We start from the raw sequence: 114067 nt of genomic DNA, 5'->3' as shown, positions 1-114067 counted from the left end.
GCCTGTGGGGGCTGTCATGATCACCTTCCATCTTGGGGTGATTGATGTTCCGTACGAGGACGAGAACACCACAACCGGAGACGTCGCCGAGTATCTGGAGGAAAAGTACCAGATCATGCAGACGTTTTTCGACAGGTACAGCAACGACATTGCTGACCTGATGGCGAATGACATGGCTGCGTCGCTTGAGAATATGATGGCTGGCGCGCCGCCTTCCAGAGACCCTCTGGCAGAGTCGATGTCACGGATCCATGACCTGTTTGTCGCCTTCCTCGACAACACCGAAATGAACGGATTGCCAGGCGTTCCTACGCGCCGAGCGCTGGATGGTATATCCCGGCGATTCAAAAACAAAAAAGGGCCGCCGCGTCCGTCATTCATTGATACCGGAACCTATCAGGCCGCGATGCGCGCCTGGGTGAGCGGGGTGCTAAATGCCTTCCCTGAGTGAATTACAACAGACTGCAAAAACCGAACTTAACGCCACGCTGACGCAGGGTCTTGACGACCTTAGCCGCTTCCAGGTGGTAACGTTCACGAAGTATATCCGTAAGGTTCTGCCCCTCGATGGGTTCGTTTTCTGGGTAAAAGCATCAGTCTTGTCGGACGACCCCAGCAGCGAGCCAGACACGGTAGACGTTAAAGGCTATCTGCACCTCACAACCGAAACAATCCAGGACGATGAGCAGCTCTACGACCGCAACGTCGTTACGTTTACTGCGCAGGCCGATATAGACCCATTCAACGATATTGGATCGGACGTCCTGTACATCGGCGAGTTCTTTGGCATTCAGTTTTCCTTCTCCAGGTGCACCGGGCTGAACGAACCGGCCAACCTCTACCACTACACAGGGGAGGCCATATTCCCTTACATGAGATCGCAGATCATCAACTCCGCTGATGACATCGACCTGTCTGATGTGGTGGTTTCGAGCTCATTGCCGTTATGGCTGGCTCTGAGCAAGTACATGCCGATGTTCCCGGCCATGCTGTCGACGCAGAACCTTTCACCGCCGTACGCAACTGTGAAGTGCAGCAACACCGCGCCGATTGCCGGGAGCTTTTATCTCGATGAGCAGCAAAACCAGTATCAGCTGGTTTCCGAGGATGTGACGATCTCCATCACTGGCCTGCGTAATGCCGGGGTTGAGGATTTCCTCAGGTACGTGCAGCAGTACACGCTCGGCGATGACGCGGAAATGGGCGTGATGAATATCCCGGTCGTTCAGGACGAGCGCGTCACGCAGAACGAGCTGAACATCATCGCCATGAGAAAAACAATCAAGTTCAAAGTCAACTATTACCAGCAGCGCATGCGGAACGTCGCGCGCAAGCTGATCACGTCAGCGATTCCGTCCATTTACCCGGAGAAATAAATAAATGGCAATTGTTAACATTAACGTCTCGGTGACAAATCCACCGAAGCCCTCTCAGCTGCTCAAATCCGGCGCGATGATCTCCATGGGCGGAACAACACTGGCGGAAGGCGAGTATCAACTCCTGACGACAAAAGACGATCTGAAGGCTATTACTTCGCCGGCTAAAACCATTTCCACGATTGCCTGGGCAACTGGTGTTGTTACCGTGACCCTATCAGTAGCGCATGGATGGAACGTTGGCGACACTATCCCGCTGGTTGTCTCTGGAGTTAACCCTTCAGCATATAACCGCGCCGTAACCGCCACTGTGACCACTTCCACCGCCTTCACTTATCCGCTGGCGACAGATCCGGGAACGGCAACAGTCATGGGTACGGTGAAAACCGTAGCGGAAAACGAAATCATCGAGATGAACACGACGTTCTGGGCTCAGGGAACTACCCGCGCAGTCTATGTGCTGGAGCTGGGCGATGTGTCTGTTGCTGCTGCCGTAGCAGCACTGGCTGACTTCATCGATGAGGATATTTCGCTGGGTAACACTTACCAGAAATTCTTCTCATACCTGACGCCGCGAGAATGGGGCGACGAGCCGACGTTTAAAACCCTGACAGGACTGTATACCAGCCCAGCGTCACTGGTTTATTTCTTCATCACCACTACTACCGCCACTTATCCGGACTGGGTCGCCACCAAGAACAAATCTGTGTGTGCAGGCGTGGAGTCGCCAAATATCCCTGCTGGCGAGTTTTCCATGGCATTCCCGTTCCAGTCATCTCTGGCAAACGATCCTGGCTCTTCAAATATGGTACCGCCGATGGCGTACCGCTTTGGCTACGGCGTAACCGAGTACCCGGTAGAAGGCAATGGCACGTTGCTGAAGCAGCTCCAGGACAACAGCATCAACTACGTCGGCACCGCCGCGGAAGGCGGGCTGAGCAACAAAATGCTGGTGGCAGGCCACATGCTGGACGGCAATCCGTTCAACTACTGGTATTCCGTGGCATGGACTGCAATCAACCTTGAGCTCGACCTGGCAAACGAAATCATCAACGGGTCAAACACCACTGTTAACCCGCTGTACTACGAGCAGAACGGCATCGACCGCCTGCAGCGTCGCGCGCTGAAGACGCTGCGCAACGGCATCAGTTACGGCCTGATCCTCGGCCGCGTGATTGGTACCGCACTGACGCAGCAGGACTTCAATACCGAGTACGAGAAAGGCACGTATGCCGGGAACGCGGTGATCAACGCCGTGCCGTTCGCGAATTACACCAGCCTGAATCCGTCCGATTACGCCGCGGGCAAATACGCTGGACTGAGCGCCGTAATGACACCGCGCCGCGGCTTCGAATCCATCACGTTTAACGTGAACGTAACCAACTTTGTAGGGGCGTAAAAAATGGCAAACCCATTAGTACCGCAGGGATTCCTCAATCGTGTACGCGGCGCGGTGTCGGTAACCGACTCGCCAGAATTAAACATCACGGCCCCTTATCTTGGTAAGGACGCTATAAGCTTACGCCCTGATGGCCCGGCCACGGACATTCTCCCGACGCTGACCGGCACTGTTGGCAGCCAGGCGCCATATCAGCAGGTAACAGCGACTGTCCATATGCTGCGCACCCAGGGCCTGAGCGATAGCTACAAAAACCGCTTCGCCACCGATACGGCACTGGGTGAGGTGGTGATCACCCCTGACGCGAAAACGCTGAGCAATTTCACCGTGCTTAACGCTTACCTGGTGAACTTCAACGAACTGCCTTTTACCGGTATGGATGCCGGGTATGTGGTGACCATCAGCGGTTATATCCTGGCTAACGACAATATGTGGGTCTGATTGTGAAAATAGACAAAAAACTCAACCTGGTAACAAACATCACCCGGGATGACGGTTCAATCGTGTACTTGCATGTGACACCGTTCCCGTATGAGGTGGTTGAAGAGCACTGCCTTCTGCTGGGTAACCTGTTCACAAACTTCATCTCACAGGTCGGCGGCCTGGGCGCGGCGCGCGTTGCCGCGATGATGCTCCGTAAAAAGCTACAGCGCGAGCAGGAGCTGAGAGACGAAGCTAACCAGCAGGCCCCAACCCAGCAGGCCCCAACCATCGTTGACGAGATCCAGCGTCTTACGTCTGTTGTCTGGAATGACTGCGGAACCTGGAAAACTGCATCTTTCGAAGTCGCGATGAAGCAGGGGATCATCTCTCCTGACGAATACCGAGAGGTTGAAGGTGAGGTGGTTTTTTTTATGGTTTCCTCTGCCATTCAGAAAGCTCATCTGATCGCCCCGACGGTGGGATCAGTGATCGGCATGTTCGGTGGGCAACTCGTATCATTGAGCGTTACGGCGTTCCGAGATTCCTTGCAGATGTCGAATCCTCATACCGATACCGAGACCCCGAATGCCCAGCCGGAAACGTCGCATATACCCTCCTAGACTGGGCGTCAAATGAGGGATTCTGGCGGGTAATCAGGGAAATTACCGGCGAAGAGTTCGCCAGCCCGGCGCAGTACCGCCAGCGTTACATCATTTCCGCGCTAAAAGACAGGGGTTCCTTCAATGGTGGCTAAGTCTATTGTCGATATTGACGTAAATGACGACAAGTTTGTCGCGTTTATGGATAAGTTTAAAGAATATCAGGCTGCACTTGAGGACCTTCCTGAAGCATGGCGCGGGCTGGCGCATGGTGCCACGGATGCCACTAAAGAGACGGCAAAAGCAAAAACAGAGGGTGACCTTCTGGCTAAAGCTTTTTCTGAGGGGGCAAGCGCGATTCTGTCGATAAACAGCGGGCTTGATCGTCTTACCGATAGCCTGGACCGGGCTAATAAAAGTCAGGAAGACTTCAACAAGAAAACCCGATCATCAAAGGGGTTTTTGAGTGACGCCACGAAAGACGCGAAGTCGCTGGCCGGACACATCAGGGATGCAACCACAAGCCTGCTTTCATGGGGTGGTATCGTCGGCCTGTTCACCGGTGTACTGGGTGTAGGCGGTCTTTTTGGGCTTAACCGACTGGCTGCCACAACTGGTTCTCAGAGATTCACATCGCTCGGGATCGGGACAAGCATCGGTGCGCTGGACTCGACAGCCATTAACTACCAGAAGGCACTCGGTAACCCGACAGCAACGCTGGGCGCTATTCGTGACAGCCAGATGGATTTGTCAAAGCGCTGGCAGTTCCAGGCTATGGGCATTAACAACCCTGACCAGGACCCGGCGAAACTTCTGCCGCAGATGATTCGCAATGCGCGAGACATCTTTGTCAAAAACGGCAGCACCCTGCAGGGAGCTAACGCCTACGGCCTGACGAACTTTTTCAGCCTGGATGACCTGAATCGCTTTAAAAACATGAGCGATGAAGAAATCGATGCGATGGAGCGCCGGGCGCAAAAGGATGCGAAGTTACTACAGATCACTGATCAGCAGGCGAGGCAGTGGCAGGACTTCAACGTCCAGCTTGATTACAGCGGGCAGAGCATCCGTAACACGTTTGTGCGCGGGCTTGGGCCGCTAACCCCGCAACTGAGCAAGCTTTCTGACGCCCTGGCTGGCGCAATCGACACAGTGCTGCAGTCCCCGGAGTTGGGTAAGTGGATTGACGGACTGGCTGGCGGTATTGAGCGATTCGGAAATTACCTGGCGTCGCCCGATTTCACCAAGGATGTTGACAGTTTCATGGCTGGCATTGAAAAGCTTGGAGCCCTCATCGGGAAGGTTTACGACTGGGTTGTGGGTAAAACCGATATCTCAGTATCGGATGTGACGTCAGGATCCTCAATACTTAGCGACAAGAAAGTCACAGACCCGAAGACCGGGCAGACTTACATGCCGGGTTCTGAAGATGACCCGCGGGTTTGGGGGTGGCTGAAGGGTGTTAAGCGCTTCTTCTCCAGTGGCGATGTTCAGCCTGTAGACCCAACCCCTGCTGATGTCTCCGCGAAAGGCAGGACGATCGCCGACCGTTTCAATAACCCGACCAACCTTCGCTGGGCTGAGGGGTACGGAACGCACAACACGCAGAGCGGGAAATTTGCTGTCTTCCCTACGCTCGATGAGGGCGTGCTGGCGTCGGCGAAACAACTTCAAATTTATGGCACCCGCGGCATCAACACAGTCAGCGAAATAGCGAAAAAATGGGCTCCTTCGAACGAGAACGATACGGCGGAGTACATTCGCCACGTCGTTAAAACGACCGGGCTTGGCGCTAACGATAGGCTTAACCTCAACGATCCTGCAATTCTGGCAAAACTCATTTCCGCCATGTCCACGAAAGAGGGGGCTGGGAACCGGGTTAGCGAGGGCGCGGTTATCCAGATATTCAACAACACAGGCGGCAATGCCATCGTTTCATCATCACAGCTTGGAGTGACTGGATAATGGCATTTACTCGCGAACTCTACCGGCTCGGATTTGAAATATCCCCAGTCATCCTCTGCAATGGAGTTGCGGAGGCTATACCAGGAGGCATGCTGCCGATAGTCGCGCTCACCCAGAGCGCCAGCTTTGTGACCGGGCTGATCGGTGGGGCAATAAACCTTACCGTTCTTGATAAATATTTCTGCCACTGGCGGCCTGTTCAGGGCGCAACGATGGTGGATTACGATATTGCTAAATACCCCTTCGCTAACCAGACTGTCGCGGCAAACGCGCTTCTTGCTCAGCCGTTGAGGGTCAGCCTGATGATGGACGCGCCAGTGAACGAGAATACTGGCACCATGACCAAACTTGTAACGCTGAGCGCGCTTCAGGCGGTGCTTCAGGCACATGCCAACCTGGGCGGCACTTACATCGTGGCCACGCCGTCAATTATCTACAACAACTGCATCCTGAAAACGGTCAAGGACAACTCATCCGGTAATGATCCGCTTCCTCAGCGGTCGTGGCTCTGGGATTTTGAGCAGCCACTTATTACCACCACTGATGCTGACAGGGCGGTTACAAACTTCCTAAAGAGAATAGACGCTGGGGATCCGAATAAAACACCTTCATGGACAAACACTGCATCATCTCTTGGTAATACCGCCTTGGGTGGCGCGGTAGCAAGTAGTGCGGAGGGCGTAATTGGACTGATAGGTAAGCTTCAGGGGGCGTTCGGGATATGAGTACCGTCAATTATCCATTTACCGGAAGAGAGCAACGTAGCGTGACGTTCTCACCAATTCTTGACGGGAACGTCTATACCTGCCAGATGAGGTGGAACATCGCCGCACAGCGTTGGTATCTGCTGATCACTGATAGCTCTGACAACACGGTCATGAATACCGCCGTCGTAGGCTCAACATCTACTGGAGGGATAAACCTTTTAAGTGGAGTTTTCTCATCGACGACCATGATCTGGCGCGAAAAGAACGGGCAGATTGAGGTAACGAACTGATGCGCTATTACGAAATTAACATTTTTGATGGCGAAACCTTAATCCAGCAATATTCCAGCCTCAAAAACGGAGTCTTTAATCCAGGCGCGCTGATGGTCGAGTTTGACATCATGCGCTTTGGCGAATCAACTCCAGCAGGGGAAACACATCTGACTGTGTGGGGTATTGGCCCCAAAGACATGCAGCAGGCAAGACAGAACCTCTACGGTAAGAGAATTCAGATCTTTGCCGGGATGTCGAAAGGACTTCCGCTGGCAGGCGTATGGGATAAAAAGCTTGCCATTGAGGGCACCATTTTTCAGGTTTTCGGCAACTGGCAGGGCACAGAGTTACGGCTGGACTTCATTATTGTGTCCGGACCGGTTAACACCACGGCCAGAGGTGAGATGGTTCCGCTACAGTTGACCATGCCATGGTCTACCGGGCAGAAACTTTCCATTGCGCTGACACAATGCGTCATGACGATGGGCGGATTTAGGCCGAACATCAGCATCAGCGACAGGCTAATCCTGAATTATGATCGCCCCATGTTTTGCGGATCCCTCACAGAGCTGGCAAAAAATCTGCGGGCATTTTCGCTGTCCCGTATCAAAGACCCAGGTTACACGGGCGTTGAAATTGCCGTGGTCAACGGCAACGAAATACGGGTGTGGGATAACGACTACGCCAATCACCCTGATCAGGGCTCAAAGACCAGCGCGACGGAAAGAAGCAAAAATCCTGTCCAGATAAAATTCAATGACCTGATCGGCCAGCCAACGTGGATCAGTTTTGGCGTTGTCAGTGTCATCTGCGTTATGCGGGCAGACCTGCAGACTGGCGACCACATCCTTATGCCGGAAAAGGCCAGGCCAATGATTCAGGCGTCTTCTTACTCGCAGTTTCGCGATGACTCGGCCTTTAACGGTGAATTCGTCGTTCAATCGGTGAGGTTGCTGGGTAACAGCAGGCAGCCAACAGCGGAAGCGTGGATCACCGTGATAGAGGCATACCCGGCGGAGGCGGTTAAGACAAAATGAGTGTTGACCAGAAGCTTAATTTCGGCCGGAACATGAACCGGTTTACTGAACAGAAGCTTAATGAGGCTTTTCAGGCGTCTGGGAAAATCCTGCCGGCCAGCATTGTTGAGCAGCAGGGAAACATGGTTACAGTGTCTTTCGAACTGCATGACACGCCATACGTTTTCCCAAATGTCACCATCCCAATTTTCGGTCCTCAGTACATCCGCTATCCGATGCAGCCAGGAGATAAAGGCATCGTCATTCCTGCTGATACCTATCTTGGCGGCGTTAGTGGGCAGGGCGGCGGTGTTGCTGACCTAACCCCTCCAGCCAACCTGAGCGCCCTGGTATACCTGCCGATCAGCAACACCGAATGGGAAGCCGTCGACGGGAACGTTGTCACTATCTACGGTCCTGAAGGTGTGACTATCCGTGACCAGGGAAGCAATACGACGTTTCTGTTAACACCGGACAGCGTGACAATCGCCGCCGTGGATCAGTTTAAGGTTACGGTAGGCAGCACGGTGCTAACTCTTACGCAGGGCATGTGGAGCATGATAGGAGAGAGCGGTAAGTTACAGGACTCAACCGCCAGTACCAGCCCTGAGATTATGCATATCGGTTGGGCCGCCCTGGTTTCATGGTTGAATTCTCATCAGCACTCAAACGGTAACGGCGGTTCAAACACCGGCGCCCCAACCACTACTTTCAACGGGAATATCACGCAATGAGAACCTACGGAAGAAACGCGGAGGGCAAGTGGGTACTGGTTGTGCCTGATGAAAACGGGTTCAACGACGCCATTTATCTTACGACGCTCATCCAGAATCTGAAGCTGGCGCCGCAGGAGTCACCATTTTTTGCAAATAATGGCATTCCGGCGCAGAGCTCCGTCATTCAGCAGGTGCTGCCCACCTATTATGTTGACAGGCTTCAACGGCAATTTAGCCAGTATTTCTCATCGCTGCAGATCGCCATGGTGAGTGATGACCCACCCGTCTACAACATTTCGGCGATAACGAACGCCGGTTCAAAAATTATCACAACGGTGAACGTATGAGTGATTTGTCCGTTAGCTATGACGCAGCCGGGCCCGTTCCGAAAACCTCCGAAGAGCTTCGTGCCGTTCTTGTTTCAAGAGCAACAGAGTTATCACCTGGCATCACGACAGACCTTCCTGGATCACTGATTGAGGATATCGTTGGCACTGACGTTGGCGCGCTACTCATTGCCGATCAGATTCGTGTCGACCTCATCAACTCAGTAGGTCCGCTGAAGGCGAATATGTACATGCTGAACCTGCTGGCTCAGCAGGCAGGCATCCCACCGCAAAAAACAGAGGGGTCGACAACTGTACCTGTCGTTTTTTACGGGCCGGTCGGGTTCGTAGTGCCACAGGGATTTTTGGTAAGCGATGGCACGTATACCTACCAGATCGCCGATGCGACATTGGTCCTTTCCTCGGGTGTCAGTTCAATGGTAACAGCCATTGCAACGAATACGGGCTCGTGGGCGGTTCCGGTAGGCTCTGTAAACCAGATCCTTACCAGTCTGCCGTCGGACATTACGCTGACCTGTACCAACCCAGTTGCCGGGACGCCAGGTGGCGAACCTGAAACCAATTATGAGTTTCGCGAGCGTGTCTGGGAAGCTCAGATGTCAACCGTTCAGGGTTATCCTGGCTTTATCCGTCAGAAGCTAACCGACCTGAGCAATGTTCAGGCCAGGCTGGTTTCTGTGGTTCAGAGCGGCAGTGCGTGGATTGTGATGTGCGGCGGCGGCGATATTTATGAGATGGCAGGAGCCATTTATAAATCAGCTGGCGACATCAGCAGGCTTAAAGGCACAGACCTGAATGTCACGGGCATTACCAATGCAAACCCTGGCGTTATCACGACTGACATCACCCACGGATTTAGCACCGGTCAGCTTATTAATATCACCGGCGTCACCGGAATGAGCGGCATCAATAACGTGCCTCTGACCATCACTGTGTTGAGCTCACGCACTTTCTCTATAGGCATTAACACATCTTCCTCAGGCAACTGGACAGGCGGCGGGGTCGTCACGCCAAATCTGAGAAATAACGTCGTGACAATAAATGACTGGCCTGATAACTATCTGATCCCTTTTGTTATACCGCTACAGCAACTGGTAACCATCAAGTTTGAATGGGCGACAGAAAGCGCTAATTATCTGACGGACGCTACAATCGCCTCCCTGGTATCACAGCCAGTGATCAACTATGTGAACGGGATATTTGCTGGTAAGCCGATGAACATCAATAACATTAAGGATGTATTCCTTCAGTCCATCAATGGAACGCTGGATATGAGCCTGATCTCGACCCTGAATGTTATTGTGACTGTGAACGGCGTTATCACAGGCGTTGACGCCGGTACGAATATAATCAGCGGTGACCCATATAGTTACTGGTTCATGGCCTCAAATGGGGTAATTGTCGACGGGATATAACATGCTGGAAGATATCATTAAATCATACCTGTATACGCAGTATAACGACGATGATGATCTCCAGGCATTCGTCACTGCGTATAACACCATGGCTCAGGAAATTTATTCATGGATGATTAATGCCAACCTTCCGATTTTTGTCGGCGGGTACAATGCTGGTGACCAGTTAAAATGGATAGCCAGGGGCATTTATGGCGTTAAGCCGCCGGTGCTTATCAGTGGAAAGCGGAGCGTGTTCGGCCCGTATAATGCCGTCCTGTTTAACCAGCTTCCATTCAACGGCAGAAAGGTTGTCAATCAGTCTGAGCAGGTTGTCGTTTCAGATGACCTGTTCAAACGCATAATGACCTGGAATTTCTACAAAGGTGATGGCTACTACTTCACAATCCCCTGGCTGAAGCGCCGCATCATGAGGTTTTTGACTGGCATTGATGGTGCCGATGTTGTTAACGACCAGAGGTGGAGTATATCGGTCTTGTTCTCAGGCTCTGGCGCGAGTATATCCATCATAAAGGGGTACAGAAAACTCACTGACACCTCAATGTTTAATAGCTTCGCTTTCAACTCACGCGCTTACAATCAGAAGAATAGCCTGCTTATAAAAAGCGATAATTATGAATATGCCGCTCTCTTCAAACAGGCCTTTGAAAGTGGTTTGCTTCACATGCCATTCTATCAGCCGGTTACTGTGACGATAGTTGGTTGAAGTTGCGTCGGTTCGGTGTAAAATTAATCCATCAACAATGGCATGTTTAGGTATTAAAATGGAAAAAACACTTTCTGTGCTAGCGCTTATATCCATAGGCGTATCGTTGCAGGCGAGCGGTGCTTCTTTTGATTGCAGTAAAGCCAAAAGCTTTTCGGAAAAAACTATTTGCTCCAGCCCCAAATTATCAAAATATGATGATGATTTAAAATATTTATATGCTAATGCGAAAGAATCCGTAAAAGATAGGAAGGCATTTTCAGAAATAACAAAAGCACTTTGGAACTCAAGGGAAAGGTGTAGCGATTATTCATGCGTTGATGAGTGGTATGATAGCGCGTTTGCTATTTACGGGGCAATAAAAGCTAAGGGTATTCCAGAAACAAATGGCATAACTGATATCGCAAGCACAACTGAAGCCTCTCCAGGTGAACCAGTCGCTGAAAATCAAAAAAGCAATTCTAGCAATAGTGGTGATGTTACCACTGTTAATCCTAAGGTTACTTATCAACTTAAAAATGAAGCTGCTTTTGTTGATGTTATAAAGAAATCAATGATCGATGCGAGCAATGCAAAAAATGATATGCAGATTGGAGGTGTTAAATCTGTCAGGGATAAGAGCATTTGCAGCATACTCAAGGTTAAGTCTGTATCGAATTGGATTGGTGAAGTTAAGAATATATCTGCAAACAGTGATGGGAAAGGAGTTATCGCATTAAGCCTGCCAAGCAATATAACAATAAAGACGTGGAATAATTCACTTTCTGACATCAGATCAAACACCCTTGTAGAACCTGGTACGGATGTGTTTAACAGTGCATCAGGACTAAATCCTGGGGATGTTGTTTATTTCTCTGGAACATTTTTTGATGACAAAGATAATTGCATTTTAGAAGCAAGTTTATCATTGTCTGGAAAGGTTAAAGAACCTGAGTTTATATTTAAGTTTAGTGATATCAGGAAGTATCGGGATTGAATTAATAACCCACTCAAACAAGCAGGTGGAGGCGTTCCGTTACAACGCTGAAGGCGTTAAAGCACTTCGCCATCTGATTCACTGCGCTGATGTTGCTTAACTAATTGATATATATGCAAAGCGTAAAAATGCGATCTTCAAAACCAAACCTCGCCTCGGCGGGGTTTTTTATTGCCCGAATCCCGGAGGATAAATGGCACTTCAACTTTTAGCTGCTAACAATGCCCAAAGCGTTCTTGCGGCGGGCATAAGCGCCTCAGCAACAACATTGACACTGAATACCGGGACGGGTTCTCTGTTCCCATCACCGGCGGCAGGAACAAGCTTCTTTAAACTTACGATTATCGATGCTGCCACAGGCACGCTTACTGAGATTGTTCACGTTACCGCCAGAAATGGTGATGTCTTTACTATTCAGCGTGGACAGGAGGGAACCGTCCCACGGGCATGGTCGGCTAATGACATTGTGGCGAACATGATGACGGCCGGAACGCTGTCCTACATCCTTGGTAACTTCCAGCCGCTCGATCCTACATTGACGGCGTTAGCCGCGTTAGTGGGCGTTGCGAATAAATTACCGTATTTCAACGGGGATGATACTGCTGCTTTGACCGACCTCACTCAGGTGGGGCGTGACATTATCGGCAAGAATACCACCGCTGACGTTATCTCATACCTTGGTCTGGGGGAATTGGTTCTGGCAGGAACAATGACAGGCGCTTTGGTAAGCACTGGATATCTGAAATTCCCTGCAATTATTGACGGCGTTAAGCGAACCGCGATAGCCCAGTGGGGGTTAGCCACAGGTACGACAGGGAAGATCGCAGCAACTTACGCAACTGCATTTCCTAATGCAGTGTTGCAAATTATTTGTTCTGTCGCTGATAAATCAGCAGGTAGTGGGGCTGTAACGCTGGCTGTCAATCAGGCTGATATAACTTCTGTAGCGAGCAGAACTACTGTAACTATAACACCAAGCAGTAGTGATTTTACTGGAACAACGACCGCACGATTCATTTCAATTGGATATTAATATGAAAGTTTTTTATTCGGCACAGACAAATGGTTTTTATCCTGATGATATAGAATTTAATAACCCTCCTGATGACCTGATTGAAATCCCAGAGGAGTATTACAAATCACTTCTTCATGAGCAAAGTCAGGGTAAAATTATCACAAGTGATGAGTCTGGATATCCCATTTCCATCGACAGGCCAACACCAGGTAATGATGAGTTAAGAAAGATTGAGCTTACAAAACTTAGTGCTGATTATCAAAGCGATGTTCAGGTTCTAAATATAGCGTGGCTTTCTGCTGCGGTAAGTGATGGTGCTGGAGAGGGGAGTAAAAAGGATGCTGTAATAGCTGAGATTGAAACAAGAAAGGCTAAATACATATCAGATCGTGCTGAAATCATATCTAAATATCAATAATGAAAGGATTACTCATGACCGAAAATAAAAATTCATCTACGAAAGAAACCCCTGAAGTTACCGCTGTTGTAAAATTCTGCCCTATCTGTGGTTCAAAAATGTATCAGGGAATGCGATATGGGTTTTTGTGCTGGATTTGTCCTGAGTGTGATTACGTTGAACCTATCTGACAGGTGAGACAAAAGCGGGACACACAAAGCTTTGCATCGGTTTGCAAGGCTTTGCTGTGATCACCTATGACGGATTCTCATGAAGCGTTCAGCAGTAGTTATTGATAGGCAACGCCGCATTGATCTGCAGTCATTCTAAAACTACTGTATATAAAAACAGTATGCATAGGTGCAAATTATGCCACGCCGTTCAGATATTAACGCTGCATTTGCGTCCACAGTACAGAAAAACCAGAAAGGGTATCAGTGCTTACGCACAGACGACTTCATCCGGGAGTTAGCGAAAGTGCACTGGCATTTTACTCGAACCGATGCTAACTCCTGGATAGAGCGATACCAGCCAGACTTTGCCGACAAGACCACAGACAGCAGTGATAATCGTTACTGGATCCTGCGCAATATGGGGAGGGTATTCTAATGGGGTTCCCTTCACCTGCGACGGACTATGTAGAGCGCAGACTATGCCCGGAAATTATTTGCGGAATTGGCATCGACAGCAGGGTGCTGGAAACATCGTCAGGATTTGCTGTTATCGAACCGGTTACGCGTCTGGTACAGAATCAGGTTTTATTGATTTTGTCAGGAGGCAGAACACAGTTTGCCAGAGTCATGGGTAGGGCATTAATCACGGATGATGGTGAAGCGATAGAAGGGGAAGCTGCCGAGGAAGTAGAGGTGATGGGTAGGGTGACGTTCTTCATCAACCATGAATTTAACGATGATGAGTGCCCGGCGATGTAATGGGGCATGGTTGGGGCACAAATTGGCGCTCGCTCTAAGGTGAACTTAGACGACTGATGTTTTCGACGACTCTAACATTCTGTTATTTGGTGCGCTCTTGGACGATCTTTGTCGTTTATGAAAAATACATGGTCATATGATGTCCATGCAGGTGTAGGTGCAATAAGCAGAGAATGTAGGCCGGATAAGCGCAGCGCTATCCGGCCTACACTTATTTTTGAATCAGATAGCGAATCGTTGGCCCATCCTGCTGAATATCCAGCACCGTATACCCATGGTTACGCGCATCCAGCGGAATATTGTTGATTGACTGCGGGCAATCGCTGACCACTTCCAGAATTTCACCTTTCTTCAACTGCGGCATGGCTTCCAGCGTGGCGACCGCCGGATAAGGGCACGGTTCACCGACCATGTCGAGGCGATAATCAGGGACGATATTTTTCATGCGGATTCCTTAGCAGGCGTCAGCCCTGCGCGGCGGAAGAAACGTTTTTCCCAACCGATGATGAGCATCAATGCAATAAACAACAGCAGATAAGTCACCAGTAGCCCGCCGAGCGGCCCAAAGGTGTCGAGCAGATTCACTTTATCCCAGCGAGTGGCAAGGGCAGGGGCAAAGTCATCCCAGTAGTAAGCCAGAATGGTCGAGCCGATAACGTTTCCCAGCCCCACCCACCAGTAATGCACCTGGCCCTCAACCGCGCGGTACATCCAGCCGGTCTCACATCCGCCCGCCAGCACGATACCGAAACCAAACAGTAAGCCACCGATCACCGCATTTGGACCAGCCCACATAATCTTCGGCTCAACGCCCAGTTGCACATAGCTAAAGATACCAATGGCGCTTACCGCCATGCCGAAGATAATGGCTTTTGCCATATGGGTGCGCCCGGAAATCCACAGATCGCGGAAGGCCGAGGTAAAGCAGATTTGCGCCCGTTCAATCAGCAGGCCGAACCCAACGCCAAACAACATGGCCAGACCCAGCTTCGGCTTGTCCATTGCGGTCAATAGCGCCCAGCCGATCATGCCGATAAATACCAGCATACCGAGGCGGAAACGACGACGCGCCTGGTCCGGTTTTTGCGTCAGCGGCGAGGCGGCGGAAACTTTCTGCATTTTGACCGGAATACGAAACATCGGTAGCAGGGTAAAGCGGGCGCCAAACCATGAGCCCATTGCCGTCGCCAGCGCGAAGAACCAGGCATGCAGCGAGAACTGTGGAATGCCGGTAAAAAACGCGGCCAGGTTACAGCCCATTGCCAGACGGGCGCCGAAACCGGCGATCATCCCGCCGACCACCGCCTGCAGAATGCGGATCCGACTGCGCGGCATGCGTAATTTGACGTTGTTGGCCCACAGTGCGGCAGCGAAACAGCCGCCGAACATACCGAGGATCATCATCCCGTCGATACGCGTCAGGGGCGAACCTTCGAGGTGGATCAGTTTATAGTATCCCCACTCTTCGGCGTGCACGCCAAACAGTTGCAGGATTTGCCCACCCCAGCGGGTAAATTCGCCGGTAACGGCCCAGAAGGTTCCCGTAATGCCGAAATAGTAAGTGGAGAGAATACCCGCTGCGATAACCGCAGGGGCAGGGGCCCAAAATTTAATTAACCAGGCCTGTTTGAAGTGTTGCCATGACATGCGTTTTGCCTCTGAACTCAGAAGGTATGTAACAAGAAGCGTGGATATTACACCGATCAGAATTTTTGACTATGAGTAATAAGAGGTAACACCGTCTGGATCAATCTTTCTCCGGGCTGCCGAAAGGCTGGCGACATCAGGGCTTTAATGCCACAATCCCCTTTTCTTCGCATGCAGGATGAATGATGAAAAAATTAGCAATCGTTGGTGCATTGTTGGTGCTTGCTGGCTGCGCCGAGGTACAAAATTATAATGACGTGGTGAAAACACCAGCTCCTGCCGGTCTGGCAGGATACTGGCAGTCGAAAGGTCCGCAGCGCGCGCTGGTGAGCCCGGAAGCGATCGCCAGTCTGATTGTCACAAAAGAGGGAGATACGTTGGATTGCCGTCAGTGGCAGCGAGTGATCGCGCTGCCGGGCAAGCTAACGATGCTCTCTGGCGATCTCACCAACGTGACGGTGAAACGCGAGCTGTATGAGATTGAGCGTGACGGCAATACGCTGGAATATGACGGTATGACGCTGCAGCGGGTTGATCGCCCGACGCAGGAGTGCGCCGATGCGTTAAAGAAAACGCCGTTGCCTACGCCACTGCCATAAGCCGTACGCCCCGGTAGTCAATGGCCACCGGGGTTGAGTTTTAAATCACTTCTTCAATGACCCACACGCTGACGCTCCCGCCGTTACAATAAAACGTTGCTTCGCCGTTTTCATCGGTGACCACGCTTTCCTCGCGATTTCCCAGATAATCACGCCAGGTTTTATTGCCGTAATTCGCGCCGAGATTGATGGTCTTCTCCCCGTCATCGCCGTTAGACAGAACAACCACGCAGCCGGGATCGTCGTCCGTTCCGCTGCGGCTAAAGGCGATACAGTTAGGATGATCGAAAAAGAGCGTCTGTACGCCGTGAGCGAAGCGCTGACGTGCGAGGATCAGTTCATCAAGCTGTTCGATGATGGGCATGTCGATAGGATAAGTTTCGCCATCGTCGCCAGTGTCTTCGTAATGTGCCCCGTAAAGATCGGGGTAGAACACCGACGGCACGCCGTTTTCGCGCAGCAGGATCAGCGCGTAGGCCAGCGGCTTAAACCACGCCTCGACGGGGGCTTCCAGCGCCTGCAACGGCTGGGTGTCATGGTTCGCAACCAGCGTCACCGCATGAAAGGGATCGGCCTCCACCAGCGTATCGGTGAAAATCTGGCTCATGTCATAATCGCGACCCTGGCGGGACGCTTCGTGAAACTTCATTTGCAAAGGGGCATCAAACAGCATGGTTTTCCCCTCGACCTGGTTAATATAGGTTTGCAGTTTATCGACATCATGGGACCAGTATTCCGCGACGATAAACAGCGGCCTGGGTGCCACCTCCTGGACGTGCTCGATCCACTCTTTATAGAACCATGCCGGGATATGTTTGACGGCATCCAGGCGAAAACCATCGCAATGGGTTTGATCCATCACCCAGCGTGCCCAGTATTTGAGCTCTTCGGTTACGGCATGATTGCGAAAATCGATATTTTCGCCCATCAGATAGTCAAAGTTGCCCAGTTCGTCATCGACCTGATCGTTCCAGCCTTCGCCGGTATAATCATTAACAATTTTAAAAATGCCGTCCTCGGTGGGATTTTCAATATGATCGATGCCGCTAAAGCATTTGTAGTCCCAAATGAATTGAGAGTACTGACCCGCACGGGCAGGGAAGGTGTACCGCGTCCAGGCCTCGCATTCGACAATCTCATCGTCAATCTGCGTGCGGTCATCGGCGTTTACGCGCTGAACCTGAATGTGTTCTTTCTCATCGGCTCCCATTTTGTGGTTGACCACCACATCCAGCAGTACCGCGATATCGTTGTGCTTTAACGCGTCGATTGCCGCCAGTAACTGATTTTTATCGCCGTATTTGGTGGCAATAGTGCCTTTCTGGTCGAATTCGCCTAAATCAAACAGATCGTAGGTGTCATAGCCAACGGAGTATCCGCCGGACGCACCTTTATAGGCAGGAGGCAGCCATACCATATTGATGCCGATATCATTAAGGCCGTCCGCGCGTGCGGCGAGTTCCGACCAGAGCTGGCCGCCATCAGGGTAATACCAGTGGAAGTACTGCAATAAGGTGGGGTTTTTCATCTTCCGTGCTCCAGAAGCCGTTTGGCCGACCTCTGGAGTATGGAAGATTATTCAGACGAAGCGGGAAATTATTGTGGGGCAGTTGGCGCATCCGGAACCAGTAACATACCGGAAAGCCGACCGTAGGCGTTATTTAGCGTCTTCTGGCGGGTTGACTGACCGATCAGCGTGCTGAGTTCATCCAGACGCTGCTGCAGTAATGCTTTGAGCAACTGTTCGTTATCCAGCGTCTGTTTAATATACCCGGCAATCAAATCCTGAACGCTTCGCGTGATGCCAGATGGAGTTTGTTCTTCCATGACCACTTCAATACTTTGCAGATAGCTAACTTCCTGTTCCAGTAAAAGGTCCCATTCACCTCGCTGCGCCAGTTCCAGCAGCGAGTGACTGAGCAGCGCAATGCGCTGCCAACGGTTGATAAACTCCACGGCTGAGGTCATTAACGGGACTCCTGGGACGACGCGTTTGGTGAGATCTGTTTCCAGGCATCCGCGATGTTTCCGAGCAACCCTTCGACTTCTTCAATCGCCTGACAATCATTATTCAGATTTGCGTGCAATAAACGGCGAACCATATAGTCGTACAACGAAGAAAGATGGGTGGCGATCTCTCCTCCTTTTTCGTGGTCCAGGCCCGCCTTCAGACCATTATCGATAATATTGATTGCCTTGCTTAATGCCTCACCTTTGGCAACGATATCGCCTTGCTGCATAAACAGACGAGCGCGCACCAGGGCGCTATGTGCGCCATCAAACAACATTTCGATCAACTGATGCGGGTTAGCGCTCATCACGGCGCTTTCCACGCTGACCTGTGCATAGGCTTTGGTACCGCTCGCGGTATACATGCTTACCTCGTGTTATCAGGAATTATTCATCGCTGAAAATTGTTGGCCCAGATAGGTACTGGTGCTGTTCAGCTTACTCATCATGGAATCGAGTTGGGTAAACTGTGCTTTATAGCGAGCCACGACTTCATCAATGCTGTTACTCACGGTCAGATACTGCTTAGTCAGCAGTTTCAGGTTGGCGTTAATATTGTCTTGCGCATTGTCGATAATACCGTCATCGGCCAGATAGCTTTTTACTTCGGTGGCAATCTTGGTGGTAATACCGGTTTCTTTGCCGTCACCCACCAACAGTTCACGGGTCGCTGCTGTGTTATCTTTCAGTGCCTTAGCCAGTTTTTCTTCATCAATTTTTAACTTGCCAGTGCCGCCATCCTGAGTAATGCCAATCTCAGACATGGTTTTAAACGGGGACTCGCTGCCGCTGTTAGCAAATGGCGCACGAATACCGTTTTGAATGGTACGGAGAACACTGTCGCCCAGTAACGCGCCGTTATCTGCACTGGCCGCTTCACCCGGTTCAACTTCTTTATATTTAGTCAGCGTACCAAAGGTATCGACCAGTGAGTTATAGGCTTCCACCCAGGCTTTAATTGCCGTTGTGGCCTTTTCATCACTTTTTGTTACCGTGATAGAGGCATCTTTGACTTCTTTGGTCAGTTGCAGCGTGATGCCCTGCGGTGCGTCAGTTACGGTATTGCTTTGACGTTCAATATCAATGCCGTTGACGGTCAGTTGCGCATTTTGCGCACCGACCAGTTGCTTCATTTTGCCGCTGCCCGCTTTGCTGTCATAGGACAGTAAATCGCTCAGTTTCGAATCATTCGAGACTGAGATGGTCATTTCGCTTTCAGTGCCGCTTTCCGCGGTTAACACTAACTGATAATCGTCTTCCTTAACCTTTACCAGACTTGCCGAAATACCGCTGTCCGCATCGTTAATGGCGTCACGAATATCCTCCAGAGAGGTTTCGCCTTTGCCTAACTTGATTTCCAGGGGTTCTTTACGACCCGGTTGTGAAATCGTTATGGTGCGTTCATCAACACTGGTATCGCCCAACTGTTCTTTGGTAGAGGTAATTTTGGACGTGGTTGATAGCGACTGTGCTTGTGCCAGTTTGGACACGCTGACGGTATATTTACCGGGAGCAGCACCGGCGGTTGTACTGACCTTTAAGTCTTCTGTGCTGCTGGTTGCCGTGGTGCTTTTAAACAGGTCGGCATTGTTCAGTGCGGTATTCGCCGTTTGAAATTTTTCTAATGCACTTTTCAGCGTACCGTACGCGGTCAGACGCGAGGTGTTAGCGCTCTGCTGCTGGGTAATGGGCGTTAAACGCTTTTTCTCAGCAGTGGTTAAGTTTGTCAGCAATGTGTCCAGTGGTAAGTTCGAGCCAACGCCCAGTGATGTAAATGAAGGCATGCCTAATTCCTTGTGATTGCAAACAGTAGTTAACCGCTATATCGGCAATCTGCGCGCAAAGTTTAATAATAGTTTTGCAAAAATAATGCGCGGAATAGTGGTAATTAAAGCGGGTATTTCCGGGGCTAAGAAAAAAATGGGCGGAAAGTAAAAATTTTCTAAAGTTCGAATTTAAGGTGCCGATACATGGGTTACGGTCAGAAACCGTGGGCAACAGCCCAATAACATCAAGTTGTAATTGATAAGGAAAAGATCATGGCACAAGTCATCAATACAAACAGCCTGTCGCTGTTGACCCAGAACAACCTGAACAAATCTCAGTCTTCTCTGAGCTCCGCTATCGAGCGTCTGTCTTCCGGTCTGCGTATCAACAGCGCGAAAGACGATGCTGCAGGTCAGGCGATTGCAAACCGTTTCACCTCTAACATCAAAGGTCTGACTCAGGCGTCCCGTAACGCCAACGATGGTATCTCCATCGCGCAGACTACTGAAGGTTCTCTGTCTGAAATCAACAACAACCTGCAGCGTGTTCGTGAGCTGGCGGTTCAGTCTTCTACTGGTACCAACTCCCAGTCTGACCTCGACTCCATCCAGGCTGAAATCACTCAGCGTCTGAACGAAATCGACCGCGTATCCGGTCAGACCCAGTTCAACGGCGTGAAAGTGCTGGCGAAAGACAACACCCTGACCATCCAGGTTGGTGCTAACGATGGCGAAACCATCGATATCAACCTGAAAGAAATCAACTCCAAAACGCTGGGTCTGGATAATCTGAGCGTGCAGGATGCTTATACCACTAAACCAACCGCAGTTGGTACTGCTGCTACATATAAAGATGGCACACAGGCTATTACGGTACCTGATTCCGCAGCGATCAACACAGCATTAACTTCAACCGGTACTGGTACTGCAGATGTTCGTTTTAAAGACGGTAGCTATTATGTGAATGTTACTGGTACCGATAAAGATGGATTGTATCAGGCAACTGTAAGTGCGGGTGGTGCGGTTACAATTTCCACCACAAAAGAACCTACAGTAACTCTGGGTGAGACTAAAGCCGTCGCCAACGTCCAGGAAGAAGTCACTCCTGCAAGTATACCTGACACCACAGATGCTGCAAAAGACCTTGTTAAGGCTGGGGTTACTGGTGCGGATGATACTAACACCAAACTGGTGAAAATGTCTTTTGAAGACAAAAACGGCAAAGCTATTGATGGCGGCTATGCTCTGGAAAAAGATGGTAAATTCTACGCTGCTGACTACGATGCAAAAACCAATAAAATCACTGTTAAAACAGTTGATTATACCGATAATACAGGCGCTCCTCAGAAGGCAGCAATTCAGTTTGGTGGTGTGAACGGTAAAACTGAAGTGGCAACTGTTGCCGGCAAACAATACCTGGCGTCCAGTGTTAAAGGTCACGACTTCAAATCAGGTGCAGCGCTGAACGAAGTGGCTACCACCAAAACTGAAAGCCCGCTGGCTAAAATCGACGCGGCGCTGGCGAAAGTTGCTGACCTGCGTTCCGACCTGGGTGCGGTACAGAACCGTTTCAACTCTACCATCACTAACCTGGGTAACACCGTAAACAATCTGTCTGAAGCCCGTAGCCGTATCGAAGATGCTGACTACGCGACCGAAGTGTCCAACATGTCTCGTGCAAACATTCTGCAACAGGCGGGTACTTCTGTTCTGGCGCAGGCCAACCAGACCACGCAGAACGTCCTGTCTCTGCTGCGTTAATTTACACTTATCGCGCAAACCCCGCTCCGGCGGGGTTTTTTACATTCCGCTTTACCCGTAACCCCCAAATAACCCCCCATTTCACCCACTATTCACCCGATTAAAACCCCTGCAGAAACGGATAATCATGCCGATAACTCATTTAACGCAGGGCTGTTTATCGTGAATTCACTGTATACCGCTGAAGGTGTAATGGATAAACACTCGCTGTGGCAGCGTTATGTACCGTTGGTGCGTCACGAAGCATTGCGCCTTCAGGTGCGCTTGCCGGCGAGCGTGGAACTGGATGACCTGCTACAAGCGGGCGGCATCGGGTTATTGAATGCAGTTGACCGATATGACGCTTTGCAAGGAACGGCATTTACCACTTACGCAGTGCAGCGTATTCGTGGGGCTATGCTGGATGAACTACGCAGCCGGGACTGGGTGCCGCGTAGCGTTCGGCGCAATGCCCGCGAAGTGGCACAGGCGATGGGGCAACTGGAGCAGGAATTAGGGCGTAACGCGACGGAAACTGAAGTGGCGGAGCGTCTGGGGATCCCTGTACAAGAGTATCGTCAGATGTTGCTTGATACCAATAATAGCCAACTCTTCTCCTACGACGAGTGGCGGGAAGAGCATGGCGATAGTATTGAGCTGGTGACAGAAGAACATCAGCAAGAAAACCCGTTACAACAGCTTCTTGAGGGGAACCTCCGTCAGCGCGTGATGGATGCGATTGATGCATTGCCGGAGCGCGAGAAGCTGGTATTAACGCTGTACTATCAGGAAGAGCTGAATCTGAAAGAGATTGGTGCTGTTCTGGAAGTGGGCGAATCACGGGTCAGTCAGTTGCACAGCCAGGCTATCAAACGTCTACGCACCAAGCTGGGTAAGCTATAAGGGGTAATCTTTGCCCCTGAACAATGCCGCATAACGTATTGACTACCAGGAGTTCTCATGACGGTGCAGCAATCAAAAAGACGGCCACTAAGCCGCTACCTCAAAGATTTCAAACACAGCCAGACGCATTGCGCCCATTGCTTTAAGTTGCTTGACAGGATCACGCTGGTTCGTCGCGGGCAGATTGTGAATAAGATAGCCATCTCCCGCCTGGACACGCTGCTTGATGATGCTGAATGGGCGCAGGAGAAAAAAGAGTGGGTGGCGTTATGCCGTTTCTGCGGTGATTTGCATTGCAAAGAGCAAAGCGACTTCTTTGACATCATCGGCTTTAAACAATTTTTGTTTGAGCAAACCGAAATGAGCCACGGCACGGTGCGCGAATATGTTGTTCGCCTGCGTCGTCTCGGCAATCATCTGACCGAACAAAAAATTTCTCATGACCTGCTGCAGGAAGGGTTCCTCGACGAAAACCTCGCCCCGTGGCTGCCAGAAACCAGCACCAATAACTACCGTATTGCGCTACGTAAGTATGAGCAGTTTAAAGCCCATACACATATGGGGCATATGCAGAAATCCGCCTGGACAGCCAGTTCTGATATATATTAAAAACGAATAAGGTGTAACAGAGTCGTGTTTGTGAATTACGGCGAACGTTCTACACTTCGGTCATAAATGATGGTCACTAATGACAATATTCGGGGTAACTATGAAATTAGCACTTCTGGGACGTCAGGCGCTGATGGGTGTAATGGCTGTTGCACTTGTCGCGGGTATGAGCGCAAAAACATTTGCGGACGAAGGTCTGTTAAATAAAGTGAAAGAGCGCGGCACACTGCTGGTGGGGCTTGAAGGGACTTATCCCCCGTTTAGTTTCCAGGGCGACGATGGCAAACTGACCGGTTTTGAAGTGGAATTTGCCGAGGAGCTGGCTAAACATCTGGGTGTGAAAGCCTCGCTCAAGCCGACCAAATGGGACGGCATGCTGGCGTCGTTAGATTCCAAACGTATCGATGTGGTGATAAACCAGGTAACCATCTCTGACGAACGGAAGAAAAAATACGATTTCTCTACCCCGTATACGGTTTCTGGTATCCAGGCGCTGGTGAAGAAAGGTAACGAAGGCGTTATTAAGACTGCTGCCGATCTGAAAGGTAAAAAAGTCGGCGTTGGTCTGGGAACCAACTATGAAGAGTGGCTGCGTCAGAACGTGCAGGGCGTAGATATTCGTACCTATGATGATGATCCGACCAAATATCAGGATCTGCGCGTAGGCCGTATCGATGCCATTCTGGTTGACCGTCTGGCAGCGTTGGATCTGGTGAAGAAAACCAAAGACACACTGGCCGTGACTGGTGAAGCTTTCTCCCGCCAGGAATCTGGTGTGGCGCTGCGTAAAGGCAATGAAGATCTGCTGAAAGCCGTGGATGCAGCCATTGCCGATATGCAAAAAGACGGCACGCTGAAAGCCCTGTCCGAAAAATGGTTTGGAGCGGATGTGACGAAATAATCATCATCCGGATAAAAAAGGCGCCTTTAACAGCGCCTTTTTTTATTCCATTGCGCCTGAACGTGCATAATAAAAAGAACATCACAACAACTTCTACTCTCAGGCTTTTGGGCTGCTTGTTGCCCACAAGATGATGAGTAAACACCGGAGGTTCTATGCCACTGCATAACTTAACGCGCTTTCCCCGTCTGGAATTTATTGGCGCACCCACGCCGCTCGAATATCTCCCGCGTTTCTCTGATTATCTCGGCCGCGATATTTTTATTAAACGCGATGACGTCACGCCGATGGCGATGGGCGGCAATAAACTGCGCAAACTGGAGTTTCTGGCGGCGGACGCGCTGCGTGAAGGCGCAGACACATTGATCACCGCAGGGGCTATCCAGTCGAACCACGTGCGTCAGACGGCGGCGGTCGCGGCGAAGCTGGGGCTTCACTGTGTGGCGCTGTTAGAAAACCCAATAGGCACGACTGCGGAAAATTATCTCAGTAACGGTAACCGCCTGCTGCTGGATCTGTTCAATACCCAGATTGAAATGTGTGATGCGCTGACCGACCCGAATGCGCAGCTTCAGGAACTGGCGACGCGGATTGAAGCGCAGGGGTTCCGCCCGTATGTGATCCCGGTTGGCGGTTCTAACGCGTTGGGTGCATTGGGTTATGTCGAAAGCGCGCTGGAAATTGCTCAGCAGTGTGAAGGGGCCGTAGAACTTTCATCCGTCGTGGTGGCGTCGGGCAGTGCAGGAACGCACGCCGGGTTGGCGGTAGGACTGGAACAATTGATGCCGAACGTTGAGCTTATCGGTGTCACCGTTTCGCGCAGTGTTGCTGACCAAAAACCAAAAGTCGTTGCGCTGCAGCAGGCCATTGCCAGTGAGCTGGAGCTGACTGCGGCGGCAGATATTTTACTGTGGGATGATTACTTTGCGCCGGGTTACGGTACGCCAAATGAAGAAGGCATGGAGGCGGTAAAACTGTTGGCACGTCTGGAGGGCATTTTGTTGGATCCGGTGTATACCGGTAAAGCGATGGCAGGCCTGATTGACGGTATCAGCCAGAAACGCTTTAAAGATGAAGGGCCAATCCTCTTTATTCATACCGGTGGGGCACCTGCGTTGTTTGCCTACCATCCACATGTATGACAACCAGGTAGAAAAACACTAATGCAAGAAAGTATCCAACTGGTCATTGATTCGCTGCCATATCTGCTGAAAGGGGCGGTATTTACGCTCCAGCTGAGTATCGGCGGGATGTTTTTTGGCCTGGTGCTGGGCTTCATCCTGGCGCTAATGCGTTTATCGTCACTGTTGCCTGTGCGCTGGCTGGCGCGCTTTTATATCTCTATCTTTCGCGGTACGCCGTTAATTGCCCAACTGTTTATGATCTACTACGGTCTGCCGCAGTTTGGTATTGAGCTGGACCCGATACCGGCTGCAATGATCGGTCTGTCGCTGAATACTGCGGCTTACGCGGCAGAAACGCTGCGTGCGGCCATCTCCTCCATTGATAAAGGTCAGTGGGAAGCCGGGGCGAGTATCGGTATGACACCGTGGCAGACGATGCGCAGGGCGATCCTGCCGCAGGCTGCGCGGGTTGCGCTTCCACCGCTGAGCAACAGCTTTATCAGTCTGGTGAAAGACACATCACTGGCCGCGACCATCCAGGTACCGGAACTGTTCCGCCAGGCGCAGCTGATTACTTCACGCACGCTGGAAGTGTTTACCATGTATCTGGCGGCCTCGCTGATTTACTGGGTCATGGCGACGGTGCTTTCTGCGCTGCAGAACTATTTTGAAGAACAGCTCAACCGCCAGGAGAGAGAGCCGAAATGAGTACTATTGAAGTCAGAAACCTGGTGAAAAAATTTCACGGGCAAACGGTACTGCACGGCATTGATCTGGACGTTAAGCCTGGTGAAGTCGTGGCGATTATCGGGCCGAGCGGTTCAGGTAAAACCACGCTGCTGCGCAGTATAAATTTACTGGAACAACCGGAGGCGGGCACCATCAAGGTTGGAGATATTACCATTGATACCGCGCGTTCCTTAAGCCAGCAGAAAGGACAGATTCGCCAGTTGCGCCAGCATGTGGGATTTGTGTTCCAGAACTTTAATTTATTTCCACATCGCACAGTACTGGAAAACATTATTGAAGGTCCGGTAATTGTGAAGGGCGAACCGAAGGCGGAAGCGACAGCGCGCGCGCGTGAACTTCTGGCAAAGGTTGGGCTTGCGGGTAAAGAGAGCAGCTATCCACGGCGGTTATCCGGCGGTCAGCAGCAGCGTGTCGCTATTGCCCGGGCGCTGGCTATGCGTCCGGAAGTTATTCTTTTTGATGAACCGACCTCCGCGCTTGACCCGGAACTGGTTGGCGAAGTGCTTAATACTATTCGTCAACTGGCGCAGGAAAAACGCACCATGGTCATTGTGACGCACGAAATGAGTTTTGCGCGTGACGTTGCTGACCGGGCGATATTTATGGATCAGGGCAAGATAGTGGAGCAGGGGCCTGCAAAATCATTATTCACGCATCCGCAGCAACCGCGAACCCGTCAGTTTCTTGAAAAATTCCTGATGCAATAAAAGGTCAGAGAGCACTCATCGAAATAGTTTTTTTGGTGAGTGCTTGTTGCATAACTATTTATAATTACTGCTTTATTATTATTGCTTCATCCTGCCAGCATTGTGGGCTGTTACATTACACTCAAGTAATTTCTTATTTGTCCGATAATTTGCATATATAAAATACATTTATGTGTTAGCTTGTTTCGTACATTTGGATGATTATCAATCTCAGGGGCATTACCACTTAGTATGCAGGATCATGATTTCTTCACCTGGCGACGGAGCATGCTGTTACGCTTTCAGGAAATGGCGGCGGCAGAGGATGTCTATAACGAATTACAACTTCAGACGCAGCACTTAGAGTTCGATTTTTATGCGCTCTGTGTCCGGCATCCCGTACCCTTCACCCGACCTAAAACGGTACTTCATACGACGTATCCCAAAGCATGGGTCGCACATTACCAATCAGAAAATTATTTCGCTATCGATCCGGTACTGAAACCCGAAAACTTCAGTCAGGGCCACTTACCGTGGGATGACGCCTTGTTCCGTGACGCACAACCGCTGTGGGACGCCGCGCGTAATCACGGTCTGCGCAAGGGGATGACGCAATGCTTAATGTTGCCAAATCGGGCGCTAGGCTTTTTGTCCGTTTCACGCGCAAGTGTGCGTAATGGCCGCTATGCCCAGGATGAAGTCGAACTCAGGATGCAACTGCTGGTACGAGAAAGTCTGTCAGTACTTATGCGGCTGGAAGATGACATGGTCATGGCGCCGGAGATGCGTTTTAGCAAGCGCGAAAAAGAGATTCTGAAATGGACCGCTGAGGGGAAAACCTCTTCCGAGATAGCAATGATTCTGTCGATCTCTGAAAATACCGTTAACTTTCATCAGAAGAATATGCAGAAGAAGTTTAACGCGCCAAACAAAACACAGATTGCTTGTTATGCCGCTGCAACAGGGCTTATCTGAATAAAATGTCGTTCTGAGTGTCAGACGCAAAACCGGCTGAGAGCATCGCTGTCAGCCGGTTTCTTATCACTGACGATAGGCCTGTTTAATTTGTTTAACAGTGCTGGTAAATACCGCGGCCTGTGTTTCGTCCTCAATCAGCGCGATCTGTTTTTCCATTTTAAGAATCACGCGTCCTGCATCGGCTTGTCCCATAGCCTGCAGCATCAGCGTTAACATGGCCTTCAGGCAGGTGACTTCATTAGCCAGTTCTTGATTATTCTCAGCAGTGGAAAAATCAGGCGTACTCATTTATTTTCCTCGTTATGTTTCAATGAAAAAGTGCGATGGCAAACGTCAAGGCGGCGGAGTATACCATAAGCTCGGCTAAAAATATCTGAGGTTGTTTTTTGCACAAACAAAACCCAATGAGATTAAAATAAACAAGATGTTGCAGTGCATATATTTTCTCCATTCATTGTTTATTCCGAGTATTTTACTCGTTAATTATTGTTACAAGCTTACCTTCCTATTTAGCATTCAGCGTAAGAATATGAATTTTTTGTCACTATTCTGAAACAGCTATGCAGATATAAGCGCGGGCAAACAGCCTTCAACCGTGAAAGTTTCCACGGTTCGTACAATCTAATTTCCAAAAACGAGAGCAAAATCGAAAGTCGGGTGTTTTTTAGATTTCAAAGTTGAGATAAAACCCGTTAACATAGGACCGATTAACTATCGGTAGCGTTATCCCTATTCTGGAGATATTCCTTTGATCAACGTTTTTCTTGTTGATGACCACGAACTGGTGCGCGCAGGGATACGACGCATTCTGGAAGATATAAAAGGCATTAAAGTTGTCGGCGAGGCGTGCTGCGGCGAAGATGCGGTCAAATGGTGCCGCACTAACGCCGTCGACGTTGTGCTGATGGACATGAATATGCCCGGTATTGGCGGTCTGGAGGCAACCCGCAAAATTGCGCGTTCCTCGGCTGACATTAAAGTGATCATGTTGACTGTTCATACCGAAAACCCATTGCCGGCAAAAGTTATGCAGGCGGGAGCCGCGGGCTATCTCAGCAAGGGGGCCGCCCCTCAGGAAGTCGTGAGCGCGATTCGTTCGGTTTTTTCCGGGCAGCGCTACATTGCTTCCGATATTGCGCAACAAATGGCGCTTAGCCAGATTGAGCCAGAGAAAACGGAAACCCCGTTTGCCAGTTTGTCTGAACGCGAGTTGCAGATTATGCTGATGATCACCAAAGGCCAGAAGGTCAATGAGATCTCAGAACAACTGAATCTTAGTCCCAAAACAGTGAACAGCTACCGCTATCGAATGTTCAGTAAATTAAACATTCATGGCGATGTGGAGCTGACTCACCTGGCAATTCGCCATGGCCTGTGTAATGCGGAGACATTAACAAGCCTGTGACCGAACAGTTCGATGCTAAAGCGTTTCTGAAAACCGTGACCAGCCAGCCTGGCGTCTATCGTATGTACGATACCGCCGGGACGGTTATCTATGTCGGTAAAGCGAAAGACCTGAAAAAACGGCTCTCCAGCTATTTCCGCAGCAATCTCGCGTCGCGTAAAACCGAAGCACTGGTGGCACAAATTCAGCAGATTGATGTCACGGTGACGCACACCGAAACTGAAGCATTATTGCTTGAGCACAATTACATCAAGCTGTACCAGCCGCGCTATAACGTATTGCTGCGCGATGATAAATCCTATCCCTTTATTTTCCTCAGTGGCGATACCCATCCGCGTCTGGCGACGCATCGCGGCGCGAAGCATGCTAAAGGTGAATACTTTGGACCGTTTCCTAACGGTTATGCCGTCCGCGAGACGCTGGCGCTATTGCAGAAAATTTTCCCAATACGTCAGTGCGAAAATAGCGTTTATCGCAACCGTTCACGCCCGTGTTTGCAATATCAGATTGGCCGCTGCCTTGGGCCATGCGTCGCCGGTCTGGTGAGTGAAGAAGAGTACGCACAGCAGGTCGACTATGTACGGCTGTTTTTATCCGGCAAAGACGATCAGGTGTTAACGCAACTGATAACCCGGATGGAGAAGGCCAGCCAGAACCTTGAGTTTGAAGAGGCCGCACGCATCCGCGACCAAATTCAGGCGGTTCGCCGTGTCACTGAAAAACAGTTTGTTTCCAATACTGGCGACGATCTGGATGTTATCGGCGTGGCATTTGATGCCGGAATGGCCTGTGTACACGTCTTGTTCATTCGTCAGGGTAAAGTGTTAGGCAGTCGCAGCTATTTTCCTAAAGTACCAGGGGGAACGGAGCTGGGCGAGGTAGTTGAAACCTTCGTTGGGCAGTTCTATTTACAGGGTAGCCAGGTGCGTACCTTGCCCGGGGAGATCCTGCTTGATTTTAATCTTAGCGATAAGACGCTGTTGGCTGACTCTTTGTCTGAACTGGCCGGGCGGAAGATTAACGTCCAGACGAAACCGCGAGGCGATCGCGCCCGATATTTGAAGCTGGCGCGTACCAATGCGGCTACGGCGTTAACCACCAAACTTTCCCAGCAGTCCACTATTACCCAACGTCTGACAGCGCTGGCATCCGTGCTGAAACTGCCTGCGGTGAAACGCATGGAATGTTTTGACATTAGCCACACGATGGGCGAGCAGACCGTTGCCTCCTGCGTGGTTTTTGACGCTAACGGGCCGCTGCGCGCAGAGTATCGTCGCTATAACATTACGGGTATTACGCCGGGTGATGATTACGCGGCGATGAACCAGGTACTGCGTCGGCGTTACGGTAAGGCAATAGAAGAAAGTAAGATCCCGGATGTTATTTTGATCGACGGTGGTAAAGGCCAGCTAGGGCAGGCGAAAGCTGTTTTTGCTGAACTGGACGTGCCCTGGGATAAACAGCATCCTCTGTTACTGGGTGTGGCAAAAGGGGCAGATCGCAAAGCTGGCCTGGAAACCCTGTTCTTCGAACCGGAAGGTGAGGGGTTTAGCCTGCCGCCGGACTCCCCTGCATTGCACGTTATTCAGCATATCCGCGATGAGTCTCACGATCACGCCATCAGCGGACACCGTAAAAAACGGGCGAAGGTAAAAAGCACCAGCACGCTGGAAACCATCGAAGGCGTTGGCCCTAAGCGCCGACAAATGTTGTTGAAATATATGGGGGGTTTGCAAGGGCTTCGTAACGCCAGTGTCGAAGAAATTGCAAAAGTGCCGGGTATTTCGCAAGCTCTGGCAGAAAAGATCTTCTACTCGTTGAAACATTAAGCCCTCTGTAGCAACATAGGGGTAATTTCACTGACAACAGATAGTTATCCGTCATATGCAATTTAATATCCCTACATTGCTCACGCTGTTTCGCGTCATTCTGATCCCATTCTTTGTATTGGCGTTTTATCTGCCATTCACCTGGGCTCCCTTCGTTTGTGCGCTGATTTTCTGTATCGCAGCCGTTACCGACTGGTTTGACGGTTTTCTGGCGCGCCGCTGGAACCAAAGCACACGTTTCGGGGCGTTCCTCGATCCGGTGGCAGATAAAGTCCTGGTGGCTATTGCGATGGTGCTGGTGACGGAGCACTACCACAGCTGGTGGGTGACATTGCCTGCCGCCACGATGATCGCGCGAGAAATTATCATTTCAGCGCTGCGTGAATGGATGGCAGAACTTGGCAAGCGTAGCAGCGTGGCGGTGTCGTGGATCGGTAAAGTCAAAACGACATCGCAAATGGCGGCGCTGGCATGGCTGCTGTGGCGCCCAAATATCTGGGTAGAGTATGCCGGGATTGCACTTTTCTTTGTCGCCGCGATTCTGACTTTATGGTCAATGTTCCAGTATTTGAGCGCTGCACGGGGAGATTTGCTTGATCAGTGATCGTTTCGCCGCAAATTTCAGCAAACGATCGTCAGTGGTGAAAAATATCGTTGACTCATTGCGTCAGGTAAGTAGAATGCAACGCATCGAACGGCGGCACTGATTGCCAGACGATAACAAAATCAAGTGATTAACAAAGTTACTTGGTGATGCGGGAATAGCTCAGTTGGTAGAGCACGACCTTGCCAAGGTCGGGGTCGCGAGTTCGAGTCTCGTTTCCCGCTCCAAATTTAAAACATCGGCATTTGCGGATGTTTGGCTGTAAAGCCAGAAGATTTCGGCGCGTTAGCAAAGCGGTTATGTAGCGGATTGCAAATCCGTCTAGTCCGGTTCGACTCCGGAACGCGCCTCCAATTTCTTCCCGAGCCCGGATGGTGGAATCGGTAGACACAAGGGATTTAAAATCCCTCGGCGTTCGCGCTGTGTGGGTTCAAGTCCCACTCCGGGTACCATGGGAAAGAACAGAATAATCAAAGCAATAAGCAGTGTCGTGAAACCACCTACGGGTGGTTTTTTTGTGCCTGAAACTTACTGACAGCTAGTAGCGTGCGTCACAATACCCACCAATAAAGCAAAACCGCCAAAACGGCCCAGTCACCAACATGATTTAGCCCATTCGCTTATCGGCGAATAGGCGTGCTCAGCATAAACCCTCTCCGGGCCGGGTTGTTCATGAACCCATCACGGGCGGGGTTATCGTTGTGGTCCTGGAAACCGCTCATTATGAGGGGATCGTTAATGCCATCCTCAATCGCAAAGGGTCTGTGGATCCGGCTACGGGCTCTGAGCGTAAACGCAAAATCATCCGCGCCGCCAATCACGATAACACCATTGCCGGCAGCTAACGCAGCACTCAATTCTTGCTCTCGTTGAGCCTGACGTTGCGATGTGCCGGCTGCAACAGATGAAGACGTCAACAGCAGTAGTGCAAGGACGGCGCATGAAAATACCCGTGGCAGTTTCATGATAAATACTCATAAATAATGTGGCTATTAAAGTATAGCGTTTAATGGCGCTCTAATCCGGGCGGTAAAACCATTTTCTGGCGGCTGAGGCGGTGATTCTGGAGGGCCTGGCTGTATTAAGCACTATAATAAAAACAGCTCACAGGTGATTATGCCTGTTCGTAGCACAGGCAGGTGCCGCAGATTTTTCACCCCATAGGGGAGAGAAGGCGATGACTGACTATCAGTTTTCCACAGTCTGGCGGGTTGAGGCTTCACTGCAGGATGTCTGGGATGTTTTCTCCCACCCGGATCAGTGGCCAGAATGGTGGAGAAGCCTTGAGCGTGTTGTTGAGATCAAGAAAGGCGATATACAGGGGGTCGGAGCGTTGCATCGTTACACCTGGAAGGGTGTACTTCCGTATCGTTTAACCTTTGATATCAATGTATTAAATATTATGCAGTACTCTCTTCTTGAAGGTGCTGCCAGCGGCGAGGTTGAAGGGCGCGGGGTATGGTCTTTTATTGATACCGGTAAGGAGACGATTGTCAGGTACGACTGGAATGTACGAACCACGATTCGCTGGATGAATATACTTGCCCCACTGGCGGCGCCGGTATTTCGCTGGAACCACGATACGGTAATGCGCGAGGGAGCGAAGGGATTAGCCCGTAAACTTGGCACCCATGTGTATATATTTTGATTCAGAACCTATCCCATCAGGGCTATTTTGCTTGCCATTTCGCCGCTGGGCAGTGCTCAAACTGTTTGCGCCAATGACGTCTGCCAGGATAGGTTTTAGTTCTCTGTTCTCAGGGGCAGTTTTATCCCTGGAAGTTAAAAATCCCGCCGTTGCTAACTAACAATGCGGCAATTTCATTTAACGTCTTGTCGAATTCCGCTGCATTTTGCAGTCCTGCGTTATGCAGCCGTTCTAAATTCTCTCGCGATGCGTTATCCAGCGTTGGATCGGCACCATATAATTCGGGTTGAAGCCTGTAATATTTTGCGTTTTTTACCGTTGAGGCGATTTGTTGTAAATAGTAGGCAGTCATCTGCGGACCGCCTTCGAGCGCGATATCGATAGCGGGTTTCGCCCAGCCAAAGGGTCCCCAGTCTTTAACCTCTGAATATGAATAACCCTGCAGCTTTTTACCGGTACCCAGAGAGACAATGATCATGTCTTTGATGCCAGCGACGTTTGAAAACTTAATCGCCTCGGAATAGGCACACAGTGCTGGATCGTTCGCCACGACACCACCATCGACCAGGACATACTTTTGCGGCAATGGGGGAAGTGAGTAAATACGCGCTGCTTCGAAGTACGTTGGTGCCGCGGAGGTACCACGTAAAACATCTCTGACCAGAAAATCCCGTTTTTTGGCTACGGCAGAGTGTTGTTTGAAGATCACAGGAAGACGACTGCTGACATCATAAGCAACAAAGCAGGTTGGTTTTAATAATTCACTCAGTTTCGTATCACCGAAGGCTGTTTTTAATACTCGCTCCAGTTCCGTTGCCGAGTATTTTTCATCACTGACACCGCCTAATGAAGTGATGTTTTTCCAAATGCCGACGTCAAAAATCTCATCGCCGTCCTGAAGATAGAAGTTGACGGCTTCCTGTGCGGAAAATTTGGGGTTTCCTGTCGCGTCGGGACACACATAGGCAGAACAGAGGATGGCACCAGTACTGCTGCCTGCAACTAAATCGAAATAATCAGCGATTCTTGCTGTTGGCTTTTTTGCTCTTTCTTGTAACTTTTTCTCCAGTGCGACTAATAGCATACCTGGCAGGATGCCTCTGATGCCACCGCCATCAATAGACAGTATTCTCATCGCCATTTTGACTTCCCCTCAGTGTATGAAACATGAAAGCGGAGGACTACATGTGGAAGTGCCTGCGTTTAAATATAGACAGGTTTTCGGCGGTCTTTCCTTAATGAGAATGAGGGATCTTCATGCCGCCATTACTGTACTTTCTCGCCGGTAAGTGGCTTAATGGCGACCACGTAGTTTCTTATTTCATTCACAGTTAACAGGTCTGTTATTGATGAATAACCTCCATCGACTCGCCTTTTTATGGAAGCGTCTGTCTGCTGTGATGATCGCCTACGGTTTGTTATTCAGCCGCCGCTCAACTCTCATAACATGGACAGATAGCAATGCAACGTCGACAATTTCTCAAAAATAGCGTTCTCCTTTCCGCCGCCGGTATAGTCGGCCCTTCGATTGTTAGCCGCACGGTCCAGGCTGCTGAGCCTGCAATCGTGCCTGTGGCACGTCGGCGCTTTGTGCTATCGCAAACGTATAAGCTCAACCCACCAAAGGGGTCGAATGGTGTCGTGAAGTTGTGGATCCCTTTGCCGGTCGATACCGCATTCCAGCAAATGACGAATCTTGCTTTTAGCGGCAATTATAAACAGGCGTACGTCACAACCAACAATGCTTATGGCGCGAAAACGTTGTTTGCCAGTTGGCCTGACTCGCAGGGAGAACTGCTGATCAAGGTTGATCTCGACATTGAGACAGCCGATTGGGAACCACTGCAACATGACGCGCTAAAAAACTGGCAAGCACCGGAACAGATTACGTATCCGCTGGATGTAAAACCGTATCTGCTGCCAACAACGCACACACCGATTGATGGGCAGGTCCTGGAAACGGCGCGTAAAATTACCGGTAATGAACAAGATCCGCTGAAAAAAGCTCGCCTGATATACGAGTGGGTGAGCAGTCATATGGAGCGTGATAATGACGTTATCGGCTGCGGAACCGGGGATGTCGCGGAGATTTTGAAAAGCGGAAAGCTCAAGGGCAAATGCACCGACATGAGCTCAGTTTTTGTCGCCCTGGCCCGAGCCAGCGGCATTCCTGCACGTGAATTGTTCGGGATTCGTCTGGGGAAAGCAAACAAGCTGGAGCGCTACTCAAAAAGCGCATTTGGCAAAGCCGACAGTGCAGGTGTTGCTGATGTTAGCGGGGGACAGCACTGCCGTGCGGAGTTCTACCTGGCGGGTTACGGTTGGTTACCTTGCGATCCGGCCGATGTAACCAAAATGCGTCTGGCGGAGAAAAAAACGCATCAGGATGCGGACGTCCAGGCAGTGAATACCTATCTGTTTGGCAACTGGGAAATGAACTGGGTTGGCTTCAACTATGGTCGTGACTTTGAACTGTACCCGGCTACTGAGCAGGGAGCGATGAACAACTTTGGTTATCCTTATGCTGAAGTAGACGGTGACCCCATCAATTTCTATGACCCGAAAGCGTTCTCTTACCACTATGTCGCAACAGAACAACGCTAAAGGGGCGGGATTGACCCTGCTGACGGCCGCCGCGGCTGCCGTCACGGCTGGCTTATGTTGCGTCGGACCGCTGCTGTATCTGCTGTTTGGTATTTCGGCGGCGAGCTTTGCCGTGTTCACTCAGTTTGAGTTTCTGCGCGTTCCTCTGATGTTGCTGTCCTTAGGGCTATTATTACGCGTTTTCTGGCGACTCTACTTTTCTAAAAAGCTATGGTGTTCCGGATGGCTGTCCCTGAAGCAAGCGCGCGTTCTTTACTGGTGTGCGTTGGCGCTGATTCTGCCCGTGTTGTTTTACCCCACGATCGTGGCCTGGTTTTATGAGGTGTTTGAGTGAAGATTATTACGTTAATCGCATGTTTGCTGTTGCCATTGTGGACTCAGGCTGCCAATCAGAAAGTGGTGCTGGATATCCAAAATATGACCTGCTCGTTATGTGTCATTTCGGTCAATCAGGCGTTACGTGAAACTGATGGGGTGATTAAAGCCAAATCTTCGCTCAAGACCCGGCAGGCAGAGGCTATCGTCCCGGAGGGATTTTCTACCGATACGCTACTTAACGCGGTGGCGAAAACGGGATATACCGCAACGTTGAACCGTATTGAGCCACAATAAACCACCTTCGGGTGGTTTTGTTCTGTTTTCCGCGTATGATGCCCCGCGGCTGATGCTCCCTTTTGTGCGTTAACTACCGGAATTCCCCTCGTTTCCTGTTAACCTGAATTGGCGGTACCTGTAAGCCGCTCATGCCCATTTGGATCTGCTATCCCACCAGCCATGTAAGATAATCACAGGCAAGAATTTTTACTAAGGAAAAGCGTTATGAAAACGGGACCACTAAACGAGAGCGAGCTGGAATGGCTGGATGATGTGCTGACTAAGTACAATACGGACAAGTCTATTCTGGATGTGTCAGAGCTGGATGGCTTACTGACGGCGGTGCTCAGTTCACCGTATGAGATCGAGCCGGAGCAGTGGCTGGTCGCTATCTGGGGCGGTGCACAGTATGTTCCGCGCTGGTCCTCCGAAAAAGAAATGGCGCGTTTTATGAATCTGGCGTTCCAGCATATGGCGGATACGGCCGATCGTCTGGATGAGTTCCCGGAGCAGTTTGAACCGCTGTTCGGCCTGCGTGAAATTGAAGAGCATGAGCTGACTATCGTTGAAGAGTGGTGCTTTGGTTATATGCGCGGCGTTGCACTGTCAGACTGGTCCGCGTTACCGGACACGTTAAAACCAGCACTTGAGGCTATTGCGCTGCACGGTACGGAAGAGAACTTTGCGGTGGTTGAGAAATTGACACCTGAAGCGTTTGAAGAGAGCGTCGATGCCATCCGCCTGGCTGCGCTGGACCTGCATGCTTACTGGATGGCGCATCCTCAGGAAACGCCAGTCAAAGTACCGGTGAAAGTGGATGCCAAAGTAGGGCGCAATGACCCTTGTCCCTGCGGCAGCGGCAAGAAATATAAGCAGTGCTGTTTGCATTAACAGAAAGGGGCGAAAGCCCCTTTGTTTTAACCCACTTCTGGTAGTAATCCTGCGGCAATAGAAAACTGCACTGCTATCACCACGATACCGCAAATAAAGACCAGCGCCAGCGCTGGCGTGCCACCCACTACGCGGTAGTTTGCCTGTGGATTGTGCTTTCTGCTCCGCCAGGCCAGCATGGAGGGGATCAACAGAGCCAAAACGGCCAGAGCAACGCCTGCATATCCCAGCGCCATGACAAAACCCCGTGGATAGAAAAGAGCAAATGCCAGCGGTGGCAGGAACGTCACGACGCCAGTTTGCATTCTGCCGGCCACACTATTACGGCGTTGAAAGAGATCTGCCAGGTAATCAAATAACCCCAGTGCGACACCGAGGAAAGAGGTTGCCAGTGCGAGGTCGGCAAACAGATGCACAGCCAGTTCGACGTGCGGCGAAGCCACGACTTCACGTAATGCCTGTAACAAACCGTTTAAGCCAGCGTGATTGGCTAAAAGTCCCATAAATGTTGACGAGTTAATGCTACCGAGCGTGGCCAGTTGCCAGAAAATATAGGCTACTAACGGGATGGCGCTACCGCTGATAAACACCCAGCGCAGTTTACGGATGTTGCCGTTCATATAGCTGACGATGCTGGGCACGCTACCGTGAAAACCAAATGAGGTAAAAATAACCGGGATCGCGGAAAGCGCCAGGCCTTGTTGAAGCGGCAGGGTAAGCAAGTTCACCTTATGAATATGCGGCATCAACAGCGCGAGCATTACCACCAGGAAGATGATTTTGGCGCTGAACAACAGACGATTGAATAAATCAACCAGTGAAGTCCCGACGCATACCACGCCACCGGCAACAAAGGTGAACAGCAATACGCCTGTGGTGGGCGAGATGCTGGTTCCGGTCCAGTCGCTGATGCTGGAGGCCAGCAGCTCGCCTGCACCACTGATGTAGGCGGCGGTCAGGGCATACATCAAGAACATCATGCTAAAGCCCGTTACCCACTGCCCGTATCGACCCAGATAGCGTTTTGCCAGTGTGCCAAGCCCGGTGTCTGCCGGTACATGCTGGTACACTTCAAGTAGCAACAGCGCGGTGTAGCACATCAGGGCCCATAACCCAACCAACAACACCAGCGTGACGCTAAACCCCACGCCTGCCGCCGCCAGCGGCATTGCCAACATACCGGCACCAATCGTGGTTCCCGCCACGATAAAAATACTACCCAGGGTTCTGTTTTTCACGCTTTCCTCTGTCCCAGAGATAATCAACGGTTATATCTGCGGCGAAGGTTAAGGCATAACGCTATTTTCGTCAAATCACCGTTACAAATGCTGTATATTAATGTTTACAGATGTTTGGGGCTTAAGATGTATTAAAAATGATATTTATCTGCTCTCTGCCCGCATAAACCTGCGTTAGCGCAAAGCAGCGTTGTACGGTTCACATTAGGCTACGGGCTTTATTGAGGAGGTAGTATGGAATCTATTCACGGTCACGAGGTGCTCAACATGATGATTGAATCTGGTGAGCAGTATTCACATGCCAGCCTTGAGGCGGCAATTACCGCGCGTTTTGGTGAGCAGGCACGTTTTCACACCTGTTCAGCAGAAGGCATGACGGCGGGTGAGCTGGTCGCGTTTTTAGCGGCGAAGGGGAAGTTTATTGCCAAAGAAGACGGCTTCTCTACGCATGAAAGCAAGATCTGCCGTCACTAAGATTCTCGAATAACGGTGGCAAACAGCCACCGTTACCCAACAACATTAATTCTGTGTATCAAGGGTTGCCAGTTCTTTATCGATGAAATAAAGACCTTCGCCACTTTTACCGGCCAGCGATAACTTATCGATGACAGATTTAAATAACTTCTCTTCTTCGTGCTGCTCAGCAACATACCATTGCAGGAAATTAAAGGTCGGATAATCCTGGTGGGTCATTGCCGCATGCGCCAGTTCATTAATTTTCTGCGTGATCAATTGTTCGTGCTCATAGGTTACACGGAACAGCTCATCCAGGGACGCATATTCTGCAAACGGTGAAGAAACAGTATTAATACGCGGCAGGCTGCCGGTATCCGTCAGGTAATCGAACAGACGCTGCATGTGCGTCATTTCTTCCTGGGCGTGGCGACGCAGAAACGCGGCGGCACCTTCGAAGCTGTGATAGCTGCACCACGCACTCATCTGTTGGTAGAGCAGGGATGAATATAATTCAAGATTCATTTGCTCATTCAGTTTGTCGATCATTTCTGTTTTCAGCATGGTTCTGCTCCACGAACGTTATTATATATTGACGTGGCGCCACTATAATTTGTTATTTAATTATTTGCAAAAGGTAAAATAATAAATTTATTTATTAAAAATGCGAATGGGAATAAAACGCATTAACGCTATTAAATTGATGATATAAATAAAAATAGAATAGATGACCAGCAGATGTGCTGGTCGGAATGATTAATAATGGAAAGTGGAAGTTTGTGGTACGGCAACACCGTGACACTGCCAGGACAGCGTGATTTTGGTATTCAAACACAGAGAACCCGCATAAACGCTGCAGGTCGCAACCGGCTGGCCAAATCCGACTGCACTGGCATAACCCATGCGCTGACATGCTTTTGTCGCCGTTCCCTGAGCAACATAGTCGTCGGTACGTGCTGTTTGTAGCATGGCCTGGTTGTAAGTCAGGCGAACCACGCCGGTAATGCTGCTGGCTTCGCTGACCTGAGCCTGTCTGGTGATGGTGCATCCCGTCAGCATGAGCGGTAAGAGGGCAAGAATAAAGGTCTTCATGAAATCGCTCTGAAAAATCGGTGATACGCTATCCTGACATACATCACGGCTAATCAATGGCCTGAATAGCCAGAAGATCACCTGTGATTAATCGCAACGACCCCCTGTTTATGAGTCAATTCTGAAGGCTGGCGTAAAAACCGTGAGCATCTCGATATTTTATGAAACTTAATTTCATAAAATTTGAAAGCTGATTTGCTAAATAGTAATGTGGCTGAAATGTCATGACTTACGGCGGGCCCCCCGCGACGCATTCAGGAGAATACACAATGAAAATTGCATTGATGATGGAAAACAGCCAGGCAAGCAAAAACGCGATCATTCACCATGAGCTTAAGTCTGTCGCGGATGAAAAGGGTTTTCCGGTGTTCAACGTCGGGATGAGCGACGAAAATGATCACCATCTGACTTACATCCATTTAGGGATTATGGCCAGCATTCTGCTCAATTCAAAAGCGGTTGATTTCGTTGTCACGGGCTGCGGTACGGGTCAGGGGGCCATGATGTCACTGAATATTCACCCGGGCGTGGTGTGTGGCTACTGCCTTGATCCCGCGGATGCGTTCCTGTTTGCGCAGATCAACAACGGTAATGCGCTCTCGCTGGCCTTTGCGAAAGGGTTTGGCTGGGGGGCTGAACTGAACGTCCGGTATATGTTTGAAAAAGCGTTTACCGGTCGTAATGGTGAAGGTTATCCGCCGGAGCGGAAAGACCCGCAGGTGCGTAATGCGGGGATTTTAAACCAGGTGAAAGCGGCAGTAGTAAAAGAAAATTATCTTGATACCCTGCGCGCTATTGATCCTGAACTGGTGAAAACCGCCGTTTCAGGCCCACGTTTCCAGCAGTGTTTCTTTGAAAACTGTCAGGATAAAGCGATCGAAGCCTTTGTCCGTGAAGTTATTGGCTAAACCCGGTTGGCCCGATGGCGCGAACTATCGGGCTTATCGACGCTTATTTGACACTGCGCTTCCCGCATCGCGGGTAAGGCGCAGGGTATCAACCATTCCTATCAGGCAAATCATGGCGATAGCGACGAATGCCAGCCGGAAACTGATGCCGGGTATCGCACCCAGTGACAACCATTCACTCACTTGATCCCCGATACGGATCCCGATAGCCGCCAACGAAATCCCTAATCCAACAGCCAGTTGCGTCGCTGTACTAAACAGCGTATTGGCATAGCTCATCTGCGATGCAGGAACATCCGCAAATGCCAACGTGCTGACACCGGTAAACTGAATTGAGCGAAAAACGCCGCCCAGATACAGCACCAGTAATATTACCCAGACGGGAGTTTGCGGCGTGATCAGCGCACACGCCAATAGCGCCAGCACATTAAGCGCACCGTTTATCAACAGCAGCTTTTTAAAGCCTAACCAGCGTATTAACGGCGTAGTAGCGGGTTTAATCGTTAGGTTGCCAACAAACACGGCCAACACCAGCGAACCGGCATGGAAAGCATTCATACCAAACCCAACCTGAAACATCAGTGGCAACAGAAAGGGTACCGCGCTGATAGAGGCACGAAACAGCGAGCCTCCGTACATCGTGACACGAAATGTAGGCACGCGCATGGCATCCAGACGAATCATCGGCCATGCGGATTGGCGAAAATGATGCAGGGCAAACAGGAACGTGGCTATTCCAAGTGCCAGAAGTCCCGCGGTTAACCAGCCCTGCGGCTGTTGGGTTCCCAGCAGTTCCATCGCATATACCAGACTGACCATCGCGACCGATGTGGCAATAAAACCGGGAAAATCGAACGGGCGTCGCTCGTCATCATGAATATCCGGGATAAAACGCAGCGCCAGCGCAATCGCCAGCAACCCCAGCGGCACATTAATGAAGAAGATCCAGCGCCAGTTGGCGTAACTGGTAATAAATCCGCCCAGGGGGGGGCCAATTATTGGGGCCACTAGGGCAGGCCAGGTCAGGGTGGCGATTGCGGTGATTAACTGGTGTTTAGGCGTGGTACGCAGAACGGCGAGGCGGCCGACCGGCACCATCAGTGCCCCCCCGACACCCTGTAAAATGCGCATTGCCACAAAGCCTTCAATGCTGGTGGCGAGTCCGCATAAGACTGAGGCGAAGGTAAAGATCGCCAGTGCCAGGGTAAACACTTTTCGGGCACCAAAACGATCGGCAATCCAGCCACTGGCAGGGATGAGAACCGCCAGCGTGATCAGATAAGCACTGATGCCGATGTTCAGATCAACGGCCTGCACGCCGAAACTTTTTGCCATATCGGGTAGGGCCGTCGCAATCACCGTGCCATCGATGAACTCCATAAAGAAGGCCCCGGCGACCAGTAGTGCAGCCGGAGAAAGACCCCGCTTATTCTCAACCGCTAAATGTTCACTCATGTTGTGCTTGCCATCTCAAACGAAATTAACTGGGTCTGTTTTTTTATTTTCAGCGCGGTTGTACTGCTTGCACCGCTACCGTTTCGAGCGCTGAATAGGTACTATGACGACCTTTCTATAAGGAGCTCACTATGTCCCAAACACTGAATGCCGATCAGGAACTGCTCTCGGACGTTGTTGCCTGCCAGTTGGTTATCAAGCAAATTCTGGATGTTATTGATGTTATTGCCCCGGTAGAAGTTCGGGAAAAAATGTCCAGTCAACTGAAAAGCATCGACTTTTCCAGTCATCCCGCGGGCGCTGATCCCGTTACGATGCGCGCAATTCAAAAAGCGGTTGCGTTGATCGAGCTGAAATTCACTCCGCAGAATGAGTCTCACTAAAATAAACCGTTGTTTCAGGTTTTAGAAAGGTTTTTTTACGCCTCTCAGAACGGGAGGCGCAGATTTGTCGCGATCGGACTTCAGTGATGTTGGTAGTTTACGACGTTTAGCAAATGCTTATCCGTTTGCGCCATACACAGCCCAGCACGTTTAGCGCTACGAACTTCATCAAGAATCGTTTGTAGCAGCACGCCATCCTGCTGCTGTTCTTTTTCCAGATCATGAAGAAAATCAACGGTTGGTGCGTCGTTCAACGCTTCTGCTTCATCCGTCAGACGTGACAGCGTACGAGAACGCTGCTGATAATCTTCCAGCGTTTTCTGAAACAGCTCTTCAAGGGACGTTAGGTCATCACCGGGAACATCGATGGCTTTGACGATGGGGTTAGCCCCTGCGTTTTTCATAAAATTAAACATACGCATCATTTGCGTCACGTTACCCTGCGCCTGAGTGCGCAGAAACGTCGCGGTGCCTGTCAGGCTGTGTTCGTAGCACCATTCACTGAGGTGAAGGTAGAGATTCGATGCGTAAAACTCAAGGTTCATTTGCGTGTTGAGTTTGTGCACAATTCCAACTGCAGCCATATCAATATCCTTATTTCCAGAAAAGAGAAGTACGTCACCAACGCCAGTACAACGGGCTGCCGTTGCACTTCACATCTACGTACGAGTAATACTGTTAGCAGAATAAATCCGTTCCGCCGGTCCTTTAGATGATCGCGAATTATATCCGCTTCCGATCGTGAATCAGCATAGCGCGTGCCTGGTATCAAGAAAATCCTTAAAACCACCTATTTATGTTTTTTTACATATTGGCATAACAATATGCTTAGCCATGCCGTTTGTGTATATAAGAAATATGAATATAATTATCTGATTTATAATGTATTTATGTAAAATAAAGAAAGTGAAATGCTGTTTCAAGTCTCAAAATTAAATTTCAGGCCGCGGTATTCTATGACGTCTGGTGATTATCACCGCTGGTTTTGATGTGAACTTCCCGGTGAAGTGATGTGTCTGGAAATTATCTGCAACCTAATTTCTTGCGCCAGATCAGTTTTAATAAATTTAACGGAATGAATTATTCGGCATTTGTTGTTGGATATCGGTGGATAAATCGAGGAGTTGTATATGAAGAAGGTGGCGGTGTTGCTGGCACCCGGTTTTGAAGAGGCTGAAGCTATTGTTACTATTGATATTCTACGTCGCCTGCAAATTGAGGTTGAGACGCTGGCCTGCGCTGAGTCTCGTGCGGTGGTGAGCTATCATGACGTGCCGATGGTGACCGACAGTACGCTGGAGGCCCGTCGGGATGCCTTCTACGACGCGATCGTGTTGCCAGGGGGACCACAGGGTAGCGTAAATCTTGCCGCCAGCGCTGCAGTCGTCCAGTTTGTCGCTCGTCATGACGATGCAGGAAAACTGATTTGCCCGGTTTGTTCGGCAGCCGCGCGGGTGCTGGCGGGTAATGGGTTGCTGAAAGGACGGCGCTACGTGTGTTCAGGTGAGCTGTGGCAAACCATCACCGACGGCGAGTATGTCGATGCGCCTGTTGTTGAAGATGGCAATCTTATCAGTGGCAAAGGGCTGGGCCATATTTTTGATTTTGCGTTTACGCTTTCTGCGCGTCTGTTAGAAGACGATATCCCTGTTCGCGATCACGCTGACCATATTTATTACCCCTGGTAATCATTGGACTCCCGGATGTTTCGATATTCGGGAACAAGGATTCACTGGCTGATGTTATGGATTAATCTGCTATTTCTCATTTTCCCTATTCTGAAAATTGAGTTTTTTTATGTCATTTCCCGCTGAATTTATGTACGCAACTACTGTAATTCCAGGGTGTGATGCCGCTCTCTTATGGAGAATCAATTTCCCGCTAAAAATACTCTCAGCACTGGCATTGATCTTATCAATAAAAGGTAATGCCTTGTTTTACGTCCGGATTACAAAAAATCGTTTGATTTTACCCTACATAAAAGAACGTTAAAGCTGGAGTTAACCATGCACAAATTCACTAAAGCGCTGGCGGCCATTGGTCTGGCTGCCATTATGTCACAATCCGCTATCGCTGAATCCATGAAGCTCGGTTTCCTGGTCAAACAACCGGAAGAGCCCTGGTTCCAGACAGAGTGGAAGTTTGCTGATAAAGCCGGTAAAGACCTTGGGTTTGAGGTGATTAAAATTGCCGTTCCAGACGGCGAGAAAACCCTGAATGCTATCGACAGCCTGGCGGCAAGCGGGGCAAAAGGATTTGTAATTTGTACGCCGGACCCAAAACTTGGGCCTGCTATTATGGCAAAGGCGCGTGGCTATGACATGAAAGTCATCGCGGTTGACGATCAGTTCGCCAATGCGAAAGGTAAGCCGATGGATACTGTGCCATTGGTGATGATGGCAGCAACCAAAATTGGTGAACGCCAGGGCCAGGAACTGTACAAAGAAATGCAGAAACGTGGCTGGGATGTGAAATCTTCCGCTGTAATGGCGATTACCGCAAACGAACTGGATACCGCGCGCCGTCGTACATCGGGTTCGATGGAAGCGCTTAAAGCTGCAGGCTTCCCGGAAAAACAGATCTACCAGGTCCCAACCAAATCGAATGATATCCCGGGCGCATTCGACGCCGCAAACTCCATGCTGGTGCAGCATCCTGAAGTTAAACACTGGCTGATTGTCGGTATGAACGACAACACTGTGCTGGGTGGCGTGCGTGCTACCGAAGGGCAGGGGTTTAAAGCTGCAAACGTGATTGGTATCGGTATTAACGGTGTTGATGCAATTAGCGAACTCTCCAAAGCGGAAGCCACCGGATTCTACGGTTCACTGCTGCCTAGCCCGGACGTTCACGGTTATAAATCCAGTGAAATGCTCTACAACTGGGTCACCAAAGGCGCAGAACCGCCAGTGTTTACTGAAGTTACCGATGTGGTGTTGATTACTCGCGACAACTTCAAAGAAGAACTGGCGAAAAAAGGCTTAGGCGGCAAATAACTCAACTGCCGTAAAACGATCTTATCCGGTCTACAAATAACGCCCTTCGTAGGCCGGATAAGGCTACGCCGCCATCAGGCAACCGTTTAGATCCACGGAGACGTTATGCAACAGTCTACCCCGTATCTCTCATTTCACGGCATCGGCAAAACCTTCCCTGGCGTAAAAGCGCTGACGGATATTAGTTTCGACTGCTATGCCGGTCAGGTGCATGCACTGATGGGTGAAAATGGTGCCGGGAAATCAACATTATTAAAAATTCTCAGCGGTAACTACGCGCCAACCACGGGATCTATAGCGATCCGCGGACAGGAGGTTTCGTTTGCGGACACAACCACTGCGCTGAATGCCGGTGTCGCCATTATTTACCAGGAATTGCATCTGGTGCCGGAAATGACCGTCGCCGAGAACATCTACTTAGGCCAGCTTCCGCATAAGGGTGGGATTGTGAACCGCTCGTTGTTGAACTACGAGGCGGGGCTGCAGTTAAAGCATCTGGGAATGGATATCGATCCTGATATTCCGTTGAAGTATCTCTCCATCGGTCAGTGGCAAATGGTGGAGATTGCTAAGGCGCTGGCGCGTAATGCCAAGATTATCGCTTTTGATGAACCCACCAGCTCTCTTTCCGCCAGGGAGATTGACAATCTGTTTCGCGTAATTCGTGAGCTACGCAATGAGGGCCGCATCATTCTGTACGTTTCGCACCGCATGGAGGAGATTTTCGCCCTCAGCGATGCCATAACGGTGTTTAAGGATGGCCAGTACGTCAAAACGTTTACGGATATGCAGCAGGTTGATCACGACGCACTGGTACAGGCGATGGTGGGGCGTGATCTTGGGGACATCTATGGCTGGAAAGCCAGACCTTATGGCGCGGAGCGTCTGCGTCTGCATGAGGTAAAAGCGCCAGGCGTGCGCACTCCGATCAGCTTATCGGTGCGTAGCGGCGAAATCGTCGGACTGTTCGGCCTGGTTGGTGCCGGACGTAGCGAATTAATGAAAGGTCTGTTTGGCGGGACGCGTATCACACAAGGCCAGGTGTTTATTGACGAACAAGCGATAGACATCCGCAAACCCAGTCACGCTATTGAAGCAGGCATGATGCTGTGTCCGGAGGATCGCAAAGCCGAAGGGATCATCCCGGTTCATTCGGTACGCAACAACATCAACATTAGCGCGCGCCGTAAACATGTTACGGGGGGATGTCTGATCAACAACGGCTGGGAAGAGACCAATGCTGACCATCATATCCGTTCACTCAACATTAAAACGCCGGGTGCAGAGCAACTGATCATGAACCTCTCTGGCGGTAATCAGCAAAAGGCCATTCTGGGGCGTTGGTTATCGGAAGAGATGAAAGTGATTTTGCTGGATGAGCCCACCCGCGGCATTGATGTTGGAGCGAAACATGAAATTTATAACGTGATTTATGCCCTGGCTGCGCGCGGTGTTGCCGTGCTGTTTGCCTCCAGTGACCTGCCGGAAGTTCTTGGTGTCGCCGACCGCATTGTGGTGATGAGAGAAGGTGAGATCGCAGGTGAATTACTTCATGAACAGGCGGATGAACGCCAGGCGTTGAGCCTTGCTATGCCTAAAGTCAGCCAGGCAGTCGCCTGAATAAGGAGAATATGATGTCTTCCGTTTCTACATCGGGTTCAGGCGCTGCGAAGTCGGCGCTAAATCTTGGCCGAATTTGGGATCAGTACGGGATGCTGGTGGTGTTTGCCGTGTTGTTCCTGGTTTGCGCTATTTTTGTGCCAAACTTTGCGACGTTCATCAACATGAAGGGGTTGGGACTGGCGGTATCTATGTCGGGTATGGTTGCGTGCGGGATGTTATTTTGCCTGGCATCCGGCGATTTTGACCTCTCGGTAGCGTCCGTTATTGCCTGCGCAGGGGTGACGACGGCAGTGGTCATTAATATGACCGAAAGCCTGTGGATTGGCGTGGCGGCAGGGTTGTTGCTCGGCGTTCTGTGCGGTCTGGTGAATGGTTTCGTGATTGCACGCTTAAAAATTAACGCGTTGATCACGACGCTCGCCACCATGCAAATTGTTCGTGGTCTGGCCTACATTATCTCCGACGGTAAAGCTGTGGGAATCGAAGACGAGCGCTTCTTTACGCTTGGCTATGCCAACTGGTTAGGACTGCCGGCACCGATCTGGTTAACCGTGGGCTGTTTTATTATTTTTGGCCTGCTGTTGAATAAAACCACGTTTGGTCGTAATACGCTGGCGATTGGGGGCAATGAGGAAGCGGCTCGTCTGGCTGGGGTGCCGGTCGTTCGCACTAAGATTATTATCTTTATTCTCTCCGGTCTGGTATCCGCCGTGGCGGGGATTATCCTGGCATCACGTATGACCAGCGGCCAGCCAATGACCTCTATCGGCTATGAGCTGATCGTAATTTCTGCCTGTGTGTTAGGGGGCGTTTCGCTCAAAGGCGGTATCGGAAAAATCTCATATGTCGTCGCAGGGGTGTTGATTCTGGGGACGGTCGAGAACGCGATGAACCTGCTGAATATCTCTCCATTCGCACAGTATGTGGTACGAGGTTTGATCCTGCTGGCGGCGGTGATCTTCGACCGCTACAAACAAAAAGCTAAGCGTACTGTTTGATGATTTAAATCCCAACTTTTTAGTCTAGCTTCCGCCAATCGCCAGCCGCTACCCGGCTGGCGATTGTTTTTCTAAATGGCGAGCACGGTCACACTGTCTATACTTATACCCGTCATACATCCTATATACGGCGCGATCCGCGCGGCGTACAGACCATGACGAGGAGGAGAATCGGGTGACAGCATCGCTAACCTTACCCCCTGAGCATCCCACAAACTGTGCTTATTTTTTCGATCTCGATGGAACACTGGCTGAAATCAAACCGCATCCTGACCAGGTCGTTGTTCCACAGGCAATTCTGCAGTTATTACATCGCCTGGCCACGCAAAATGCGGGTGCTCTGGCATTGATTTCAGGGCGCTCAATGGCAGAGCTTGACGCACTCACCACCCCTTATCGTTTCCCGCTCGCCGGGGTGCATGGGGCAGAACGCCGTGACATCAATGGTCAAACCCATATTGTGCGTCTGCCTGCGGTGGTCGAGCGCGAAGCGGGGGCGTTATTGCATGCGGCGCTGGCGACGTTACCGGGGACGACGCTTGAAACTAAAGGCATGGCTTTCGCTCTGCATTACCGGCAGGCGCCTGAGCATGAGGCCGCGCTGCTGGCGTTGGCTGAACGTATTACCCATATCTGGCCGCAATTGGCATTGCAGCCCGGGAAGTGTGTTGTGGAAATCAAATCACAGGACACCAATAAAGGAGATGCAATTGCGGCATTTATGCAGGAAGCGCCGTTTGTCGGACGGACCCCTGTTTTTGTTGGTGATGATCTGACCGATGAAACAGGTTTTGTCGTGGTCAATCGCGCCGGCGGTATCTCGGTAAAAGTGGGTAGCGGGGAGACTCAGGCGACATGGCGTCTGGCTGCTGTCAGGAACGTCTGGCATTGGCTGGAACAAATCAACTGTCCGCAGCAGGAACAAGAAGCAACGAATGACAGGAGAGGTGGCTATGAGTCGTTTAGTCGTAGTATCTAACCGCATCGCCTCCCCGGATGACAAAGGCAGTGCTGGCGGTCTTGCTGTAGGTGTGCTGGGCGCACTGAAGGCGGCTGGCGGCCTGTGGTTCGGCTGGAGCGGTGATACAGGCAATGAGGAACAACCGTTAAAAAAGGTGACCCGTGGCAACATCACCTGGGCATCGTTTAATCTGAGTGAACAGGATTACGAGGAGTATTACTGCCAGTTTTCGAATGCCGTGTTATGGCCCGCGTTCCATTATCGACTGGACCTGGTACAGTTTCAGCGTAGTGCCTGGGAAGGCTACCAGCGGGTTAATGCCTTACTGGTTGATAAGCTGCTGCCACTGCTTAGCGATGACGATATCATCTGGGTCCACGATTATCACTTGTTACCCTTTGCCTGCGAGCTACGCAAACGTGGTGTGAATAATCGCATCGGTTTTTTTCTGCATATTCCTTTTCCGACACCCGAAATTTTCAATGCGTTGCCGCCACATCAGGCGTTGCTTGAGCAACTGTGCGACTTTGATTTATTGGGCTTTCAAACCGACAACGATCGCCAGGCCTTTCTTGACTGTCTGACGGCGCAAACTCAGGTAACTACGCTCCGCGAGAAACAGCATCTGGCCTGGGGGAAAGCGTTCCGCACGGAAGTTTATCCTATTGGTATTGCACCTGAGGAGATTGCACGGCAAGCATCAGGATCGCTACCGCCGAAACTGGCGCAGTTAAAAGCAGAACTTAAAAATGTGAAAAATATCTTCTCTGTTGAGCGGCTGGATTACTCCAAAGGCCTGCCGGAGCGCTTTCAGGCCTATGAGGCGCTGTTGGAACAGTTTCCCCAGCATCACGGTAAGATTCGTTATACGCAGATAGCACCGACCTCGCGTGAGGAGGTACAGGCTTATCAGGATATTCGTCACCAGTTAGAGACCGAGGCCGGGCGGATCAATGGTAAATACGGGCAACTGGGCTGGACGCCGCTGTACTACCTGAATCAGTATTTTGACCGTAAATTACTGATGAAGGTCTTCCGTTACTCAGATGTTGGACTGGTGACGCCACTACGCGATGGCATGAATCTGGTGGCAAAGGAGTATGTCGCCGCACAGGACCCTGCCAACCCCGGCGTCCTGGTGCTCTCGCAGTTTGCCGGGGCTGCGAATGAGTTGACTTCTGCACTCATTGTAAACCCTTATGATCGGGATGATGTTGCAGGCGCATTAAACCAGGCTCTGACGATGTCGCTTGCCGAGCGCATTTCCCGTCATGCGGCAATGCTGCAGACCATCGTTAAAAATGATATCAACAACTGGCAAGCACGATTTATTTGCGATCTGAAGAACGTCGCATCGCGTCATATGGAAAACCTGTCGCCTGACCCGCAGACAGCCTGCAGCAAACAGGCGTGATTAATCGCCGGCAAGCGGTACCAGCAACACATCAACCTGGCTTGCGCTGACCACGCTTTTCGCTGAGCAGGAGGCTCGCGAAAAGAAACTGTGGTTATGGTTGCCATAAATCACCAGATCAACCGCGTGTTTGCGGCATACATCCAGAATGTGTTCGTTCAATGTCCCATAGGTAATAAACGTGTGCTCAATGGGGTACTGCGCCTCTTTGCTTAACTGATCGATAAAATTATGGGTCTCTTCTTGCATGACTTCCCGCAGATCTTCCAGCATTGGAGCAGCAAACTGGTTATACAGTTCGGGGTCTGAAACCAGGGTTATCAGACTAATGCGGGCGTTGACAGGGCGAGCGATTGAAACAGCCTTTGCTAACAGTTGGTGGCTTTCGGGGGTGGCGGCAACAGCGACAAGAATGTGCGCATAGCTCATAACTCGCTCCTTTTGTTCATGAATTATGAGAGAACTTTTCAGTTTTGATCGTATAACGCCATACTGCTACGTTTCGTACGGTAATTGTGTGAATGTCATCATGATTATTCATTAATTATTCTTATAAATAGAATAATCACTTCATATAAGCTGCAAATCTGTTCTGATGATTTAAGTTAAACTCATCTCTAATAAAAACAATTTGTTAATAAAAAGTATACATCAATTAACATTTAAACGGTTATCACAGCCCGGTATTAATTAATCAGTCTTAATATTTAAGTCTTTGTTTATAAAGAGTTTAACTGAAATGTCATTTCATATTAAATCTGTGATCCAGCTCGCTATTTCTGCGCGTGATATTAACGTTCGTAAACAGAATACTATTCGCTTTTATTGCAAGATTATTCGTATGGCTGGAATCGAAAAAGATAATGGTGGTTTAAAAAATAGCCAAAATAAAAGCTGTGCTGATGGATTTATGTTAAGTGTTTAGCTTGATTATGTGATCTGCGTCACATATTCTTTAAATTCGCAGCATGGCTACGTTGTATGTGTAACGGGTGGCGGGTAGAGTTGCGTCGAATTAGGAAAAATCTTAGACATTTGTAAGAAATGATGTGAGCTTGTAAGGGACGCGGCATTCTACGAAAGGAATGTTTAGACAACGCGTAAGCGCCATCACGTTGCTATGTATTTGACCTTTTGCTTTTTTTTTACCGGGCCTTCCCGGCGACATCACGGGGTGCGGTTCTGCCGCATGAAAATAATGTTGGTTATTATGGATGCAAATAATGCATACATCCGAGTTGCTGAAACACATTTATGACATCAATTTGTCGTATTTATTGCTAGCACAGCGTTTGATCGTTCAGGACAAAGCGTCTGCAATGTTCCGCTTGGGTATCAGCGAGGAGATGGCAGATACATTGGCAACATTAACACTTCCTCAAATGGTCAAATTGGCTGAAACCAATCAACTGGTATGCCATTTCCGTTTCGACGATCATCAGACTGTAACGCGTTTGACGCAAGATTCCCGCGTTGACGATCTTCAGCAAATTCATACCGGTATTATGCTTTCAACACGCCTGCTTAACGACATCGATGACGCAGCGCGTAAGAAAAGGGCTTGATGATGAGCGAAAAAAGCATTGTTCAGGAAGCGCGTGATATCCAGTTAGCGATGGAATTAATCACATTGGGCGCCCGTTTGCAAATGCTGGAAAGCGAAACGCAATTAAGCCGTGGCCGACTCATCAAGCTGTACAAAGAATTACGCGGTAGTCCTCCGCCAAAAGGGATGCTTCCGTTTTCCACCGACTGGTTTATGACGTGGGAACAAAATATTCATGCATCGATGTTTTGTAATGCATGGCAATTTCTGCTTAAAACCGGTTTGTGCAGCGGCGTGGATGCCGTGATTAAAGCGTATCGGTTATATCTTGAGCAGTGCCCGCAACCAGAAGAAGGGCCGTTGTTGGCGCTTACTCGTGCGTGGACCCTTGTCCGTTTTGTTGACAGTGGTTTGCTTGAATTGTCCGCCTGTAACTGCTGCGGCGGAAATTTTATTACCCACGCGCACCAACCCGCAGGTAGCTTTGCCTGCAGTTTATGTCAGCCGCCATCGCGAGCCGTAAAAAGACGTAAACTTTCCCAGAATGCTGCCGATATTATTCCACAACTGCTGGATGAACAGATCGAACAGGCTGTTTAACTGAAACGGTGTGGATAAACACTCCAGCAGCGGTAAGCGATTACCGCTGCTTTTTTTTGTCCTGACCATGAGTTAACTGCCCGACTGCGCATCCTGTCATAGTCAATTGCGAAAGGATGATGTCGTGCTTATCTTATTAGGTTACCTGGTTGTTATTGGTACAGTTTTCGGCGGTTACATGATGACCGGCGGACACCTTGGGGCACTCTATCAACCGGCTGAGCTGGTGATCATCGGTGGCGCAGGTATCGGGGCATTCATCGTTGGCAACAACGGAAAAGCCATCAAGGGGACGATGAAAGCGATCCCGATGCTTTTCCGTCGTTCAAAATACACCAAAGCGATGTATATGGATCTGCTGGCGCTACTGTATCGCCTGATGGCCAAGTCACGTCAGCAGGGCATGTTTTCGCTTGAGCGCGATATCGAAAACCCCAAAGAGAGTGAAATCTTCGCCAGCTATCCACGCATTCTTGCGGATGCGGTGATGCTTGATTTTATTGTTGATTATCTGCGTCTGATTATCAGCGGCAACATGAACACGTTTGAAATTGAAGCGTTGATGGACGAAGAAATTGAGACTCACGAAAGTGAAGCTGAAGTCCCGGCCAATAGCCTGGCGATGGTCGGTGACTCATTACCGGCGTTCGGGATCGTGGCAGCCGTTATGGGGGTTGTTCACGCTCTGGCTTCTGCTGACCGTCCGGCGGCTGAACTGGGTTCATTGATTGCGCATGCGATGGTAGGGACATTCCTCGGTATTTTACTGGCCTATGGATTTATTTCCCCACTCGCCAGCGTCTTGCGACAGAAGAGTGCTGAAACCACCAAGATGATGCAGTGTGTGAAGATAACTCTGCTCTCCAATCTGAATGGCTACGCGCCACCGATTGCGGTCGAGTTTGGTCGTAAGACGCTCTATTCCAGCGAACGTCCTTCGTTTATCGAACTGGAAGAGCATGTTCGTGCGGTGAGGAATCCAGCAGCGCAGCAGACGACCGAGGACGCATGAAAAATCAGGCCCATCCCATTATCGTCGTAAAGCGACGCAAACATAAAAATCACGGTGGTGGGGCGCATGGTTCGTGGAAAATTGCCTACGCCGATTTTATGACCGCGATGATGGCCTTCTTTCTGGTGATGTGGCTTATTTCCATCTCCAGCCCTAAAGAACTGATTCAAATTGCCGAATATTTCCGTACTCCGCTGGCCACTGCGGTGACGGGCGGAAATCGGATCTCGAATAGCCAAAGTCCAATTCCTGGTGGGGGTGATGATTACACCCAGCAGCAGGGGGAAGTGAATAAGCAGCCCAACATTGATGATCTGAGAAAGCGCATGGAGCAAAGTCGCTTGAGCAAGCTACGTGGCGATCTTGATCAACTGATTGAATCCGATCCTAAGCTGCGTGCACTACGCCCACATCTGAAAATTGATTTGGTCCAGGAAGGGCTGCGGATACAGATTATCGACAGTCAGAACCGCCCGATGTTTAAAACCGGAAGCGCAGAGGTTGAACCTTACATGCGTGATATTTTGCGGGCGATTGCGCCGGTGCTGAATGGGATCCCAAACCGTATCAGTCTTTCTGGTCATACGGATGATTATCCCTATGCCAACGGTGAGAAGGGATATAGCAACTGGGAACTGTCTGCCGATCGCGCCAATGCATCGCGTCGCGAGTTGGTCAGCGGCGGACTGGATGATGGAAAAGTATTACGGGTGGTAGGTATGGCCGCCACGATGCGTCTGAGCGATCGCGGTCCCGAGGACGCCATCAACCGCCGTATAAGCCTGCTGGTTCTGAATAAGCAGGCCGAAGAGGCCATTTTGCATGAAAACGCTGAAAGCCAGAATGAGCCGGTAAGTGTCTTACAACAGCCAGTGGCGATGCCGCCGGCAAGCGTTCCCACATCGCCACCAGCCAATCCGAGGTGATAGCGTGAGCATGGATATTAGCGATTTTTATCAGACATTTTTTGATGAAGCTGACGAACTGTTGGCTGACATGGAGCAACACCTGCTGGATTTGGTGCCTGAAGCCCCGGACTCCGAACAGCTGAATGCCATTTTTCGTGCAGCGCACTCGATTAAAGGCGGGGCGGGCACTTTCGGCTTTACCATTTTGCAGGAAACGACCCATCTGATGGAAAACCTGCTGGATGAAGCGCGGCGTGGCGAGATGCAGCTCAATGCCGACATTATCAACCTGTTTTTGGAAACGAAAGATATTATGCAGGAACAGCTCGACGCCTATAAAAACTCAGAGGAGCCGGATGCCGCCAGCTTTGAGTACATTTGTAATGCGTTACGACAGTTAGCGCTCGAAGCAAAAGGTGAAACCGCGCCCGCGGTGGTCAATAGCGCCAAACTGAGCGTTGTTGATAGCACGGCGATACCAGACGAGGTGGTTGCACAAGCCGCCCCTGTCACTGAAGAGATCAAAAAGCGGATCATTCTCTCGCGCCTGAAAGCCAGTGAAGTCGATTTACTGGAAGAGGAACTGGGGAATCTGGCGACCTTAAGCGATGTGGTCAAAGGTGCCGATACGCTGTCGGCAACGATCGACGGTAGCCTCGCTGAAGATGACATTATTGCTGTGCTCTGCTTCGTCATTGAAGCGGATCAGATTGAGTTCGAAACTATCACTGTCGCGCCGACTGTTGCAGAAACGCCAGCTGTCGCGGATGTCGTCGAACCACAGCCGCTACCGATTGCTGCGCCTGCGCCGGTGGCCAAAGCGACCGCCAACGAAGCGCCGCATGGACGAGCAGAGCGTGAGAAACCAGCCCGCGCCAGCGAGTCGAGCAGCATCCGCGTGGCGGTTGAGAAGGTCGATCAGCTGATTAACCTGGTGGGTGAACTGGTCATCACACAGTCAATGCTGGCTCAGCGCTCTAATGAACTGGATCCCGTCAATCATGGCGATCTCATCACCAGCATGGGTCAGTTACAACGTAACGCCCGCGACTTACAAGAGTCGGTGATGTCGATTCGTATGATGCCAATGGAGTATGTGTTCAGCCGTTTCCCACGTCTGGTGCGCGATCTGGCCGGTAAGCTGGGTAAACAGGTCGAACTGACGCAGGTGGGGAGCTCAACCGAACTCGATAAGAGCCTGATTGAACGCATCATTGATCCATTGACGCACCTGGTACGTAACAGCCTCGATCACGGTATTGAATTGCCGGAAAAACGCATCGAATCCGGGAAAAGCCCGATTGGTAATCTGACACTTTCTGCCGAACACCAGGGCGGGAATATTTGTATCGAAGTGACCGATGATGGCGCGGGTCTGAACCGCGAACGTATCCTGGCGAAGGCTATTTCCCAGGGGATGCCGATCCACGAAAATATGAGCGATGACGAAGTCGGCATGCTGATCTTCGCCCCGGGATTCTCGACCGCCGAGCAGGTGACGGATGTTTCCGGGCGCGGTGTCGGTATGGATGTGGTGAAGCGAAATATCCAGGAGATGGGCGGTCATGTTGAGATCCAGTCAAAACAGGGTCAGGGCACAACCATCCGTATCTTACTGCCGCTGACGCTCGCTATCCTTGATGGCATGTCCGTTCGTGTAGCCGATGAAGTGTTTATCCTGCCGCTGAATGCGGTGATGGAATCTCTGCAACCTCGTGAAGAAGATCTCCATCCGCTGGCCGGCGGAGAGCGCGTTCTGGAAGTGCGTGGTGAGTATTTACCGCTGGTTGAGTTGTGGAAAGTCTTTGAAGTTGAAGGTGCAAAAACCGAAGCAACTCAGGGTATTGTAGTGATTTTACAAAGTGCAGGGCGTCGCTACGCGTTGCTGGTCGATCAGCTAATTGGTCAACACCAGGTGGTGGTAAAAAACCTGGAGAGCAACTACCGCAAAGTGCCAGGCATTTCCGCAGCAACGATCCTCGGCGACGGTAGCGTCGCGCTGATTGTCGATGTCTCTGCATTGCAGGGGTTAAACCGCGAACAACGTGTGGCAATCACAGCCGCCTGATTGAGTAAGAAAGGGAAGAATATGACCGGTATGAGTAATGTAACTAAACTGGCCGGCGAACCGTCAGGTCAGGAATTCCTCGTGTTTACGCTGGGGGATGAAGAGTACGGTATCGATATCCTGAAAGTGCAGGAAATCCGCGGCTACGATCAGGTTACGCGTATTGCCAATACGCCAGCCTTTATTAAAGGTGTGACTAACCTGCGCGGCGTGATTGTGCCGATTGTTGATCTGCGTGTGAAATTCAGCCAGAGCGATGTGGATTACAACGAGAACACCGTGGTGATTGTGCTGAATCTGGGACAACGGGTGGTTGGGATTGTCGTGGATGGCGTATCCGATGTGCTGTCGCTGACGACCGATCAAATCCGACCGGCACCGGAATTCGCGGTTACGCTGTCAACGGAATATCTGACGGGACTGGGCGCGTTGGGAGACCGGATGCTGATTCTGGTTAACATTGAGAAATTGCTGAACAGCGAAGAGATGGCGCTATTGGATATCGCGGCTTCGCATATGGCATAAAAGTAGTCAATATTATCATTCTTTGTAATATTTAGCTGGCAGTTATTAAACGCCCTCCACAATATGGAGGGCGTTTTGCTTTTAATTTTATGTGTAGGGAAGCCAGGTAATAATGGTTGTTTTATTTTGATTTTGAATGTTTATATTTATCTTATTCACTTGGTTTATTTTTATTTTTTTCTTTAATTAAAACTGGCGAATCTTTATAGTATCTGTCGTTTGTGGGTACATATAATACAATCTACAAGTGCAATATATAAATAATTTATCTTTTGGAATAATTTATATTGCTAATGAATATGTAATGAAGTTGTGCCTCCTGATTTTTTCTATTGGCGTAGAGGGAACTAAATGTGAATGCTATATATAATATAGTCTGGAGTACGGCGCGTAATATGTTTGTGGTCGCTGGTGAGTTTTCCCGCGGTAATAATGGAATGCGTAATAGCATCAGGGTAACAGGTCTGGCAACATTAATATGCAGTGCTGCTGTCAATGCTACCGGGTTAGGCCCACAAAACGGTGCATCAATTATTTTGAATGATAATGAAGTCGTTACGGCGAGTGGACAAACAAATACCACGGGTGTTGAGAGCATCACTACCGGCGGTGATGGCTTACAGATTAAAGGAAAAGCAACTATCAACGTATCGGGTGAAACTTTGTCTACCGGGGTTTCACTGGATAATGGCACCAAAAATGATTTAGGCACGAATACCGAAATCCATGTCGTCGATACGGATGGCACACAAAATTCAAGTAAAAATACCACCGGAATTTTGATTTCAGGTAATAACCCGGGTACAGAAGTAACAGCATCCGGTATTAATATTGATGTTTCGGGTAAAAATAATGTTTATGGATTTAAAAATATAGGCAAAGACAGTAACGCCGATCTTGGTAGTGGAAGTTCTATTACAGCCATAACTGAAACTGATTATAGTATTGGTGGGATAGGTGATGCCCGCGGTGTCTATTTATTAGGCGGTAGTGGTACTTTCACCATGGATAATGGTTTTATCCATGCTACAAGTATAGATAACACTGCGTGGGGGATTCAAAGTACGGGTAATGCTAAAATTGATTTAGGTAAAAATAGCCAGGTGGTTGTAGAGGGCAATAATATTGCAACCGGTATTGAGATAGGTACTGATGGCGTATTAGATGCCGATCAACTCACTGTCACTGCAACAGGACTGGCAACAGATTATGGTTCTGTGACAGGTTTAAAGCTGGGTAAAAATAATCATGTTGATTTGGGAGATAACAGCAGAGTAACCATCAATGGTGCCTCCGATCTTGCTGAAGGCATCTACGTTATGGGGCCCGATGCTACGTTAATCGCCAATAATATGGATATTAATATCAGTACGACTCTGGATTGCCGTACAGGGGGGTGTACCACGCGTGGCATCGCTATTAATGGGGCCGGATCACGCATTGATTTGGGCAGCGGATCGACCATCTCAATCACCGGGTTCTATGATGGGGCTGGAGTAACGATAAACCCCGCGGCAAAAGGTTCTGAATTTATTGCTGATAATCTGACGATTGATGTGACTGGGACGCAGGTAAGTGCAATATCAATGAGCACAGGTTTTATGGATTTAGGCCAAAACAGCATCATAAGCGCAGCCGGAGGGGCGACGACCCTCTGGGTGACGGGGGGCGAATTCCACGCGGACGCGCTTACCGTCAATACCGCTCAGTCTGTGGGCATCATTGCGCAGGGGGGCGATGTGATGATTGGCGCAGGCAGCGTTGTTGACGGCAGAAGTTCTGCCATGTCGGGCTCTGCGACCAGCGGTATCGCTGCGACCTCCGGGAGTACTCTTGATTTTAAAGGGGATGCCGACAATCGAAATGTTATTTACGCGATCGATGGTTACGGCGTGTCATCCCAGTTCTACGGCGCAACGGTTAATATCGCGAATACCGATATTCTCATGAGCGGGCAAAATAACCCTTACGGGCTTTGGGCGATAGGAAGTAATAATTTAAACCGTCCGGGAATAATTAATGGTGAAAACCTGACCATTGATGTGACAGCGAGTGGGGCAAATGGTTATGGCGCGGTGGTTCAGCAGGGCGGGGCAATATCGCTGACCGGTGACACTACCATTAAAACCCAGGATGGTGTCGCTATTCTTGTTCCTGTTGTTACCGACAGTGCGGGAAATCTCTTACCCGGCGGGACCGTGACCGGTTCAGGTGTAATGGATATTACGGGCGATATCATTAGCGCGGGTGAAGGCAGTATTTCACTGGATATGGCGTCTGGTTCGCGGTTGGTGGGGGCGACGTTTGTTAACACCGATCCGACGGTAGACTCCTCGCTGAATCTCTCACTGGCTGAACAGACGCAATGGACAATTACCGGTGATTCTTCTTTAACTCAATTAAATAATGCCGGAGATATTGTATTTGATACTCCTTCACAGAACGGACAATTTAAAACGCTGACGATTAATGGGAATTATCATGGCGATAACAGTCATCTTTATCTGAACACGCAGTTAGGGGATGACAATTCACCGACGGATAAAGTGATTATCACTGGTGATACATCCGGTAGCACGACGCTCTATGTCAATAACATCGGGGGGGAAGGGGCGTTAACAACAAAAGGTATTGAAGTGATTGATGTCGGCGGTCAGTCTGATGGCGTTTTTACTCAGGGTAATCAGGTGCAGACAGGTTTGTATGAATACCGATTGTATGAAGACGGCGGTGACTGGTATTTGCGTTCGCAGGCTGTCCCGCCGGTAGATCCGGATGATGGCGACGATGTTACACCGGTAGACCCGGATGATGGCGACGATGTTACGCCGGTATACCCGGACGATGGCGGTGATGTTACGCCGGTATACCCGGACGATGGTGGTGATAGTAAACCGGTAGATCCGCAATATCGGGCTGATATTGGCGCTTATCTGGGCAACCAGTGGATGGCGCGTAATCTGCAAATGCAGACCCTTTACGACCGCGAAGGGAGTCAATTACGTACCGATGATGGCAGTATGTGGATGCGCTTTAAAGCAGGTGATGCGTCGTCAACAGCGGCAGACGGTCATGTGGATATTGACAACACTTACTCGCAACTGCAAATCGGTGGTGATGTGCTTAGCTGGGATAATGGCGAGCAGAGCCTGAAGGCGGGACTGATGGTGAGTTACATTAACGCCGACACGGACAGTACAGGCAACCGTGGTGCTGATGGGAGCCGGTTCTCTGCCAGTGGTAACGTAGCCGGTTATAATCTCGGCGCTTATGCCACCTGGTTTGCGGATGCGAAGAATCACAGCGGGCTGTATGTGGATAGCTGGTACCAGTACGGCCTCTACAATAACAGCGTCGATAACGGCGATGTCGGGTCAACAGATTATGATTCGGCGGCCAGCGCGGCCTCCTTGGAAACGGGCTATCGGTACGACATCGGACTTGAAAACCTGAATACTGTCAGCCTGACGCCACAGGCTCAGGTGACATGGCAGCAATATAAAGCGGACGCGGTTGTGCAGAATGGAACGCGTATTGACGGACAAAACGGTGACAGCTGGACCACGCGCCTCGGACTGCGGGTAGATGGCAAGCTGCACAAGAATACGACGTCGGTTATCCAGCCGTTTGCGGAGGTAAACTGGTTACACACCAGCGATGATGTTGGCGTAGCATTTGATGGTGCTGAGGTGAAGCAGGATCTTCCGGCAGATCGCGCCGAGATGAAAGTGGGTATCCAGGCGAATCTGAATAGCCAGTGGAGTATCACTGGACAAGTGGCGGGTCAAAAAGGACGTAATGACTATGGCGATCTCAGCGGTAGTTTGCTCGTACGTTACAGCTGGTAATTGATGTAAATTATCATCCAGGTGTTGTTGAAATACCCCAGCCTGTGGCTGGGGTAATCTTTGTTGATTTGCTGCTCTTGTTTACTTAGCTCGCTCTTGTCTTAAAAAAGTTAAGCCTTAATCTCTTCTGTGATGTTTTCTGAAGACTCGCTTTCTTCCAGTAAACCTTCATCCTGTGCCAGCATCGCCGTTGCAATCCCGTTACCTAATACGTTGATTGCTGAACGTCCCATATCCAGGAAGTGGTCAATACCCATCAGTAGCAGAATTCCGGCAACCGGAATATTAAAGCTTGGGATGGTTGCCGCCAGCACCACCAGCGCTGAACGCGGCACACCGGCTATCCCTTTTGACGCCAGCATCAATGTCAGCATCAGCACGGTAATTTCCGCGAAGGAAAGGTGGATGTTATAAGCCTGTGCGATAAACATGGAGGCGAACGAGCAGTAGACCATGGAACCCACCAGGTTAAACGAATAACCGATAGGCAGTACAAATGACACGATATTGGGCGAGCAACCAAATTTGGTTAATTGCTCCAGCGTTTTCGGATAAGCGGCTTCGGAGCTGCTGGTGGTGAAGGCAACCAGAACCGGGTCTTTGAGCATACTGACCAGGCGGAATACCTCTTTTTTCAGCATCATATAACCCACGGCCAGCAGGACCAGACAGGTCAGCAAAATCGCCACATAATAACCACCAATGAACGATGCGTAGTTGAGCAGGATCCCCAGGCCCTGGGTGGAGATAACGGAAGAGATAGCGGCAAAAATAGCCAGCGGCGCAACATACATCACGTAGCCGGTCACCTTCAGCATAATGTGGGAGACCACATCCAGCGCAGCAACCAGCGGTGCGTTAAATTTTTCGCCGAGCGAAGCACCACCGATTCCGAAGAACATCGAGAATACGACGATTTGCAGGATCTCATTATTCGCCATCGCTTCGGCGATGCTGGTGGGAATGGTATGCGTCAGAAAACCTTTCAGGCTCATACCACCAACGGCCAGGCCGGTATCAGTGGCTTCCAGCGGGATCGCCAGGTTCAGACCGCTGCCGGGTTGTTCGAGGGAGACCACAAACAGGCCGACCAGAATAGACAGAATAGAAGAGCTGATAAACCAGATCATCGCTTTGCCGCCCACGCGCCCGATGGTTGAGGTTTCGCCCAGGCGCATAATACCCACGGTCAGGGTACTGAATACTAAAGGTGCAATTACCATCTTAATCAGGCGCAAAAAGATGTCGGTGAGCAGCGTAATATTATCGGCCCAGGCGGTAACGACGCCGGGGGAGGCATAAGAGTGGATCACCGCACCCGACAGGATCCCCGCCAGCATGAAGATCACAATAAACAACGTGAGTTTGTTTGCATTTGCCACTAAAAAGCCCTCAGTAAGGATTTAACATTTATTGTTCTGTTACTCATTTTTTATACTTATTAAGTGGTAACGAAATATTCATCATATAAATTGGATTAAAGCGTAAGCAGATACAACTTTTTTTAATTTTTTATCCATTTTGTTGTGGTATTTGGCGAGTGATTATGTGATCGGAGTCACACGAAAAAGGGGCGGAGAATACAAATAGCGGCAAAATCAGGCGAGTTGAAAATGTTATTTGCATGATAATTATGATGTTTTTATGTAAATGGGTTGTGGTTTCTGTGCCTCCGGCTTTCCCTCCACCCACCGGGCCTTGCTTTCCTGATGGATTTCCTTTTTGCAAACGTAAAGTTATCTCAGTGAATGCCGATAATGTTGATAACTCGTTTTCAGGAAGGTGCCTTATGTTTAACCGTATCCGCGTTGTCACAATGCTGATGATGGTGCTGGGGGTTTTCGCACTGCTACAGCTTGTTTCCGGTGGTCTGTTGTTTTCTTCATTGCAGCAGAATCAGCAAAGTTTTGTTATTTCTAACGATCTTCGACAGCAGCAAAGCGAACTCACCTCAACATGGGATCTGATGCTGCAAACACGCATCAATTTGAGTCGTTCCTCTGCGCGCATGATGATGGATGCGTCCAACCAGCAAAGCAGCGCGAAAAACGATCTGCTGAAGAATGCGAAAGCGTCATTGGCGCAAGCCGAAGCGCATTACGCTAATTTCAAAAAAATCACGCCGTTGCCTGATATGACGGATGCCAGTGGTAACGTCGATGAAAAATATCAGCAGTACCATGCGGCCCTGGTGGAGCTCATCCAGTTCCTTGAAAACGGCAACATGGATGCCTATTTCGCACAGCCAACTCAGGGCATGCAAAATGCCCTCGGCGCAGCGTTAGGTAAATATGCAGATGTTAGCGAGAAACTCTACCGCCAGGCCTTTGATCAAAGTGCAAGCGATTACCATTTTGCCCAATGGCAACTCGGCATTCTGGCTGTAGTTCTGGTACTGATTCTGGTGGTGGTGTGGTATGGCATTCGTCATGCCTTGCTAAACCCTTTGTCTCGCGTCATTGCGCATATCCGTGAAATTGCCAGCGGTAACTTAACCGCAACTCTGGCTGTCAGCGGTCGTAATGAAATTGGCGAGCTGGCCAGCACGGTCGATCATATGCAGCGTTCGCTAACCGAAACGGTAACCCTGGTGCGCGAAGGTTCGGATGCGATTTATTCCGGTACCAGTGAAATTGCCAGCGGTAACACCGATCTTTCATCCCGTACTGAACAACAGGCTTCCGCGCTGGAAGAAACAGCAGCCAGCATGGAACAGTTGACGGCTACCGTGAAGCAAAATGCGGACAATGCGCGTCAGGCCTCGCAACTGGCGAAAAGCGCCTCCGATACCGCGCAACATGGCGGCAAAGTGGTTGATAGCGTGGTGAATACCATGCACGAAATCGCCGATAGTTCGAAGAAAATTGCCGACATTATTAGCGTTATTGATGGCATTGCATTCCAGACAAACATTCTTGCGCTGAATGCGGCGGTAGAAGCTGCGCGTGCCGGTGAACAAGGCCGTGGTTTTGCCGTCGTTGCCGGTGAAGTGCGTAACCTGGCGAGCCGCAGTGCGCAGGCAGCAAAAGAGATTAAAGCGCTAATTGAGGATTCTGTATCGCGGGTTGATACCGGTTCTGTATTGGTAGAAAGCGCCGGGGAAACCATGCATGACATCGTTAATGCGGTCACGCGTGTGACTGACATCATGGGGGAAATCGCCTCGGCATCCGATGAACAAAGTCGAGGGATAGATCAGGTTGCGCTCGCCGTGTCTGAAATGGACCGGGTTACGCAACAGAACGCCTCGCTGGTGCAGGAGTCGGCCGCTGCCGCTGCCGCACTTGAGGAGCAGGCCAGTCGCCTGACCCAGTCGGTGTCGACATTCCGCCTCGCGTCACGTCCTTCATCATCAAAGACACGAGATACACGACTACCTGCGACAGCGACTCCGGCGTCACAACCGCGCCAGCTAGCCACCGAACAAGATACGCATTGGGAAACATTTTGACTGACAGCTAAACCGCGGCCTGCGCCGCCTGATGGGAGCGTTGATGTTTAATCGTATTCGAATTTCGACCACGCTGTTTTTGATTTTAATCCTCTGCGGTGTTTTGCAGATTGGCAGTAATGGCTTGTCCTTCTGGGCATTTCGGGATGGTTTTCAGAACTTGAATCAGGTCGAACAGAGTAATCAGCAACGCGCTGCGCTGGCGCAAACCCGCGCTGTGTTATTACAGGCCAGTACTGCGCTTAATAAAGCAGGCACGTTGACGGCTCTGAGCTATCCGCCAGAGGATATCAAAGCGCTGATGACGATTGCACAGGACAGCCTGGCCCAGTCCGAATCGATATTTAAACGCTTTATGGCGACGACAGAGACGGCAGAAGAGGGGAAGGCGCTGCAAAGCGCAACCGAGAAAAGTTTCAGTCAATGGCATAGCGATCTGGTTCACCAGGCAACCTGGCTGGAAAATAATCAGCTGTCAGATTTTTTGACCGCCCCGGTGCAGGCTTCACAGGATGCCTTTGATGCAAACTTTACGGCGTGGCAAAACAACATCAACCAGGTATTGCAAAAAGCAGAGGATCACAGCCAGCGTAGTTACCATATGTCCGGGGTGATTTTCGCCACCGTGCTGGTACTGGCGGCGCTATTAACGACTGCAGCGCTGTACTGGTCGCGCAAAATGATTGTACAGCCGCTGGCTATCATCGGTAGCCATTTCGACAGTATTGCGGCGGGTAATTTGGCGCGACCGATAGCGGTTTATGGGCGTAATGAGATTTCAGCCATTTTTGCCAGCCTGAAAGCGATGCAACAGGCACTGCGTGAGACGGTCAGTGAGGTACGCCAGGGGAGCTCGGCAATGCATACCGGGATCTCGGAAATCGCGATGGGTAATAACGACCTGTCCTCGCGAACTGAACAGCAGGCGGCATCGCTGGCGCAAACGGCAGCCAGTATGGAACAGCTTACCGCTACCGTGGGGCAAAATGCGGATAACGCGCGACAAGCCTCAGGCATTGCCAAAAGTGCGGCCGACACGGCGCATAAAGGAGGGGAACAGACGGCTAAGGTTGCCAGCACTATGCATGAGATTTCTGCCAGCTCGCAGAAGATAGGTGACATCACCAGTGTGATTGACAGCATCGCCTTCCAGACCAACATCCTGGCGTTAAACGCTGCGGTAGAAGCTGCCCGTGCCGGTGAGCAGGGGCGCGGTTTCGCCGTGGTCGCCGGAGAGGTCCGTAATCTGGCAAGCCGTAGCGCACAGGCAGCGAAAGAAATTAAAGGACTGATCGAAGAGTCCGTCACCCGCGTTCACCAGGGATCGCAACTGGTGGATATGGCGGCGCGCACGATGATAGAGATTGTTAGCTCGGTTACCCGGGTTAACGACATCATGGGGGAGATTGCCTCGGCCTCCGATGAACAACGCAGAGGCATTGAGCAGGTGGCGCAAGCCGTCAGCCAGATGGATTCTGTCACACAGCAGAACGCCGGGCTGGTGGAAGAAGCGGCAGCCGCCACTGAGCAGTTAGCTACCCAGGCAGATAATCTTTCCGCCTGTGTCGCGTTTTTTAAAATTGAAGAACAAACCGTAACACAACAAGAATTGGCACAGCCGCAGGTTGTGCCCGTTGTATCCTGAATGTGATTGAGAAGGCGCTATGACATCATCTCTGCCCTCCGGGCAAACGTCATTATTGTTACAGATGACACAGCGCCTCGCGCTGTCTGACGCGCATTTTCGTCGGATATGTCAATTAATCTACCAGCGCGCGGGGATCGTGCTGGCCGACCACAAGCGGGACATGGTCTATAACCGCCTGGTTCGCCGGTTGCGTACCCTGGGACTGGATGATTTTGGTCGCTATCTCAGTATGCTGGAAGCCAACCAGAACAGTGCTGAGTGGCAGGCTTTTATTAACTCCCTGACCACCAATCTGACCGCTTTTTTTCGCGAAGGGCATCACTTTCCTGTGCTGTCTGACCACGCCCGTCGACACAGCGGTGAATATCGCGTCTGGAGCGCGGCAGCGTCTACCGGAGAAGAACCTTACAGTATTGCGATTACGCTGGCCGATACCCTGGGTATGGCGCCGGGTCGCTGGCGTGTTTTTGCGAGCGACATTGATACTGAGGTGTTGGAAAAGGCAAGAAGCGGTATTTACCGTCTTGACGAGCTAAAGACGTTGTCGCCACAACAGCTGCAACGTTATTTCATGCGTGGTACCGGGCCTCATGAAGGGCTGGTGCGCGTACGGCAGGAACTGGCAAGCCATGTTGAGTTTTCCAGCGTGAATTTACTGGACAAAAAATACAACGTGCCAGGCCCGTTCGACGCCATATTCTGTCGTAACGTCATGATCTATTTTGACAAAACGACTCAGCAGGACATTTTGCACCGTTTTGTTCCACTCCTTAAACCTGACGGACTGCTGTTTGCAGGTCATTCAGAAAACTTTAGCAACCTCGTGCGCGAGTTTAGCCTGCGCGGGCAGACGGTGTATGCGCTAGGTAAGGATAAAGCATGAGTAAAATCAGGGTATTGTCGGTTGATGATTCTGCATTGATGCGTCAAATCATGACCGAGATTATTAACAGCCACAGCGATATGGAGATGGTTGCGACGGCACCTGATCCTTTGGTTGCGCGGGATCTCATCAAAAAATTTAATCCCGACGTTCTGACGCTGGATGTTGAAATGCCGCGCATGGACGGCCTCGATTTTCTTGAAAAGTTGATGCGTCTGCGTCCGATGCCCGTGGTGATGGTCTCTTCACTGACTGGCAAAGGGTCTGAGGTCACGCTGCGGGCCCTGGAGTTGGGGGCAATTGACTTTGTCACCAAACCTCAGTTGGGGATCCGCGAAGGAATGCTGGCGTATAGCGAGATGATTGCGGAGAAAATCCGCACTGCATCGCGCGCAAAACTGGCCGCCCACAAACCCACGGCAGCGCCAGCGACCTTGAAAGCAGGACCGTTACTCAGTTCGGAAAAACTGCTGGTTATCGGCGCATCAACCGGAGGAACAGAGGCAATTCGTCATGTACTCCAGCCATTGCCGCTTTCAAGTCCCGGTATTCTTATTACCCAGCATATGCCGCCAGGATTTACCCGTTCGTTCGCCGAACGTCTGAACAAACTGTGTCAGATAACCGTGAAAGAGGCTGAAGACGGAGAACGTGTGCTTCCTGGGCATGCGTATATCGCGCCTGGCGACAAGCATATGGAACTGGCGCGTAGCGGGGCGAACTACCAGATCAAAATTCATGATGGCCCGCCGGTTAACCGGCATCGGCCTTCAGTGGATGTGCTGTTCCATTCGGTGGCGAAACATGCGGGGCGCAATGCCGTCGGGGTGATCCTGACAGGTATGGGCAACGATGGGGCCGCCGGAATGTTAGCGATGAACCAGGCTGGCGCCTGGACCATCGCGCAAAACGAAGCAAGTTGTGTGGTGTTCGGCATGCCGCGCGAGGCCATCAATATGGGTGGCGTAAGCGAAGTGGTCGATCTTAGCCAGGTAAGCCAGCAAATGCTGGCGAAAATCAGTGCCGGACAGGCAATACGTATTTGAATCAGGAGTTTATTTTTATGGCGGATAAAGAGCTTAGGTTTTTGGTTGTGGATGACTTTTCCACCATGCGTCGCATTGTGCGTAACCTACTGAAAGAACTGGGTTTTAACAACGTTGAAGAAGCTGAAGATGGCGTAGACGCGTTGAACAAACTGCAGGCAGGGGGATTCGGATTTGTGATTTCCGACTGGAACATGCCTAACATGGACGGTCTTGAACTGCTGAAAACCATTCGTGCTGACGGCAGTATGTCTGCCCTGCCGGTGCTGATGGTGACGGCAGAAGCGAAGAAAGAAAACATTATTGCGGCAGCACAAGCGGGTGCCAGTGGTTATGTTGTAAAACCGTTCACCGCGGCGACGCTGGAAGAAAAACTCAATAAGATCTTTGAGAAACTGGGCATGTGAGGATGTGATGATGATGCAACCACAAATTAAACCTGTTGACGAACACTCGGCAGGGGACATCATTGCGCGCATCGGTAGTTTGACCCGAATGCTGCGCGACAGCCTGCGTGAACTGGGGCTGGATCAGGCCATTGCCGAAGCGGCGGAAGCCATTCCTGACGCGCGCGATCGCCTGGACTACGTTGTACAAATGACTGCACAGGCGGCAGAGCGTGCGCTGAACAGCGTAGAAGCTTCACAGCCGCATCAGGATGCCATGGAAAAAGGGGCAAAAGACCTGACCAAACGCTGGGATGAATGGTTCGAAAATCCGATTGAACTGTCCGATGCCCGTGAACTGGTCACTGATACCCGCCAGTTCCTTGGTGATGTCCCCGGTCATACCAGCTTTACCAATGCCCAATTGCTGGACATCATGATGGCGCAGGATTTCCAGGATCTCACCGGTCAGGTTATCAAGCGCATGATGGATGTTATCCAGGAGATTGAGCGTCAACTGCTGATGGTGCTGCTGGAAAACATTCCGGAACAGGGCGCTCGTCCAAAACGCGAGAACGAAAGCTTGCTGAACGGTCCGCAGGTTGACACTTCTAAAGCCGGCGTAGTGGCAAGCCAGGATCAGGTCGACGACCTGCTGGATAGCCTCGGTTTCTGATGTGTATTTGCCGGATGCGGAAGGAAACTTCTCATCCGGCTTACATGTTATTCATCGGCAATTGGCGTTAAAGCCATAAATCCCGTCTTTTTTACCGCTTACTCTTCCCATTGTTGCATGGCTGTTCTGGCATCATTCACGCCTATATCTCTATCCAGGGTCTGATGCGTGGCAGAAGAAAGCGACGACGACAAAACAGAAGCCCCCACACCCCACCGACTTGAAAAAGCACGGGAAGAAGGGCAGATACCCCGATCCAAGGAGCTAACCTCACTGCTTATTTTGCTGGTGGGCGTGTGCATCATCTGGATTGGTGGGGAGTCGCTTGCCCGCAGACTGGCCGGTATGCTGTCGGCCGGATTACGTTTTGACCACAGTATGGTCAACGACCCAAACCTGATCCTGAGTCAAATCATTTTGTTGATTAAAGACGCCATGATTGCGTTGTTGCCGCTGATTACCGGGGTTGTGCTGGTGGCATTGATCTCCCCGGTGATGCTTGGCGGCTTGATCTTCAGTGGTAAATCGCTGCAACCCAAATTCTCAAAGCTGAATCCGTTACCAGGTATTAAGCGTATGTTCTCGGCGCAAACCGGGGCGGAGCTGCTCAAAGCCATATTAAAATCCACGTTGGTGGGTAGCGTAGCGGGCTTCTATCTCTGGCACAACTGGCCGGAGATGATGCGCCTGATGGCCGAATCCCCGATTACGGCGATGGGTAATGCGCTGGATTTAGTCGGTATGTGCGCATTACTGGTGGTGCTTGGCGTCATCCCGATGGTGGGGTTTGACGTCTTTTTCCAGATTTATAGCCACGTGAAAAAACTGCGGATGTCGCGTCAGGATATCCGTGACGAATTTAAAGAAAGCGAAGGTGACCCGCACGTTAAGGGCAAAATTCGCCAGATGCAGCGTGCGGCCGCGCAGCGCCGCATGATGGCGGATGTGCCGAAGGCGGATGTTATTGTGACCAACCCTACGCACTATTCGGTTGCCTTGCAGTACGACGAAAACAAAATGAGCGCGCCAAAAGTTGTGGCTAAAGGGGCCGGGCTGGTGGCATTGCGTATTCGAGAGATTGGCGCGGAGCACCGTGTCCCAACGTTAGAAGCTCCGCCGCTGGCGCGTGCGTTATATCGCCATGCTGAGATCGGTCAGCAAATACCTGGCCAATTGTATGCCGCCGTTGCCGAAGTGTTGGCATGGGTATGGCAGCTAAAACGCTGGCGTCTGGCTGGCGGCACACCGCCACCACAACCTGGAAACCTTCCGGTGCCTGAAGCACTGGATTTTATGAACGAGAAGAATACTGATGGCTAATCTGGTCGCGATGCTGCGTCTGCCCGGCAACCTGAAATCCACGCAATGGCAAATTCTTGCCGGGCCGATCCTCATTCTGCTGATCCTGTCGATGATGGTGTTGCCGCTTCCGGCCTTCATCCTCGATTTACTGTTCACCTTTAACATTGCGCTGTCGATCATGGTGCTGTTGGTGGCGATGTTCACTCAGCGCACGCTTGAATTCGCCGCATTCCCAACGATTCTGCTGTTCACCACTTTGTTGCGCCTGGCACTGAACGTCGCGTCAACGCGTATCATTTTGATGGAAGGACATACCGGTGCCGCGGCGGCAGGTAAGGTAGTGGAAGCCTTTGGTCACTTCCTGGTCGGCGGTAACTTTGCCATCGGTATCGTGGTCTTCGTCATTCTCGTCATCATTAACTTTATGGTTATCACCAAAGGTGCGGGACGTATCGCGGAAGTGGGTGCGCGCTTCGTGCTGGACGGGATGCCGGGTAAACAGATGGCGATTGACGCCGATCTGAATGCGGGATTGATTGGTGAAGATGAAGCCAAAAAACGCCGTTCTGAAGTGACACAGGAAGCCGATTTTTACGGCTCCATGGACGGTGCGAGTAAATTTGTTCGTGGGGATGCCATCGCCGGTATTCTGATCATGGTCATCAACGTGGTGGGCGGTTTGCTGGTTGGGGTGTTGCAGCACGGTATGAGCATGGGCAGTGCGGCAGAAAGCTATACCCTGCTGACCATCGGTGACGGGCTGGTAGCCCAGATCCCTGCGTTGGTTATCTCAACGGCGGCGGGGGTTATCGTAACTCGCGTGAGTACCGATCAGGACGTGGGTGAGCAGATGGTCACCCAGTTGTTCAGCAACCCAAGCGTTATGCTGCTTAGTGCGGCGGTCCTCGGTTTACTGGGGCTGGTACCGGGAATGCCAAACCTGGTGTTTCTGATGTTTACCGCGGCATTGCTGGGGCTGGCCTGGTGGATGCGCGGACGCGAGCAAAAAGCGCCAGAAGAAGCTCAGCCGGTGAAAATGCCGGAAAACAACTCGGTGGTGGAAGCTACGTGGAGTGATGTTCAGTTGGAAGACACGCTGGGAATGGAGGTTGGGTATCGCCTGATTCCGATGGTGGACTTCCAACAGGACGGCGAATTGCTGGGGCGTATTCGCAGCATTCGTAAGAAATTTGCCCAGGATATGGGGTTCCTGCCGCCAGTGGTACACATTCGCGACAATATGGATCTGCAACCTGCCCGCTATCGTATTCTGATGAAAGGGGTCGAGATTGGTAGTGGTGATGCTTACCCTGGGCGCTGGCTGGCTATCAACCCAGGTACCGCGGCCGGATCGCTGCCAGGGGAGAAAACAGTTGATCCTGCTTTTGGTCTGGATGCTATCTGGATTGAAAGCGCGCTAAAAGAGCAGGCGCAAATTCAGGGCTTCACCGTTGTCGAAGCCAGTACGGTCGTTGCCACACATCTGAACCATCTGATTGGTCAGTTTGCCGCAGAGCTTTTTGGTCGCCAGGAGGCGCAACAGTTATTGGATCGAGTTTCACAAGAAATGCCAAAACTGACAGAAGATCTGGTGCCGGGTGTGGTCACACTGACCACACTGCACAAAGTGTTGCAGAACCTGTTGGATGAAAAAGTCCCTATTCGTGATATGCGCACCATTCTTGAAACGTTGGCGGAACATGCCCCGTTACAGAATGATCCGCATGAACTTACCGCAGTGGTGCGTGTGGCGCTTGGACGGGCGATTACTCAGCAGTGGTTCCCGGGTAACGAGGAAGTTCAGGTTATCGGACTTGATACACCGCTTGAGCGTCTGTTGTTGCAGGCGTTACAGGGCGGTGGGGGCCTTGAACCTGGTCTGGCAGACCGGTTGCTGGCACAGACGCAGGAAGCACTGTCGCGTCAGGAAATGTTGGGTGCGCCGCCAGTATTGCTGGTGAATCATGCGCTGCGACCTCTCCTTGCGCGTTTTTTACGCCGCAGTATTCCGCAGTTGGTGGTGTTGTCGAATATGGAGCTTTCCGATAACCGCCATATCCGTATGACCGCGACCATTGGAGGTAAATAATGCGTACATTTCTTTGGCTGTTGCTTTTTCCACTGGCGGCACAGGCCGCCGGGGAAGGGACATGGCAGGCAAGTGGTATGGGGATTACCTTAAATTATCGTGGGGAGTCGGCTTCATCTTCGCCTTTGGTTCCCAGCCAGCCCGTTTCCGGTCTGATGACGCTGGTCGCCTGGCGCTATGAATTAAATGGTCCTACGCCTGCGGGGTTACGTGTGCGCTTATGCTCTCAATCCCGTTGTGTCGAACTGGATGGACAAAGCGGTACCACCAATGGCTTTAATAATGTCCCTGCAATTGAACCAATGCACTTCGTCTGGGAAGTGCCTGGTGGCGGTCGCCTGCTCCCTGCCTTGCAGGTTCAGAGCAATCAGGTGATTGTGAACTACCGTTAATTCCCTTCTTTACGTCGGCCAGCAGGCGAAACTGCTGGCCACCTCGCAGTTCTGATCAACCATCCCGATTAAAAAGAAACGCTGTTTTATAAAATCAGTGACCTGTGTTATCGGACTCTTTGTGCTATTGCCATTTCGCAAAAACCCCTGGCAGAAACAAAAAGGTTTCCCCTGCGGTTAGCTTTTACTGTGGCCCGGTAATGATACCCAATGTTTACGAAGTACTTTAGGGTAACAACACACAGGGTTATCCGAATTGTAATAAACCTGCCGCGCCGAAACTGGAACAGGGTGCAGCATTGAATTCGACACTGACAGAGGTTAAGGAAATGATTGTTTACCCGGTTAAACACAGTCCATTGTTGCGTCAACCAGAACATTTTATTGCCAGGGATGAATTAAAAACGCTCATTAAAAAGGTGACGCATAACCTGGTCAATATTCATGATGAAACGGGCGAGTTCTTGCTGCGGCTGGATGACGGACGTGTTATTGATACCAAAGGCTGGGCCGGATGGGAGTGGACGCACGGCGTTGGCCTATACGGAATGTATCAGTATTATCAGCAAACTGGCGATGCAACGATGCGCGATATCATCGACGGCTGGTTTGCCGAACGCTTTGCGGAAGGCGCAACAACCAAAAACGTTAACACCATGGCCCCGTTTTTAACGCTGGCATATCGCTATGAAGAAACGCGTAATCCGGCGTACCTGCCGTGGCTCGACAGCTGGGCGGAGTGGGCAATGCATGATATGCCCCGCACCGAGTTTGGCGGTATGCAACACATCACGCTGGCAGAAGAAAATCATCAACAGATGTGGGATGACACGCTGATGATGACGGTGCTGCCGCTGGCGAAAATTGGCAAGTTGCTCAATCGTCCAGCGTATATCGAAGAGGCCACATATCAGTTTCTGCTGCATGTACAAAATCTGATGGATAAGAAAACGGGGCTGTGGTTCCACGGCTGGAGCTATGTGGGACGGCATAACTTCGCAAACGCCCGTTGGGCGCGTGGTAATAGTTGGCTTACGATGGTGATCCCGGACTTACTTGAACTTATCGATTTGCCGGCAAACAGTGCCGTTCACCGTTATCTGGTGCAGGTTCTCAATGCGCAAATTGCAGCTCTGGCGGAATGTCAGGATGAGAGCGGGTTGTGGCACACCTTACTGGACGATCCTCAGTCATATCTGGAAGCCTCCGCAACGGCTGGATTCGCTTACGGTATTCTCAAAGCGGTGCGTAAACGCTATGTCGGGCAGGAATATGCGGGGGTGGCGGAGAAAGCTATCAGAGGTATTGTGCAACACATTTCCCCTGAAGGGGAGTTGCTACAAACCTCGTTTGGCACCGGCATGGGGCACGATCTCGATTTCTACCACAACATCCCACTCACCTCTATGCCTTACGGGCAGGCAATGGCAATGCTGTGCCTTACCGAATACTTGCGTAAGTACTATTAATCGTGTCGTTCGCTGACGCCGTGCTGACCGGGCCTGGTTGTTCTGCGGCATCGGGTTGCCCGCTGTTGTCCTGCGGCGTAAACAGATGGTCCATGATTTGACGCATGACTGGCGCGGCGGTAACCCCGTCGCTGCCGCCGTTTTCCAGAATCAATGCGATGGCGACTTTTGGATTCTTATACGGCGCAAATGCGGTATAGAACACATGGTCACGCAGTCGTATGGGGATCATCTTCGCATTGTAAGTCTGGTTTTCTTTCAGACTAAAGACCTGTGATGTCCCACTTTTGGCTGCGATGCCATAAGGTGCCGTATGGAAAAATTTATACCCGGTACCGTTTGGTGCATTCGCCATGCCGAACATCGCCTGACGCACCAGTCCCCAATAGGGTGATGAAGCAGAAGCAATTTGTGTGGGTGCCTCCGGTGCCTGATAGTGGGTGATTGATTTGCCGCTTTCTTCATCCTGTAGCAGGTGAGGGGCAATAACTTTCCCGTTGTTAATCAGTGCGACCATCGCTTTTACCATCTGAATTGGCGTGGCAATCCAGTAGCCCTGGCCGATGCCGACCGAAATGGTGTCTCCCTGGTACCAGGCTTTTTTATGCACCCGTTGTTTCCAGTCGCGGCTTGGCAGCAGGCCGTTGTACTCTTCATCAAGATCGATGCCGGTCGGTTTGCCGTAGCCAAACTGGCTAAGCATGCTGTTAATGCGGTCAATTCCCATCATATACGCCACCTGATAAAAGAACGTGTCGGCAGACTCTTCAATCGCTTTGGTGACATCCAGCATACCGTGACCGGTTTTCTTCCAGTCCCGGTAATGTCGCTCGGTGCCGGGGAGCGTCCAGGTGGGCGCGCCGAAGAAGCTGGTCTGCGGCGTGATCACGCCGTCCAGTAACGCTGACATCGCCATGTACGGTTTTACCGTTGAGGCAGGAGGATATAACCCCTGGGTGACGCGGTTAATTAATGGCAGGTCTTTATCCTGCAACAGCGTGTTGTAATCCTGGTAGCTGATGCCTTTGACAAACGGGTTCGGATCGTAGCTGGGGTTTGAGACCATTGCCAGCACGGAGCCATCATGGGGATCTTCCACCAACACCGCGGCGCGTTGGCCCACCAGCAGGCTTTCAATGTATTCCTGCAAGTGTAAATCCAGCGTCAGATGGATATCTTTGCCGGCGACAGGGGGAACGTCTTTAATCAAACGTACAATACGCCCGTGATTATCAACTTCCACTTCCTGATAACCCGTTTTGCCGTGCAGATCATTCTCGTAGTAGTGCTCAATGCCCTGTTTACCGATGTTGTGATCGGCGGCGTAGTTCTCTGCCAGTCCTTTTTTATCCAGTGCTTTCAGATCGCTATCGTTGATTTTTGATACGTAGCCAAGTACATGTGCCAGTGCCGCCCCATAAGGATACTGGCGATCTTCGTAGCTATTGATGGTCACGCCGCTGAAATGGAACTGGTTCACAGAAAAACGGGCAATTTCTACATCGGTCAGCGCATTTTTAAGTACTACCGGCCGATAGCGGCTACTGGCCTTCAGTTCATGGCGAAACTGGTCAATATCATCTGGCGTGAGGTCAACAATCGGCGTGAGTTGTTTCAGCAGGGCGTCCATATCGCTGATTTTATAAGGCGTAACAGAAATGTCGTACCAGGTGACATTTCGTACCAGCGGGATACCGTTGCGATCATAAATGATACCGCGCGTTGGGGCGACGGGCAGCATTTTGATGTCGTTTGCATCCGATCGGGTGGTGTAATACTGGTGTTGACGGATTTGTAAGTTGTAGAGGTTATAAATCAGGATGCCAAAACAGATGACGACCAGGCCAAAGGCCACCATTACACGCCGCTGGAAAAGTTTTTCTTCCGCCTCAAAATCTCTGAATGTCATTGACCCGTACCCGATTAATTCGCCGCCTAATGATACGGAGGTGTAAACGGGATGACAGGCAAAAAATGTTCCATCCCTCTACGGAAATGTGTCATTCCTTGTGAGTTGTTACAAATTACAGTGAACGTAGTCGTTTCTCGTAGGCCGGATAAGGCGTTTACGCCGCCATCCGGCAAGGTGCGCCTGACCGCCTGATGGCGCTTCGCTTATCAGGCCTACGAGGGAGGTCATTCGGGAAAATAAAAAAGCCCGCGACATAGCGCAGGCTTTCACATCACTCGAGGTGATTACATGCGTTCTACGGTTTCGATACCCAGCGTATCCAGACCCAGCTTCAGGGTTTTCGCCGTCAGCTGTGCCAGTTTCAGGCGGCTGTTACGAATTTCTTCGTTTTCAGCGCTGAGGATCGGGCAGTGTTCGTAGAAGCCAGAGAACAGGCCGGCAACGTCGTACAGATAAGCGCACATCACGTGCGGTGTACCTTCACGTGCAACAACTGTCAGCGTTTCTTCAAACTGTAGCAGGCGGGCGGCCAACTGAGCTTCGCGATCTTCGTTGATAATCACCTGCGCGCTGGCCAGCGCGCTTTCGTCGATATCCGCTTTACGGAATACGGACAGTACGCGGGTGTAAGCATACTGCATGTACGGCGCGGTATTGCCTTCGAACGCCAGCATGTTGTCCCAGTCGAAGATATAGTCGGTGGTACGGTTTTTCGACAGATCCGCATATTTCACCGCGCCGATACCAACGGCATTCGCCAGTTTTTCCAGCTCATCAGCAGGCATGTCCGGGTTCTTCTCGGCCACCAGACGACGTGCGCGCTCCAGCGCTTCATCCAGCAGATCGGCCAGTTTTACCGTGCCGCCCGCACGCGTTTTGAACGGCTTACCGTCTTTACCCAGCATCATACCGAACATATGGTGTTCCAGCGGTACGGAGTCCGGCACATAACCGGCTTTACGCACGATGGTCCAGGCCTGCATTAAATGCTGATGCTGACGGGAGTCGATGTAATAGAGGACGCGGTCGGCGTGCAGCGTTTCGTAACGATACTTGGCGCAGGCAATATCGGTCGTGGTGTAGAGATAGCCGCCATCTTTCTTCTGAATGATAACGCCCATCGGTTCGCCTTCCTTGTTCTTATACTCATCAAGGAATACGACGGTAGCGCCTTCGCTTTCAACAGCCAGACCTTTCGCTTTGAGATCGGCCACAATGCCCGGCAGCATCGGGTTGTACAGGCTTTCGCCCATCACGTCGTCACGGGTCAGAGTCACGTTCAGACGGTCATAGGTTAACTGGTTCTGCGACATAGTGATGTCGACGAGCTTGCGCCACATCTCGCGGAAATATTCGTCGCCGCCCTGCAGCTTCACAACATAGCTACGGGCGCGCTCGGCGAAGGCTTCATCTTCGTCGTAATGTTTTTTCGCATCACGGTAGAAACCTTCCAGATCGGCCAGCGCCATCTCACCGGCATTTTCCTGCTGCTGTTTTTCCAGCCATGCGATGAGCATACCGAACTGAGTGCCCCAGTCGCCGACGTGGTTAGCGCGGATAACATTGTGACCAAGGAACTCCAGCGTACGTACCGCAGCGTCGCCGATGATGGTGGAGCGCAGGTGACCCACGTGCATTTCTTTCGCGACGTTAGGTGCGGAGTAGTCAACCACAACGGTTTGTTTAGCCGGTTGGGTAACGCCCAGACGATCGGAGGTCAGCGCCTGCTGAACATGCTGCGCCAGAAATGCCGGATCGAGAAAAATGTTAATAAAGCCCGGGCCCGCAATTTCAACTTTGCTGGCGATCCCGTTGAGATCCAGATGAGTCAGCACCTGCTCAGCCAGTTGTCGCGGCGCCATACCCAGTTTTTTCGCGACAGCCATCATGCCGTTAGCCTGATAGTCGCCGAACTGTACTTTTGCTGACTGACGAACCTGCGGTTCGCAATCTGCAGGCGCGCCTGCAGCAATCATGGCCTGACTGACTTTTTCTGAGAGAAGAGCCTGAATATTCACCGGAATACCTTACATTTATGAAGCGGCTTAAAATTGACCGCACCAGTTTAAGAATTAAGGGCGGGAGTATACTGCAAATGCCCGTTGCCGTCAGCATTGCGAGTACCGCCAGCAGCCTGAAATATAAACATTGTTATTACGTATAATTATTCATATCGCGCTTAAGAAAATCAGCAGTTGGTTGGGGCTGCGCAACAGGGTAAATTAGCCGCTTTGAACATGGATATGAGCTTTCATTATGGCGAACTGGCAAACAGTTGCAGAACTGCATGATATTTCCGCAGATTTACCGCATTTCATTCAGGCGTTAACGGATCTTTCCACTCGCCTTGGGCTGGATGTCTCATCGCTTGAAGCCGATCACATTTCTCTGCGCTGTCATCAAAATACCACCGCAGAGCGCTGGCGTCGGGGATTTGAACAGTGTGGCGAACTGTTGTCAGAAAATATCATTAATGGCCGACCGATTTGCCTGTTCAAGCTTGATGAACCCGTTTGTGTGCAACACTGGCAATTTACCATCGTAGAGCTGCCATGGCCGGGCGAAAAACGCTATCCGCATGAAGGCTGGGAGCATGTTGAAATAGTTCTGCCGGGTGACGTGGAGACGTTGAATGCGCGAGCGCTGGCGCTGCTTTCTGATGAAGGATTGAGTCAGCCGGGGATTTTCGTGAAAACCAGCTCGCCAAAAGGAGAGCGTGAGCGTTTACCGAATCCGACACTGGCGGTCAGTGATGGCAGCGTCACCCTCAAATTTCATCCGTGGTCAATTGAAGCGATTGTCGCAAGCGAGCAACAGGAGTAAATATGACATTGCTGGAAATCTGCTGTTACAGCATGGAGTGCGCGCGCACGGCGCAGCAAAACGGCGCGGATCGTATTGAACTGTGCTCGGCGCCCAAAGAAGGAGGCTTAACGCCGTCGCTGGGGGTGTTGCGCTCTGTACGCCAGCATGTCTCTATTCCCGTTAATCCCATTATCCGTCCGCGTGGGGGCGATTTTTGTTACACCGACGGTGAATTTGCCGCGATGCTTGATGATATCGCGATGGTCAGAGATTTAGGTTTTTCAGGGCTGGTGACCGGCATTCTCGATGTGGACGGGAATGTCGATATGCCACGTATGGAAAAAATAATGGTTGCTGCGGGCCCGCTAAATGTCACGTTTCATCGGGCCTTCGATATGTGCGCCAACCCATTAAATGCGCTGAATAAATTGTCCGATTTAGGCGTCGCCAGAGTACTAACTTCCGGGCAAAAATCAGATGCAGCGCAAGGTTTAACAAAAATAATGGAACTTATTGAGCAGGTGGATGCTCCAATCATTATGGCCGGAGCGGGGGTTCGCGCCGCGAATTTATCCCTGTTCCTCAACGCTGGAGTGCAGGAAGTCCACAGTTCTGCCGGAGTATGGCTGGCTTCACCCATGCGGTATCGCAATTCGGGGTTGTCGATGTCTTCGGATACGCAGGCGGATGAATATTCCCGCTATGCGGTTGACGGGGCGGCGGTTGCTGAAATGAAGGCAATCATTGCGCACCACCAGGCCAGCTGATTTTTACCGTTGCATCATGTCGCCCAATATGATGCTTGCTCGTACCAGGCCCCTGCCAATTCAACAGGGGCCTTTTTTTCTCCTTCATATTTCAAGCCGCAGCAGCGTTGGCCGCCTTGCTCACCCCGGTCACGTAGTTATCTACGCTCCCGGGGATTTGCTACGTTGCCGCCTTGCTGCAACTTGAACTATTTTGGAGAAACGGTGCTCCGGCAATCCATTACGGTTTACGTGCAATCAATACCGCGCGCAGTGGGGCGGGGTAGCCCTCCACCGTCTTGCTGTGGTCGTTCGGGTCAAGGAAGTCGGCCAGAGATTCGGTTATCATCCATTCGGTGCGACGTTGTTCTTCGGTAGTGGTCACACACACGTCGGCGATACGAACATCGACAAATCCGCATTTTTCCAGCCAGTTTTTAAGCGCCAGTGCGGATGGAATAAAGTAGACGTTACGCATTTGCGCGTAGCGATCGCCTGGTACCAGAACGGTATTTTCATCACCTTCGACCACCAGCGTTTCCAGCACCAGCTCTCCGTCTTTTACCAGTTGATCTTTCAACTGCCAGAGATGTTCCAGCGGTGAGCGGCGGTGATAAAGCACGCCCATAGAGAATACGGTATCAAAGGCGTTGAGCGCCGGAAGCTGCTCAATACCCAGCGGCAGCAGATGCGCGCGCTGATCGTTACCCAGCAGTTTACGTACCGCTTCAAACTGACACAGGAACAGCTGCGTAGGATCAATGCCAACCGCCAGATGCGCCCCCGCGCCAATCATGCGCCACATGTGGTATCCGCTGCCGCAGCCAACATCAAGAATGGTACGTCCGGTGAGGTCAGACAAATGCGGCAGAACGCGATCCCACTTCCAGTCGGAACGCCATTCGGTATCAATATTGACGCCGTACAGCGAATATGGACCTTTGCGCCACGGCATGAGATGACGCATCAGCGTATCAATCCGTTTGATCTGCCCTTCACTGAGCGGCTCCTCGCTTTCGGCAGTCACGCTATGCAGTAAATCCAGACGATGTGGCGTCAGTTCCGGCAGAAACTCCACGGCATTCGACCACTGCTTAAACAAGCCGTGTTGATCGCGCTGCCAGGTCGCGATTTGCGCTGGCAGCGTTTCCAGCCAATGGGAAAGATGATTTTTGGCAATCAGCTGATAAAAGTTACCAAAGTCGATCATGCGCTAGCCTCAGCTTTCAATGCCACCAGAGAACCAAAGTTGAAGCACTGGAACCATAATTCGCTGTGCTCAAAACCTGCCTGGTGCAGACGCGCTTTGTGCGTTTCAACAGAGTCAGTTAGCATCACATTTTCCAGCATGCTGCGCTTCTGGCTGATTTCCAGTTCGCTGTAGCCATTGGCGCGTTTGAAGTCGTGGTGCATATTGAACAGCAGCTCGCCAACTTTGGTATCTTCGAAGCTGAACTTCTCTGACAGCACCAACGCGCCGCCGGGGTTTAACCCCTGATAAATCTTATCCAACAATGCCTGGCGCTCGGGTGGTTCAAGGAATTGCAGGGTAAAATTCAGCACCACCATCGAGGCGTTTTCGATAGTTATGTTGCGAATATCGCCTTCGACCACGTCAACAGGCGTGGGGGCTTTATAGGCATCGATATGACGACGACAGCGCTCAACCATGGCCGGGGAGTTATCGACGGCAATAATTTTGCAATTCTCATGATGGATATTGCGACGTACCGAGAGCGTCGCCGCGCCCAGAGAACAGCCCAGATCGTAGACCTGCGTGTTGGGTTGCACGAAACGTTCGGCCAGCATGCCAATCATCGAAATGATATTGGAATAACCAGGAACGGAACGCTGGATCATATCCGGGAAGACTTCAGCTACCCGTTCATCAAAGGTCCAGTCACCCAGACTGGCGATAGGCGCAGAAAAAAGCGTGTCGCGGTGAGACATAACGTAAAAATCCGGGAAAAATAAAGTGGCGTATTGTGCGCTAATGCAGGGAGAAAACCAACTCCCAGGGCATATACCAAAGATTCGCCAGCACCATTAGCAACAGTGAACACCAGGTGGCGCTCATGCCGGAACGGCGCCAGCGGAAAAGACGGTGGTGGAATCCGTAATAATGCATCAGTCGCCCGGCAATCAACATCAGCCCGCAAAGATGCACCATCCACGTTTCTGCGCCGTTCATTTCCATAAATAACAGCAGCACTAATGCAACGGGAATATATTCCACCGCATTACCGTGAATGCGGATAGCGCTTTGCAGCTCACTAAAGCCGCCATCACCATAGGCAACGCGATATTGCATGCGCAGGCGAACGACGTCAAAGGAGAACTTTATTAACAATAACGCACCCAGGACGGCATAAAGCGCGCTTACCATACAAACTCCCTTTTAAAATGGCTGCTGGCATTGACTATGATAGGTGGCATTTTCAGAAAAGAGAAGATTGCTGTGGAATCGACGGTGCTGATCCGATCTCTGGCAGGGCACTACGTAAATCTGCCCATAGCGTGTCTACCAGCTCAGGAGCCTGTGCGATATCCGGCGTGTGCAAAAACAGGTATGGCGTGCTGGTCTGTTGCCAGAGTGGCAACTTTGCCAGCCAGGCGGCGAAAAATGCCCGGTTCTGAGCCATATCATCGCTACCGATAAAACGGACCATCGGGTGGGTTGCCGTCACCACCGCATGCACCGGGACCTTAGGTTTCTTACGTTGAGCATCGCGTATCGCTTCCGTGTGTGGGATCGCGGCATGGACCGGACGGCTGTCTAAAATGACCCGATTAATTCCGCGTTCATGCAGACCCCGATTGAGCCGGATCTCTGATTCACCTTTCGCAAAGAAATCCGGATGACGAACCTCGACACCGTAGGTAAACGTTTTAGGGAGGGCATCGAGGAATTGCCACAGGGCAGGGAGGTCACGCGGGCCGAACGTGGCAGGTAGCTGCAACCAGTATTGTCCGATACGGGCATCCAGTGGCGACATGCGCGCGAAAAATTCCTGTACCAGGTCATCACAATTACGCAGCGCAGCCTGATGTGAAATGGTGGCCGGAAACTTAAAACAAAATCGAAACGCATCGGTGGTCTGTGCCTGCCAGCGCGCAACAATCTCGGCTTTTGGCAGGGCGTACAGCGTGGTGTTGCCTTCCACACAGTTAAAGTGGCGGGCATATTCTTCCAGACTGGTGATCCCCAGACGCACCCACTTTGGGTGCGACCACTGGGGTAAGCCGATATAGATCATAACGCTTGCAGGATCTCGTCCACGCGACGGACACGGGCAATACGTGGGAAAATATGCGTCATGCTGCCCTGATGTTGCTCAGTGCTGGCGGCGCTACAGGCATTTTCTGCAATGATCAGATTAAAACCCAACTCCCAGGCGTTACGCGCGGTGGATTCGACGCCGATATTGGTGGAGATCCCGCAAAGGACGATGGTGTCGATACCACGACGGCGCAATTGCAGTTCCAGGTCAGTACCGTAGAATGCTCCCCACTGGCGCTTGGTGACCTCCAGGTCTGTCGCACACTTTCCCAGCGCTTGCGGGTATTCCCACCAGTTGTCGGGTAATGCTTTGGCTGGCGCTTGGGCATCAACCGGTTGTTTTAGCGCGTCGGCATAATCCGCAGACCAGCCGACGCGAACCATCACCACTGGTGAACCGTTAGTACGGAATTTTTCCGCCAGTTGTGCCGCGCGGGCGACGACGTCGTTTGCCGAATGAGGCCCACCCGCGAAAGGCAGGATCCCTTCCTGTAGATCGATGACGACAAGAGCGGTTGTTTTTGCGTTCAGTTCCAGCATGGTGACTCCAGTAAAAAAAGATTTCCGTTACACCTTAATCGCGAATCTGTGTGAAAGGGGTGACAATTTTTGTTATTTTTTGTGAGATTACGCAATACCCGCTTAGGAAACACGCGTACAGTCAGTACCGGACTGAGAGTCTATCCCAGTAGGCTCTTATCGTGCGGCAGAATTTCCAGTATAATAGCCGCCTTTTTTCATTCAGTTGTGACATTCAGCTAAAGCTGCGACTTCGTCATCTGCCGGGCAGATGACAATCCGCCTGCGGCAAAGTTAAGGGATATCTCATGCGTACAGAATATTGCGGACAGCTACGTCTGTCCCACGAGGGGCAGCAGGTGACTCTGTGTGGTTGGGTCAACCGTCGTCGTGATCTTGGTAGCCTGATCTTTATCGATATGCGCGACCGCGAAGGTATCGTGCAGGTATTTTTCGATCCGGACCGTGCGGACGCATTAAAGCTGGCCTCCGAACTGCGTAATGAGTTCTGCATTCAGGTAACGGGCACCGTGCGTGCGCGTGACGCGAAAAACGTCAACGCTGATATGGCGACTGGCGAAATTGAAGTGCTGGCCTCCGATCTGGTCATTATCAACCGTTCAGATTCACTGCCGCTCGACTCTAACCACGTAAATACTGAAGAAGCTCGTCTGAAGTACCGCTATCTCGATCTGCGTCGCCCTGAAATGGCGCAGCGCCTGAAAACGCGTGCCAAAATTACCAGCCTGGTGCGTCGTTTCATGGACGACCATGGCTTCCTCGACATCGAAACGCCGATGCTGACGAAAGCGACGCCAGAAGGTGCGCGTGACTACCTGGTACCGTCTCGCGTACATAAAGGTAAATTCTACGCGCTGCCACAGTCTCCTCAGTTGTTCAAACAGCTGCTGATGATGTCTGGCTTCGACCGCTACTACCAGATTGTAAAATGCTTCCGTGACGAAGACTTACGTGCTGACCGCCAGCCTGAATTTACTCAGATCGATGTTGAGACCTCCTTCATGACCGCACCGCAAGTGCGTGAAGTGATGGAAGCGCTGGTGCGTAATCTGTGGCTGGAAGTAAAAGGTGTGGATCTGGGTGATTTCCCGATCATGACCTTTGCCGAAGCTGAGCGTCGTTACGGTTCCGATAAGCCGGATCTGCGTAACCCGATGGAGCTGGTGGACGTTGCTGATTTGCTGAAATCTGTTGAATTCGCCGTGTTCTCTGGTCCGGCTAACGATGCGAAAGGGCGTGTAGCGGCTCTGCGCGTACCTGGCGGCGCTGCACTTAGCCGTAAGCAGATCGACGATTACGGTAACTTCATTAAGATCTACGGCGCGAAAGGTTTGGCATACATTAAAGTCACTGAGCGTGCGAAAGGTCTGGAAGGGGTAACCAGCCCGGTGGCCAAGTTCCTGAATGCTGAAATCATTGAAGCCATTCTGGAACGTACTGGCGCGCAAGACGGTGATATGATCTTCTTCGGCGCCGACAACAAGAAAGTGGTTGCCGACGCGATGGGCGCTCTGCGCCTGAAACTGGGTAAAGACCTGAACCTGACCGACGAATCCAAATGGGCGCCGTTGTGGGTTATCGACTTCCCAATGTTTGAAGACGATGGTGAAGGCGGTCTGACCGCGATGCACCACCCGTTCACCTCGCCGAAAGACATGACGGCAGCTGAGCTGAAAGCCGCGCCGGAAGATGCGGTTGCCAATGCGTACGATATGGTTATCAACGGCTACGAAGTAGGCGGCGGTTCTGTACGTATCCATAACGGTGATATGCAGCAGACCGTATTCGGTATTCTGGGTATCAACGAACAAGAGCAGCGCGAGAAATTCGGCTTCCTGTTGGATGCGTTAAAATACGGTACACCGCCGCACGCGGGCCTGGCGTTTGGTCTGGATCGTCTGACCATGCTGCTGACCGGTACTGATAACATCCGTGACGTTATTGCTTTCCCGAAAACGACGGCTGCCGCGTGTCTGATGACCGAAGCGCCGAGCCTGGCCAATGAAGCTGCGCTGGCGGAACTGAGCATTCAGGTTGTTAAGAAGGCCGAGAATAACTGATATGGCATATAAACAGCCTGTCTCTGTGTTAGTCGTGATTTATGCAAAGGACACCGGGAGAGTGCTGATGTTACAGCGACGCGACGACCCTGATTTTTGGCAGTCGGTCACCGGCAGCCTTGAAGAAGGTGAAACCGCGTCGCAAGCCGCCCTGCGCGAAGTAAAGGAAGAGGTCGCCATTGATGTTGCGCGTGAGCAACTGACCTTAATTGACTGCCAGCGCACGGTGGAGTTTGAGATTTTTAGTCATTTACGTCATCGCTATGCGCCAGGAATTGTACGTAATACGGAGTCCTGGTTTTGCCTGGCACTGCCCACTGAACGAGAGATCGTGTTCACCGAACATTTGACCTACCGTTGGGTTAATGCGCATGAGGCGGCACAGTTAACCAAGTCGTGGAGTAACCGGCAGGCGATTGAAGAGTTTGTAATTAACGTCGCCTGAGAAGGCGCGCTTTTTGGAGAGATTATTTATGGCAGGTCATAGTAAATGGGCCAACACCAGACATCGTAAAGCAGCGCAGGATGCTAAGCGCGGTAAGATCTTCACCAAAATCATTCGTGAGCTGGTGACGGCGGCTAAATTGGGTGGTGGCGATCCAGATGCTAACCCGCGTCTGCGCGCAGCGGTTGATAAAGCGCTGGCAAACAACATGACACGTGACACTCTGAACCGTGCAATCGCGCGCGGTGTGGGTGGTGATGAAGATTCCAACATGGAAACCATCATCTATGAAGGTTACGGTCCTGGCGGTACAGCCGTTATGATTGAATGTCTGTCTGACAACCGTAACCGTACCGTTGCGGAAGTGCGTCACGCGTTCACGAAAACAGGCGGCAACCTCGGTACCGACGGTTCTGTCGCATACCTGTTCAGCAAGAAAGGCGTGATCTCCTTTGAGCAAGGCAACGAAGACGCAATCATGGAAGCGGCACTGGAAGCCGGTGCTGAAGACGTTGTAACCTTCGACGACGGCGCGATTGACGTTTACACCGCGTGGGAAGAGATGGGTAAAGTTCGTGATGCACTGGAAGCGGCAGGTCTGAAAGCGGACGCGGCTGAAGTTTCTATGATCCCATCCACCAAAGCGGATATGGATGCAGAAACAGCGCCGAAACTGATGCGTCTGATCGATATGCTGGAAGATTGCGATGACGTGCAGGAAGTTTACCACAACGGCGAAATCTCCGATGAGGTTGCAGCTACGTTAGAATGATGTGGTTAAGCCATAAAATAACAGGAGATGCGTGATGTCTATCATTCTCGGCATTGATCCGGGGTCGCGCATTACCGGTTATGGCGTAATCCGTCAGGTCGGCAGACAGTTGACCTATCTCGGCAGTGGTTGTATTCGCACCAAAGTTGACGATCTCCCGTCACGCCTGAAATTGATATACGCGGGGGTGACGGAAATCATCACCCAGTTCCAGCCGGATTATTTTGCCATCGAGCAGGTCTTTATGGCGAAAAATGCCGATTCGGCGCTTAAGCTGGGGCAGGCGCGCGGCGTGGCGATTGTTGCTGCGACCAATCAGGATCTTCCGGTGTTTGAGTATGCTGCCCGACAGGTTAAACAAACCGTCGTCGGTATCGGCAGCGCGGAAAAAAGCCAGGTACAACACATGGTGCGTACGCTGCTCAAACTCCCGGCTAACCCTCAGGCGGATGCTGCGGATGCGCTGGCGATTGCCATTACCCACTGCCATGTCAGCCAGAACGCCATGCAAATGAGTGAGTCGAGGTTGAATTTAGCGCGCGGTAGGTTACGTTAGTGACAAATGAGGCTGGATATCTATCCAGCCTTTTTTTATGATAGCGCATTACCTTTTAGCCCTTAACGCAGGAGCGTCACGTGATAGGCAGACTCAGAGGCATCATTATTGAAAAACAACCCCCGCTGGTCCTTCTGGAAACGGGTGGGGTAGGCTATGAAGTGCATATGCCGATGACCTGTTTCTACGAGCTGCCGGAAGCCGGGCAGGAAGCGATCATCTTCACGCATTTTGTGGTGCGCGAAGACGCACAGCTGCTGTATGGCTTTAACAATAAGCAAGAGCGCACGCTGTTTAAAGAGCTAATTAAAACCAACGGTGTGGGGCCGAAGCTGGCGCTGGCGATCCTCTCCGGTATGTCTGCGCAGCAGTTTGTCAATGCCGTTGAGCGCGAAGAGCTTGGCGCGTTAGTGAAATTACCGGGCATTGGTAAGAAAACCGCAGAGCGTTTGATTGTTGAAATGAAAGACCGCTTTAAAGGCCTGCATGGTGACCTCTTTACCCCGGCGGCGGATCTGGTTCTGACCTCTCCGGCCAGTCCGACAACGGACGACGCCGAGCAGGAAGCGGTTGCTGCGCTGGTGGCGTTGGGCTATAAACCACAAGAAGCTAGCCGCATGGTGAGCAAAATTGCCCGCCCTGATGCCAGCAGTGAAACCCTGATTCGTGAAGCGCTTCGCGCGGCATTGTGAGGTAAAGGATGATTGAAGCAGATCGCCTGATTTCGGCTGTCAGCACGACCCCTGAAGACCTGGTGGATCGTGCGATCCGCCCTAAATTGCTGGAAGAGTATATTGGCCAGCCTCAGGTCCGTTCGCAAATGGAGATTTTTATCCAGGCGGCGAAGCTGCGTGGGGACGCTCTCGATCACCTGCTGATTTTCGGTCCTCCGGGTCTTGGTAAAACCACGCTTGCCAATATTGTCGCCAATGAAATGGGCGTTAATCTGCGCACCACGTCCGGTCCGGTACTGGAAAAAGCAGGCGATCTGGCGGCAATGCTCACCAACCTTGAACCACACGATGTGTTGTTTATCGATGAAATCCATCGTCTGTCACCGGTGGTGGAAGAAGTGTTGTATCCGGCAATGGAAGACTATCAGCTGGATATCATGATTGGCGAAGGCCCGGCTGCGCGTTCAATTAAAATCGATCTGCCGCCGTTTACGCTAATCGGCGCAACAACCCGCGCGGGGTCGTTAACGTCTCCACTGCGTGATCGCTTTGGGATTGTGCAGCGCCTGGAGTTCTATCAGGTGGCTGACCTGCAGCATATTGTTGGACGCAGTGCCCGCTTTATGGGGCTGGAGATGAGTGATGAAGGCGCGCTGGAAGTGGCGCGGCGGGCACGTGGTACGCCGCGTATTGCCAACCGTTTATTGCGTCGGGTACGCGATTTTGCTGAAGTGAAGCATGACGGCACCATCTCGGCGGATATCGCCGCCCAGGCACTGGATATGCTCAATGTGGATGCGGAAGGCTTCGATTATATGGACCGTAAGCTGCTGCTGGCGGTTATCGATAAATTCTTCGGTGGTCCGGTAGGACTGGATAACCTGGCGGCGGCAATCGGCGAAGAACGTGAAACCATTGAGGACGTGCTGGAACCGTATCTGATTCAGCAAGGTTTTCTGCAGCGTACGCCGCGCGGAAGAATGGCAACGGTACGGGCCTGGAACCATTTCGGGATCACGCCGCCGGCAATGCCTTAAGCCCCAATAATGCCGGATGGCGCTACGCTAATCAGGCCTACGGTATGATGTAGGCAGGATTAGGTGAAACCGCCATCCGGCGAAATACCACTCAGCTCGCTTGCTTCTTCATCATACTGAAGATAAACAGCAGTGCAGCACAAAGCACCACGGATGGCCCTGCTGGCGTATCATAGAACGCTGAGAAGGTCAGCCCGCCTGTAACCGCTATCATCCCAACGCCCACGGCAACACCGGCCATCTGTTCGGGTGTACGGGCGAAACGACGTGCGGTAGCCGCAGGAATTATCAGCAGTGAGGTGATAATCAGTGCCCCGACGAATTTCATCGCCACACCAATAGTGAGTGCTGTGACCAGCATCAGCAATAGCTTGACACGTTGCAGCTTCACGCCATCAACAAAGGCCAGATCCGGGCTGATAGTCATCGACAGCAGGTTACGCCACTGCCAGAACAAAATCGCCAGAACGATAACCACGCCAATGGCAATGGCCACCAGATCTTCTGGGGTGACGGCGAGCAGATCGCCAAACAGATAGGCCATCAAATCCACACGAATATTCGACATCAGGCTAACAACAACCAGCCCTAATGACAGCGCACTGTGCGCCATAATACCGAGCAGGGTATCAATCGCGAGATGCGGGCGTTTCTCCAGCCATACCAGGCCTGCGGCCAGCAACAGGGTGACGGCGATAACCGCATAGAAAGGGTTTACATCCAGCAGCAGGCCAAAGGCGACCCCCAGCAGCGACGCATGAGCCAGCGTATCGCCGAAATAAGACATTCGACGCCAGACTACAAACGAGCCAAGCGGGCCAGCAGCACAGGCCAGCATGATCCCGGCTAACCAACCGGGTAATAATAATTCAATCATGAGTGACCATTTCCCCGGCGTAAAACAATGCGACCCTGTAAATCGTGGCGATGATTATGGTTGTGACGGTAAATTCCGAGTTGTTCAGCGCCGCGTTGCCCGAACATAGAAATGAATTCAGGGTGCATAGAAACCACCTCTGGCGTGCCGGAGCAGCAAATGTGGTGGTTCAGACACAAGACTTCGTCGGTTTTTGCCATGACCAGATGCAGGTCATGGGATACCATCAGCACGGCGCAATCCAGCTCACGTCGCAACTGATCGATAAGATCGTACAGTGCAACCTGACCATTCACATCCACGCCCTGAGTCGGTTCATCGAGCACCAGGAGCTGCGGTTTATTTAGCAACGCACGGGCCAGCAAGACACGCTGTGTTTCCCCGCCGGACAGTTTTTGCATCGGCGCATCCATCAGATGCCCGGCCTGAACACGCTTCAGCGCAGGGAGAATGTCGGTTTTCTTTGTGCCAGGACGTAAGCGCAAAAAGCGACTCACCGTCAGCGGAAGTGTTGTATCGAGGTAGAGTTTTTGCGGTACATAGCCAATCCGCAAATGCCCGTTGCGCTTGATAACCCCTTCATCAGCCGCTACCAGCCCCAATACAACGCGCACCAGCGTAGACTTTCCGGCCCCATTCGGGCCAAGAAGCGTTAAAATTTTGCCGGGTCGAAGTTCAAGCGATACGTCAGAAAGGACGCGGCGTTGACCATAAGAGACCGAGACATTTTCCAGTGAAACCAAAGTCGTCATATCAATTTTAGTCTTGCAGAAGTTATAGAATGTTATAATATCACATTTCTCACATTCGTTACGATGATTGGTCGCATTATGTTACATAAAAATACGCTTCTTTTCGCAGCATTATCCGCTGCTCTTTGGGGTAGTGCAACTCAGGCAGCAAATGCTGCTGTAGTGGCGTCACTTAAGCCGTTGGGCTTTATTGCTTCAGCGATTGCAGATGGGGTTACAGACACCCAGGTTCTGTTGCCTGACGGGGCTTCCGAACACGATTATTCGCTGCGTCCTTCAGACGTAAAACGCTTACAGAACGCGGACTTAGTTGTTTGGATAGGTCCGGAAATGGAGGCGTTTATGGAAAAGTCAGTCAAGAATATTCCTAACGCAAAACAGGTAACGATTGCGCAGCTCAATGACGTGAAACCGTTACTCATGAAAGGCGCTGACGATGATGATGACGATCATGGGCATAACGACGCTCACGGCGAAAAAAGTGACGAGCATCACCATCATGGTGATTACAACATGCATCTTTGGCTTTCCCCAGAGATAGCGCGGGCCTCAGCGGTTGCAATCCATGATAAATTAGTGGAACTTATGCCGCAAAGTCGAGCCAAACTTGACGCCAACCTGAAGGATTTTGAGGCACAATTAGCCGCAACCGATAAGCAGGTAGGTAACGAGCTCGCACCGCTCAAGGGTAAAGGGTATTTCGTTTTTCATGACGCCTATGGCTACTACGAAAAACACTACGGGCTAACACCGCTTGGTCACTTTACCGTGAACCCTGAGATTCAACCTGGTGCGCAGCGTTTACATGAAATAAGAACACAGTTGGTTGAGCAAAAAGCAACCTGCGTTTTTGCTGAGCCACAGTTCAGGCCAGCGGTCGTTGAAGCCGTAGCGAGAGGGACATCCGTTCGAATGGGAACGTTGGATCCCCTCGGAACGAATATCAAACTGGGTAAAACAAGCTATTCAGCGTTTCTGAACCAATTAGCCAACCAGTATGCGAGCTGCCTGAAAGGAGATTAATGAGGAAGTGAATACGTGCAACAGATAGCCCGCTCTGTCGCTCTGGCGTTTAATAATTTGCCGCGACCCCATCGTGTTATGTTGGGGTCGCTTACTGTTCTGACATTGGCCGTCGCAGTCTGGCGGCCTTATGTATACCATCCCGACTCTGCACCCATCGTTAAAACCATTGAGCTGGAAAAAAGCGAGATACGTTCACTGTTGCCAGAGGCCAGCGAACCTATCGATCAAGCCGCTCAGGAAGATGAAGCTATCCCTCAGGACGAACTTGATGACAAGACCTCTGGCGAGGCCGGGGTTCACGAGTATGTTGTCTCTACCGGCGATACGCTGAGCAGTATTCTGAACCAGTACGGCATTGATATGGGCGATATCAGCCAGCTTGCCGCATCTGATAAAGATCTACGTAATCTGAAAATTGGCCAGCAACTTTCCTGGACACTGTCTTCGGAAGGTGATTTGCAGCGCCTGACCTGGGAAGTCTCCCGCCGTGAAACCCGTACTTATGATCGTACAGCAACGGGTTTCAAAATGAGCAGCGAAATGCAGCAGGGCGACTGGGTCAACAGCCGAATCAACGGTACGGTGGGCGGTAGTTTCGTCGCCAGTGCAAGAGATGCCGGCCTCACCAGCTCTGAAATCAGCGCAGTGATTAAAGCGATGCAATGGCAGATGGACTTTCGCAAGCTGAAGAAAGGCGATGAGTTCTCCGTTTTGATGTCTCGCGAGATGCTGGACGGTAAACGCGAACAAAGCCAACTGCTGGGCGTTCGTTTGCGCTCTGAAGGCAAGGATTATTACGCGATCCGTGCTGAAGACGGTAAATTCTATGACCGTAACGGGACCGGGCTTGCTAAAGGGTTTATGCGTTTCCCTACGGCGAAGCAGTTCCGTATTTCGTCAAATTTCAATCCACGTCGCCTGAATCCGGTAACCGGGCGCGTTGCACCGCACAAAGGTGTCGACTTTGCGATGCCGCAAGGTACGCCAGTGCTGTCAGTCGGTGATGGTGAGGTGGTTGTCGCGAAACGGAGTGGCGCGGCCGGATACTATGTTGCTGTTCGTCACGGTCGTACTTACACCACCCGTTACATGCACCTGCGTAAGCTGCTGGTTAAACCGGGGCAAAAAGTGAAACGTGGCGATCGCATTGCGCTGTCAGGTAACACCGGGCGTTCTACGGGCCCGCACCTGCACTACGAAGTATGGGTCAACCAGCAGGCTGTGAACCCGTTGACGGCAAAACTGCCGCGTACGGAAGGGCTGAGCGGTTCGGATCGTACCGAGTACCTGGCACAGGTGAAAGAGGTTCTGCCTCAGTTACGCTTCGATTAATAAATACACTGACAGAGCCGGTACGCTAAGCGTGCCGGCTTTTTTTATTTTGTACGGGACACGGTGCGCCGCTACACTATCAGCAGATTTACTTTTTCGCGGCCCCCGATACTGGAAGAGCATGGAAACGAAAAAAAAGAGTATTGAGTATATCCCTGAGTTTCAAAAATCATTCCGTCACCCGCGCTACTGGGGCGCCTGGCTTGGCGTGGCAGCGATTGCAGGGATTGCATTAACGCCCGCGTCATTTCGCGATCCCGTTCTGGCGAAACTGGGGCGGCTTGCCGGACGACTGGGGAAAAGTTCGCGTCGTAGAGCGCTTATCAATTTATCCCTCTGTTTTCCGGAGCGCAGCGAAGCCGAGCGTGAGGCCATCGTTGATGAGATGTTTGCGACTGCGCCTCAGGCGATGGTTATGATGGCAGAATTAGCCATGCGTGGCCCGGAGAAAATTCAGCACCGCGTTGACTGGCAGGGCCTGGAAATTATCGATGAGATGCGACGTAATGAGGAAAAGGTGATTTTTCTCGTCCCTCACGGCTGGGGTGTTGATATTCCGGCAATGCTGATGGCATCTCAAGGCCAGAAAATGGCAGCGATGTTCCATAACCAGGGCAATCCGGTATTTGACTATGTCTGGAATACGGTACGTCGACGTTTCGGCGGTCGTTTACATGCACGTAACGACGGTATTAAACCTTTTATTCAGTCGGTACGGCAGGGATACTGGGGATATTACTTACCGGATCAGGACCACGGCCCGGAGCACAGCGAGTTTGTCGATTTCTTCGCGACCTATAAGGCAACGTTACCGGCGATTGGCCGCCTGATGAAGGTTTGTCATGCACGCGTAATACCGCTATTCCCGGTGTACGATGGTAAAACGCATCGCCTGACGATTCAGGTACGCCCCCCCATGGATGACATTCTGACGGCCGATGACCATACAATTGCCAGACGGATGAATGAAGAAGTGGAGATTTTTGTCACCCCACATCTTGAACAATACACCTGGATTCTGAAACTGCTAAAGACCCGCAAACCCGGCGAGATTGAGCCCTATAAGCGCAAAGATCTCTATCCGAAGAAATAAAAAAAGCCTCTCGTTCGAGAGGCTTTTTTGTATCAGGCGACCTGTGCGCCTGATAAGCGAGTAATATCAGGCAGTCAGCAGAGTCGTTATTCTACAGTCAGAATACGTGTGGTGTTGGTGGAGCCGATGGTGCTCATGACATCACCCTGGGTCACAATCACCAGATCGCCTGACACCAGGTAGCCTTTGTCGCGCAGCAGATTGACCGCTTCGTTGGCAGCTACTACACCGTCAGTTTCGCTGTCAAAGTGGACCGGCGTAACGCCACGATACAGAGAGGTCAGATTCAGCGTACGCTCATGACGAGACATCGCGAAAATTGGCAGGCCAGAACTGATGCGTGATGTCATCAGCGCAGTACGACCGGACTCGGTCATGGCGATGATAGCGGTAACGCCTTTCAGATGGTTCGCGGCATACATCGCTGACATGGCGATAGCTTCTTCGACATTATCAAACTGTACGTCGAGACGGTGTTTAGAAACGTTGATGCTTGGGATTTTCTCTGCACCCAGACATACGCGAGCCATAGCTGCGACGGTTTCCGCCGGGTACTGGCCTGCCGCAGTTTCGGCAGACAGCATGACGGCATCAGTCCCATCCAGCACGGCGTTTGCCACGTCCATGACTTCCGCACGCGTCGGCATTGGGTTAGTGATCATTGATTCCATCATCTGCGTTGCGGTAATAACCGCACGGTTCAGCTGACGTGCGCGACGGATCAACGCTTTCTGAATACCAACCAGCTCCGGGTCACCGATTTCCACGCCCAGGTCACCACGCGCGACCATTACCACGTCAGAGGCAAGGATGATGTCATCCATCGCATTCTGGTCGCAGACGGCTTCAGCACGCTCTACCTTGGCAACAATTTTCGCATCGCAGCCAGCATCGCGCGCCAGGCGGCGGGCATAATTCAGATCTTCGCCACAGCGAGGGAAAGAAACCGCCAGATAGTCAACGCTGATTTGCGCTGCAGTAATGATGTCTGCTTTGTCTTTTTCCGTCAGAGCTTCAGCAGAAAGGCCACCGCCAAGTTTGTTGATGCCTTTGTTGTTGGAGAGCGGGCCACCGACAGTGACTTCGGTGAAGACTTTCATACCCTGAACTTCCAGCACTTTGAGCTGTACGCGACCATCATCCAGCAGCAGGATATCGCCCGGTACAACGTCAGCAGGCAGGCCTTTGTAATCGATGCCGACTTTTTCTTTGTCGCCTTCACCTTTACCGAGGTTGGCGTCTAACAGGAATTTGTCGCCAACATTGAGAAATACTTTACCTTCTTTAAAGGTCGATACGCGGATTTTAGGTCCCTGCAGGTCACCCAAAATAGCTACATGACGTCCCAGTTTGGCGGCAATTTCACGGACTTTATCCGCCCGCAATTTGTGATCTTCTGGAGAGCCGTGCGAAAAGTTCATACGTACAACGTTCGCCCCAGCGGCGATAATTTTTTCAAGGTTGTTATCGCGGTCAGTTGCCGGGCCTAAGGTGGTAACGATTTTGGTTCTGCGAAGCCTTCTGGACATGTAATACTCCGTTGACTGAAACAACTTGGTGTTGCGTGAACATTAATCCGGCCGTTCTCGAACATAAACGGTAAAATGAACGACCCGGATGATAAAAGGGTAGAACATTGTTATTGCTTTTAGCGGTCATCACTCTTGATGAGTAATTCTTTATCAAAACGCGATTCCTTGAGCGCTTCCTTGACACGCTTCAAGTTATCTCTAAATTTTGCCCCACGGCGCAAAGTAAATCCCGTAGCCAGCACATCTATCACGGTAAGTTGAGCAAGTCGAGAGACCATAGGCATATAAATGTCAGTATCTTCCGGTACATCGAGGGTAATTGCCAGCGTTGCTTCACGTGCCAGCGGAGTACCAGGAGATGTCAGGGCAATCACCATGGCATCGTTTTCCCGCGCTAACTGCGCCAGTTCAACCAGACTTTTGGTTCTTCCGGTGTGTGAAATGAGCACAATGACATCGTCATCACTACAATTCATACAGCTCATGCGTTGCAGTACGATGTCGTCGGAATAGATAACCGGAACGTTAAAGCGGAAAAATTTATTCATCGCGTCATGTGCTACCGCGGCGGAAGAACCTAAACCAAAGAAGGCAATTTTCTTCGCCTGGGTTAATAAATCTACTGCCCGGTTTACCGCCGCGTTATCCAGCGACTGGCGAACGTGGTCGAGGCTTGCCATCGCTGACTCGAAGATTTTCCCCGTGTAAGATTCAACGCTGTCATCCTCATCTACATTGCGATTAACATAAGGGGTACCATTTGCCAGACTTTGCGCCAGATGCAGTTTAAAATCAGGAAAGCCGCGGGTGTCCATGCTGCGACAGAAACGGTTCACCGTTGGCTCGCTGACATTCGCTTCTACAGCAAGTGCGGCGATACTTGAATGGATTGCCCGCTCGGGAGAGGCAAGAATAATGTCGGCGACTTTACGCTCTGACTTGCTCAAATGTTCCAGTTTTAACTGGATTTTTTCCAGCATATTCATGATGTAGGTAGACTCATGGGTCATGGGCAAAAACGATTTCAGCGATACGGGGAAACCGATACACAATTTAGTGTATAGATATTACCCCTGCTAATGCATCAACGGGGCAAAATGGACAGAATAGTTGTTGTTTTTTTTCATTACATGATCGGAGTCGGATTTTCATACTTCGTCATGGGTACGAAAAATACGACTTTTTTATCCATTTTGATGGGTTATACGCCAATAAAGCGGCTGTTCGCGGTAACAGCACGGCTGGATAAGCGTTTACGGTTTCCGGATTCACGTAAAAGCAGTACAGTGCACTGTAATAAAATTACAACCAGTGTCTGGCAAAAGCACCAGGCACTTAATTGAGGAGAATGACATGGCGGTAACGCAAACAGCCCAGGCATGTGACCTGGTCATTTTCGGTGCGAAGGGCGACCTGGCGCGACGGAAATTGCTGCCTTCCCTGTATCAACTGGAAAAGGCCGGTCAGATTAACCCGGATACCCGCATCATTGGGGTAGGGCGTGCTGATTGGGACAAAGCTGCCTATACCAAGGTTGTACGCGAAGCGCTCGAAACTTTCATGAAAGAAAAAATTGATGAAAGTTTATGGGAAACTCTCAGTGGCCGTCTGGAGTTTTGTAACCTGGACGTCAATGACACCGCCGCATTTAGCCGTCTGGGCGAGATGCTGGATCAAAAATCACGTACCACGATTAACTATTTCGCTATGCCGCCAAGCACCTTTGGCGCGATCTGCAAAGGCTTGGGTGAAGCAAAGCTGAATGCTAAACCCGCTCGCGTGGTGATGGAAAAACCGCTGGGCACGTCTCTGGCGACATCCCGTGAAATCAACGATCAGGTTGGCGAGTACTTCGAAGAGTGCCAGGTTTATCGTATTGACCACTATCTCGGGAAAGAGACGGTCCTGAACCTGTTGGCACTGCGTTTTGCCAATTCCCTGTTTGTGAACAACTGGGATAACCGCACTATCGATCACGTAGAAATTACCGTGGCTGAAGAGGTCGGTATTGAAGGCCGCTGGGGCTATTTTGACCAGGCCGGTCAAATGCGCGATATGATCCAGAACCACTTGCTGCAAATCCTCTGCATGATCGCAATGTCCCCTCCGGCTGATCTGAGCGCCGACAGCATTCGCGATGAGAAAGTGAAGGTCCTGAAATCGCTGCGTCGCATCGATCGCTCGAACGTGCGTGAAAAAACGGTTCGCGGCCAGTACACCACTGGTTTTGCCCAGGGTAAAAAGGTACCGGGTTACCTGGAAGAAGAGGGCGCGAATAAGAGCAGCAATACGGAAACGTTTGTGGCGATCCGCGTCGATATCGATAACTGGCGTTGGACGGGTGTACCGTTCTACCTGCGTACCGGTAAACGTTTACCAACCAAGTGCTCTGAAGTGGTGGTTTACTTCAAAACACCTGAGCTGAATCTGTTTAAAGAATCCTGGCAGGATCTGCCGCAGAACAAGTTGACTATTCGTTTGCAGCCTGATGAAGGGGTTGATATCCAGGTACTGAACAAAGTGCCGGGTCTGGACCACAAACATAATCTGCAGATCACTAAGCTGGATCTGAGCTACTCAGAAACCTTCAACCAAACGCACCTGGCCGACGCCTATGAGCGCCTGCTGTTGGAAACCATGCGCGGTATTCAGGCTCTGTTTGTGCGTCGCGATGAAGTCGAAGAGGCCTGGAAGTGGGTGGATTCAATTACTGAAGCCTGGGCGATGGATAACGAGTCGCCGAAGCCTTATCAGGCAGGAACCTGGGGACCGGTTGCGTCTGTGGCCATGATTACCCGTGACGGTCGTTCCTGGAACGAATTCGAGTAAAAGATCATCTAGCCATTAGGTGTTATTTTACCGGTAACATGATCTAACACAGATTGTAGAATAATTTTTGCACTTTTAAACCTCGCGTGGATTCACCCGCGAGGTTTTTTTTATTACACTGCCTGAAACGATTTTGCCCCTGAGCAACGGCTAACAAGCGATTCAGCTATATTTAGTAATGCTGAATACATTGTTTACCCAACCGCTCTGACAGATAAATTTTAGGAGCCTCTATGAATCCGAATTTGTTACGCGTAACACAACGTATCGTCGAACGTTCCCGGGACACGCGTTCCGCCTACCTCGCTCGAATCGAACAGGCTAAAACGACTACCGTCCATCGCTCACAGCTGGCATGCGGCAATCTGGCGCATGGTTTTGCCGCCTGTCAGCCGGAGGATAAAGCCTCGCTCAAAAGCATGTTGCGTAACAATATCGCGATCATTACCTCCTATAACGACATGCTTTCCGCACACCAGCCGTATGAACACTATCCGGCCATCATTCGCAAAGCACTACATGAAGCCAATGCGGTGGGCCAGGTTGCTGGTGGCGTACCTGCGATGTGCGACGGTGTGACCCAGGGCCAGGACGGTATGGAGCTTTCTCTGCTAAGTCGTGAAGTCATTGCGATGTCAGCGGCTGTGGGGCTCTCACACAATATGTTCGACGGTGCGTTGTTCCTCGGTGTATGTGACAAGATTGTCCCGGGCCTGGTCATGGCGGCGCTTTCCTTCGGTCATCTGCCTTCAATCTTCATCCCTTCAGGCCCGATGACGAGTGGTCTGGCGAACAAAGAGAAAGTGCGTATTCGTCAACTGTATGCCGAAGGCAAAGTGGATCGTATGGCACTGCTCGAATCCGAGGCTGCGTCTTATCATGCGCCGGGTACCTGTACGTTCTACGGCACCGCTAACACCAACCAGATGGTAGTGGAGTTCATGGGCATGCAGTTGCCAGGCTCCTCTTTTGTTCACCCGGATGCACCACTGCGTGAAGCATTGACCGCAGCGGCGGCCCGTCAGGTAACACGTCTGACCGGTAACGGTAATGAGTGGATGCCGATCGGGAAAATGATCGATGAAAAAGTGGTTGTGAACGGTATTGTGGCACTGCTGGCGACCGGCGGTTCAACCAACCATACGATGCACCTGGTAGCCATGGCGCGCGCAGCCGGTATTCTGATTAACTGGGACGACTTCTCCGATCTATCCGATATCGTGCCGCTGATGGCGCGTCTGTACCCGAATGGCCCGGCAGACATTAACCATTTCCAGGCTGCTGGCGGTGTGCCTGTATTAATGCGTGAACTGCTGAATGCGGGTCTGTTACATGAAGATGTGAACACTGTCGCTGGATTCGGTTTATCGCGCTACACCCTGGAGCCGTGGCTCAACAATGGTGAACTGGACTGGCGCGAAGGTGCGGAAAAATCACTGGACAGCAATGTGATTGCCGCCTTTGATCAGCCATTCTCCCATCACGGCGGCACTAAAGTACTGAGTGGTAACCTGGGGCGTGCGGTGATGAAAACCTCAGCTGTTCCAGTTGAAAATCAGGTGATTGAAGCGCCTGCCGTGGTCTTCGAAAGTCAACATGATGTGTTACCGGCGTTTGATGCGGGTCTGCTTGACCGGGATTGTGTGGTCGTTGTGCGCCATCAGGGACCAAAAGCGAACGGAATGCCAGAATTACATAAACTCATGCCGCCACTTGGTGTATTATTGGACCGTTGTTTCAAAATTGCGTTAGTTACCGATGGACGACTTTCAGGTGCTTCAGGTAAAGTGCCTTCAGCAATCCATGTAACTCCAGAAGCTTACGATGGCGGGCTGCTGGCGAAAGTGCGCGATGGCGACATCATTCGTGTGAATGGACAGACAGGTGAATTAACGCTGCTGGTTGATGAAGAGGAACTTGCTTCCCGTCAGCCTCACATCCCTGACCTTAGCGCTTCGCGCGTGGGTACCGGGCGTGAAATGTTCAGCGCGTTGCGTGAAAAGCTGTCCGGTGCGGAGCAGGGCGCAACCTGTATCACTTTTTAAGACTTAATTTGTAATCAGGCGAGAGAAAACTCTGATGAAAAACTGGAAGACAAGTGCAGAAGCAATCCTGACCACTGGCCCGGTTGTACCGGTTATTGTGGTTAACAAATTGGAACACGCTGTGCCGATGGCAAAAGCGTTAGTTGCAGGGGGCGTGCGCGTTCTGGAAGTGACGTTACGTACCGCATGTGCGATGGATGCCATTCGCGCGATCGCCAAAGAAGTTCCGGATGCTATCGTTGGTGCGGGTACCGTACTGAATCCACAACAGCTGGCTGAAGTCACCGAAGCGGGTGCACAGTTCGCCATCAGCCCGGGTCTGACCGAGCCGCTGCTGAAAGCCGCAACTGAAGGCACTATTCCGTTGATCCCGGGTATCAGCACCGTTTCTGAACTGATGCTGGGTATGGACTACGGTTTGAAAGAGTTCAAATTCTTCCCTGCGGAAGCTAACGGTGGTACGAAAGCGCTGCAGGCGATTGCGGGTCCGTTCTCACAGGTCCGTTTCTGCCCAACCGGTGGTATCTCTCCAGCGAATTACCGCGACTACCTGGCACTGAAAAGCGTGCTGTGCATCGGCGGTTCCTGGCTGGTTCCGGCGGATGCGCTGGAAGCGGGTGATTACGATCGTATCACCAAACTGGCTCGCGAAGCGGTTGAAGGCGCGAAGCAGTAAGCTATCAACGTGTAAACCGAAGGCCCGATAAGAGGCGTTAGCGCCGATATCGGGCTTTGCCGGATGGGGTTTTACTGCCTCATCCGGTCTACGGCTCCGGTTTTAACCTGTCACTTTTACCTGTGAAGCCGCGTTTTTTGCGCGATCAACAGCTTCTTCAACACTTTCTGCAGTTGCCAGTACGACCCCTAAACGACGCGTACCGTCGATTTCGGGTTTACCAAACAGACGTATCTGCAAACCCGCGCCAACGGCAGCATCCACATTATCAAAGGTAACGTTTTGGCTGCTTAGCTGCGGCAGGATCACCGCTGATGCTGACGGCCCATACTGGCGGATTGCGCCAACGGGAAGACCAAGGAATGCACGCACGTGCAGGGCAAACTCGGACAGATCCTGAGAAATCAGCGTCACCATACCCGTGTCGTGAGGGCGAGGGGAGACTTCGCTGAAAATCACTTCATCACCGCAGACAAACAGTTCGACCCCAAACAGTCCGTGGCCTCCCAGCGCCAGCACCACCTTACGGGCAATCTCCTGCGCGCGCGCCAGTGCCAGTTCACTCATCTGCTGCGGCTGCCAGGATTCACGATAGTCGCCGTCTTCCTGGCGATGTCCAACCGGTGCGCAAAAATGTACGCCGTCAATGGCGCTGACGGTAAGCAGTGTGATTTCAAAATCAAAATTCACTACGCCTTCGACGATAACGCGTCCGGCACCAGCCCGACCGCCCTGTTGAGCATAGTCCCAGGCTGCAGCGAGCTGATCGGCTGAACGGATAAAGCTTTGTCCTTTACCGGACGAACTCATTACCGGTTTCACGATGCAGGGATAGCCGATTTCAGCGACGGCTTCGCGAAAGCGGACTTCACTGTCAGCAAAGCGGTAAGAAGAGGTCGGTAGAGACAATTCTTCGGCGGCGAGGCGACGGATCCCTTCCCGGTTCATGGTCAGTTGCGTTGCTCTTGCACATGGCACAACACGCTGGCCTTCCTGCTCCAGTTTTACCAGCATATCCGTGGCGATCGCCTCAATTTCCGGCACGATATAATGTGGTTTTTCACGCTCGACGAGCTGGCGTAATGCTTCGCCATCCAGCATGTTGATAACGTATGAGCGATGGGCAACGTGCATGGCTGGCGCGTCGGGGTAACGATCCACGGCAATGACTTCCACACCCAGGCGTTGACATTCAATTGCCACTTCTTTACCCAGTTCTCCCGAACCTAATAACATCACTCGCGTTGCTGCTGGACGCAGCGCTGTGCCTAATAACGTCATAAATTAATCCCCTGTTTTATCTGGGCGCAGTATATACGGAAACGTTTGCGTCTGTCTTTATTACCAGGTTGATTTCAGGGCTTAAAAAGAATATACTGTACATAAATACAGTTAATTTAAGAGACTGCAAAATGGCGGTTGAAGTTAAATACGTAGTCATTCGGGAAGGTGAGGAAAAAATGTCGTTTACCAGCAAAAAGGAAGCCGATGCGTATGACAAAATGCTGGATACAGCGGATTTGCTCGATACATGGCTGGAGCAATCGCCGGTAGCGCTTGAAGACGAGCAGCGCGAAGCGCTTTCCCTGTGGCTGGCTGAGCAAAAAGATGTGCTAAGCGCCATCCTCAAAAACGGCAAGCTGCCTTCTCCACAGGTGGTCGACAACGACGCGCACGCTGAGGATGATACCCAGGCGGCCTGAAGCGACTTGCGCTCCTGATATTTTGTACCATGCTTTTCCCTGAATCATTGTGCAATCCCTGACGTTATTTCCCGTTGCTACAGGCAATCTGAATGACGAAGGGGAGATTAAGGAGAAAAGAATGTATAAAAAAAGAACGTTATTGAGCCTGCTGCTGCTGTCTGCCAGCGTATCTGTATTTGCGGCAAATATGGAAAGCAAAAACGTCCAGTTCCCCAAGTGTGAGGGACTGGACGCTAACGGTATTGCGGCGAGCGTGAAACGTGATTATCAACAAAATCGCATCGCGCGCTGGGCTGACGATCAAAAGCGCGTCGGGCAAGCCGATCCGGTCGCCTGGGTAAACACGCCCGATATTACGGGCAAAGACGGGAAATGGTCAGTACCCCTGACTGTTCGCGGTAAAAGTGCGGATATTCACTATCAGGTAAAAGTCGACTGCAAAGCCGGAACGGCGGAGTATCAGCCGCAGTAACGGAGGTATTTGCACATCTTTTGATGACCTGAACACTTCCTGACATCCCCTCGGGTACGCTTTGATGATTATTCGTCTGTACTTGAGGGGCAAAATGGCTAACTGGCTAAATCAACTACAATCTCTTCTTGGGCAAAAAGCATCATCTGCGTCATCTTCTGGCGAGCAAGGGCTGAGTAAACTTCTCGTTCCAGGCGCGTTAGGCGGTCTGGCAGGATTACTGGTTGCCAACAAATCTTCTCGTAAATTACTGAGTAAATACGGCACCAGCGCGCTTCTGGTGGGCGGCGGTGCGGTTGCCGGGACTGTGTTATGGAACAAGTACAAGGATAAAGTTCGCGCAGCGCATCAGGATGAGCCGCAGTTTGGTGCACAAAGCTCACCGCTGGATGAGCGAACCGAACGCCTGATTCTGGCGCTGGTTTTTGCGGCGAAAAGCGATGGCCATATTGATGCCAAAGAACGTAGCGCTATTGAGCAGCAGCTCCGTGAAGCGGGCGTGGAAGAGCAGGGCCGCATTCTGATTGAACGTGCGATTGAACAACCACTCGATCCTCAGCGTCTGGCTCAGGGGATCCGTAACGAAGAAGAAGCGCTAGAAATTTACTTCCTGAGCTGTGCGGCGATTGATATCGACCACTTTATGGAACGCAGTTATCTGAATGCATTGGGTGATGCGTTGAAGATCCCGCAGGATGTTCGTGAAGGGATTGAGCAGGATCTTAAGGAACAAAAACAGGCCCTGCCGGGTTAAATAGTTACCGCCAAGGCGCATGTTTCGCTTGCATCATTGCTGACTTTTGCCACCCTTATAGGATGATTAAGCAAAAGAACAATGACATGCTACCTAAAGCTCCTCGTATTCCCCACGCCATGACGCAGCATGGCGACACCCGCGTTGATAATTATTACTGGTTGCGAGATGACACCCGCTCGCAACCAGAAGTACTGAATTACCTGCAACAAGAAAATGCATATGGCCGCCAGGTGATGGCTTCGCAGCAAGCTTTGCAGGATCGTGTTCTGAAAGAGATTATCGACCGTATTCCCCCTCAGGATGTGTCTGCACCGTATGTGAAAAATGGGTACCGCTATCGCCATCTCTATGAACCGGGGTGCGAATATGCCATTTATCAACGTCAGTCTGCCTTCAGTGAAGAGTGGGATGAATGGGACACCTTGTTGGATGGTAACCAGCGCGCGGCCCACAGTGAGTTTTATACGCTGGGAGGACTGGCGATATCCCCGGATAACACCATTATGGCGCTGGCTGAGGATTATCTGTCCCGCCGGCAATATGGCGTGCGTTTTCGCAACTTACAAACGGGTAACTGGTACCCGGAGGTACTTGAAAACGTCGAGCCGGAATTAGTCTGGGCCAACGACTCGCAGACTTTCTATTATGTCCGCAAGCATGAAACCACATTGCTGCCGTATCAGGTCTGGCGGCATACCGTAGGCTCGCCATCATCACTGGATGAGCTGGTATATGAAGAAGCCGATGATATGTTTTATGTCAGTCTGCATAAAACCACCTCACAGCACTATGTTGTTATTCATATTGCGAGTGCAACCACCAGTGAGGTTCTGCTCATTGATGCAGAACTGGCTGATGCAGAGCCACTGGTCTTTTTAGCGCGACGCAAAGACCACGAATACAGTCTCGATCACTATCAGCACAATTTTTATCTGCGCTCCAACCGTCAGGGGAAAAATTTCGGCCTGTACCGTACCCGTGTTCGTGATGAGCAAGTCTGGGAGACGCTGATCCCTCCGCGTGACAACGTGATGCTGGAGGGCTTTACGCTGTTCACAGACTGGCTGGTGGTGGAAGAGCGCCAGCGGGGCTTAACCAGTCTGCGTCAGATCAATCGTAAAACGCGCGAAGTGGTCGGTATCGCCTTTGACGATCCGGCGTATGTGACATGGCTTGCCTATAACCCTGAGCCGGAGACCTCGCGCCTGCGTTATGGCTATTCCTCCATGACCACCCCGGATACGCTGTTTGAACTGGATATGGACACCGGAGAGCGTCGCGTGCTCAAGCAGACGGAGGTTCCCGGATTTGATGCGGCGAACTACCGCAGCGAACACGTATGGATCACCGCGCGGGATGGTACCGAGGTTCCGGTTTCGCTGGTTTACCATCAAAAGTACTTCCTGAAAGGAAAAAATCCGTTACTGGTTTACGGCTATGGCTCGTATGGCGCCAGCATGGACGCCGATTTCAGCAGCAGCCGCTTGAGCCTGCTGGAGCGCGGCTTTGTTTATGCCATTGCCCATGTCCGTGGCGGCGGTGAGTTAGGGCAACAGTGGTACGAAGACGGTAAGTTTCTGCATAAGAAAAATACCTTCAATGATTATCTCGACGTCTGCGATGCACTGCTAAAAATGGGCTATGGCGCGCCTTCGCTATGTTATGGCATGGGAGGAAGCGCCGGAGGAATGTTAATGGGTGTTGCCATCAATGAGCGCCCCGAACTGTTTCATGGCGTCATTGCACAGGTGCCATTTGTCGATGTGCTGACCACAATGCTGGATGAGTCAATTCCACTGACGACCGGTGAGTTTGAAGAGTGGGGTAATCCGCAGGAGGAAGAGTATTACACCTACATGAAAAGCTACAGTCCGTATGACAATGTTACCGCGCAGGCTTATCCGCATCTGCTGGTGACAACGGGCTTGCACGACTCCCAGGTGCAATACTGGGAACCGGCAAAGTGGGTGGCAAAACTGCGTGAGCTGAAAACGGACGACCATCTGCTGTTACTCTGCACGGATATGGATTCCGGGCACGGCGGTAAATCCGGACGTTATAAATCTTACGAAGGTGTGGCCCTGGAATACGCGTTTTTGATTGGGCTGGCGCAGGGCACACTGCCTGGACAAGCGTAAACTCAGGCGTTATCCAGATAGTGTTTCAGCGTTAGGCGCAATTCCGGGCTCATATTGTCAAGGTTGTTAAACAGCCAGCGCAAATAGCCCGGATCGCGTTCAGCGACTTCAGATACCGGTTTCCCGCGGTATTTTCCGAAGGTAAATGTGGTTAGCAACGCAGGACGACCGGTGACATCGGCCATTTGCTCCGGGGTCCAGCCGGACGTCTTCATAATGTCGATCAGCAGTGCCGCTGTGATGTAGCAGTCATAAAGCGCGCGGTGGTGGTGCAGACCAGACGGCGTCTGGACGCTCAGCTTGCGGGATTTATAGAGCGCCATATTGCTGTATTTGATCCCCGGCCACAGACGGCGGGAAAGCTTCATGGTGCAAATCCATTCTCCTGGCATTTCGGGCAGCACACGCCGATCAAAACTGGCGTTATGCGCCACGTACCACTCGCTGCCGTAATAGTGCGGGATGACATCTTCAATCCACGGTTTATCCGCTACCATCGCTTCAGTGATGTGATGGATAGCCATGGCTTGTGGACTGATGGGACGGTCAGGACGCACCAGATGGCTCATGGGATTGACGATCGTTCCGTCAACGACATCGACAGACGCAATCTCAACAATGCCTCCCTGCAGACCACAGGTTTCTGTATCTATTATGCGCAACATGCCGGGCTCCAGACCAAAACGACTAGCGTAATGGAATGATATCACCTTGCCAACCCCGTGGCGTGCGTTGTCCGGTTAACAGTAACGAACCGCTGTCTGCGCGTACAATTAACCGACCCCCTTCATCCCACAACGCGCTGCTGCCACGTGCATTGGCCATCAGCACCGCAATGGCGAATTTATGTGAAAAACTTTGCAGGCGCGAAGCGGAAGAGAGCAGTTCTGGTTCGCTGACGGACTGACAGGTTGTGAACAGCGAAAATGTCGGGTCGATATCAATACCTTCCGGCTGACTGTCGACAACGCTGATGGCATTTTGTTGCCTGGCGATACAGGCGCCATGGCTTTGATGAAACATTAACGGCGAGGTCATCCAGGGAGAGAAAAGCGCTATTCCCTTCACAAAGCGATCGTGATGCTCTACCGACAACCCGGCAATGATGGTCATACGATACGTGGCCGCAGCGTGGGCGAGGGGTTGCAATAACTCTTCATCAGGTGGGGCTGGGAGAGCGTCGTCTTCGTCCACACATCCCAACAGGGACAATGATGGAAAAACCAACAATTCGCATTGGCATTTAGCCGCTGCCTGAATGAACTGCAAATGATGGGCGACGTGTTCGCTTAATGATCGTTGAAGTGGTTCGTACTGCGCTGCAGCAATTTTCCAGTGTGACATAATGATTTCCTTTTCATAGTGTCTACAACCATCCTTAAATAGTAGATTAAGAATGTACTTATACTGTAGCAGGCATCATGTAAGGAATTGTAACTTAATATAAGGTTTATTTAACTTTAGGCTCGTAAGGTAAACGTGACAGGGAAACAGAAGCTAAACGGTGCGCGATCAGGCGTTCACGGAACCAGTCGCGTAAATGTGCAGGCTGTTCACGCTCGACTACTTCAGCAACGACAGGCATGTTGTAGCGCTCTTTAAATGCGACACCTGCCGCAGCGAGATCGACGTTAACCTTATCCATTTCTGCTTGCTCAAGTTTGGCCAGATTAATATTCATACGTTTTTCCTCATCTCTCCATTAGCGCGCAAAAGTTACTAAGAGTGTGCATTAATGGCAAGCCTGAAATGATGATTCTCGACTCGATCATTGTAGAAGGTTATTCTCTATAGATTAGACATAACAAAAAGGAATAGTTGAAATGGCTTCATCTGCATCTATGCTTCGCAGCGCTCTCATCGTACTCGCCAGCGTGCTGGCAACGCCCGCCGCCCTGGCGCATGCTCATCTGACAAAACAAAATCCGGCAGCTAATGCTGAGGTTACGACATCTCCTCAGGCGTTGACGCTGAATTTCTCTGAAGGCGTGGAACCAGGATTTAGCGGTGCAACGCTGACAGGTCCAAACAAAGAGCTGATCAAAACGGGCAAGGCAACGCGTAATGAGCAGGATAAAACGCAACTGATTATTCCGCTCGTTCAGTCACTGGAAACAGGAAAATATACGGTCGATTGGCACGTTGTGTCAGTGGATGGGCACAAGACGAAAGGACAATATAGCTTTAGCGTGAAATAACCGATGCTGGCATTTACCTGGGTTGCATTACGGTTTATCCATTTTACCACTTTGATGCTGGTGTTTGGTTGTGCGCTTTACGGCGCATGGCTGGCTCCCGTTTCGGTTCGTCGTTTAATGATGCGTCGTTTTTTGCGTCTGCAACGGCATGCCGCAACGTGGAGCTTTATCAGCGCGACGCTGATGCTGGCGATCCAGGGTGGGTTAATGGGCTCAGGCTGGCGGGATGTTATCTCTACAGATGTATGGGGCGCGGTGTTGCAAACGCAGTTTGGCGGCGTCTGGTTATGGCAGATTATCCTCGCGCTGGTCACTCTGGTGGTGGTTATTATCGTACCGCGTAGCATGCCGCGACGGCTGTTAATGCTGACGATTGCGCAGTTTATTTTGCTGGCTGGCGTCGGGCATGCGACGCTGCATAGTGGTATTACTGGGGCAATCCAGCAGGTTAACCATGCCTTGCATCTGATATGCGCCGCCGCCTGGTTCGGTGGCCTGCTACCCGTACTTTACTGTATGCGAATGGCGCATGGCCGCTGGCGAGAACAGGCAATCAGCACCATGATGCGTTTCTCCCGCTACGGGCATCTTTTTGTTATTGGTGTTTTACTTACTGGTATTATGAATGCGCTGTTTATTGTCGGTTTTTCTGTTCCCTGGCACATGGCTTACGGGCGGCTGCTTTTGTTAAAAGGTGCCCTGGTCATGCTAATGGTGGCGATTGCGCTGGTGAATCGGTATGTTCTGGTACCACGCATGCGGCAGGATAACCGCTGCATGACCCTCTATTTTATTTGGATGACGAAGCTGGAATGGGGTATAGGCGCTGTTGTGCTGGCAATTGTCAGCCTGTTCGCAACCCTTGAACCTTTCTGATTGATGGACTGGCGAAACGCATGAAAAAAATCATTATCTCTTTATTACTCCTGGCAAGCTCCGGAGCCGCGCTGGCTGCGCCGCAGGTCATTACCGTCAGCCGTTTTGAGGTTGGCAAAGATAAGTGGGCGTTTAATCGGGAAGAGGTGATGCTGACCTGCCGTCCGGGCAACGCGCTGTATGTCATCAATCCCAGCACGCTGGTGCAATACCCGCTGAATGATGTTGCCAGACAGCAGGTTGAGAGCGGTAAAACCACGGCAAAACCGATCGACGTTATCCAGATTGATGATCCGGCGAAACCGGGCGAAAAAATGAGCCTTGCTCCGTTTATCGAGCGCGCAGAAAAACTCTGTTAATTGTCAGATGTAGTGCTCTGATTTCCAATAAAAAACCGCAAGGATCTCACAGGAGAACTTGCGGTTTTTACATTGTAGCGAGTGACAATCTCCCTTTTTTTCAGACCACTTTAGTCGCGGACTGGAAAACCTGGCGCTGTCATCTATTCTTAAATGGCAGGGTAACTTAGCCTGCATTAATGCCAACTTTTAGCGCACGGCTCTCTCCCAAGAGCCATTTCCCTGGACCGAATACAGGAATCGTATTCGGTCTCTTTTTATGTGCTTGTTTTCGTTGGGTTTTTTCTGTGCTTTCACGAAATCCCACGAAAATTACTCGAAATTTCCATATCCTGTCTAAACCATAACATATTCTGCACCGCGTGCGTCCAGGTATTTTTGGGTCATTGTTAAATTTTTATGCCCCAGCAGTCTCTGAGCAAAAACCTCTGTGTTCTCTTTTCTGGCGCGAAGACTTGAGACCATGCTTTCCTGCAGACAGAGTACGTAACCTTCCAGAACAGTCGATATGTCCCTGGTGTTGACGGCCACCAGCAGCAGTCCACAGTACCGCATTTATACGTTAAGTTTTATCGTGGGATTGTCGATATTACTCTTTATTGGCATTTCAAAAGGAATAAAAGATGAAATATTTCTATGCTTACCATGGACCCAAAAATACAAAAGATTTTGACTACAGTAATGGGTATGGGGTTGGGCAGGAATGGAAAACCCGTCAAGTGACCCCTGGTGACCGCCTTTTTGTTATTCAAAAACTCTCTGGAAAGCGAGACTTCCAGTTGTGTGGCTTATTCGAAATTATTGATACTTTTGTGGACCCAAACAACGCTTATCCATATCGAGTTCAACTGAAAGACCTATCCACTCTTGATACTTTCCTTCCGGTGGATGAATTGCTCGTTGGTGAACAACTCCCTCCCAGCAAGCGAAAAGAGGAATGGACTAATTTTAAACGACATTTTTGTCATCAGGGAGCTTCATTTGAAGCGCCTTTGTGCGAAGAAATTGTGTCGGTTCTCAGTTTATTGATTGCAATACCTGATTATCAAATGGGGACATATGCTCGCAGGGAAGACGGTCTACGCATGGTTAAAATTCGCCGGGAGCAGGCAAAATTTCGTAAAGCGGTGATGTCGAATTGGGACAATAAATGCGCAATTACCGGCAGTACTTTGGCAGTTGAAGCTTGCCACATAATTAGCCATGCCAATAAAGGCTTACCGAGTGTAGAAAATGGCATTGCACTTGCTGCTGATTTTCATAAGTTATTTGATAGTGACCATCTGAGCTTTCGGGATAATCGAGTTATTCTTTCAGAATCTGCCCGTCTCGAACCACGATATAAAGATTTTCATGATACTGAACTGCGGAAGCCACTGAAACCCGTTGATCTATCAGTGAAATAACGGATCAACCAGGCAGAATAATAGTAACACTATTAAAACGTGAAGAAACCCTATCGCAAAGGCGAATTGTGGGTAGCATCCACAGCATAGTTATTCTGGGCTGCATGACATCGACAGCAGAGAGTTTGTAGTGATGTCAAATCGTACCCTGCGCAAATCATCGCGTGTCGTATGCGGTTTACTCCTCGTTTCATGCCGCTATTGCTAAAGTTATAGGCAGGCAATATCCGAGAGTAGAAGGTCATATGGGGCTGTCTGACAACGTCTACCAGAGGGTCGAAGGAACAAACTGGCGTCACATCTGGGTCGTGGGAGATCTTCACGGCTGTTTTTCTATGCTGATGGATAAACTGCGCCAGTGTCGGTTTGATCCGTGGCGCGATCTATTGGTTTCTGTCGGCGATGTTACCGATCGTGGGCCTGATAGTCTGCGCTGTCTACAGTTGCTTCGCCGAAACTGGATGATAGCGGTCAGGGGGAATCACGAGCAGATGGCGTTGGATGCGCTGGTAACGGGGGATCTGCAGCTGTGGTTTATGAATGGGGGCTCGTGGTTTGCGCAGGCAGCACAACCCGCGGCAAGATTTGCTCTTGAAGCCTGTCAGCAATTACCGTGGATTCTGGAACTGCATTGTCAGAATGGCGTACACGTGATTGCCCATGCCGATTACCCGGATGATATTTATCTGTGGCGAAAAGAGGTCGATTTGCAACGGGTGTTGTGGGATCGTGCGCGATTAATGAATAAAGGCAGTGGAATTCATGGCGCAGATCACTTTTGGTTTGGCCATACTCCCCTGCGCCATCGGCTTGATCGCGATAATCTGCACTATATTGATACCGGCGCGGTATTTGGCGGTGAGCTAACGTTGGTGCAGTTACAATAATTAGAAATCACTATATTCCTGAGCAGGACGCCAGAAGCTGTCGATATAGTCTTCGGCCGGCAAGCATCCGCCGTTGCGAATGCGCTGATCGTCCATCGAAATTAAGCACTGCCGTTCTGTATTGTAGACATCAACCACGATATCTTCACAACCGCCATCCAGGTAGCAAACAAAAAGAATCAGCGTGAACATTCCATCCTCAAATTGTATTGCCGTATCAATAGTGTAGAAGAAATTGCAGTTAATGGGGCGGGGAGAAATAAGTTAACGCGTCACTGTGTACTCATTCGTGAAGGGCAGGTACGTTTCACCGGGCAGTTCGAAAGATTGCAACCAGTGGGTAAATTTTCTTACGGCCCCATCTTGCCTGTCATTCCACAGCAGAGAATAGGTTCCGGTATCGATAGTCAAATCGCCAAATGGCGCAACCAGCCTTCCTGTTTTCAGGTGTTTTTCACAGAATAAATAGGGCATTACGGCCAAACCCAAGCCATCTTCAGCCGCCTGCATTGCCGCAAATGTATGATCCAGCGTGATAATCTGGTTACTTTCTTGATGATCATTTGGGAAATGGCTATGCCAGCGTTTCCAGAGATCGTTACGCGCACGAATTTGAATTTTTATATGATCGTCCAGTTGATCTGGCGAGACCAGAGGTCGGCTGTGCAGGTACTGCTGGCTACAAACCAGCAGGCTTGATTCCCGAAGAAATGGAACAGGTTTAAGCCCGGAAAAATGTGCCGGATCCCGGCGAATCGCGACATCAAAGGGAGAAGCGAAGCTAACGGGACCAATGCTGGTGGTGACATCGACGGTGAGTTCAGGGTGGATTTCATTCAGCTCAGCCAGTCTTGGCATTAGCCAGTGCATGGCGAATGTGGGCAGGCACTGGATGGTTAACCTTCCCGAAAAGGTGTTAGCGCTGACCTCTTTTTCTGCCTGCGCAAGTTCATCGAGTAACCGTGTTGCGACGCGGGAAAAGGTCTCGCCGGCACTCGTCAGCCTGACAGATTTGTGTGCACGATAAAACAGTTGTACGCCCAGTTGTGCTTCCAGTGCGCGGATATGTCGGCTGACTGCTCCTGTGGTGATAAACAGTTCATCAGCTGCCGCACTGAAGCTGCTTCTACGCGCAGCAGCTTCGAATGCCGGCAAATGGGGGAGCGAGAGTAATCGTGTCATTGGTTGAGTCTAACTCAACCAATTGACGCAATAAAGATCGTTTGTCAGCCTCTTCCCCTTGCTCATAACATGGCCCGTAACGCTCTGGTTCATTATCGATATTCACTTTTTCTGAAGGCAATTTTAGTGAAAGCATTCAATTTGTTTTGCCTTGGACGGGCGGGGACATGCCTGGGGA

Annotated in this window: 120 protein-coding genes, 3 tRNA genes and 1 pseudogene (2 of these 124 only partly in view); 90 read left to right on the top strand and 34 right to left on the bottom strand. The window is 51.0% G+C overall.

Annotated elements, in window-relative coordinates:
• The 20 genes and pseudogenes from FDX24_RS05525 to FDX24_RS05425 all read left to right on the top strand — a co-directional run.
• A protein-coding gene (locus tag FDX24_RS05525) for a hypothetical protein (RefSeq protein WP_137363941.1) crosses the window boundary here: on the top strand, positions 1-20 show its 3' portion. The gene continues 409 nt to the left of window position 1, outside the view; 20 of the gene's 429 nt are visible here — the last part of the coding sequence; its start codon lies off the left edge, out of view; its stop codon occupies positions 18-20.
• Positions 17-451 (top strand): hypothetical protein, encoded by a 435-nt coding sequence (locus FDX24_RS05520; protein WP_137363940.1) that lies wholly within the window; start codon positions 17-19, stop codon positions 449-451. Before FDX24_RS05525 ends, FDX24_RS05520 begins: the two co-directional genes overlap by 4 nt.
• Positions 435-1376 (top strand): hypothetical protein, encoded by a 942-nt coding sequence (locus tag FDX24_RS05515; RefSeq protein ID WP_137363939.1) that lies wholly within the window; start codon positions 435-437, stop codon positions 1374-1376. Before FDX24_RS05520 ends, FDX24_RS05515 begins: the two co-directional genes overlap by 17 nt.
• A gap of 4 nt (positions 1377-1380) precedes the next feature.
• A complete protein-coding gene (locus tag FDX24_RS05510; RefSeq protein WP_137363938.1) occupies positions 1381-2775 on the top strand; it encodes a hypothetical protein in 1395 nt (464 codons plus the stop codon).
• Between the two features lie 3 nt (positions 2776-2778).
• Positions 2779-3216 carry a hypothetical protein gene (locus FDX24_RS05505; protein WP_137363937.1) on the top strand — a complete coding sequence of 146 codons (438 nt, stop codon included), beginning with the start codon at positions 2779-2781 and terminating at the stop codon, positions 3214-3216.
• Between the two features lie 2 nt (positions 3217-3218).
• The gene (locus tag FDX24_RS05500; RefSeq protein ID WP_137363985.1) at positions 3219-3818 is read left to right on the top strand and encodes a hypothetical protein; all 600 of its coding nucleotides are present in this window, start codon (positions 3219-3221) and stop codon (positions 3816-3818) included.
• A gap of 123 nt (positions 3819-3941) precedes the next feature.
• Positions 3942-5762 (top strand): hypothetical protein, encoded by a 1821-nt coding sequence (locus FDX24_RS05495; RefSeq protein ID WP_137363936.1) that lies wholly within the window; start codon positions 3942-3944, stop codon positions 5760-5762.
• The gene (locus FDX24_RS05490) at positions 5762-6487 is read left to right on the top strand and encodes a hypothetical protein (protein ID WP_137363935.1); all 726 of its coding nucleotides are present in this window, start codon (positions 5762-5764) and stop codon (positions 6485-6487) included. The genes FDX24_RS05495 and FDX24_RS05490 overlap by 1 nt, the downstream gene beginning before the upstream one ends.
• Entirely contained in the window at positions 6484-6759 is a 276-nt protein-coding gene (locus tag FDX24_RS05485) for a hypothetical protein (RefSeq protein ID WP_137363934.1), read from the top strand. Before FDX24_RS05490 ends, FDX24_RS05485 begins: the two co-directional genes overlap by 4 nt.
• A complete protein-coding gene (locus FDX24_RS05480; RefSeq protein ID WP_137363933.1) occupies positions 6759-7778 on the top strand; it encodes a hypothetical protein in 1020 nt (339 codons plus the stop codon). Before FDX24_RS05485 ends, FDX24_RS05480 begins: the two co-directional genes overlap by 1 nt.
• The gene (locus FDX24_RS05475; RefSeq protein ID WP_137363932.1) at positions 7775-8491 is read left to right on the top strand and encodes a hypothetical protein; all 717 of its coding nucleotides are present in this window, start codon (positions 7775-7777) and stop codon (positions 8489-8491) included. The genes FDX24_RS05480 and FDX24_RS05475 overlap by 4 nt, the downstream gene beginning before the upstream one ends.
• Entirely contained in the window at positions 8488-8820 is a 333-nt protein-coding gene (locus FDX24_RS05470; RefSeq protein WP_137363931.1) for a hypothetical protein, read from the top strand. The genes FDX24_RS05475 and FDX24_RS05470 overlap by 4 nt, the downstream gene beginning before the upstream one ends.
• Entirely contained in the window at positions 8817-10235 is a 1419-nt protein-coding gene (locus FDX24_RS05465; protein ID WP_137363930.1) for a ubiquitin-activating E1 FCCH domain-containing protein, read from the top strand. The genes FDX24_RS05470 and FDX24_RS05465 overlap by 4 nt, the downstream gene beginning before the upstream one ends.
• 1 nt (position 10236) lies before the next feature.
• Positions 10237-10941: a hypothetical protein gene (locus FDX24_RS05460; protein ID WP_137363929.1), complete on the top strand. Its 705-nt coding sequence runs from the start codon at positions 10237-10239 to the stop codon at positions 10939-10941.
• Between the two features lie 58 nt (positions 10942-10999).
• Positions 11000-11917: a lysozyme inhibitor LprI family protein gene (locus FDX24_RS05455; protein ID WP_137363928.1), complete on the top strand. Its 918-nt coding sequence runs from the start codon at positions 11000-11002 to the stop codon at positions 11915-11917.
• A 10-nt stretch (positions 11918-11927) separates the two neighbouring features.
• A pseudogene (locus FDX24_RS05450) lies at positions 11928-12017 on the top strand (phage repressor protein); the annotation flags it as partial.
• 93 nt (positions 12018-12110) lie between these two features.
• Positions 12111-12950, top strand: a complete 840-nt coding sequence (locus FDX24_RS23650) for a hypothetical protein (protein ID WP_252362808.1) — start codon at positions 12111-12113, stop codon at positions 12948-12950.
• 1 nt (position 12951) lies between these two features.
• A complete protein-coding gene (locus FDX24_RS05435) occupies positions 12952-13350 on the top strand; it encodes a hypothetical protein (protein ID WP_137363927.1) in 399 nt (132 codons plus the stop codon).
• A 348-nt stretch (positions 13351-13698) separates the two neighbouring features.
• Positions 13699-13938: a hypothetical protein gene (locus FDX24_RS05430; RefSeq protein ID WP_137363926.1), complete on the top strand. Its 240-nt coding sequence runs from the start codon at positions 13699-13701 to the stop codon at positions 13936-13938.
• Positions 13938-14261 (top strand): hypothetical protein, encoded by a 324-nt coding sequence (locus FDX24_RS05425; protein ID WP_137363925.1) that lies wholly within the window; start codon positions 13938-13940, stop codon positions 14259-14261. Before FDX24_RS05430 ends, FDX24_RS05425 begins: the two co-directional genes overlap by 1 nt.
• Before the next feature lie 211 nt (positions 14262-14472).
• Here the strand turns inward: FDX24_RS05425 and yedF are convergent, their stop codons facing one another.
• Positions 14473-14706 (bottom strand): sulfurtransferase-like selenium metabolism protein YedF, encoded by a 234-nt coding sequence (yedF, locus tag FDX24_RS05420; protein ID WP_000790504.1) that lies wholly within the window; start codon positions 14704-14706, stop codon positions 14473-14475.
• Entirely contained in the window at positions 14703-15929 is a 1227-nt protein-coding gene (gene yedE / locus FDX24_RS05415; RefSeq protein ID WP_255562471.1) for a selenium metabolism membrane protein YedE/FdhT, read from the bottom strand. The genes yedF and yedE overlap by 4 nt, the downstream gene beginning before the upstream one ends.
• Before the next feature lie 164 nt (positions 15930-16093).
• Between yedE and yedD the strand changes: the two genes are divergently transcribed.
• Positions 16094-16507, top strand: coding sequence for a lipoprotein YedD (gene yedD, locus FDX24_RS05410; RefSeq protein WP_048211314.1), 414 nt, complete (start codon positions 16094-16096; stop codon positions 16505-16507).
• Positions 16508-16547: 40 nt separating this feature from the next.
• Here the strand turns inward: yedD and amyA are convergent, their stop codons facing one another.
• The 4 genes from amyA to fliD all read right to left on the bottom strand — a co-directional run bounded on the left by amyA (position 16548) and on the right by fliD (position 20301).
• Positions 16548-18035 carry an alpha-amylase gene (amyA, locus tag FDX24_RS05405; RefSeq protein ID WP_101743182.1) on the bottom strand — a complete coding sequence of 496 codons (1488 nt, stop codon included), beginning with the start codon at positions 18033-18035 and terminating at the stop codon, positions 16548-16550.
• 68 nt (positions 18036-18103) lie between these two features.
• Positions 18104-18475 carry a flagella biosynthesis regulatory protein FliT gene (fliT, locus tag FDX24_RS05400; RefSeq protein ID WP_048211316.1) on the bottom strand — a complete coding sequence of 124 codons (372 nt, stop codon included), beginning with the start codon at positions 18473-18475 and terminating at the stop codon, positions 18104-18106.
• Positions 18475-18882, bottom strand: coding sequence for a flagellar export chaperone FliS (fliS, locus tag FDX24_RS05395; protein ID WP_005127744.1), 408 nt, complete (start codon positions 18880-18882; stop codon positions 18475-18477). The genes fliT and fliS overlap by 1 nt, the downstream gene beginning before the upstream one ends.
• A 15-nt stretch (positions 18883-18897) precedes the next feature.
• Positions 18898-20301 carry a flagellar filament capping protein FliD gene (gene fliD / locus FDX24_RS05390; RefSeq protein WP_048211317.1) on the bottom strand — a complete coding sequence of 468 codons (1404 nt, stop codon included), beginning with the start codon at positions 20299-20301 and terminating at the stop codon, positions 18898-18900.
• A gap of 255 nt (positions 20302-20556) precedes the next feature.
• Here fliD and FDX24_RS05385 point away from each other — a divergent pair, with 255 nt between their 5' ends.
• From FDX24_RS05385 to sdiA, 8 genes are all read left to right on the top strand, one after another.
• Positions 20557-22044 carry a FliC/FljB family flagellin gene (locus tag FDX24_RS05385; RefSeq protein WP_137363923.1) on the top strand — a complete coding sequence of 496 codons (1488 nt, stop codon included), beginning with the start codon at positions 20557-20559 and terminating at the stop codon, positions 22042-22044.
• Positions 22045-22206: 162 nt separating this feature from the next.
• Positions 22207-22926, top strand: a complete 720-nt coding sequence (gene fliA, locus FDX24_RS05380; RefSeq protein ID WP_005127740.1) for an RNA polymerase sigma factor FliA — start codon at positions 22207-22209, stop codon at positions 22924-22926.
• Between the two features lie 57 nt (positions 22927-22983).
• Positions 22984-23535, top strand: coding sequence for a flagella biosynthesis regulatory protein FliZ (gene fliZ / locus FDX24_RS05375; protein WP_040232441.1), 552 nt, complete (start codon positions 22984-22986; stop codon positions 23533-23535).
• A 100-nt stretch (positions 23536-23635) separates the two neighbouring features.
• Positions 23636-24436: a cystine ABC transporter substrate-binding protein gene (tcyJ, locus tag FDX24_RS05370; protein WP_005127738.1), complete on the top strand. Its 801-nt coding sequence runs from the start codon at positions 23636-23638 to the stop codon at positions 24434-24436.
• Positions 24437-24591: 155 nt separating this feature from the next.
• On the top strand, positions 24592-25578 hold the full coding sequence (gene dcyD, locus FDX24_RS05365) for a D-cysteine desulfhydrase (RefSeq protein WP_115643231.1): 987 nt from the start codon (positions 24592-24594) through the stop codon (positions 25576-25578).
• Between the two features lie 21 nt (positions 25579-25599).
• Complete coding sequence (tcyL, locus tag FDX24_RS05360; protein WP_115601818.1) at positions 25600-26268, top strand: cystine ABC transporter permease; 669 nt, start codon at positions 25600-25602, stop codon at positions 26266-26268.
• A complete protein-coding gene (gene tcyN, locus FDX24_RS05355) occupies positions 26265-27017 on the top strand; it encodes an L-cystine ABC transporter ATP-binding protein TcyN (protein ID WP_005127735.1) in 753 nt (250 codons plus the stop codon). Before tcyL ends, tcyN begins: the two co-directional genes overlap by 4 nt.
• A gap of 231 nt (positions 27018-27248) precedes the next feature.
• Positions 27249-27971: a transcriptional regulator SdiA gene (gene sdiA / locus FDX24_RS05350; RefSeq protein WP_048211322.1), complete on the top strand. Its 723-nt coding sequence runs from the start codon at positions 27249-27251 to the stop codon at positions 27969-27971.
• 66 nt (positions 27972-28037) lie between these two features.
• On the opposite strand, the gene FDX24_RS05345 is transcribed toward sdiA, so the two are convergent.
• On the bottom strand, positions 28038-28262 hold the full coding sequence (locus FDX24_RS05345) for a DUF2594 family protein (RefSeq protein ID WP_005127733.1): 225 nt from the start codon (positions 28260-28262) through the stop codon (positions 28038-28040).
• On the bottom strand, positions 28259-28372 hold the full coding sequence (locus FDX24_RS05340; protein ID WP_101743137.1) for a hypothetical protein: 114 nt from the start codon (positions 28370-28372) through the stop codon (positions 28259-28261). The genes FDX24_RS05345 and FDX24_RS05340 overlap by 4 nt, the downstream gene beginning before the upstream one ends.
• A 350-nt stretch (positions 28373-28722) precedes the next feature.
• Here FDX24_RS05340 and uvrY point away from each other — a divergent pair, with 350 nt between their 5' ends.
• The 6 genes from uvrY to FDX24_RS05310 all read left to right on the top strand — a co-directional run bounded on the left by uvrY (position 28723) and on the right by FDX24_RS05310 (position 32264).
• Positions 28723-29379: a UvrY/SirA/GacA family response regulator transcription factor gene (uvrY, locus tag FDX24_RS05335; RefSeq protein WP_048211324.1), complete on the top strand. Its 657-nt coding sequence runs from the start codon at positions 28723-28725 to the stop codon at positions 29377-29379.
• Positions 29376-31208 carry an excinuclease ABC subunit UvrC gene (gene uvrC, locus FDX24_RS05330; RefSeq protein ID WP_061068101.1) on the top strand — a complete coding sequence of 611 codons (1833 nt, stop codon included), beginning with the start codon at positions 29376-29378 and terminating at the stop codon, positions 31206-31208. Before uvrY ends, uvrC begins: the two co-directional genes overlap by 4 nt.
• Positions 31209-31263: 55 nt before the next feature.
• Positions 31264-31812, top strand: coding sequence for a CDP-diacylglycerol--glycerol-3-phosphate 3-phosphatidyltransferase (gene pgsA / locus FDX24_RS05325; RefSeq protein WP_003030490.1), 549 nt, complete (start codon positions 31264-31266; stop codon positions 31810-31812).
• 151 nt (positions 31813-31963) lie between these two features.
• Positions 31964-32039: transfer RNA gene (locus FDX24_RS05320), tRNA-Gly, on the top strand.
• Between the two features lie 52 nt (positions 32040-32091).
• A tRNA-Cys gene (locus FDX24_RS05315) sits at positions 32092-32165 on the top strand.
• Between the two features lie 12 nt (positions 32166-32177).
• Positions 32178-32264, top strand: a tRNA-Leu gene (locus tag FDX24_RS05310).
• Between the two features lie 168 nt (positions 32265-32432).
• Here FDX24_RS05310 and FDX24_RS05305 read toward each other — a convergent pair.
• A complete protein-coding gene (locus FDX24_RS05305) occupies positions 32433-32777 on the bottom strand; it encodes a hypothetical protein (RefSeq protein ID WP_137363922.1) in 345 nt (114 codons plus the stop codon).
• A 212-nt stretch (positions 32778-32989) separates the two neighbouring features.
• Here FDX24_RS05305 and FDX24_RS05300 point away from each other — a divergent pair, with 212 nt between their 5' ends.
• Positions 32990-33460, top strand: a complete 471-nt coding sequence (locus FDX24_RS05300; RefSeq protein WP_101742204.1) for an SRPBCC family protein — start codon at positions 32990-32992, stop codon at positions 33458-33460.
• A gap of 121 nt (positions 33461-33581) precedes the next feature.
• Here the strand turns inward: FDX24_RS05300 and FDX24_RS05295 are convergent, their stop codons facing one another.
• Positions 33582-34601: a patatin-like phospholipase family protein gene (locus FDX24_RS05295; protein WP_137363921.1), complete on the bottom strand. Its 1020-nt coding sequence runs from the start codon at positions 34599-34601 to the stop codon at positions 33582-33584.
• Positions 34602-34921: 320 nt separating this feature from the next.
• Here FDX24_RS05295 and FDX24_RS05290 point away from each other — a divergent pair, with 320 nt between their 5' ends.
• The 4 genes from FDX24_RS05290 to FDX24_RS05275 all read left to right on the top strand — a co-directional run bounded on the left by FDX24_RS05290 (position 34922) and on the right by FDX24_RS05275 (position 37549).
• Positions 34922-36064, top strand: coding sequence for a transglutaminase-like domain-containing protein (locus tag FDX24_RS05290; protein ID WP_061068097.1), 1143 nt, complete (start codon positions 34922-34924; stop codon positions 36062-36064).
• Positions 36042-36398 (top strand): mercuric transporter MerT family protein, encoded by a 357-nt coding sequence (locus FDX24_RS05285; RefSeq protein WP_048211333.1) that lies wholly within the window; start codon positions 36042-36044, stop codon positions 36396-36398. Before FDX24_RS05290 ends, FDX24_RS05285 begins: the two co-directional genes overlap by 23 nt.
• Entirely contained in the window at positions 36395-36676 is a 282-nt protein-coding gene (locus tag FDX24_RS05280) for a heavy-metal-associated domain-containing protein (RefSeq protein ID WP_048211334.1), read from the top strand. The genes FDX24_RS05285 and FDX24_RS05280 overlap by 4 nt, the downstream gene beginning before the upstream one ends.
• Positions 36677-36883: 207 nt before the next feature.
• On the top strand, positions 36884-37549 hold the full coding sequence (locus FDX24_RS05275; RefSeq protein WP_115601825.1) for a YecA family protein: 666 nt from the start codon (positions 36884-36886) through the stop codon (positions 37547-37549).
• Positions 37550-37575: 26 nt separating this feature from the next.
• Here FDX24_RS05275 and tyrP read toward each other — a convergent pair whose 3' ends face one another.
• Complete coding sequence (gene tyrP / locus FDX24_RS05270; protein WP_048211336.1) at positions 37576-38787, bottom strand: tyrosine transporter TyrP; 1212 nt, start codon at positions 38785-38787, stop codon at positions 37576-37578.
• A gap of 234 nt (positions 38788-39021) precedes the next feature.
• Here tyrP and FDX24_RS05265 point away from each other — a divergent pair, with 234 nt between their 5' ends.
• Positions 39022-39261 (top strand): YecH family metal-binding protein, encoded by a 240-nt coding sequence (locus FDX24_RS05265; protein WP_005127720.1) that lies wholly within the window; start codon positions 39022-39024, stop codon positions 39259-39261.
• 45 nt (positions 39262-39306) lie between these two features.
• Here FDX24_RS05265 and ftnA read toward each other — a convergent pair whose 3' ends face one another.
• Together ftnA and yecR are read right to left on the bottom strand one after the other, a co-directional pair.
• Entirely contained in the window at positions 39307-39804 is a 498-nt protein-coding gene (gene ftnA, locus FDX24_RS05260) for a non-heme ferritin (RefSeq protein WP_005127719.1), read from the bottom strand.
• Positions 39805-39996: 192 nt separating this feature from the next.
• A complete protein-coding gene (gene yecR, locus FDX24_RS05255; protein ID WP_048211338.1) occupies positions 39997-40332 on the bottom strand; it encodes a YecR family lipoprotein in 336 nt (111 codons plus the stop codon).
• A 269-nt stretch (positions 40333-40601) separates the two neighbouring features.
• On the opposite strand from yecR, the gene FDX24_RS05250 reads away from it, so the two are divergent.
• On the top strand, positions 40602-41240 hold the full coding sequence (locus tag FDX24_RS05250; RefSeq protein ID WP_061068094.1) for an RpiB/LacA/LacB family sugar-phosphate isomerase: 639 nt from the start codon (positions 40602-40604) through the stop codon (positions 41238-41240).
• 33 nt (positions 41241-41273) lie between these two features.
• Here the strand turns inward: FDX24_RS05250 and FDX24_RS05245 are convergent, their stop codons facing one another.
• Positions 41274-42695, bottom strand: coding sequence for an MFS transporter (locus FDX24_RS05245; RefSeq protein ID WP_048211339.1), 1422 nt, complete (start codon positions 42693-42695; stop codon positions 41274-41276).
• 131 nt (positions 42696-42826) lie between these two features.
• On the opposite strand from FDX24_RS05245, the gene FDX24_RS05240 reads away from it, so the two are divergent.
• Positions 42827-43078 carry a DUF2766 family protein gene (locus tag FDX24_RS05240; protein WP_005127709.1) on the top strand — a complete coding sequence of 84 codons (252 nt, stop codon included), beginning with the start codon at positions 42827-42829 and terminating at the stop codon, positions 43076-43078.
• 80 nt (positions 43079-43158) lie between these two features.
• Here FDX24_RS05240 and FDX24_RS05235 read toward each other — a convergent pair whose 3' ends face one another.
• Positions 43159-43662 (bottom strand): non-heme ferritin-like protein, encoded by a 504-nt coding sequence (locus tag FDX24_RS05235; protein ID WP_048211340.1) that lies wholly within the window; start codon positions 43660-43662, stop codon positions 43159-43161.
• Between the two features lie 546 nt (positions 43663-44208).
• Here FDX24_RS05235 and FDX24_RS05230 point away from each other — a divergent pair.
• From FDX24_RS05230 to otsA, 6 genes are all read left to right on the top strand, one after another.
• A complete protein-coding gene (locus FDX24_RS05230) occupies positions 44209-44766 on the top strand; it encodes a DJ-1/PfpI family protein (RefSeq protein WP_048211341.1) in 558 nt (185 codons plus the stop codon).
• A gap of 318 nt (positions 44767-45084) precedes the next feature.
• Positions 45085-46074: an arabinose ABC transporter substrate-binding protein gene (locus FDX24_RS05225; protein WP_005127705.1), complete on the top strand. Its 990-nt coding sequence runs from the start codon at positions 45085-45087 to the stop codon at positions 46072-46074.
• Between the two features lie 105 nt (positions 46075-46179).
• Entirely contained in the window at positions 46180-47694 is a 1515-nt protein-coding gene (gene araG / locus FDX24_RS05220) for an L-arabinose ABC transporter ATP-binding protein AraG (RefSeq protein ID WP_115643238.1), read from the top strand.
• Between the two features lie 14 nt (positions 47695-47708).
• Positions 47709-48695 carry an arabinose ABC transporter permease AraH gene (gene araH / locus FDX24_RS05215; protein ID WP_048211343.1) on the top strand — a complete coding sequence of 329 codons (987 nt, stop codon included), beginning with the start codon at positions 47709-47711 and terminating at the stop codon, positions 48693-48695.
• A 175-nt stretch (positions 48696-48870) separates the two neighbouring features.
• Positions 48871-49674: a trehalose-phosphatase gene (gene otsB / locus FDX24_RS05210; protein ID WP_115643240.1), complete on the top strand. Its 804-nt coding sequence runs from the start codon at positions 48871-48873 to the stop codon at positions 49672-49674.
• Positions 49649-51070, top strand: a complete 1422-nt coding sequence (gene otsA / locus FDX24_RS05205; protein ID WP_101742210.1) for an alpha,alpha-trehalose-phosphate synthase — start codon at positions 49649-49651, stop codon at positions 51068-51070. The genes otsB and otsA overlap by 26 nt, the downstream gene beginning before the upstream one ends.
• Here the strand turns inward: otsA and uspC are convergent, their stop codons facing one another.
• Complete coding sequence (gene uspC, locus FDX24_RS05200; protein WP_048211346.1) at positions 51071-51499, bottom strand: universal stress protein UspC; 429 nt, start codon at positions 51497-51499, stop codon at positions 51071-51073.
• Between the two features lie 794 nt (positions 51500-52293).
• On the opposite strand from uspC, the gene flhD reads away from it, so the two are divergent.
• From flhD to FDX24_RS05160, 7 genes are all read left to right on the top strand, one after another.
• Positions 52294-52635 carry a flagellar transcriptional regulator FlhD gene (gene flhD / locus FDX24_RS05190; protein WP_040232414.1) on the top strand — a complete coding sequence of 114 codons (342 nt, stop codon included), beginning with the start codon at positions 52294-52296 and terminating at the stop codon, positions 52633-52635.
• 2 nt (positions 52636-52637) lie between these two features.
• Positions 52638-53216 carry a flagellar transcriptional regulator FlhC gene (flhC, locus tag FDX24_RS05185; protein ID WP_005127694.1) on the top strand — a complete coding sequence of 193 codons (579 nt, stop codon included), beginning with the start codon at positions 52638-52640 and terminating at the stop codon, positions 53214-53216.
• A gap of 124 nt (positions 53217-53340) precedes the next feature.
• The gene (gene motA, locus FDX24_RS05180) at positions 53341-54228 is read left to right on the top strand and encodes a flagellar motor stator protein MotA (RefSeq protein WP_032939611.1); all 888 of its coding nucleotides are present in this window, start codon (positions 53341-53343) and stop codon (positions 54226-54228) included.
• The gene (motB, locus tag FDX24_RS05175; protein ID WP_061068090.1) at positions 54225-55154 is read left to right on the top strand and encodes a flagellar motor protein MotB; all 930 of its coding nucleotides are present in this window, start codon (positions 54225-54227) and stop codon (positions 55152-55154) included. The genes motA and motB overlap by 4 nt, the downstream gene beginning before the upstream one ends.
• 4 nt (positions 55155-55158) lie before the next feature.
• Entirely contained in the window at positions 55159-57204 is a 2046-nt protein-coding gene (cheA, locus tag FDX24_RS05170; protein WP_137363920.1) for a chemotaxis protein CheA, read from the top strand.
• Between the two features lie 21 nt (positions 57205-57225).
• Positions 57226-57729, top strand: coding sequence for a chemotaxis protein CheW (gene cheW / locus FDX24_RS05165; RefSeq protein WP_003839146.1), 504 nt, complete (start codon positions 57226-57228; stop codon positions 57727-57729).
• 353 nt (positions 57730-58082) lie between these two features.
• Positions 58083-61577, top strand: a complete 3495-nt coding sequence (locus FDX24_RS05160) for an autotransporter outer membrane beta-barrel domain-containing protein (RefSeq protein WP_137363919.1) — start codon at positions 58083-58085, stop codon at positions 61575-61577.
• Positions 61578-61687: 110 nt separating this feature from the next.
• On the opposite strand, the gene FDX24_RS05155 is transcribed toward FDX24_RS05160, so the two are convergent.
• Positions 61688-62959 (bottom strand): dicarboxylate/amino acid:cation symporter, encoded by a 1272-nt coding sequence (locus FDX24_RS05155; RefSeq protein ID WP_048211351.1) that lies wholly within the window; start codon positions 62957-62959, stop codon positions 61688-61690.
• 407 nt (positions 62960-63366) lie between these two features.
• Here FDX24_RS05155 and tar point away from each other — a divergent pair, with 407 nt between their 5' ends.
• From tar to FDX24_RS05105, 10 genes are all read left to right on the top strand, one after another.
• Positions 63367-65028 (top strand): methyl-accepting chemotaxis protein II, encoded by a 1662-nt coding sequence (gene tar, locus FDX24_RS05150; protein ID WP_061068087.1) that lies wholly within the window; start codon positions 63367-63369, stop codon positions 65026-65028.
• Between the two features lie 43 nt (positions 65029-65071).
• The gene (gene tap / locus FDX24_RS05145) at positions 65072-66673 is read left to right on the top strand and encodes a methyl-accepting chemotaxis protein IV (RefSeq protein WP_137363918.1); all 1602 of its coding nucleotides are present in this window, start codon (positions 65072-65074) and stop codon (positions 66671-66673) included.
• Between the two features lie 19 nt (positions 66674-66692).
• A complete protein-coding gene (cheR, locus tag FDX24_RS05140) occupies positions 66693-67559 on the top strand; it encodes a protein-glutamate O-methyltransferase CheR (protein ID WP_048211354.1) in 867 nt (288 codons plus the stop codon).
• On the top strand, positions 67556-68605 hold the full coding sequence (locus FDX24_RS05135; protein ID WP_005127683.1) for a chemotaxis response regulator protein-glutamate methylesterase: 1050 nt from the start codon (positions 67556-67558) through the stop codon (positions 68603-68605). The genes cheR and FDX24_RS05135 overlap by 4 nt, the downstream gene beginning before the upstream one ends.
• A 17-nt stretch (positions 68606-68622) precedes the next feature.
• Complete coding sequence (gene cheY, locus FDX24_RS05130) at positions 68623-69012, top strand: chemotaxis response regulator CheY (protein ID WP_005127682.1); 390 nt, start codon at positions 68623-68625, stop codon at positions 69010-69012.
• Between the two features lie 10 nt (positions 69013-69022).
• A complete protein-coding gene (cheZ, locus tag FDX24_RS05125; protein WP_040232409.1) occupies positions 69023-69667 on the top strand; it encodes a protein phosphatase CheZ in 645 nt (214 codons plus the stop codon).
• A gap of 168 nt (positions 69668-69835) precedes the next feature.
• Positions 69836-70987 (top strand): flagellar biosynthesis protein FlhB, encoded by a 1152-nt coding sequence (gene flhB, locus FDX24_RS05120; RefSeq protein ID WP_061068085.1) that lies wholly within the window; start codon positions 69836-69838, stop codon positions 70985-70987.
• Positions 70980-73058, top strand: a complete 2079-nt coding sequence (gene flhA / locus FDX24_RS05115) for a flagellar biosynthesis protein FlhA (protein WP_048211356.1) — start codon at positions 70980-70982, stop codon at positions 73056-73058. The genes flhB and flhA overlap by 8 nt, the downstream gene beginning before the upstream one ends.
• Positions 73058-73450 (top strand): flagellar protein FlhE, encoded by a 393-nt coding sequence (flhe, locus tag FDX24_RS05110; RefSeq protein WP_048211357.1) that lies wholly within the window; start codon positions 73058-73060, stop codon positions 73448-73450. The genes flhA and flhe overlap by 1 nt, the downstream gene beginning before the upstream one ends.
• A 329-nt stretch (positions 73451-73779) precedes the next feature.
• On the top strand, positions 73780-74919 hold the full coding sequence (locus FDX24_RS05105) for a glycoside hydrolase family 105 protein (protein WP_137363917.1): 1140 nt from the start codon (positions 73780-73782) through the stop codon (positions 74917-74919).
• Here the strand turns inward: FDX24_RS05105 and mrdA are convergent.
• Positions 74891-76828, bottom strand: coding sequence for a penicillin-binding protein 2 (gene mrdA, locus FDX24_RS05100; RefSeq protein WP_137363916.1), 1938 nt, complete (start codon positions 76826-76828; stop codon positions 74891-74893). The genes FDX24_RS05105 and mrdA overlap by 29 nt on opposite strands.
• Positions 76829-77115: 287 nt before the next feature.
• Positions 77116-78849, bottom strand: coding sequence for an arginine--tRNA ligase (gene argS, locus FDX24_RS05095; RefSeq protein WP_086523751.1), 1734 nt, complete (start codon positions 78847-78849; stop codon positions 77116-77118).
• Positions 78850-79087: 238 nt separating this feature from the next.
• Here argS and FDX24_RS05090 point away from each other — a divergent pair, with 238 nt between their 5' ends.
• Together FDX24_RS05090 and cutC are read left to right on the top strand one after the other, a co-directional pair.
• The gene (locus FDX24_RS05090; RefSeq protein ID WP_048211361.1) at positions 79088-79654 is read left to right on the top strand and encodes a VOC family protein; all 567 of its coding nucleotides are present in this window, start codon (positions 79088-79090) and stop codon (positions 79652-79654) included.
• Positions 79655-79656: 2 nt separating this feature from the next.
• Positions 79657-80403 carry a copper homeostasis protein CutC gene (cutC, locus tag FDX24_RS05085; protein ID WP_048211362.1) on the top strand — a complete coding sequence of 249 codons (747 nt, stop codon included), beginning with the start codon at positions 79657-79659 and terminating at the stop codon, positions 80401-80403.
• A gap of 220 nt (positions 80404-80623) precedes the next feature.
• Here the strand turns inward: cutC and cmoB are convergent, their stop codons facing one another.
• The 5 genes from cmoB to FDX24_RS05060 are packed head-to-tail and all read right to left on the bottom strand — an operon-like array spanning position 80624 to position 84202.
• Entirely contained in the window at positions 80624-81592 is a 969-nt protein-coding gene (cmoB, locus tag FDX24_RS05080; RefSeq protein ID WP_048211363.1) for a tRNA 5-methoxyuridine(34)/uridine 5-oxyacetic acid(34) synthase CmoB, read from the bottom strand.
• Positions 81589-82332, bottom strand: a complete 744-nt coding sequence (gene cmoA, locus FDX24_RS05075; protein ID WP_048211364.1) for a carboxy-S-adenosyl-L-methionine synthase CmoA — start codon at positions 82330-82332, stop codon at positions 81589-81591. Before cmoA ends, cmoB begins: the two co-directional genes overlap by 4 nt.
• A gap of 40 nt (positions 82333-82372) precedes the next feature.
• Complete coding sequence (locus FDX24_RS05070) at positions 82373-82768, bottom strand: MAPEG family protein (RefSeq protein ID WP_003034689.1); 396 nt, start codon at positions 82766-82768, stop codon at positions 82373-82375.
• A gap of 52 nt (positions 82769-82820) precedes the next feature.
• Positions 82821-83639, bottom strand: a complete 819-nt coding sequence (locus FDX24_RS05065; protein ID WP_061068081.1) for a DUF72 domain-containing protein — start codon at positions 83637-83639, stop codon at positions 82821-82823.
• The gene (locus FDX24_RS05060) at positions 83636-84202 is read right to left on the bottom strand and encodes a hydrolase (protein ID WP_048211366.1); all 567 of its coding nucleotides are present in this window, start codon (positions 84200-84202) and stop codon (positions 83636-83638) included. Before FDX24_RS05060 ends, FDX24_RS05065 begins: the two co-directional genes overlap by 4 nt.
• 287 nt (positions 84203-84489) lie before the next feature.
• Here FDX24_RS05060 and aspS point away from each other — a divergent pair, with 287 nt between their 5' ends.
• From aspS to ruvB, 6 genes are all read left to right on the top strand, one after another.
• Positions 84490-86262, top strand: coding sequence for an aspartate--tRNA ligase (gene aspS / locus FDX24_RS05055; RefSeq protein WP_048211367.1), 1773 nt, complete (start codon positions 84490-84492; stop codon positions 86260-86262).
• 1 nt (position 86263) lies between these two features.
• On the top strand, positions 86264-86707 hold the full coding sequence (gene nudB / locus FDX24_RS05050; protein ID WP_040232398.1) for a dihydroneopterin triphosphate diphosphatase: 444 nt from the start codon (positions 86264-86266) through the stop codon (positions 86705-86707).
• 28 nt (positions 86708-86735) lie between these two features.
• Positions 86736-87479, top strand: coding sequence for a YebC/PmpR family DNA-binding transcriptional regulator (locus tag FDX24_RS05045; RefSeq protein WP_137363915.1), 744 nt, complete (start codon positions 86736-86738; stop codon positions 87477-87479).
• Positions 87480-87513: 34 nt separating this feature from the next.
• Positions 87514-88035, top strand: coding sequence for a crossover junction endodeoxyribonuclease RuvC (gene ruvC / locus FDX24_RS05040; RefSeq protein ID WP_003034867.1), 522 nt, complete (start codon positions 87514-87516; stop codon positions 88033-88035).
• 80 nt (positions 88036-88115) lie between these two features.
• Positions 88116-88727, top strand: a complete 612-nt coding sequence (gene ruvA, locus FDX24_RS05035; RefSeq protein ID WP_003034869.1) for a Holliday junction branch migration protein RuvA — start codon at positions 88116-88118, stop codon at positions 88725-88727.
• A gap of 8 nt (positions 88728-88735) precedes the next feature.
• Complete coding sequence (ruvB, locus tag FDX24_RS05030) at positions 88736-89746, top strand: Holliday junction branch migration DNA helicase RuvB (RefSeq protein ID WP_048211369.1); 1011 nt, start codon at positions 88736-88738, stop codon at positions 89744-89746.
• Between the two features lie 91 nt (positions 89747-89837).
• Here the strand turns inward: ruvB and znuB are convergent, their stop codons facing one another.
• Both znuB and znuC read right to left on the bottom strand, forming a co-directional pair.
• Entirely contained in the window at positions 89838-90623 is a 786-nt protein-coding gene (gene znuB, locus FDX24_RS05025; protein WP_048211370.1) for a zinc ABC transporter permease subunit ZnuB, read from the bottom strand.
• The gene (gene znuC / locus FDX24_RS05020; protein ID WP_048211371.1) at positions 90620-91375 is read right to left on the bottom strand and encodes a zinc ABC transporter ATP-binding protein ZnuC; all 756 of its coding nucleotides are present in this window, start codon (positions 91373-91375) and stop codon (positions 90620-90622) included. The genes znuB and znuC overlap by 4 nt, the downstream gene beginning before the upstream one ends.
• Positions 91376-91453: 78 nt before the next feature.
• On the opposite strand from znuC, the gene znuA reads away from it, so the two are divergent.
• The 3 genes from znuA (at position 91454) to lpxM (ending at position 94826) form a co-directional block, all read left to right on the top strand.
• Entirely contained in the window at positions 91454-92398 is a 945-nt protein-coding gene (gene znuA / locus FDX24_RS05015) for a zinc ABC transporter substrate-binding protein ZnuA (protein ID WP_005120703.1), read from the top strand.
• 15 nt (positions 92399-92413) lie between these two features.
• Positions 92414-93733: a murein DD-endopeptidase MepM gene (mepM, locus tag FDX24_RS05010; RefSeq protein WP_071887356.1), complete on the top strand. Its 1320-nt coding sequence runs from the start codon at positions 92414-92416 to the stop codon at positions 93731-93733.
• Positions 93734-93854: 121 nt separating this feature from the next.
• Positions 93855-94826, top strand: a complete 972-nt coding sequence (gene lpxM / locus FDX24_RS05005; RefSeq protein WP_115643269.1) for a lauroyl-Kdo(2)-lipid IV(A) myristoyltransferase — start codon at positions 93855-93857, stop codon at positions 94824-94826.
• 86 nt (positions 94827-94912) lie between these two features.
• On the opposite strand, the gene pyk is transcribed toward lpxM, so the two are convergent.
• Both pyk and FDX24_RS04995 read right to left on the bottom strand, forming a co-directional pair.
• Positions 94913-96355 carry a pyruvate kinase gene (gene pyk / locus FDX24_RS05000; RefSeq protein WP_003034890.1) on the bottom strand — a complete coding sequence of 481 codons (1443 nt, stop codon included), beginning with the start codon at positions 96353-96355 and terminating at the stop codon, positions 94913-94915.
• Positions 96356-96474: 119 nt separating this feature from the next.
• Positions 96475-97344, bottom strand: coding sequence for a MurR/RpiR family transcriptional regulator (locus tag FDX24_RS04995; RefSeq protein ID WP_003034893.1), 870 nt, complete (start codon positions 97342-97344; stop codon positions 96475-96477).
• Positions 97345-97711: 367 nt separating this feature from the next.
• Here FDX24_RS04995 and zwf point away from each other — a divergent pair, with 367 nt between their 5' ends.
• The 3 genes from zwf to kdgA all read left to right on the top strand — a co-directional run bounded on the left by zwf (position 97712) and on the right by kdgA (position 101908).
• Positions 97712-99187, top strand: coding sequence for a glucose-6-phosphate dehydrogenase (zwf, locus tag FDX24_RS04990; protein WP_048211375.1), 1476 nt, complete (start codon positions 97712-97714; stop codon positions 99185-99187).
• Between the two features lie 233 nt (positions 99188-99420).
• Positions 99421-101232, top strand: a complete 1812-nt coding sequence (gene edd, locus FDX24_RS04985) for a phosphogluconate dehydratase (protein WP_101742223.1) — start codon at positions 99421-99423, stop codon at positions 101230-101232.
• A gap of 34 nt (positions 101233-101266) precedes the next feature.
• Positions 101267-101908: a bifunctional 4-hydroxy-2-oxoglutarate aldolase/2-dehydro-3-deoxy-phosphogluconate aldolase gene (gene kdgA / locus FDX24_RS04980; RefSeq protein WP_003034901.1), complete on the top strand. Its 642-nt coding sequence runs from the start codon at positions 101267-101269 to the stop codon at positions 101906-101908.
• 102 nt (positions 101909-102010) lie between these two features.
• Here kdgA and purT read toward each other — a convergent pair whose 3' ends face one another.
• Entirely contained in the window at positions 102011-103189 is a 1179-nt protein-coding gene (gene purT, locus FDX24_RS04975; protein WP_137363914.1) for a formate-dependent phosphoribosylglycinamide formyltransferase, read from the bottom strand.
• A 131-nt stretch (positions 103190-103320) separates the two neighbouring features.
• Between purT and yebG the strand changes: the two genes are divergently transcribed.
• From yebG to ptrB, 4 genes are all read left to right on the top strand, one after another.
• Positions 103321-103611, top strand: a complete 291-nt coding sequence (gene yebG, locus FDX24_RS04970) for a DNA damage-inducible protein YebG (protein WP_048211378.1) — start codon at positions 103321-103323, stop codon at positions 103609-103611.
• 121 nt (positions 103612-103732) lie between these two features.
• Entirely contained in the window at positions 103733-104086 is a 354-nt protein-coding gene (yebF, locus tag FDX24_RS04965; protein ID WP_003034909.1) for a protein YebF, read from the top strand.
• 94 nt (positions 104087-104180) lie between these two features.
• On the top strand, positions 104181-104840 hold the full coding sequence (locus tag FDX24_RS04960) for a tellurite resistance TerB family protein (protein ID WP_101742225.1): 660 nt from the start codon (positions 104181-104183) through the stop codon (positions 104838-104840).
• 86 nt (positions 104841-104926) lie between these two features.
• On the top strand, positions 104927-106981 hold the full coding sequence (ptrB, locus tag FDX24_RS04955) for an oligopeptidase B (RefSeq protein ID WP_170973051.1): 2055 nt from the start codon (positions 104927-104929) through the stop codon (positions 106979-106981).
• A gap of 2 nt (positions 106982-106983) precedes the next feature.
• On the opposite strand, the gene exoX is transcribed toward ptrB, so the two are convergent.
• The 3 genes from exoX to FDX24_RS04940 form a co-directional block, all read right to left on the bottom strand.
• Entirely contained in the window at positions 106984-107646 is a 663-nt protein-coding gene (gene exoX / locus FDX24_RS04950; protein ID WP_137345917.1) for an exodeoxyribonuclease X, read from the bottom strand.
• A 22-nt stretch (positions 107647-107668) separates the two neighbouring features.
• The gene (locus FDX24_RS04945) at positions 107669-108325 is read right to left on the bottom strand and encodes a carbon-nitrogen hydrolase family protein (protein ID WP_061068070.1); all 657 of its coding nucleotides are present in this window, start codon (positions 108323-108325) and stop codon (positions 107669-107671) included.
• Between the two features lie 106 nt (positions 108326-108431).
• Positions 108432-108662: a DNA polymerase III subunit theta gene (locus FDX24_RS04940; protein WP_005120732.1), complete on the bottom strand. Its 231-nt coding sequence runs from the start codon at positions 108660-108662 to the stop codon at positions 108432-108434.
• A gap of 142 nt (positions 108663-108804) precedes the next feature.
• Between FDX24_RS04940 and yobA the strand changes: the two genes are divergently transcribed.
• From yobA to pphA, 5 genes are all read left to right on the top strand, one after another.
• Positions 108805-109179, top strand: a complete 375-nt coding sequence (gene yobA, locus FDX24_RS04935) for a CopC domain-containing protein YobA (RefSeq protein ID WP_115643275.1) — start codon at positions 108805-108807, stop codon at positions 109177-109179.
• 3 nt (positions 109180-109182) lie between these two features.
• Positions 109183-110055, top strand: a complete 873-nt coding sequence (copD, locus tag FDX24_RS04930) for a copper homeostasis membrane protein CopD (RefSeq protein WP_137363912.1) — start codon at positions 109183-109185, stop codon at positions 110053-110055.
• Between the two features lie 20 nt (positions 110056-110075).
• Positions 110076-110414, top strand: coding sequence for a YebY family protein (locus FDX24_RS04925; RefSeq protein WP_137363911.1), 339 nt, complete (start codon positions 110076-110078; stop codon positions 110412-110414).
• Positions 110415-111037: 623 nt separating this feature from the next.
• Positions 111038-111820 carry an HNH endonuclease gene (locus tag FDX24_RS04915; RefSeq protein WP_137363910.1) on the top strand — a complete coding sequence of 261 codons (783 nt, stop codon included), beginning with the start codon at positions 111038-111040 and terminating at the stop codon, positions 111818-111820.
• A 245-nt stretch (positions 111821-112065) separates the two neighbouring features.
• Positions 112066-112707, top strand: a complete 642-nt coding sequence (pphA, locus tag FDX24_RS04910) for a protein-serine/threonine phosphatase (RefSeq protein ID WP_061068066.1) — start codon at positions 112066-112068, stop codon at positions 112705-112707.
• Here the strand turns inward: pphA and FDX24_RS04905 are convergent, their stop codons facing one another.
• Complete coding sequence (locus FDX24_RS04905) at positions 112708-112899, bottom strand: YebW family protein (RefSeq protein ID WP_048211387.1); 192 nt, start codon at positions 112897-112899, stop codon at positions 112708-112710.
• Between the two features lie 72 nt (positions 112900-112971).
• On the bottom strand, positions 112972-113889 hold the full coding sequence (locus FDX24_RS04900; protein ID WP_061068065.1) for a LysR substrate-binding domain-containing protein: 918 nt from the start codon (positions 113887-113889) through the stop codon (positions 112972-112974).
• Between the two features lie 69 nt (positions 113890-113958).
• On the opposite strand from FDX24_RS04900, the gene FDX24_RS04895 reads away from it, so the two are divergent.
• On the top strand, positions 113959-114067 hold the beginning of the coding sequence (locus tag FDX24_RS04895) for a nitrate/nitrite transporter (RefSeq protein ID WP_116359891.1). The gene runs 1130 nt beyond the window's last position; only the first 109 of its 1239 coding nucleotides appear in the window; it begins with the start codon at positions 113959-113961; its stop codon lies off the right edge, out of view.

The organism is Citrobacter sp. wls716 (assembly GCF_005280975.1).
GTDB classification, from domain to species: domain Bacteria; phylum Pseudomonadota; class Gammaproteobacteria; order Enterobacterales; family Enterobacteriaceae; genus Citrobacter; species Citrobacter youngae.
The sequence above is the reverse complement of the archived record's forward strand: the minus strand, read 5'-3'. Positions and strand labels throughout refer to the sequence as shown.

Excerpts from the sequence above, each read along its gene's own strand:
- FDX24_RS04945 (WP_061068070.1), bottom strand. The coding sequence starts at position 108,325 with ATGTCACACTGGAAAATTGCTGCAGCGCAGTACGAACCACTTCAACGA.
- FDX24_RS05045 (WP_137363915.1), top strand. The coding sequence starts at position 86,736 with ATGGCAGGTCATAGTAAATGGGCCAACACCAGACATCGTAAAGCAGCG.
- pyk (WP_003034890.1), bottom strand. The coding sequence starts at position 96,355 with ATGTCCAGAAGGCTTCGCAGAACCAAAATCGTTACCACCTTAGGCCCG.
- yobA (WP_115643275.1), top strand. The coding sequence starts at position 108,805 with ATGGCTTCATCTGCATCTATGCTTCGCAGCGCTCTCATCGTACTCGCC.
- FDX24_RS05300 (WP_101742204.1), top strand. The coding sequence starts at position 32,990 with ATGACTGACTATCAGTTTTCCACAGTCTGGCGGGTTGAGGCTTCACTG.
- flhC (WP_005127694.1), top strand. The coding sequence starts at position 52,638 with ATGAGCGAAAAAAGCATTGTTCAGGAAGCGCGTGATATCCAGTTAGCG.
- FDX24_RS04925 (WP_137363911.1), top strand. The coding sequence starts at position 110,076 with ATGAAAAAAATCATTATCTCTTTATTACTCCTGGCAAGCTCCGGAGCC.
- cmoA (WP_048211364.1), bottom strand. The coding sequence starts at position 82,332 with ATGTCTCACCGCGACACGCTTTTTTCTGCGCCTATCGCCAGTCTGGGT.
- mrdA (WP_137363916.1), bottom strand. The coding sequence starts at position 76,828 with ATGACATTCAGAGATTTTGAGGCGGAAGAAAAACTTTTCCAGCGGCGT.
- tcyJ (WP_005127738.1), top strand. The coding sequence starts at position 23,636 with ATGAAATTAGCACTTCTGGGACGTCAGGCGCTGATGGGTGTAATGGCT.
- FDX24_RS05490 (WP_137363935.1), top strand. The coding sequence starts at position 5,762 with ATGGCATTTACTCGCGAACTCTACCGGCTCGGATTTGAAATATCCCCA.
- FDX24_RS05455 (WP_137363928.1), top strand. The coding sequence starts at position 11,000 with ATGGAAAAAACACTTTCTGTGCTAGCGCTTATATCCATAGGCGTATCG.
- znuA (WP_005120703.1), top strand. The coding sequence starts at position 91,454 with ATGTTACATAAAAATACGCTTCTTTTCGCAGCATTATCCGCTGCTCTT.
- flhe (WP_048211357.1), top strand. The coding sequence starts at position 73,058 with ATGCGTACATTTCTTTGGCTGTTGCTTTTTCCACTGGCGGCACAGGCC.
- FDX24_RS05225 (WP_005127705.1), top strand. The coding sequence starts at position 45,085 with ATGCACAAATTCACTAAAGCGCTGGCGGCCATTGGTCTGGCTGCCATT.
- FDX24_RS05430 (WP_137363926.1), top strand. The coding sequence starts at position 13,699 with ATGCCACGCCGTTCAGATATTAACGCTGCATTTGCGTCCACAGTACAG.
- zwf (WP_048211375.1), top strand. The coding sequence starts at position 97,712 with ATGGCGGTAACGCAAACAGCCCAGGCATGTGACCTGGTCATTTTCGGT.
- motB (WP_061068090.1), top strand. The coding sequence starts at position 54,225 with ATGAAAAATCAGGCCCATCCCATTATCGTCGTAAAGCGACGCAAACAT.
- FDX24_RS05475 (WP_137363932.1), top strand. The coding sequence starts at position 7,775 with ATGAGTGTTGACCAGAAGCTTAATTTCGGCCGGAACATGAACCGGTTT.
- cmoB (WP_048211363.1), bottom strand. The coding sequence starts at position 81,592 with ATGATCGACTTTGGTAACTTTTATCAGCTGATTGCCAAAAATCATCTT.
- sdiA (WP_048211322.1), top strand. The coding sequence starts at position 27,249 with ATGCAGGATCATGATTTCTTCACCTGGCGACGGAGCATGCTGTTACGC.
- FDX24_RS05435 (WP_137363927.1), top strand. The coding sequence starts at position 12,952 with ATGAAAGTTTTTTATTCGGCACAGACAAATGGTTTTTATCCTGATGAT.
- edd (WP_101742223.1), top strand. The coding sequence starts at position 99,421 with ATGAATCCGAATTTGTTACGCGTAACACAACGTATCGTCGAACGTTCC.
- FDX24_RS05460 (WP_137363929.1), top strand. The coding sequence starts at position 10,237 with ATGCTGGAAGATATCATTAAATCATACCTGTATACGCAGTATAACGAC.
- FDX24_RS05230 (WP_048211341.1), top strand. The coding sequence starts at position 44,209 with ATGAAGAAGGTGGCGGTGTTGCTGGCACCCGGTTTTGAAGAGGCTGAA.
- FDX24_RS04960 (WP_101742225.1), top strand. The coding sequence starts at position 104,181 with ATGGCTAACTGGCTAAATCAACTACAATCTCTTCTTGGGCAAAAAGCA.
- FDX24_RS05240 (WP_005127709.1), top strand. The coding sequence starts at position 42,827 with ATGTCCCAAACACTGAATGCCGATCAGGAACTGCTCTCGGACGTTGTT.
- araH (WP_048211343.1), top strand. The coding sequence starts at position 47,709 with ATGTCTTCCGTTTCTACATCGGGTTCAGGCGCTGCGAAGTCGGCGCTA.
- FDX24_RS05385 (WP_137363923.1), top strand. The coding sequence starts at position 20,557 with ATGGCACAAGTCATCAATACAAACAGCCTGTCGCTGTTGACCCAGAAC.
- fliZ (WP_040232441.1), top strand. The coding sequence starts at position 22,984 with ATGACGGTGCAGCAATCAAAAAGACGGCCACTAAGCCGCTACCTCAAA.
- FDX24_RS05495 (WP_137363936.1), top strand. The coding sequence starts at position 3,942 with ATGGTGGCTAAGTCTATTGTCGATATTGACGTAAATGACGACAAGTTT.
- purT (WP_137363914.1), bottom strand. The coding sequence starts at position 103,189 with ATGACGTTATTAGGCACAGCGCTGCGTCCAGCAGCAACGCGAGTGATG.
- exoX (WP_137345917.1), bottom strand. The coding sequence starts at position 107,646 with ATGTTGCGCATAATAGATACAGAAACCTGTGGTCTGCAGGGAGGCATT.
- FDX24_RS05070 (WP_003034689.1), bottom strand. The coding sequence starts at position 82,768 with ATGGTAAGCGCGCTTTATGCCGTCCTGGGTGCGTTATTGTTAATAAAG.
- nudB (WP_040232398.1), top strand. The coding sequence starts at position 86,264 with ATGGCATATAAACAGCCTGTCTCTGTGTTAGTCGTGATTTATGCAAAG.
- FDX24_RS05345 (WP_005127733.1), bottom strand. The coding sequence starts at position 28,262 with ATGAGTACGCCTGATTTTTCCACTGCTGAGAATAATCAAGAACTGGCT.
- FDX24_RS04995 (WP_003034893.1), bottom strand. The coding sequence starts at position 97,344 with ATGAATATGCTGGAAAAAATCCAGTTAAAACTGGAACATTTGAGCAAG.
- tar (WP_061068087.1), top strand. The coding sequence starts at position 63,367 with ATGTTTAACCGTATCCGCGTTGTCACAATGCTGATGATGGTGCTGGGG.
- fliD (WP_048211317.1), bottom strand. The coding sequence starts at position 20,301 with ATGCCTTCATTTACATCACTGGGCGTTGGCTCGAACTTACCACTGGAC.
- FDX24_RS05265 (WP_005127720.1), top strand. The coding sequence starts at position 39,022 with ATGGAATCTATTCACGGTCACGAGGTGCTCAACATGATGATTGAATCT.
- FDX24_RS05245 (WP_048211339.1), bottom strand. The coding sequence starts at position 42,695 with ATGAGTGAACATTTAGCGGTTGAGAATAAGCGGGGTCTTTCTCCGGCT.
- FDX24_RS05295 (WP_137363921.1), bottom strand. The coding sequence starts at position 34,601 with ATGGCGATGAGAATACTGTCTATTGATGGCGGTGGCATCAGAGGCATC.
- pphA (WP_061068066.1), top strand. The coding sequence starts at position 112,066 with ATGGGGCTGTCTGACAACGTCTACCAGAGGGTCGAAGGAACAAACTGG.
- FDX24_RS05480 (WP_137363933.1), top strand. The coding sequence starts at position 6,759 with ATGCGCTATTACGAAATTAACATTTTTGATGGCGAAACCTTAATCCAG.
- FDX24_RS05520 (WP_137363940.1), top strand. The coding sequence starts at position 17 with ATGATCACCTTCCATCTTGGGGTGATTGATGTTCCGTACGAGGACGAG.
- ruvC (WP_003034867.1), top strand. The coding sequence starts at position 87,514 with ATGTCTATCATTCTCGGCATTGATCCGGGGTCGCGCATTACCGGTTAT.
- FDX24_RS05250 (WP_061068094.1), top strand. The coding sequence starts at position 40,602 with ATGAAAATTGCATTGATGATGGAAAACAGCCAGGCAAGCAAAAACGCG.
- fliT (WP_048211316.1), bottom strand. The coding sequence starts at position 18,475 with ATGACCTCAGCCGTGGAGTTTATCAACCGTTGGCAGCGCATTGCGCTG.
- dcyD (WP_115643231.1), top strand. The coding sequence starts at position 24,592 with ATGCCACTGCATAACTTAACGCGCTTTCCCCGTCTGGAATTTATTGGC.
- tcyL (WP_115601818.1), top strand. The coding sequence starts at position 25,600 with ATGCAAGAAAGTATCCAACTGGTCATTGATTCGCTGCCATATCTGCTG.
- FDX24_RS05235 (WP_048211340.1), bottom strand. The coding sequence starts at position 43,662 with ATGGCTGCAGTTGGAATTGTGCACAAACTCAACACGCAAATGAACCTT.
- yebG (WP_048211378.1), top strand. The coding sequence starts at position 103,321 with ATGGCGGTTGAAGTTAAATACGTAGTCATTCGGGAAGGTGAGGAAAAA.
- FDX24_RS05505 (WP_137363937.1), top strand. The coding sequence starts at position 2,779 with ATGGCAAACCCATTAGTACCGCAGGGATTCCTCAATCGTGTACGCGGC.
- yedF (WP_000790504.1), bottom strand. The coding sequence starts at position 14,706 with ATGAAAAATATCGTCCCTGATTATCGCCTCGACATGGTCGGTGAACCG.
- FDX24_RS04905 (WP_048211387.1), bottom strand. The coding sequence starts at position 112,899 with ATGTTCACGCTGATTCTTTTTGTTTGCTACCTGGATGGCGGTTGTGAA.
- FDX24_RS05470 (WP_137363931.1), top strand. The coding sequence starts at position 8,488 with ATGAGAACCTACGGAAGAAACGCGGAGGGCAAGTGGGTACTGGTTGTG.
- araG (WP_115643238.1), top strand. The coding sequence starts at position 46,180 with ATGCAACAGTCTACCCCGTATCTCTCATTTCACGGCATCGGCAAAACC.
- yebF (WP_003034909.1), top strand. The coding sequence starts at position 103,733 with ATGTATAAAAAAAGAACGTTATTGAGCCTGCTGCTGCTGTCTGCCAGC.
- ptrB (WP_170973051.1), top strand. The coding sequence starts at position 104,927 with ATGCTACCTAAAGCTCCTCGTATTCCCCACGCCATGACGCAGCATGGC.
- uspC (WP_048211346.1), bottom strand. The coding sequence starts at position 51,499 with ATGAGCTATGCGCACATTCTTGTCGCTGTTGCCGCCACCCCCGAAAGC.
- cutC (WP_048211362.1), top strand. The coding sequence starts at position 79,657 with ATGACATTGCTGGAAATCTGCTGTTACAGCATGGAGTGCGCGCGCACG.
- cheY (WP_005127682.1), top strand. The coding sequence starts at position 68,623 with ATGGCGGATAAAGAGCTTAGGTTTTTGGTTGTGGATGACTTTTCCACC.
- FDX24_RS05485 (WP_137363934.1), top strand. The coding sequence starts at position 6,484 with ATGAGTACCGTCAATTATCCATTTACCGGAAGAGAGCAACGTAGCGTG.
- FDX24_RS05515 (WP_137363939.1), top strand. The coding sequence starts at position 435 with ATGCCTTCCCTGAGTGAATTACAACAGACTGCAAAAACCGAACTTAAC.
- FDX24_RS05510 (WP_137363938.1), top strand. The coding sequence starts at position 1,381 with ATGGCAATTGTTAACATTAACGTCTCGGTGACAAATCCACCGAAGCCC.
- copD (WP_137363912.1), top strand. The coding sequence starts at position 109,183 with ATGCTGGCATTTACCTGGGTTGCATTACGGTTTATCCATTTTACCACT.
- FDX24_RS05285 (WP_048211333.1), top strand. The coding sequence starts at position 36,042 with ATGTCGCAACAGAACAACGCTAAAGGGGCGGGATTGACCCTGCTGACG.
- FDX24_RS05135 (WP_005127683.1), top strand. The coding sequence starts at position 67,556 with ATGAGTAAAATCAGGGTATTGTCGGTTGATGATTCTGCATTGATGCGT.
- FDX24_RS05090 (WP_048211361.1), top strand. The coding sequence starts at position 79,088 with ATGGCGAACTGGCAAACAGTTGCAGAACTGCATGATATTTCCGCAGAT.
- FDX24_RS05305 (WP_137363922.1), bottom strand. The coding sequence starts at position 32,777 with ATGAAACTGCCACGGGTATTTTCATGCGCCGTCCTTGCACTACTGCTG.
- yecR (WP_048211338.1), bottom strand. The coding sequence starts at position 40,332 with ATGAAGACCTTTATTCTTGCCCTCTTACCGCTCATGCTGACGGGATGC.
- cheR (WP_048211354.1), top strand. The coding sequence starts at position 66,693 with ATGACATCATCTCTGCCCTCCGGGCAAACGTCATTATTGTTACAGATG.
- FDX24_RS05065 (WP_061068081.1), bottom strand. The coding sequence starts at position 83,639 with ATGATCTATATCGGCTTACCCCAGTGGTCGCACCCAAAGTGGGTGCGT.
- cheW (WP_003839146.1), top strand. The coding sequence starts at position 57,226 with ATGACCGGTATGAGTAATGTAACTAAACTGGCCGGCGAACCGTCAGGT.
- flhA (WP_048211356.1), top strand. The coding sequence starts at position 70,980 with ATGGCTAATCTGGTCGCGATGCTGCGTCTGCCCGGCAACCTGAAATCC.
- FDX24_RS05290 (WP_061068097.1), top strand. The coding sequence starts at position 34,922 with ATGCAACGTCGACAATTTCTCAAAAATAGCGTTCTCCTTTCCGCCGCC.
- aspS (WP_048211367.1), top strand. The coding sequence starts at position 84,490 with ATGCGTACAGAATATTGCGGACAGCTACGTCTGTCCCACGAGGGGCAG.
- kdgA (WP_003034901.1), top strand. The coding sequence starts at position 101,267 with ATGAAAAACTGGAAGACAAGTGCAGAAGCAATCCTGACCACTGGCCCG.
- znuC (WP_048211371.1), bottom strand. The coding sequence starts at position 91,375 with ATGACGACTTTGGTTTCACTGGAAAATGTCTCGGTCTCTTATGGTCAA.
- flhD (WP_040232414.1), top strand. The coding sequence starts at position 52,294 with ATGCATACATCCGAGTTGCTGAAACACATTTATGACATCAATTTGTCG.
- FDX24_RS04900 (WP_061068065.1), bottom strand. The coding sequence starts at position 113,889 with ATGACACGATTACTCTCGCTCCCCCATTTGCCGGCATTCGAAGCTGCT.
- FDX24_RS05465 (WP_137363930.1), top strand. The coding sequence starts at position 8,817 with ATGAGTGATTTGTCCGTTAGCTATGACGCAGCCGGGCCCGTTCCGAAA.
- FDX24_RS23650 (WP_252362808.1), top strand. The coding sequence starts at position 12,111 with ATGGCACTTCAACTTTTAGCTGCTAACAATGCCCAAAGCGTTCTTGCG.
- ftnA (WP_005127719.1), bottom strand. The coding sequence starts at position 39,804 with ATGCTGAAAACAGAAATGATCGACAAACTGAATGAGCAAATGAATCTT.
- FDX24_RS05275 (WP_115601825.1), top strand. The coding sequence starts at position 36,884 with ATGAAAACGGGACCACTAAACGAGAGCGAGCTGGAATGGCTGGATGAT.
- FDX24_RS05105 (WP_137363917.1), top strand. The coding sequence starts at position 73,780 with ATGATTGTTTACCCGGTTAAACACAGTCCATTGTTGCGTCAACCAGAA.
- yedD (WP_048211314.1), top strand. The coding sequence starts at position 16,094 with ATGAAAAAATTAGCAATCGTTGGTGCATTGTTGGTGCTTGCTGGCTGC.
- pgsA (WP_003030490.1), top strand. The coding sequence starts at position 31,264 with ATGCAATTTAATATCCCTACATTGCTCACGCTGTTTCGCGTCATTCTG.
- tcyN (WP_005127735.1), top strand. The coding sequence starts at position 26,265 with ATGAGTACTATTGAAGTCAGAAACCTGGTGAAAAAATTTCACGGGCAA.
- tap (WP_137363918.1), top strand. The coding sequence starts at position 65,072 with ATGTTTAATCGTATTCGAATTTCGACCACGCTGTTTTTGATTTTAATC.
- amyA (WP_101743182.1), bottom strand. The coding sequence starts at position 18,035 with ATGAAAAACCCCACCTTATTGCAGTACTTCCACTGGTATTACCCTGAT.
- cheZ (WP_040232409.1), top strand. The coding sequence starts at position 69,023 with ATGATGCAACCACAAATTAAACCTGTTGACGAACACTCGGCAGGGGAC.
- fliS (WP_005127744.1), bottom strand. The coding sequence starts at position 18,882 with ATGTATACCGCGAGCGGTACCAAAGCCTATGCACAGGTCAGCGTGGAA.
- lpxM (WP_115643269.1), top strand. The coding sequence starts at position 93,855 with ATGGAAACGAAAAAAAAGAGTATTGAGTATATCCCTGAGTTTCAAAAA.
- FDX24_RS04915 (WP_137363910.1), top strand. The coding sequence starts at position 111,038 with ATGAAATATTTCTATGCTTACCATGGACCCAAAAATACAAAAGATTTT.
- ruvB (WP_048211369.1), top strand. The coding sequence starts at position 88,736 with ATGATTGAAGCAGATCGCCTGATTTCGGCTGTCAGCACGACCCCTGAA.
- FDX24_RS04940 (WP_005120732.1), bottom strand. The coding sequence starts at position 108,662 with ATGAATATTAATCTGGCCAAACTTGAGCAAGCAGAAATGGATAAGGTT.
- FDX24_RS05060 (WP_048211366.1), bottom strand. The coding sequence starts at position 84,202 with ATGCTGGAACTGAACGCAAAAACAACCGCTCTTGTCGTCATCGATCTA.
- otsA (WP_101742210.1), top strand. The coding sequence starts at position 49,649 with ATGAGTCGTTTAGTCGTAGTATCTAACCGCATCGCCTCCCCGGATGAC.
- FDX24_RS05425 (WP_137363925.1), top strand. The coding sequence starts at position 13,938 with ATGGGGTTCCCTTCACCTGCGACGGACTATGTAGAGCGCAGACTATGC.
- znuB (WP_048211370.1), bottom strand. The coding sequence starts at position 90,623 with ATGATTGAATTATTATTACCCGGTTGGTTAGCCGGGATCATGCTGGCC.